Origin of the sequence: Dendrosporobacter quercicolus, from assembly GCF_900104455.1 — a bacterium.
In the GTDB taxonomy this organism is placed as follows: domain Bacteria; phylum Bacillota; class Negativicutes; order DSM-1736; family Dendrosporobacteraceae; genus Dendrosporobacter; species Dendrosporobacter quercicolus.
The window spans coordinates 173,015-286,471 of sequence record NZ_FNHB01000001.1 but is presented as its reverse complement, the minus strand read 5'-3'; the positions used below and the strand labels follow the sequence as shown (position 1 = coordinate 286,471).

Sequence of the window (113,457 nt, the reverse complement as noted above, 5' to 3'; positions counted from 1 at the left end):
CGTCAACGCTGATCTCGCGGGCTTTGCCGCGAACATTATTGCGTTCCGGGCAAATTTCAGCGCCCAGGAACTCCAAACCTTCCATAATCGACGCTCGCATACTGACAGAGTTTTCACCCAGTCCGGCGGTAAATACAATAGCATCAACCCCGCCCATTGCAGCAACATAACTTCCAATATATTTACGCACTCTATAAGCAAAGATATCCAAGGCTAACTGAGCGCGTTCATTACCGTCCTCAGCCGCTCCTTCAATATCGCGAAAATCGCTGGATACGCCGGAAATGCCAAGAACACCGGATTTTTTATTAATATAATTATCGATATCCTCAACCGACATGCCTTCTTTTTTCATTAAGAAAGGCAGGATTGCGGGATCGACGTCACCGCACCGCGTTCCCATCACCAGGCCTTCCAGCGGCGTAAAGCCCATGCTGGTATCAACCACCTTGCCGTTCTGTACGGCGGCGATGCTGGAGCCATTGCCAAGATGGCAGGTAATGGTTTTGAGTTCGGTGATATCCTTGCCCATCAGTTCAGCAACACTTTGCGCTACAAATTGATGAGAGGTTCCGTGGAAGCCGTACCTCCTGATCCGGTGCTTTTCATAAGCCTCGTAAGGCAGACCGTATATGTAGGCTTTCTTAGACATCGTCTGATGAAATGCAGTATCGAAAACGCTAACCTGAGGTACTCCCGGCATTAATTCAGCACACGCGTTAATTCCTAAAATATTGGGCGGATTATGCAATGGCGCCATTTCGATGCATTCTTCCAATGCTTGCATGACAGTTGGCGTAATTAAAACAGAGCTGGCGAATTTTTCGGCCCCGTGCACCACCCGGTGGCCAACTGCCGAGATTTCCTGCATACTGGCAATCACACCATGTTCAGCGCTGATTAAAGCTTCTACCACTAATTTAATGGCAATACTGTGATTTTTAATGTCGGCATTAATGACTGTTTTATCTTTGCCGGCCGGTTGATGAGTCAGCACCGAGCCGTCAATGCCAATACGTTCCACCAGGCCTTTGGCCAATACAGACTCATCAGTCATATCAAACAACTGATATTTTAAAGAAGAACTACCACAATTTACTACCAAAACTTTCACCCTAAAATCCCCCTAACATATTTGGTTGTACTGCCTTTGGCGCAAACAAAAGGACAAATCCATTATTCATTATTCGTTGTTCGTACCGTTTTCCCTGCAAATAAGACTATGAATGATAAACATCTGGCGTCTTTTTATCATTAATGGTATTATTTGCAGGACGACCCGATAAAATCCCGCATAGTCCAAGTATACTTTGATTGATAAGGCAGGGGAAAGCATGCGTACCGTAGGAATTATTGCAGAATACAATCCTTTTCATAACGGCCATCAATGGCAGATCAAGAAAGCCCGTGAGCTGTCCGGCTGCGATTATGTCATTTGCGTCATCAGCGGCAGCTTTGTTCAGCGCGGAGAGCCGGCTGTTTTCGACAAATGGAAACGGGCTGAGATGGCAGTCAGAGGCGGAGCCGATTTGATTATTGAATTGCCGGTCGTATGGGCGGTGAGAAGTGCGCAGTACTTTGCAACAGGCGGGATCAGACTACTGAAAGCTTTAGGTATTGTCAGTCATGTCTGCTTTGGCGCGGAACACGCCGATCTGTCGGTGCTATGGCCGGTTGCCAGGGCCATTGACGACAGCCAGACAATGAATGTTTTCCACAGCAATCTAAAAGCAGGCCAACCTTATGCCGCCGCCCTAAGCAATGCCATCCAGTCGTCACAGCATATTCCCCCGACCGTACTTAACCAGCCCAATAATATTTTAGCAATAGAGTATTTACGCGCAATCAGCAAATTTGCCCCCGAGCTGCTGCCGCTAGCCATCGGCAGGCAGTCAGCCAGCCATCACGCTGCCCTGATCAGCGGTTCACTGTCCAGCGCCAAAGCAATCAGAAATGTCCTGGCCGCCGGCTCTGTTACCGCCATAAAGCAAGCCGTACCGCCGGCCACTTACCGGATTGTTGAGGATTTGCTGGCAACGCAGCGAGGCCCGGCCTGCCGGGCCAGGCTGGACAATCTGCTGCTGGGCAGATTACGGACAGCACTGCCTGCTGATATTGAGCAACTGCCTGACGTATCCGAGGGATTGCAGTTCAAAATCCTGGCAGCGGCGTTAGAGGCCGGCAATCAGCAGGAACTGCTGGCGGCAATGAAAAGCAAGCGCTATCCGGCCACCCGTTTGCAGCGGATACTGATTCATGCCCTGCTGGGCATGACAAAATCCACCATCGCTCAATTTGATCAGACCGGCCCGCTTTATGCAAGAGTATTGGCGTTTAACGATAATGGCCGCCAATTGCTGAAAAAAATCAGCCGGAATGCGTCATTCCCGGTAATTACGAAAACCACCCGGCATTTAAACAGCACATCCCGCCATCGCCCTGCACTTAGCATGCTTCAGCAACTGCTGGCCCTGGATACCCTGGCAACAGACATTTTCAGCCTAAGCCTGCCCTCGGCTCCCTGGACTGCGGGCGGCTGGGACTTCCGGCAGCCGCCTTTTTATCTGGCAGACGCCGGAAGTGCTTCAACTAGTGTGTATAACGGCAAGGGAAAATAATCTGGCGGTATGGCAGGATTAGGGATGATGCTCTTAACAGCCCTCCGCTAGTAATTGCTTTATTTCAGCAACAGCTGCAGCAGCCGCTTTTTCTCCTAACTCGGCGCATTCTTCGACAGCCTCAAAGGCACTCGGCGGAATATGTGATATTTCGGGACGGATCAGTACACTGCAATGATGCTGCCGGTGTTTAAACAGTTGTCGTTCCATAATATCAATGGACTGGATAATGACATCAAACATGTTGGTTAATTTAAATACCGTACCGGCATGGGCTAAATCCACCGCAATGACAATGTCGGCCCCCATGTTTCTCACTACATCAATCGGCGTTGGATTGACGACCGCCCCGTCCACCAACAGCATGTCATCCCATTGATAAGGCACAAAAACACCCGGTACGGATACGCTGGCTCGAACGGCCTTAGCCAGATCGCCCTGATTAAAAACCACCTCCTGGCCCTGATTTATTTCGGTAGCCACAATTGCCAGCGGAATATTCAGATCGGAAAAAGTCTTTTGCTGCGTAAGCAGCCGGGTAGTTTCCAAGACCTTGTCTCCTGAAAAAAGCCCCATTTTAGGCACAACAAAATCGAGCCAGTGCCGCCGCTTCAAATGCTTTGCCAGTTTTAAAATAGTCTCAGGGCTGTGCCCCGAACAATAAAGCGCGCCAATCAGAGCGCCAATGCTGCAGCCGGCAATATAATCAATCGGAATATTTTCTCTTTCCAATACTTTTAATACTCCGACATGGGCTAGCCCTCGTAAACCGCCGGAACCAAGTACCAAACCAGTCTTAGGCCGCATAAAGTCACCTCATACATAGTTTTGACGACACTACAGCATATTCACTGCAGCAGCCTGGCCGTTCAACGGGGCCAAGCCGGTTTTTTCACATCTTGTATTTTAGTTATAATACCTTCTCCAATTCAATATATATTATCAGACCGCCGGGGATGGAGGAGGAGAATTACGATGATGATTTGGAGCAGAGGCAGACGTTACCAGTCGCGCCTGCAAACATATCTGTTGGCCTTGGGCACTGTTTTTATCACCATTGCCATGGTAGAATATCCGAAAGATGCATTTGACTCGGCCATTGTTGGATTAAATTTATGGTGGACTGTTGTCTTTCCAGCCTTATTGCCTTTTTTTATTTTATCCGAAATCCTAATGGGAATCGGAGTAGTGCATTTTATTGGCGTTTTGCTGGAGCCGTTAATGCGCCCGGTATTTAACGTTCCCGGAGTAGGCGCTTTTGCCATGTCCATGGGCTTAGCGTCAGGCTATCCCATGGACGCCGTAATCACCTGCAAATTCAGGAAAAATCAATTGTGCAGCGCCGTCGAAGCCGAGCGGCTGCTGTCTTTTACCAATACCGCGGATCCTCTGTTTATGTTTGGGGCGGTAGCAGTGGGCATGTTTGGCATGCCGGAACTTGGCGCAACCATCGCCATTGCCCACTATCTCGCCAGTTTGCTTGTCGGCGTCATCTTCAGGTTTCACGGACGCAGCCGCGATATGCATCCGGTCAAGAAAGCCACAGTGCCCGCCGGCAATATCGTAGGCCGGGCCTTTGAAGCCATGCTTGAAGCCAGGCAGGAAGACAAACGCTCCTTTGGGCAGTTGCTTGGTGACTCGGTAAAAAGTTCAATGAATACAATTTTACTCATCGGCGGTTTTATTATCTTGTTCTCAGTCTTCTTAAGAATACTGTCGGTGGTTGGCATTACCGACCATCTGAATGCGGTCTTTGCCGGGCTGCTCAGCCTGCTGGGCCTCAGCGCCAGCCTTGCCCCGGCTTTGGTCAGCGGCCTGTTCGAAATAGACTTGGGCGCTCTTGCCGCCAGTCAGGCCAATGCCCCGCTAATTGAGAAAGTAACCATTGCCAGTGCGATTATCGCCTGGAGCGGCCTGTCGGTCCACGGCCAAGTGGCAAGTATTGTCATTGAGTCCGGTATCCGAATGGCGCCCTATATGGTTGCCAGGGTATTGCACGCTACACTGGCCGCTATACTGACCATGTGGCTGATGGCTGCCGGTCAGCCAATGACCAAATTATTTGTCGCCCCGGCCATGATTAACATCGGCAACACCAACTCCATAGCTTTCTGGGGGGCGCGCCTGGAACAAGCAGGCTATCAACTGCTGCTATTGCTCAGCTTGCTTGTATCAATTTCGGTTACACTGCATATGATAAAAGGATTATACTTATATGTAAAAAGATAAGGGAGCAATGCTCCCTTATCTTTTTACATATAAGAGCGTCTAACCTGCAACATCTGCTGTTCAAATTTTTTGTTTGAACAGCGCAGTCTGTTGGAAAGCCAATGCTGCACACTATTGGTTTTGTTTATTTTGCTGTAGATTGCTGTGCCCCTGCTGAACTACTTCCAGAGCCTTTTGCAGATTGCCTTCCAAATGCTTAAACACATCTTCGGCATAAATGATCGAATCATTTCGGAGCTCCTGAGCCGCTTTCTGAGCCTGGCTAAGCAGTTCATTGGCCTGCTCCTGAGCCTGCTTGGAGATAGTACTTTCATCAGTCAGTTTTGTTCCGTAAATCTTAGCCTGATCAATGATATGCTGGGCTTCCTTGTGCGCTTCCTCCATGATCCGCTGACGGTCGCTGACAATTTTGGCTGCATCCTTTATTTCCTGCGGCAGCAGCTCTCTTAACTCGTCCAGTAAACGAATAAGATCATCTTCTTCAATCACTAATTTATTGGTAAATGGAACGCGCGTTGAATCAACCATCAGGTTTTCAATTTCATCAAGTATTTCCTCTATGGCCATTATTCTCTCTCCCACTCTAATCTAAGACAGCTTAACTCACATTTCCGCCATTCGCTGACGTATCCTTGTTTCTACACAGGATGGCACAAGTCCTTTAATTGGGCCGCCAAATTTAGCCAATTCTTTAATCCCGCTGGAGCTTAAAAAAGAATATTCACTGCTTGTCATCATAAAAACCGTTTCAATTACCGGATCAATTTTTTTAATTAATAACGCGCGCTGAAATTCATATTCAAAATCGCTTAACGCCCGTAACCCCCGGACGATAATGTTGCTGTTTTGTTGTTTAACATACTCATTTAATAGTCCGGAAAATGCATCGATGCGGATATTGGTAATATGCCGGGTAGAAATTGACAGCAGTTCCGCTCTTTCTTCCATACTAAACAACGGTTTTTTATTGGGATTGTGAAATACCGCCACAATGATTAAATCAAACATTGTGCTGGCCCGCTCAAAAATATCAATATGGCCATTGGTAACAGGGTCAAAACTTCCTGGGCATACTGCAATACGCACTGATTAATCCTCCGCTTCTGTTGACTGCTGCAAATGATTTAAGAAAAAGCTAACCATAGTTTCCCCATAACGTTCGCTGCGTCTCAATTTTAAATTCCGCCATTGCTTGGCAGGCGGTTCATGACGGGAATGTTCCAATATTAAAATTCCCTGACCGGCAATGATTTTACCATTGTCAAATTTATGTAAAATTTTCGTAATATAGCCTTGATTATATGGAGGGTCGCAAAAAACAATATCAAACAGCCGGCCGCCAGCCTCAAGCATTGCTAAAGCCTTAAACACATCAAGCTTGATCAATTCCGTACATTCCAGCAATTTTGTATGAACGGCATTTGCTTTGACTACACTGATGCTTACAGCGCTTTGGTCAATAAACGTCGCCCGCCTGGCCCCCCGGCTTAAAGCTTCCAGCCCTAAAGATCCCGTTCCGGCAAATAAATCAAGAACGGTTGCATCCTCAACAATATTGCCCAGTATATTAAACAATGATTCCTTGACCCGGTCAGTAGTCGGCCTGGTATCCAGCCCATGCGGCGCTTTAAGTTTGGCTCCTTTGGCGCTTCCAGTAATTATTCTCATAAAATTCCCCTATGGTAATATTTTATATTGTAGCATATTCTTTTCAAGTTATATAGAGACAACCCTTAAAATATTGTTTAAGTGAAGGCAATTTACTCTATAGTTCCGCTGCGCACAAAAATAACCGGCGCCTTAACAGGATTTTATTTAAAATAAGCGAAGTATCCTTTGTTTATGATGAAAGCAGGTGAATTATGCCCAAACTTTATCCTATCTTAATCTTAGCATTAGTCACTGTCAGCATTGCCCTATTCGTCAATCATCCTTTAAATTCATCTGTTCAGCCGCTTGATTTGCCGGCCAGACCAGACTACCGGCAGCGTATTGTGCTTGTCCCCCTGGACAGCCGTCCCCCCTGTACCAGCTTCGTCGTCGAACTGGCCAATATAGCCGGTATCGAAATTATTACACCGCCCACTTCTTTATTAGATCGTTATAAAACAGCCGGCAACACACTTGCACTGCGCAATTGGCTGCAGCAAACAATAAAAACAGCAGACGCTGCTATTGTATCAATTGATATGCTGGTCCATGGCGGCCTGCTGGCCTCGCGCGAGTCTGCCGCCAATTCTGAAGACATTCAGGCTGTGGTCAGTTTGCTGACAGCCATCCGGCAAGACCGGCCGGAGTTCCCCATTTACGCATTTAGCATCATTCCGCGCCTGCTCATTGCTGACCATCCTTATACTGCCCCGTATAAACATAGTATGCTAAAGTATTCTACACTCAAAGAGCAGATTTATACGTTCGAAAATCCAGTGGATATTCAGGAAATGGAAATTCTTGAACAACAGCTGCCGGGGGAACTGATTACGAATTACCAGTCCCTGTTCCGGCAAAACACCGCCCTGAATTTACTACTGATTGATTTAGCGCAGAAAAATGTACTCACCGGACTCATCCTCGGACAGGACGATGGCCAGCCCTTTGGATTGCCAAACATTGCCAGAAGACAGCTCAGTCACTTTGTCAGCCGGCAAAGCGGCCTGAGCGATAAAGTGTCCATTGCCACAGGCGCTGATGAACTGGCGCTTACCATTGCCGGCCAAATTGCGGCAAGGCTAAACAATTACCATCCCAAAATTTTTGTTGCCTATTCGGATGATTTAGCTGCACAAACAGTCATGCCCTATATGCCCAATTCGGTGGGCGTCACCGTCAATGAAAAAATTCAGCTTGCCGGCGGTATTCAGGTTGACAGGCTGGACGATGCCGATTTTGTACTTTTCGTCCATATTGGAACAAAGAAAAATAAACATACCACTGTACCGGCAGCAGCAGCAGCAGTGAAAAATCTTATTCAGCAGGGCTATCCAGTGGCCGTCGTTGATCTCAGTGAAAATTTCTCAGCCTCAGAAACAATATTCCTCGCACTGCTGCAGAAAAATACTGAACTGAACAGGCTTATCGCCTATGCCGGCTGGAATACCGCCAGCAATGCCATCGGCACCGCGGTTACCCAGGCCACAATATTCACAGCAGCCTTATCCGCTCCGAAAAACACCGGAGAGCTATTTCAATTATACCAGGATAATTTAGAGTTCTTAACCGCCCGCTTTTTAGACGACTGGTACTATCTGAAAGAAGTACAGCCGGCGTTCAACAGTAGGTTGCAGGCAACCGGAATCAACCCTTATCATCTTGGTGTTCATTATGCTGCAACGGCTAATACCCTCCAACGCATCATGCATAATAAATCCCGCCAGCTATTACACAGCAAAGCCTATCAGGCCCCCTTCACCGTTCATACACCCCAGGGCCCGGTAAACTTAACGGTCACAGCACTAAAGCTCCAAACCCATTTACCCTGGGAACGGACGTTTGAACTCTATCTGAAACCCCAAATCACTTTATCTGTGATAAATTCTAATTAATTCTTATACATAACACTTGACATTTTGGACATATTACTTTATTATGGGTTAGTAGCATTAACGGGATGTAGCTCAGTTTGGTAGAGTACTGCGTTCGGGACGCAGGGGTCGCACGTTCAAGTCGTGTCATCCCGACCATAACTTTGGGGCGTAGCCAAGTTGGTAAGGCACGGGACTTTGACTCCCGCACGCGTTGGTTCGAGTCCAGCCGCCCCAGCCATCTGCTATGCTTAAATATACTAAATAGTTCGATATGATTTACAAGCTATCACAAACGTGATAGCTTGTTTCAATTTCATGCCTCAATCAGGCTTTCTTTGCTGTTGGCGGCAATGATGCTTTCCGCCAGCCGCTGAGGCACTTCCTCATAATGAGAGAAACTCATATCGAAACTGCCGCGCCCTTGGGTAATAGACCGGAGATCAATAGGATATTTAAATAATTCCGACATTGGCACCTGGGCTTTAACAACGCCAAGGCCATTTCCCATTGGCTCCATTCCCTGGATGCGGCCCCGTTTGCCGTTTAAGTCCCCAATAATATCGCCCATAAAACCTTCGGGCACCTCAACCTCGACATTGCAAATCGGCTCCAACAGAACCGGCTTGGCCTGCATTGCCCCTTTGCGCAAGGCTAGTGAACTGGCAATTTTGAAAGCCATCTCCGAAGAATCGACATTATGATAGGATCCGTCATAAAGGGTGACTTTAACGTCGACCATGGGAAAGCCGGCTACCACACCGCCGTTTAGAGCCTCACGGACTCCTTTCTCGACAGCGGGAATATACTGCCTCGGCACAGAACCGCCAAAAATTGAATCAACAAATTCAAAATTAGCGCCTGGCGTCAACGGATCCAGCTGCAGCCAGACATGGCCGTATTGTCCGTGTCCGCCGCTTTGTTTTTTATGCTTGCCTTCAATTTTGACCGAGCCTCTAATGGTCTCGCGATAAGGCACTTTAGGCGGCTTTAGTACTACCTCCACTCCGAATTTTCTCCTAATTCTTTCCGTCATAATGTCCAAATGCAGTTCGCCCAAGCCGCTAACCAGCAATTGGCCTGTTTCAACATTTTTTTTGACCTTAAGGACCGGGTCTTCATCCATCATCCGGTTCAAGGCCGGCCCAATTTTATCTTCGTCCCCTTTGTGTTTAGGCTCCAGGCACATGGTAAACATGGCCTTAGGATATGAGAAGGGCTCGAACACGACAGGATTGCTTTTTTCGCATAACGTATCACCGGTTCCTGTTTCCTGCAGCTTGGCAACCACAATAATATCGCCGGCGTAAGCATTCTGCAGCATCTCCTGCTGTTTGCCGCGCAAAGTAAAAATATTACCAACCCGTTCAAGCTTTCCTTTCGATGCATTGTAGATCATACTGTCTGCTTTAATCGAGCCGGAAAACAGCCGGATATAGCTCAGCCTGCCGACGAAAGGGTCAGCGGTAGTTTTAAAAATGACCGCCGAAAAAGGATCAGCGCTCTTGACCGTGACCGGCAGCTCGTTCTGCCCCTGCCTGGCGCTTATCTGCCTTGTCTCAGGTCCAGGCAGATATTCCACAACGGCATCCAGCAACTGCGTAATACCTAAGTTGCGATAGGCCGAGCCGCACATAACCGGAAAAATCTTGGCCAGACCAATTCCCTTGCGCAACCCGTTGGCGATATCAGCAGTTGTCAGTTCGTCACCGTCCAGATATTTTATCAGTAAATCATCATCCATTTCAGCGGCCGCTTCCACCAATTGCTGCCGGGCAGACACAGCATCCTCCAACATTTCCGCCGGTATTTCCGTCTCGGTGAACTGATTGCCCCGCCCCGCCATGAACGCTCTCATACCAATCAAATCAACGACGCCGCAAAAGTCAGCTTCCCTTCCGACCGGCAGTTGAATAGGAATGACGCCTGCCCCGAATATCGTCCGCATACGCTTAAGCACTGCCCTAAAATCGGCATTTTCCCGGTCCATTTTATTGACAAATACCAACCGCGGCAAAGCCAGTTCTTCAGAATAACGCCAGACCTTTTCCGTTTCCACCTCCACTCCCGCCGCCGCACATACGGTAATGATTACACTGTCAACTGCCCGCAGCACGCCTTTGACCTCAGCCACGAAATCGGCGTAACCCGGCGTATCAACAAAGTTCAGTTTATGATCTCGCCATTCACAAGGCGCCAGTGCAGCGCTAATGGTAACTTTTCGCCGAACTTCTTCCGGTTCAAAATCTGTAATGGTAGTACCGTCGTCAACCCTGCCCAAGCGATTGATATTTCCCGAGTTAAACAGAAGTGCTTCCGTCAGTGACGTTTTACCGGCGCCCCCATGGGCTGCAATTGCGACATTTCTTAAGTTGCTGCTTCTGTACTCTTTCATAATATCCCTCCCAAGCTTTCATTGTCCGCGTTACAGCACTGTTAATTATCATTATTTTCTGTATTCTCTGCCAAATTACCACTTCCTCCTGCAGTTACTTGCCCAAATGCAAAAAGCCTCACATTTTTTTGCGGATAATACTTCTTAATTCAGCAGACATCAGGGACTTGGCGGCGACTGTTATAACAGAACAAAATTAGTGACGAAATCTGCTTGTTCCGCCCGCCAAAATATATTGCTTCCAGAAAATAATTCCATTATAATACAATTGTAAACCATTAATAAAATAATAGTTAACGAAAGGTTCCTTATGCCACATCCGCTTTTTTTTATACACGGCTGGGCTTCAACGGGAGCAATCTGGCCCGACAGCCTGCGGCAGAAACATAGCCAGTGCTATGATGCCCCAAATTTCCCCGATTTCAATTGCCTCTCTGCTGCTTTTCTCACTTTCACGGAATACCATAAGCAGCCAATAACGGTGATTGGCTGGTCTTTGGGCGGGCTGTTGGCATTGCAATTGGCAGCGGCCTATCCCAACCGAATATACAAGATCATCCTGGTAAGTTCTACCGCGCGTTTTACCAATGAGCCGGGCTATACCGCAGGATTATCTCCCGCCATCGTAAAACGCCTTGCTAAACAGTTGAATCAAGATCCACGGGCAACACAACGGAATTTCTATACACTTATGTTTTCTTCATCAGAACAGGATCGGATCATTCCGTTCTTACAGAATATTGCACCACGGATGGCCTCACTCCATCCTCATAGCCTGTCTAAAGGGCTTAATTTTTTGCTGGAAGCAGATTATCGCAGCATCCTGCCAAAACTACAGACACCTTGTGCTATCATCCATGGAACAGCTGACACTATCTGTCCTGTGGATGCAGCGCATATCTGGCGGAAAATCTCCCTAACGCCGGCTTATACCTGCTCCCCGGTGCAGGGCATATTCCGTTTTATACTCAGCCTGATACCTTTTCTACTTTGCTCAAGGAGTGTGATAAGCAATGATCTGCAAAAAACAAGTCGCCCGCCGATTTGGAAAAATGTCCTCCTCCTATGATAAATATGCCAGAGTACAAAAATATATGGCTCTCATTCTCGCCAATAAGGTACAGCGTTCCGGCGCGTACGAACGAATTCTCGAAATCGGCTGCGGTACCGGTTATTTTACCCGGCTCTTAGCCGAAACCTTCCCAAAGGCTCATATCCTGGCCAGCGACATTTCTCCCGGCATGCTGGACGCTACCAAAAAAAATCTGGCTTCCTATCCTCATATCCGTTACACGCTAGAGGACGGAGAATCCCTAAAAACGCAAGAATCCTTCGATTTGATCGTATCAAATGCCGCTTTTCAATGGTTCAATCAAACACCCAGAGCATTTAACGGCTTCTATGACCGATTGACGCCCGGCGGGGCGCTTATCTATACAACCTTCGGGAAACAAACCTTCCAGGAATTGCACGCATCTTTCCAGGCCGCACAGGAACAGCTTGGAATTGCTTCTTACGCCAAACATGGCCAATCATTGCTAACCATCCCCAGTCTGCAGAATATCATGAAGCTAGCAGGCTTTACCCAAGCCGTACATTCGGAAGAAAAATACCGGGAATATTTCCCCACTGTAAAAGACTTTCTCATCTCTGTAAAAAAAATCGGCGCAAATAACGCTTCCCAGCACAATGGCTCCACAACCTCTCGTCAACTCATGTTTGCAATGATACGACATTATGAAGACACCTTCCGCGAACACGGACAAATATACGCCACATATCACACAATCTGCGGAATCGGCCGCAAATAGAGAAAATGCGTCTGTAAGATAAAAAATAATAACCGTTCTATGAACGGTTATTATTTTTACTTTAACTTATTTTTGCAAAAAAGCTTGCATAATTTTACGCAGTGGTTTCGGCACCGAAACAACATAAATTTTGAGCGTTTTCACCGCGCTCGCCCCCTTATTATTGTATACAACACTTGATATATTGTATGACGCAAGGGTGACGTTTGCTACCGGTCAGGTTAGTTTAATTCCTGTTCCTCAAAGCGCATCAACACAAAACACAAATCGGAAAGACGGTTCAAGGCGATAATTAAATGCTCACTGACCGGCTCTTGTTTAACTAACCGCCAGACCTGCCGTTCGGCCCGCCGGGTGGTAGTCCTGGCCAAATCCAGAAACGCACCGCCTTTCGTGCCGCCAGGTATCAAGAAATTTTTAAGCGGCGGCAGCTGTTGCTCAAACTTGTCAATGACAGCCTCCAGCTTCTGCACATGTTCGGCGGTTATATAGGCGGCGCTGTCACTCAAACTGGCCAGTTCAGCCATAATCAGCATCAAAAGCTTTTGCAAGACGAGCAATTCCTCGCGCACTTCGGCCTTTTCGCACCACACCCGTGCCAGTCCCAAAGCCGAATTAATTTCATCCACATTACCGTAAGCCTCAACTCGGGCGCTGTCCTTGTCCACGCGCTCGCCGGTAAATAATCCGGTTGTTCCTTTATCGCCGGTCTTGGTATATACCCCCATCCAACAGCCCTCCCCCAAATACTTTTTTCACAAAATCACTCAAACAATTCATGTGGTTTAAACAAATTGGCTATTTCGCGCTCAGCGCTGGCTGCACTATCCGAGCCATGAATTACGTTATATTGCAGGGCAGTTGCAAAATCGCCCCGGATGGTGCCCGGCTGCGCCTCTGCCGGATTGGCAGATCCAATCATTGCCCGGCTGACTTTAACGGCATTTTCGCCTTTGATTACCATAGCCACTAACGGCCCGGAGGTAATGAACCCGACCAGATTCTCGAAGAAAGGCTGATTTTTATGCTCATCATAATGAGCGGCCGCCTGCGCTTTAGATACCGTCAGCAGCTTTAAAGCCACAACGTTAAGGCCGCGCTGCTCAAAACGGTGAATGATTTTCCCGGTCAGAGAACGCGCTACACCATCAGGTTTAATTAAAATCAGCGTCTTTTCCATGCTAACCCTGCACGTGCAGATAACTTTGCGCCAGGGCATGATAACTTAACGCCGACGCCCTGATTCCCTTAATATCTTCTTCGGTAAGCTGCCGGACAACTTTCCCCGGCGAACCCATAACCAATGAATTGGCCGGAATCTTTTTGCGCTCCGGTATTAATGAACCGGCGGCAATGATACAGTTGTCGCCAATCTCCGCAGCATTGAGAATGACTGCCCCCATGCCGATCAGGCAATGATTGCCGACCGTGCAGCCGTGAATAATTGCGCCATGCCCCACAGTCACATAATCCCCGATAACGGCTGCTAAGCCACAGATGACATGTACCGTAGAGTTATCCTGAATATTGGTATATCTGCCGACATGAATAGCATCCACATCACCTCTAAGCACTGTGTTAAACCAGATACTTGCGCCTTGCCCGATATTCACCCGGCCGATGACAAAAGCGCCGGGCGCAATAAATGCATCGTCGGCGATGCTGGGCTTAACGCCTTGATAGACAATCCTGTTGTCGTTCATTTACCGCAACAACTCCTCGTACTGTTTGCTGTCTAGATTCTTCACAATGGCCGCCAACAGTTTTACGGCGGCAGCATAATCATCACGGTGAATAATACTGTTATGGCTGTGAATATAACGGGTGGGAATACTCAAAACCAGACTTGGCACTCCCCGGGAGTGGACATGAATACGGCCGGCGTCAGTGCCGCCGCCTTCGGTAAAGGCCAGCTGATAAGGAATATTATTTTGTTCGGCAATCGTAATAACATAATCACGAAGCTTGATATGCGGAATCATGCTGGCATCATAAATCGTAATGGCAACACCCTTGCCAAGCTTGGCCGGAGCCAGATCCTCGGTCACTCCCGGCGTATCGCCGGCAACACACGTATCTACGGCAAACGCAATATCAGGGTCGATTGCGCCGGCGCTGGTTGCGGCGCCGCGCAGGCCAACTTCCTCCTGAACCGTTCCTACACCATAGATGGTATTGGGATGCAGTTCGGCGCCAGCGGCCTCCAGGACGTCAGCCACGATCGCGCAGCCAATCCGGTTATCCCAGGCTTTAGCCATCAATAGCTTTTCATTGGCCATTACGGTAAATTCGCTGCAGGGTATAATGGCGTCGCCGGGGCGGACGCCAAAGCTGTCTTTGGCTTCTTTTTCATCAGCCGCCCCAATATCAATATACATATCTTTCTTTTGCACAACCTTTTTGCGCTCGTCCGGCGATAAGATATGCGGCGGCTTACTGCCGACAACGCCGGGAATGGCGCCTTTAGCCGTCATGACAGTTACTCTCTGCCCCAGCATCACCTGCTCCCACCAGCCGCCAATGGTTAAAAACTTCAGAAATCCATCCTTGGTAATTGTTTTTACCATAAAGCCGATCTCATCCATATGGCTTGCCAGCATGATTCTGGGACCGGCCGAACTGCCGCTCTTTTTAAATATCACACTGCCAATTTTGTCATAGGATAATTCTGCCTGATCGCCAATTTTGGCAATTAACAGTTCTTTAATTTTTTGCTCGAAACCGGAAATGCCAGGTGCTTCGGTTATTTCTTTCAGCCATTGCAACGTTTTATCCATCATCAATCCCCCTTCTATCAACTATAGTCTACAGAATTTAGCGTTTTATATGCAATCTGGATAAAGCGGCGCAGTCCTTTGACAGCCTTCAGCCGTTCTCTATTTTTTGTTTGATTGCCCTGAGCATATTCATACTGTTGTCACGTACTTTTTTCTTTAAAATCGGATTGAGCAAACCGGCAATCATTGGAATACCGAATTCAAAGTCTACCGTTAGTTTTACCTCTGTACCGCCGGCGATTTCAGTCAATTCCCACGCTCCCTCCATCTTCTTCAGGTCCCCGTCCAGCTGCCGGTAAGTGATGAACAGTTTGTCATCATCAAAAGTATCCAGTTCGGTCCATTTTATCGTACGGCCATCCACATTTGACACCCAGCTGGTAACCGTGGTGTTATCTTTTCGTTCCAATACCGCAACACTGACCAGATCTTCCATAAACTCGGGATACTTATCCATTCGCTTCAAGATTGGATAGATCTCCCGTCGATCGCATAGCACCGGCATAGTTACTTCAACAAAAGGCATAATTGCTAATCCTCCTTAGAAATCCTCAATCATATCATTGGCTTTCTCCATCGCTTCCGCCAAAACAGCGATTACCTTGTCAATCAGCTCCCTGCTGATGATCAGTGGCGGTTCAATCCGGATCACTTTTGGGTTGTTTAGGGTATAGGCAGCCAGCACACCGCAATTAATTAATTCGGACATTAAAAAACCGCCAATCCCTTCTTTGGTCATTTCAATGCCAATCATCAGGCCCCGGCCGCGAACTTCTTGAATAACCGCCGGAAAAGCCTGTTGCAGTTTCTGCAGTTCACCGATAAAATAAACGCCGCTTTGCGCTGCTTTCTCCGGTAAACGATCTGTCAGCAAAACATTGATTGCGGCTATCGCGGCCGCACAGGCCAGAGGATTGCCGCCGAAAGTGGACGTATGCAAAAACGGGCTTGTGATATATTTATCCCAAAGCTTAGGCCTCGCAGTAAAGGCGCCCACCGGCATAACACCACCGCCCAATGCTTTGGCGGTAGTAATAATATCCGGCACCACACCGCAATAATCTACAGCAAACATCTTCCCGGTCCGTCCCAGACCGGTCTGCACCTCATCGCAAATGAGCAACGCGCCAAACTGATCACATAATTTCCGTACCTGGGGCAGATATTCATCAGTCGGCACAACAATGCCGCCTTCCCCCTGAATGGGTTCCAAAATTACAGCCGCCGTTTTCTCATCAAGCACTTGCTCAATAGCCTCGATACGGCCAAAAGCGACATGACTAAAGTTGGTAAGCAACGGTTTAAAAGGATCGCAAAAGACGTCCCGGCCGGTGGCGCTCAACGCCCCCAGCGTTTTACCATGAAAAGCATTAAGCGTTGAAATGATTTTTTCTCTGCCGGTATGCACTTTGGCCAGCTTAATTGCCCCTTCGACCGCTTCAGTGCCGCTATTGGCGATAAAGCTGTATTGCAAATCGCCGGGCGTTATTTGGGCCAGCAGTTCCGCAAGATCAGCCATCTGCTTATTGAACAGCACCTTGCTTGATAACGGCATGAAATCAAGCTGCTTTTTAACGGCGGCCACCACTTGGGGATGGCGGTGACCAAGACTGAAAACGCCGTATCCGCCCAGACAGTCAATATATTCCTTGCCGCTGATATCTCTTAATATACTTCCTTCCGCTTCCCATTCAATGGTCGCAAGCCCCATAAACCTAAACAGCTTGGCCATTGCCGGGTTAACATACTGTTCATACTTTTCAATTGTTTCGTTTACAAGCAATTCTTTATTCATATAAAGCCTCCGTTGCTTTCATTGTATTTGGTATTATTTCTATTTTTAACTAAAAAATTCCTTTCGCCTGATCGAAATTCCGGCACTCAAAGGATAATTCCTTTAGGAAAATCTAGGCTGTTCAATTCGCGTATGGGTTAAAGATATATGTGGTTATAATAAAGAGCGGGATTACTGCAAAAGTGTTGGCAAAAAACCACTTGCAAAAAAATTCTAAGGGGAAAGATATGCAAAAAAGAGCCACAGCACTACCCGAGCTTTTAGCGCCACTGTCTGCCGGAAAAGTAATGTTAGTTCTTGAACTTCTGCAGCCTGACTTGCTGGATCAGTTAGAGCACTGTCTGGATTTTATTCAAGAGCTGCAGCTTCCTATGAATTCTACGCAAAACGCATTAGACGATTTTTTAATTAAACGGTACATGGTTTTAGAAGATTCTCTGGAAAGTCTAAGCAGCAACACGCTTGCTTCAACCATGAAATTTTTTGAACAGCCGAAATATAGAAATATTATCAATACGCATGCTTTCGTGGACGGATTACAATACAAGCGATGATTGCCGCTCTGTTTTGGGATGAGGATTAGACAGCCTTAACGTAAACAGGGCGTGTCTTTACGATGCAAAGCATCCGAAATAGACACGCCCTGTGCAAAACATGGTAAAATCGGGACCACAAGCAAAACTGCCAACAAATAGTTATTGGCAGTACGGGTATATAACACACTCTTCGGCTAAGATACAGAAAACAACATTATGACCTCCGGCAGAAAAGGCCTAAGTACTCCTGGGATAAGAATTGGACGCAGCTGAGTCTGCGTCTATTAGTTTTTCGTTTTTAACTTTTGTACTGCTTGTTCCAGACCTTCAGGTGATAGATGATACATGGGGAAAACTTCCTTCACCATCGGAACCGTTGAATGGAATGGCCATACATTAACCGGCAGCGGATTGAGCCACACGGCATAAGGAAAGTGTCCGGCCAAACGTTTCAACCAGTAAAGGCCGGTATGTTCATTGCTCAATGCCCAGTCAACAGAGCCGCCGATTCTTGTTAATTCACTCCGCGCCATACTGGCGTCGCCTACAATCAGCAGCCGGTAATCCGCGTTCAAAATTTTGAACAGTTCATCCAGGGTAATCCAGTCCTTCAAATCGAAGTTGGTGTAGATTCGGTCATAAACACAGTTGTGAAAGTAGTAAAAACGCATGTCTTTGAAATGCGTGGTACGATTAGCTGCTGTAAACAGACGGCTGCATATTTGCCGGTAGGGATCCATGGAACCGCCTGAATCCATAAGGATAATTAGCTTCATCTTGTTACGGCGGGGACGCTCCCAGACTAAACGCAGCATACCGGCATGCTTACAGGTATCGTTAATTGTTTCGTCAATATCCAGCTCATCTTTGGGTCCTTCCATTCTGCTGCTCAGCTGCCGCAGCTTCCTGAGCGCCACCTCAAATTGCCGGACACTGGTGATTTTATCGTCACGAAGATCACGGTATTGCCTGGCGGCGGCGACCTGAACGGCAGACTGATTATTGGATGAGCCGCCAATGCGTACGCCTGCCGGGTGATAGCCGGAATGGCCAAAAGGAGATCCGGCGCCAGAGCTAATCCATTTTGTACCGCCGTAGTGCTCCTCGTTTTGCTCCTTCAGCCGTTCCGCCAATTGCTGCCTTAATTCCTCCAGGCTCCAGTCAAGCATCGGCGTTCGTTGATCAAAAGGAATAATTTTAGCTTCCTGAGCGTTTTCCAGCCAGCGCAACGCCTGCTCGATAAGATCCGGCGAAGCTTCTATCCCTTCAAAATGCTTGGCAAATGCCACATCATAACGGTCGAAGTGCCTTTCATTCTTGACCAGTATCGCGCGCGCCAAGTAATAAAAGCCAGTTAGGCTGGAAAAAGCAAGGCCTTTTGCCAGCGCTTCCATCAGCATCATCCACTCGTTTAAAGAAACCGGAATCCCTTCACTCTTGAGCTGGAAATAAAAGTTGACAAACAAAGCGAACACCTCCCTTCTTCATTAAAGGTCCGGGTTGCCCTTGAATGGCAGTTGTTTAATTGCGCTGTCAATATCCTGCTCTTTTTTAATCAGTGTACCCATGAAGGGCAGGCACTGGCAGATTGCGTCCGGGCTTATTCCGCCCAAAGCAAGCGCTTGTACCCAGTCAATAAGTTCGCTTGTGCTTGGTTTCTTTTGGATGTCTTTAATCAAACGCAGTTGGTAAAACGCTTGCAGGGCTTGCTCCAATAAGCTCTCTTCCAAATCAGGATGATGCACCGCAATAATTTTTTTCATCATTTCTTTATCAGGGAACGCAATATAATGGAAAATGCAGCGTCTCAGAAATGCATCCGGCAATTCTTTTTCCGCATTGCTGGTAATAATGACAATTGGCCGGTGCTTAGCCTTAATTGTTTCTTGTGTTTCGGGAATGTAAAAATCCATAATATCCAGTTCCCAGAGCAGATCATTGGGAAATTCAATATCCGCTTTATCTATTTCATCAATTAATAACACTACCTGTTCTTCTGAAGTAAAAGCCTCGCCCAGCTTGCCAAGCTTAATATATTGTTTGATATCCGATACGTCCCGGTCGCCAAACTGGCTGTCATAAAGCCTTTGTACGGTGTCATATACATAAAGGCCTTCCTGGGCTTTGGTGGTGGATTTAATATTCCAGATGAGCAGCTTCAGGCCAAGGCCGTCAGCAACGCTTTTGGCCAACATGGTTTTTCCGGTGCCTGGTTCACCTTTAATCAATAGCGGCCGTCCCAAAGTAACGGCTATATTTACTATGTTTTGTAAATCCTGCGTACTGATATAGTCTGATGTTCCCTTAAAAACTGCACATTGCGTCGTCATATACACATCGCTCCTTTTCCTCCTGATTTCCACGAGAAACTTGTCCCTTTTTCCGGATAATCCCCATTCATTTCGACCATTTGCCGTTATTGGCTACAAACCTTCATTTGATCTAAAATGAAAGACCCTCCCCTCTGGACAGATTCATTTTCTATATTTTATCATGACAATAACGAGGTCAAAATATGTAGGTTTGCACTGTCATTCATACCTCTATGGAATGATCAGAATTTTCTTTACTATAACACATCTGAACTGCTACTGTAAATCACTAATGTCATTTAGGGCAGCTCTTGTCATAATGCCCAGCCGTTACGGAACAGCGGGAGAACAAGCGGGAGCTGCCGGCCTGGCCGACATTGCTCCGGACGCTTACTCTGCGGTTATCGATAGTCCCAAATATAATCCGGCCAGAAATATTGTAAACATCCCGACAATATGAATAACAAACCAGAACCAGTTGTCAAACCGGAAGGCCTCTATTTTTATCGGCGCCCGTAAATGCGGCGGTATGATCTTGCCCCCAATCCATTCCATTAAGATAAAGAAGGCCCACCACGATGTATAAGAGTCCCAGAAATCCCACTCATAACCGTATTGTATCAGCCTGGTAGTATTTTTAAATATGGTCTCCATTAGCGCACCAAGATTAACGATAACGCCGTAAAATGCTATTTTATAAGTCCAGCTTACCGGGCTGTATCGAACGCCGACCAAAACGTAAAAAGAGAAAGCAGTTAAAACAGCAGTTACTGGTGTTTTTATTACAGGCATAAAGATGTAAGGAAATGAATAGAAGCCAACTTCTACAAAAATATAACAAAGTACATTACCGAGTACTCCGGCAATTAGATATAATAAACCATATCGCCGCCAGTCCAGCCGTAAAATGAAGAAACTGCCAATCAATGAAAAAACTACGCTTATTATGGATATATACATCTCTTTACTGCCATCAAGAAAGGTCAATGTCATCTTAATCAGCTACCTCCAGGACAATGAAATTTAATAAGTTTCTTCTATAACAAGTATTTACTGGCCAGCCTGCTAATATTTACATTGATTTGCCAATAAAAGCATTCTACAGGCAATCACTTACTGAAATGTTGAAATTAAACCGCTAAAAATGAGCGTTCTCTCCTTTTTAAACAAATGATTGTGGAACAGTGTAGCGCCTTGTGAAGGATTCGTTTTTATCATTATCGAACTAGAAAGATATGGAACAAAAGAGAGGGGGTTCACATGATTATTATCAAACCTTATCAAACCATTCTTGTCCCTGTAGACGGTTCGGAGAATTCCCAAAGCGCTTTAGCTCACGCTATTTATCTGGCCAAACAATGCAATGCGGCGCTGCACCTATTGCATGTTGTTAATTTGGCTGCCGCTCTGTCATTATCCGGTTATGACCAGGGGCACTATTCACTTCTTAAGGAAGTACAGAGTGCTCTTACGGAAACAGGAAATAAGGTGCTGAACGAAGCGGCGGCAAAAATACCGGCCCCCGTTAAACACAGCATCTCCCTGGAAATGGGGGCGCCCGGGCAAATCATTATTGATTGCGCCGACAAGTGCAAAGCCCATTTGATTGTTATGGGAAGCCGCGGCCTCGGCCCGGTAAAGGGATTATTTATGGGCAGTGTCAGCAATCACGTGATGGGACAATCGCCTATACCGGTATTAATCGTTAAATAACCTTGTACAGTCCAACCTATCGCCAACATAATAAGAATTAAATCATATGTCAGTTCGGAGCCAGAAAAAAGCATCGGCCAATGTAACAGAATTGCCAAACAGAGTCGGGAATATAAGCTGAACTAAATATTTCTTTTCCTTGACAAATCAGCCAAAAGACGATAAGATATTAATCGTCGCTAGTCGGGGCGTAGCTCAGCTTGGTAGAGCGCTACCTTGGGGTGGTAGAGGCCGCACGTTCAAGTCGTGTCGCTCCGACCAGATTATACAAGAGTCAGACCATCCTTTTAGGATGGTCTTTTTGCTTCTGTACTGCAACCGTACTGCAATCCGATTTTAAGATTATTTAGTACCAAGAGCGTCTATATAGCTGCTTCGTACTCCTCAATAAAAAAACCGGCCAGTGAGTGATGTCGCGACCGGACTTTTTATTGAATATATCACTTTCTCTGCTCTGCTATTTTTTCAGCAATACCGGATTCTTTTACTACTTGCGTAAGTCTTCTTGTTTCTTTAAGCCATTTTTGAAAAAATTCTTCATGCCCTAAGTAATTAACTTCCATGCCTAGCTTTCTCATGTTTTCTATGTACTCAGGATCATTCACTGTTTTTTCAAGACCCTCTAATAATTTGGTTTTTACTTCTTTTGGCATGCCTTTGTGGGCAGCAATGCCAAAGAAGAAGCTGAATACCACATCGATTCCCTGTTCCTGAAAAGTAGGAACGTTGCTGTAAAGAGGATCGCTCATTCGTTTTGTGGATCCAACACCAATGACTTTTACTGCACCGCTTTTCACATGTTCTTGTATTCCGGGAGCAGCAGAAAACATTAACTGAACATGTCCTCCCAATAGAGCAGCCAATGATTCCGCGGCACCTTTAAAAGGTACTTGATCCAAGGCAACTCCGGCATTTAGCACAATCATTTCGCCTGCAAGATGATTTCCGCTCCCTAACCCGCTATGTCCAAATTTAACAGCGTGGGGATGCTGTTTAGCATAATCCACTAACTCGGCCAGACTGTTCCAGGGGCAATCGGAGCGAACAGCCGCAATAGCCGGCAGTTCCATAATCTGCACTAATGGATCTAAAGCTGATGAATAGTGATACGGGGTTGTCCCATAGAGTGGCTGCAACAACGCACTTGTATCCACGGTTCCCAACGTATAGCCGTCCTCCCCCGATTCAACCAACTCATTCCAGCCTAAAATCCCGCCCGCGCCAGGCACATTTTTTATGACGACATTCTGACCAAGATGTTTGTAAGCCGATTTTCCCATTGCCCTGGCCATCATATCTGCACTTCCGCCAGCCGCAAATGGAACAATCAACGTAATCGCCTTATCAGGATACTTCTCGGCAGCAGTTGCCGGCGTCTCTTTCGTTCCGCAGCCAGCAGCCAGCCCCATCGAACATAACAGCAGTAAGGACAACGCAATTGATTTTCTATTTTTCACAGCATTTCCTCCCTTATTTCGTTTTAATTCGATTTTATACCCGATTACATAAAAAAGATTGTCATATTTTGTCAGGAGAAAAAATAAAGCCGGTCAGCCCAAAAATGCCAACCGGGACAATTTACTCTATAAACCACTTACCTTCCTCATCACCCACGCTACAATATTTTTATGGCACAAAATCTCATCTCCGATTTCACATAATTGCTAAAAATAAAGAAATACTTATGTTAAAACTTAGTTTTGGAGTTGATACAATTGAGCAATCAAACAATATTGTGGGCAAGTGTTATCCTACCTTGGTTATCTATCTTTTTTCTTAAGAAAGAAGATTTAAAACGCTACATGCCGGTTGCATTATTCGGCAGCCTTATTACTACATTTTTTATGGAAATCGGTATATCTTTGGGTTGGTGGGTACCTCATGAAAATATATTTCCGTTAATCAATATGCCACCGATCTCATATAGTGCTTATTTAGTAGGTATTATTTGGATTTTCAAGTTCACTTATGGCAACTTTCTAAAATACCTCGCCGCTAATGTACTTATAGATTTAGTACTGTCTTTTTTTATCCTAAGTTGGTTCTCCCGGCGAGGCATTGTCGATATTCATATATCCGACCTGCAAATGCTGCTTTTATCTACCATAATTGCTTTTTTCCTGTATGCTTATCAATGTTGGCAGGAAAGCGATATGGCAATAAAATGCACACCTGCATTACAGCCATCGGCCAATAAGCATTTGGACGAAAAAGAAAAAAAACAGTAACCAATGGCTTTTTAATCAGCTGTACTTAAAAACCCGATTATTGATTTTGATTGTAACAACATCACCTACTGATGGTTTAGTAGAAAAACATAAAAAGTAATGTCATTTCCGCTTTTCTTCAATTTCAACTTGGATATTTGATTTGCCAATGGATTCAATGTCAAACCCATTAGAATCTTCCAGTTTTTCGGCTGACTAGGCTGGATTAGGCAACGAAATTTATTATAATGTAAAAAAACTCCCTGCATCCGCATTCCGGATAGGGAGTTTTATGTTATGACTTCAGCATAAATACAACAGTTATCTCCGTATCAGATGCACACTTCTTTCCGTTAACGTCCGCAGGAATAAATCTCCATCGCTTAACAGAGTCAATGGCAGCTTGGTCAAGACTATCATGACCAGAGCTTTCAACAATTTCAATATTTCGGACTTCTCCTTTTTCGGATACAAAGACTTTTAAAACTACTCTTCCCTCTATCCCTTGCTTTTGAGCTTCTATAGGATATACAGTCTCTACTTTTTTTAAGACAACGGGAGGACGAGTAATATCTTTAGCAAAAACAGATGCCATACTACTGATAAGAAATAAAATAGCAATAAATATTAAACTGACTCTTTTCATAGGTAAACCTCGCTCGTTATTTACATACTAAAAGATTTCAATATGTTTCGCCGAATTCCTCCGTCACACTCTATAAACCATTTCCCTTCCTCGTCAAACAAATACACCTGCTTGCCATGTATCCGGCAAGTATATCTTATGCCACAGCCGCCTGCTTTGAGTAAGGCAGCCTGGCGCACGAAAATAGGTCTACCGAATATGCCTTTCCGTCAGTCTAACGGATATTGAGCGGTTTGAGTGTCCCGTCTGGAGAATGTTATCTCTTACATGTAGTTCTTATCACACTATATAGAAATCATCATAGAAATCATCGAATAAAATATATAATCAGTCCGTGGTTCGGGACTGGTACTTTTTTACGGTCTTATGGAAAGGAGAAAATCGGCCAGCAATAAGCTAAACCGGGAATGATAAATCCGCCTTACTTTTTCTGCGCCGCTATTTTTTCAGTAATGCCGGATTCTTTGACTACTTCCTTAAGCTGCCTAGCATCAACAAGCCACTTTTTAAAAAATTCTTCATGTCCTAAATAATCTACTTCCATGCCTAGCTTTTTCATGTTTTCTATGTACTCAGGATCATTCACTGTTTTTTCAAGTCCAGCTAACAGCTTAGCTTTTATTTCCGGCGGCAGGCCTTTGTGAACAGCAATACCGTACCATGAGCTGAAAACAACATCTATTCCTTGCTCCTGTAACGTAGGCGCATTGCTGAATACCGGATCAGTCATGCGCTTCATAGCAGTAGTTCCTAACACTTTAACCATGCCGCTCTTTACATATTCTTTTATTACAGGCGGCGGAACAATGATATACTGTACATGATCGCCTAATAATGCGGCTACAACCTCCGAATCACCTTTAAAGGGAACCTGCGGTACATTTATGCCGACTTTCCTATTAATTCTCTCTCCGGCAACATGGTTTCCCGTTCCCAATCCTTGATGACCCAGTTTTATATCGCTTGGGTGTTCCTTGGCGTGCTTAATTAACTCGGTCATATCCTTCCAGGATTTATCTGCTCGAACAACAACAACCGGCGGGACATCCATAATTTGTACTAAGGGATCTAAGGCTGATGTATAATGATAGCGGCTTTGTTCGTATAATGATTGTAGTAAGACACTAGTAACAACAATCCCCAGGGTATAGCCGTCATCGTTTGATTCCACTAATTCATTCCAGCCCAAGCTGCCGCCAGCGCCAGTTACATTTTTGATCATTAAATTTTGCCCAAGATGCTTATAGGCTACTCTTTCCATTGCTCTAGCCACCATATCGGTAGTGCCGCCAGCCGCAAACGGCACAATCAATGTAATCGGCCTGTCCGGATACTTTTCGGCAACAGTTGCCGGCGTTTCTTTCGTTCCGCAACCGGCAAGCCCCATCAAATATAATAGCATTAAGGCTAGTATAATTGATTTTGTCAGTTTCACAGCGTTTCCCTCTCAATTCGTTTTAATTCGATTGTATACCCGATTAGATAATAAATAATGTCACATTCTGTCAACAGACAACTATAAAATCCCAGCCAGCCGTAAACTTCCCCCTTATAAACCCTTCCTCATCAAACAAATTCGCCTGCCAGGTACCGGCAAATATAGCTTATCCACAGCCGCGTGCGTTAATAATTCAGCCCGGCGCACATCTATACTACGTCTACCCGAATATACATGCCAGTCAAATCAAGATCCCTAGCATAAAATCGTCGAAGCGATTTCAATTGCCAGAGATCTATTTTGTACCCGAAATAAGTCGACTGGTAAATCTCCGAAGTTTAATGACCTGCCCAGGTTTAACCGAATTAGCCGTCCAATCGCCGCGTCATTCCTCCCACCGGGCAGTGTAGCCGCGGGTATCCACATGGACGAAACCCTGTGAATAATACCGCCCGATCCCATCTGCACCGCATTGCTCGGCAATTTCAGCTAATGCATTAACCGTAAGGCCGTCAGGCACTAAAATATCAGCGGCCATCCCCTGGACGTGGTAACTGTTCGGCACGCCGCCGACTGCAGCGTTATGCTCAGGACAGCGGTACACGCTGGATAAATACAGCGGACCGCCGACAGCCTCCCGCATTGCATCAAGAATATGTTGAAGGCGAACATCGATCCCCGGCTCTATCCCGCAATGCTTGCAGGCAAATTCCTCCGACGTAAAATACTTAGCCATTCATCATCACTCCAATCATAAGACCTCTCGCACGCCGGTGCTCTGTACCGGCGCCAAGCCGCTTTTGCTGTCAATTCAGCGTCTATAATCCATCTTATGAGCGCCGATGGTATCAGGCTACACCGGGCCAAATCAATAATATATTCGAGCGGCCCACACAAGTTCGCCCGAAACAAAATATCAGCCGCCGGAAATTCCCCGGCGGCCCATACAGCGATTTCTGCAGTCCTAACGTAAAATGAGTCAAAGTTCATTATGTAAAAAATACCAAAGCAGCTAGATTGCAGACGAAGAAAAAAGCTAACCTCCTTTTCAATCCTCCGGCTGTTAGCTTCTTAATCCCGCTAGTGCGATAATCCCGGTAACTTGGGCCTTTAAGCGTCGATCAGCCTTGCGCCAGCCTGATCAATATGCAGTATTACATAGGTCGCATCAATATTATTTGCTTTAAATGCAGCCACCATAGCTTCCCCAATCGGCGCGGCATTTTGTTGCGTAAAAGCAATCAGGCATGGACCGGCGCCACTGATCGCCGAACCATAAGCGCCTTGCTTGTTAGCCGCCTGAAAGACATCCCGCATTCCCGGAATCAGCGCTTCACGATATGGCTGATGGAGCCGATCTTCAAGCGCGCATTGCAAATGACCAAACGCCCCCTGGCTGAGAGCCCCGATTAATAAAGCCGTCCGGCTGATATTAAATACAGCGTCCTGATAGGCAACGGTTTCCGGCAATACCTGCCGCGCTGCTTTGGTTGATAAATTAAACGCCGGAATTGCCACCACCATTTCCAGTACTCCGGGCGGTAAAAACCGCAGGCAGTGTGCTTTTTCCTGATAGACGGCGCTCAATGTTATCCCGCCAAATATGGCAGGTGCAACATTATCCGGATGGCCTTCGAACTCAGTAGCCAGTTCAAATAACTGCTGTTTGCTCAGCGGACCGCCGACTGCGGCATTAGCGGCTACAAGGCCGGCTACAATGGCCGCCGCGCTGCTGCCCAAACCACGGGCCAGAGGCACATTGTTCGTCATTTTAATATGCGCGCCACGATAGCTTTTCCCGGTCCGCGCTAAAACTGCCTGAACAGCCTGCCAGACAATATTTTGTTCATCGCTTGGAATAATGCCCCGGCCTTCGCCTAAAATCTCAATATTGAGCTTGTCAGAGCGATTAAGTGTCAATTCTAATTCATTATAAATCGTGCAGGCAATGCCAACTGCATCGAAACCGGGGCCACAGTTCGCAGTAGTCCCCGGTACACATACCTTTACCGTCTTCGGCATATTGCTCTCTCCTGATCCAATTAATCGATTTGCTGCGCTTCAACCCGGATTACATTCTGAACTGTTGTTAAAACAGACATGTCTTTAATCGTTGTCAGCGCCTTTCTAATATTAGCGTCGGAAACATGATAGGTGATCAGGACAAGTTCAGCGCAATTATTCACCTTGCGTTTTTGAATTACCGAGTTAAGACTTACATTATGAGCGCCAAAGGCTCCGGCAATCGCTGCCAGTACGCCCGGCTGGTCTTCAACCAGCAGCCGGACATAATAAGATGAACTGGTATTTTCGACCGGGCAAAATGGTTTCTGGTCAAAGCAGGTGCAAAGAATTCTGCCGTTAACATTATGCCGCAGGTTGCGGGCTACATCAACAATGTCGCCGGCAACTGCGCTGGCCGTTGGCAGCGCACCGGCTCCCCGGCCGTAAAACATAGTTTCTCCTACCGCATCGCCCCGGACAAAGATGGCATTAAATACATCGCCTACTGCAGCCAGCGGATGATTAAGCGGAATAAAAGCCGGATGAACCCGCGCATTAATACCGCATGCTTCGCTTTCCTTGGCAATTGCCAGCAGCTTAATTACATAGCCCAGTTCCCGTGCATATTCTATGTCGACAGGAGAAATATTAGTAATACCCTCTACATCGACATCCTCCAGCGAAACCCTGGCATTAAAAGCAATGGAAGCTAAAATTGCTATTTTTCGGGCAGCATCAAATCCGCCTACATCAGCTGTGGGATCAGCTTCAGCATAGCCCTTGGCCTGCGCTTCAGCCAGTACAGTTTCATAATCAAGTTTTTCGTTGGTCATCTTAGTTAACATATAATTGGTGGTGCCATTTACTATCCCCATGACTTCTGAAAGTTTATTGGCAGCCAAGCACTGTTTAAGCGGCCTGATGATCGGAATACCGCCGCCAACGCTGGCTTCAAACATAAAATCAACATGGTTGGCCTCCGCGGCGCTAAACAATTCACGGCCAAATTTAGCTACCACGTCTTTGTTGGCAGTGACGACATTCTTGCCCGCATTTAAAGCTCGCAGCATATAATCCTTGGCTGGCTGCTCCCCACCCATAACTTCGACGATAATATCAATGTCGTTATCATTAAGAATGTCATCGGCATTGGTTGTTAGCACTGCACCTGCCGCTATATTCCTGACTTTATTCAGATTACGCACCAATATCTTTTTTATGTTTACCGGCACGCCGGTTTTTTGCGAGATTTCATGAGCATTGGCGGTTAATACATTAACTACGCCTGTTCCCACAGTGCCTAAACCCAGCAGGCCGATGTTAACAGAATCCTTCATCATTATTCCTCCGTTTATGCTTGTTGTCCCAATACCTCAAGCCTTTTTACACCTTCAACCATTCTTAATTTATCGAGTAAGGCTTCCAGGTCAATCACCAGCTCCGCCGTTTCAATAGAAATCGTGGCATTTGCCACTCCCTGCAGCGGAATACCCTGATTTATGGTCAGTACGCTGCCATGATCGCCGGCGATGGTATTTAACACCCGCGATAAAACTCCCGATTTATGTTCAAGCAATAAGGCCAGAGTAACAATTTTTTCCTTACTGGCTTCATAAAATGGAAAAACATAGTCCTTATATTTATAATAAGCACTGCGGCTTAGTTCCATTCGCTCCACAGCTTCATTTATTGTACGGGCTTCACCGCGTTTGAGCATGTCTTTCACTTTAATCGTTTTTTTAATTGCTTCAGGTAATATTTCTTCACGAACCAGATAAAACCCGGATTGCTGTCTGTTCACTCTTGTACCTCCCCGTATGTCTGCAAAGGATAATAATCTATTCATAGTAGACATTATAACATCCTTTTCCTAGGGATTACAAGGGCAATTAAAAAAAAAGTCAGTCTGTAAAGACTGACTTTTTTTTAAAAAATAATACAAATCAAACCGCCGCTCCCATCATTAACGATTTTCTGCAAAGTGTCGCGCAATTTGAACTGAGCTGTTTCCGGCATACCGGAAAGTTTATTTTGAATTCCTTCCCGTACCAGCGAGTTTAGTGATTTACCGAATAAATTTGTCCGCCATATTTTGTCCGGTTCGCCTTCAAATTCACGCATCAAATATTGAATAAGTTCTTCGCTTTGCTTCTCAGTACCCAGTATTGGCGATATTTCAGCCTGTACATCAGTTCTGATAATGTGCAGCGATGGCGCTGAAGCTCGCAAGCGAACGCCAAACCGGTTGCCGTTTCTGATAATTTCCGGTTCCTCCAGTACCATTTCATCCAGTTGCGGGGTTACGATTCCATAGCCGGACTGTTCTACCTGCTCCAGCGCGTCAGCCAGTTTATCATACTCCCGCTTAGCCACCGCCAAATCCTGCATCAGTCTGAACAAATGATGCTCACCGGAAATTGTAAAGCCGGTTAATTCTTCCAACACCTGATAGAATAAATCCGGCCGGGAAGTAATTTCAATTACCGCAATACCGCTGCCTAAGTCCATATCGTGCAAAATTACATCGGCAATAAATTCATGGCTTGCCAAATCATCAATAGCGCAATCTATATCCCGCAGCCTGCGCACATATTGCACTACTTCACGCACAGCTCCGTCAAACTTCTCTCTCAGCCAGTGTTCGGTATTGAGTTCCTCAATCCATTTCGGCAGTGAAATATTAACTTCCTTAACCGGGAATTCATATAAAACTTCCTGTAAAATAGCATAAATATCATCATAGTTTAATTGAGCGCAATCTACAGGAATGACCGGCACATCATAATTGCTTTCCAATTTAGCGACAAGTTCCCTGGTTTCCTTGGCTGTAGGCTGATTGGTGTTTAAAATAACCAAAAAAGGTTTTTGCAGCTCTTTCAGCTCATTAATCACCCGTTCTTCAGCCGAAAGATAGCTGTCCCGCGACAAGTCGGTTACAGTACCGTCGGTGGTTACGACCAGCCCAATGGTCGAATGCTCGGCAATTACTTTCCTGGTACCGATTTCGGCGGCTTCCTGAAAAGGTATTTCTTCTTCAAACCAGGGAGTAAGCACCATTCGCGGTCCGTCTTGCTCTTCATACCCCAGAGCGCCTTCCACTGAATAGCCAACGCAATCAACAACCCTAACCCTGATTGCCACATTATCCTTAATATTGATTTCCACCGCTTCATTGGGAATAAATTTGGGCTCAGTGGTCATAATCGTCTTGCCGGCCGCACTTTGCGGCAACTCGTCTTTGGCACGCTCTTTTTCATATGGATCAGCAATATTTGGTAAAACCATTGTATCCATAAATTTCTTGATAAAGGTGGATTTTCCAGTACGTACCGGCCCGACAACGCCAATATAAATATCACCGCCAGTACGTTCGGCGATATCTCTGAATAAATCAAATTTCTCCATATGGTCATTTCCCTCCCCATGACTAATTCTATATAATACATTTGAGCATACCGCCCACTAAACCCGTGTTCATCCCTCCCTTAACCAAAGTAACGCACCTGCGAGAAGGAGTAGTGTCCGATAAGTTAGTATTATAGCAAGGTTTATAATCAATAATAAATATATGACATGCCGCCGATAATATTACTAAATTAATCCCCGGCTTTGTCTTTTTATGGTTATTTAAACTGCGCTGCCATAACCAGAAAAAAGGATATGCCGCTTTATCGAAAAGCAAAAAAGAAACTGCCTCATTTTTGAGGCAGCCCCTACGACCTGATCAAATTATTTATTTCCCGGTGATTTCCAAATCGCTTGATCATTAACCACTTCTTCCGCTTCCTGGGTCCGCCCTCTGGTCATTAAATCCAGAACTGCTTCCCGCGGTGATTTTTCGGCGTAAATCACCTGGTAGATTTGCTCGGTTATCGGCATTTCAACCCGATACTTCTCTGCTAAACCGTACGCTGCAGCCGTAGTCCTTATTCCTTCCACCACCATATTGGTTCCCAGGGCAATTTGGTCTGCCGCCTGACCCTGAGCCAGCAGAATTCCGGCCCGCCGGTTACGGCTGTGGCGGCTGGTACAGGTAACCATCAAATCGCCAATTCCCGACAAACCGGCAAAAGTCAGGGGATCGGCGCCCATTGCCACGCCCAGGCGGGCTATCTCCGCTAAACCTCGGGTCATCAGAGCAGCCTTGGTGTTATCGCCAAACTCCAACCCCTCGGCAATGCCGGCCCCTAAAGCAATGATGTTTTTTAAAGCCCCGCCTAACTCCACCCCAATCATATCCGGATTGGTATACACCCGAAAATACGGCAGCATAAAAGCATCCTGAACTTGTTCGGCAACCGGCGGATGATTTGACGCAACTACCGTAGCGCTGGGCTGAGCCCTGCCAACCTCTTCGGCATGATTAGGCCCCGATAAAACGGCAATTCGGTTTTTCAGCCGGGGCGCCGCTTCGGCAATAACCTCGGACATCCGGAGGCCGGAGCTTAGTTCAAAACCTTTGGTTGCAGTAACAATAATGGCAGTGTCGCTTACATAGGAACTTATCCGGTTTACCGTCTCCCGCACAGCCTGTGATGGCGTCGCCAGAACCACCAGTTCTGCACCCAGCAGTGCAGCCGGCAATTGGCTGGTAGTCATAACGCCCGGCGGAATGCTGACTCCGGGTAAATACCGCTCATTGCACCTGTTGTCATTCATTTGTTCTGCCAACGCCTCATTGCGGGCCCATAAAGCTACCGAATCATGTTTTTGCCCCAGCATGACCGCCATAGCTGTCCCCCAACTGCCAGCGCCAATAACAGCAATCTTCATCGTCATTTCTCCTTACCGGCTTGGCCTGCTTTAATTTTCAGCTCCTTGCCCTTCAACAGCCTCTCAATATTGGGTTTATGCCTGATAATGACAAAAGCAGCCGCCAATAACCCAAAATAATAAAATTCCATTCTTTCATTAAACAGCCGCATGAGCATCGGTACCAGAGCTGCCGCAATGATTGAGGCCAGGGATACATATCTGCTGAAATAAACAATAACACACCATACGGCAAATACAATCAGCGTAACCTTAGGAACCAGAACGGCAATCACGCCCAACCCGGTAGCCACGCCACGGCCGCCTTTGAATTTCAAAAATACCGACCAATTATGACCGGCGATTGCCGCGATCCCGCCGACAAGCATGCCCAGCGGCGTTCCCGCCAGCCACTGACCTAAAAACACACCGGCTACGCCTTTGGCGGCGTCAGTAAAAAAAACGCCTAGCGCCGGCCAGGGGCCGAGCACGCGGAAAGCGTTGGTTGCGCCAATATTTTTGCTGCCGAACTGGCGCAGATCAATCCTCCACAACCAGCGGCCCAGCAGCAAACCATTGGGAATTGAACCAATCAAATAGCTAGCGCCGGCAATTACCGCCAGCACTGAAAAGTCCATAGATTCCCTCCTCCCTTATTTGCTTACCATCAATCATCTTCCTCTTTACGCCCGCGGACAACCAGTTTTAATGGAGTTCCTTCAAATCCAAAGCTTTCCCGCAGCCTGTTCTCCAGAAAACGCAAATAAGAAAAATGCATGATTTCCGGATCATTGACAAAAAAGATAAAGGTCGGCGGTTTTACATCAGCCTGCGTGGTAAAATAAATCTTCAGCCGACGGCCATTTTCCGACGGCGGCGGGTTGATTGCAGTGGCATCACTGATTACCTGGTTAAGCACGCTTGTTGAAATCCGCATTGCATGCTGTTCCGCCGCAAACTTAATCAGCTCGATTACCCGGTGTATCCGCTGTTTGGTTAAGGCCGAAGTAAATAAGACCGGTGCATATTGCATAAAGCCTAACTCATTGCGAATTGTTTCGGTAAAGCGCAATGAGGTTTTGCTGTCTTTTTCCACCAAATCCCACTTATTTACGATAATTACAATGCCTTTCCCCGCCTCATGCGCATAGCCGGCAATTTTTTTATCTTGTTCCGTCACCCCGTCAACAGCATCAATGACGATTAAAACAACATCAGAACGGTCAACAGAACGCAAGGAGCGAATCACGCTATAACGCTCGACCGGTAAATCAATTTTCGCTTTGCGCCGCATACCGGCAGTATCGATCAGAACAAAATTGGTTCCTTCCTTGGAAAAATGAGTGTCAATCGCATCACGGGTAGTACCTGGTATATCGCTGACAATTACCCGTTCCTGGCCGATCAGCGCATTGACCAGGGAAGATTTACCGACATTGGGACGACCAATGACCGCTACTCTGATTTGATCGATTTCTCCATCAGACTCATGTTCCTTCGGCAGGCTTTCTACAACCTTATCCAGTAAATCACCGAGATTAAGCGCATTGGAAGCGGAAATTGGAATCGGCTCGCCTAAGCCCAGGTTGTAAAACTCATAAATTTCATCCATTGCTTTGGCGCTGTCTACCTTATTCACTGTCAGAACCACCGGCTTGCGGGTATTGCGCAATATGCCGCCCACTTCTTCATCAGCTGAAGTTAAGCCGGTTTTACCGTCCACAATAAACAGAATAACATCCGCTTCCTCGATTGCCAGCTGGGCTTGGTGACGGATGGCGGTTAACATCCGGTCATCCGTTTCAATTTGAATACCGCCGGTATCAATCATTGTAAACTCATGATTAAGCCACTCGGCGTCAAGATAGATCCGGTCCCTGGTTACCCCCGGCATATCCTCAACAATAGAAACACGTTTTTTACCTATCTGATTAAACAGCGTAGACTTGCCAACATTGGGACGGCCTACGATAGCCACGATTGGTTTACTCATTCACATCACCCAAGTTTCATCTTTTTCTATTTTATTTATTACTGAGTATTAGTTTTTCCCGTAATTAAGCGCGTATACCGGCAATTGCAATTGTCATCCGGGCCGCTAAGCAAGTCAGCGCGTCCAGCCATACAGCAGTTCCCTTAAATCGGCCCCTCCGTAAGCAACCCGGACCGGAATGTTGAGCTGCTGTTCAACCTCCTGCAAGGTTGAATCATCCAAAAAAACGTTCTCGCCGGTCCGCAGGGCAATTCCCGGAATAATTACACCATCACGCTCACCGGTTAAGCAGCTTAGGCCTTTGACAATATCACGGCCGGTTAAAAGGCCGGTTACGGTAATATCAGAACCAAAGAAATGATTTTCCACCGGCACCAGCCTGATATGTAAATTCGGTATGGTTAATTGCCGTATGAGCGGGCTGAGAATTTTTTCCGCGGACTTTCCGCAAACAATATCCAGATGAATTGGCGCTGTATAAACGCTGGACGCCGTTTTAGCCGTTTCCCATTCGGTAAGAAAATTTCTGACCAGGCCAATCCCATTTTCCAGTTGGGGAAATCCGTCATAAAACTCATCACTGGGAATTGGTTTGGCGGCGGCGATATAAAACTCGTCGGACAGATACACAAAAGAACTGCCGGTTTCAGAGCGGGATTTTTTTTGCCATTGAGCCACCATGCTAATTATATGGCACGCCTGCGCTGCTGTAAAGCCTTTGAGTGGATGACAATGCTCGCGATAACGGCTCAGACCTACCGGTACAATCGCGAGCGACTGCACACCGGGATGCAATTGATACAAATCGGCGATTGTTTTCTCCAGAATTACGCCATCATTAATCTCCGGGCACAGCACAACCTGGGTATGCAGTTCAATACCGCTTTCAATCAGTTTGTTAATGTGCTGCATAATATTTCCGGCATTTTTATTGTGCAGCATTTTCGCCCGCAGCGGACCGTTTGTCGTATGAACGGAAATATACAAAGGCGACAAATGCAGCTTTTTGATCCTGGTAAAATCCCGCTCGCCAAGATTGGTAAGGGTAACAAAATTACCGTATAAAAAGGACATGCGATAATCGTCATCCTTAACATACAAGCTGGCGCGCATATTAGGCGCCATCTGATCAACAAAGCAAAAAATACATTGATTGGCACAGCGCCGGATACCATCAAACACCGCACTTTCAAAGTGTAAGCCTAAATCTTCATCGTACTCTTTTTCAATTTCAATAATTTCCTGCTCGCCGTCTGTCTTTTCAATCAATAATTCTATGTAATCATCGGCCAATGCAAAACTCAAATCAATAATATCACGCAACTGCCGGCCGTTAACGGCCAGCAGCTTATCACCAGCTTCAATACCGGTTTGGTCTGCAATACTCTCCGGAACCACCATTGTTACCACGCCGTAATAGGACAAGCTTTTCACCTCTCTTTACTATTCCGTTTAGCTCTTATGTTTTCCTGCAAACGAAAAAAAGGAGTGATGATAAAAACATCACTCCGCTTCTTATTCGGTTATTTTTTATCTTCCCGGTCATCACCTGACTTTTTGCGCCGGCTTTGCCTGGGAGCAAAAAAATTGGTAAACTCAGTTGTCGCAAATTGTTTTAGTTTTGCTTTTGCTTCCTTTATACTTCCGGTACTGATCAATAAGAATGCAGCACCGCCGACGATCAGCAGCCCGATGATCCAGCCAATCGATTTAGTAGCGCCGGAAGCTCCAGCGGCGGCTGTTCCAATACCGGCGGCCCCGGCCTGATTAGCCGGATTTGCGCCCGTTTTACCCAGTACAGCGGGTATCACGTCGGCAAACAGGGTAACGCCTTTTTCCGCAGACTGCCGGCTATTGGTATGGGAACCAGCCTCGATTAACATCGAGCGGGGATGCAAATCCTGATTATAATCACCGCCCTTAGCGAAAAAAATTCCTTTTACCAAACCCGGATGCTGTTTATCAGAAGCAGCCTTAATCTGCAAGGCGTAATCTTCAATCTGCTTGCCGGTCGGGCCGTATTTGCCGACAACCAGCTGCACCTTGCTGACCTCCTGACCGCTTACTGCGCCTTTATAGACTTCAGGCGGAACGGCATCCCGGTGAACATCAAAGATCGCCTCAGGCTGCTCTTTTTTAATTAAATTCAAAGCTGTCCGGCGTGACCGTTCGTAAGCCATACTATCATGAGGATCATGTTTGGCTGTGGAATGAACGGTTTTAAGGCCTTTGGCCCGCAAAGCTTTGCTAAAAGCATCGCCGACTTTATAGATTCCGCCGTTGCCGAAAATACTCTCCTCACCCTCGGTTGGAACATAGGATTCATCGGAATGCGTATGATATACGGCCACCTTGCCGCTGCTTTGCGCTTCGGCCACACTGGGCGTTAAAGCCGCCCACCAAAAAGAACTTTTTTGGTTTTCGTCAAGATATTGCGATAAATTGATTTCACCGACAAATTTGGCCTGAGCAGTATTGCCGCTGATGCCGGTTACCTGATAGCGCTTATTGTCTGCGGTCAGACATTCATCGCCAACCTGCATTTCCCACGCCGTTATATAAACAATATTGCCGGCTTCATCCACGATATTAAAATAATGATCGCTTTGATGGGTATAGCCTGAGCTGGCCAGCGAGAGGCTAAACAGTACGACTGCCAGTATCAGGATCATTTTATTCACTGTCTTCACCTCTTCCTTCAGAACGCTGGTTTTCGGAGGCATCAGCATCAGTTCTGGCAGGGCGGACGGCTTTTAGATTGCGTTTTTTCGCCGGGTTATTGGACAATTCCTTGCTGAATTCATACAAACCTTCCGGCCTGTTTGGCCCCAGCACCGGACCGCCCTGCAATTTCTCCCTGGTTTCACCGACAAGTTCGGCAATCATTACCGCCACAATGCCGGCAATAACTACCACGTCAAAAGCGCCGGCGCCGCCAATTGCCGTCGTTCCCGGTATACCCAGGCGGACAATGGTTGCCAGATGCACCAAATCACTTAAGATAATCCCTAAAGTTCCGCCGATAAAAGCACTGCGGCGCGACCGCCCGGCCAGGTAGGCAATCAGGCCGGCGGTAATGCCGTATATTAACTTAGGATCAAGAAACATGTTTTCCGGCTCATAAGGCAAATACAGCGAGCCGAAATATACGGCCGCCGCCACTAAGACAGAGGCCATTACCGCTCTGACTCGCTCCGCTGTTTCATCGGCGCTGAAAATCAGCCATATGGCCAGCAGGGCAGGTAATACCGCTCCGCCTAAATTTACCGTCAGGCTAACCGGCTCACTCATAACCGGAATATCAACAAAGCTGCCAAGAACGATTGCTACGATGAACAATAAAGCCTGCTTGTCTGTCAAACGCATTCTATCCAGAATTCGCTGCGCAATACCAAAATAAACCAATACGCCGATCACCAATAGTGTAATCATTCCGATTGGCATGTTCATACTAAATTCACCTCTTAGCCTCAATAATTTTTTACCGTTAATTTAGCTTGCCCGGATTGCTGAATTGAAATTCATAAAAAAATATTGAGGCGAACCTGTCAATAGGAAAAGCCGGAACAACGCTTAACGCAGCATACGGAAAAACAAACCGTGCACAGTCAGGTTGTCTGGCCAGATAAAAAAACATAGCTGCAGGAGCTATGCTTTACACCGGTTGGCGTATTTTTCTAAATTAAATCCACGGTTAGTCAGCCATTGGGCGCTGTAGCCGGTAATGACCACCGGCACTCCCGTTAAAGCCGGAATATCCTTTGCACCTACCAGCACCATATATTTTTGGACGGTCTCGATAAAACCGTTAAACCAATTCACGGCTTGTTCTACCCCGCACTGCTGAATCATCTTTAAAATGGGGGTAGCCAAACCAACAGCTTTACCATTCAAGGCCAAGGCCTTTACAACATCCAGTGAAGTTCGTATACCGCCGGACACAATTAAATCAACATTGTCCGGCAATACCTGATCCACTTCTACCGAGCTGATCGCCGTTGGAATACCCCACTCCAGCAGTTCCGGCTCCGGCCGGAAATTTTTCCGGGCTGCTTCAATCGCCACAAAATTCGCTCCGCCGGTCCCGCCGACATCAATTGCCCTGACGCCGGCATCAACCAGACTTTGCGCCTGTTCCCGAGCAATACCGCAGCCAACTTCTTTAACAATAACCGGTACCTCAACGGTTTTAACTATATGGGCTATATTTCGCAAATACCCGGAAAAATCCCGGTCTCCCTCAGTCATCATCATTTCCTGGGCCGGATTCAGATGAATTTGAATGGCGCTGGCCTCAATCATGTCAACCGCCCTTTGGGCATGTTCCGGTTTGGCATAAGCGCCTAAATTTGCGAAAACGGTTCCTTGCGGATTGATCTGCCTGATAATTCGATAAGACGGTTCTACCGACTGATTTTCGATCGCCGCAAACTGCGAGCCGACGGCCATCGTACAGCCGGTAAATTTAGCAAACTCGGCCAGCCGCGCATTAATAGCACCAACATCTTCAGCCCCGCCGGTAATCGCATTGATAATCACGGGATTGGCAAGCGCAATACCGGCAACAGCGGAGGTTAAATCCAGTTCATCCCAGACTAAATCCGGCAGGCAATGATGAATGAGCTTAAAATCGGCAAAGCTGTTGGCAATTGGTCCATCGTCAATTTGCAGTGAATATTTGATATGATCAAGTTTCCTGGACTGACGCACAGTTAATCCTCACGCTTAAACAAATGGCCGAACTGATCGCCCAAAGTCAGGCCAACTTCCGTATTTTTTGTCAAAAATTCCTGATATTCAGCCCGCTCGGCATCCTGGCTGGCTTTGATCATACTTAAAGCAATCCGTTTGGCCGCTTTATCAATTTCCATAATTTTAACATTCACCTGTTGGCCAACGCTCACAATTTCCTCAGCTTTGCTTACTCTTTTTTCAGCCAGCTCCGCCAGCCTGACTAACCCCTCAATTCCTTTGGCCAATTCCACAAAGGCGCCGAAATTGGTTATTTTCGTTACCTTGCCCTTGACAATGCTGCCGGTTGTAAACTGGTCCACCCGGTCCAGCCAGGGATCGCGGGTTGCCTGCTTTAAACTGAGAGAAATTCGCCGGGCCTGAGGATCAACTTTGGTCACGACCACTTTAACTTCATCACCGACACTTACCACATCATGAGGCGTTTTCACTCTTTCCCACGCCAGATCCGAAATATGAGCCAGGCCATCAATGCCGCCAATATCAATAAATGCCCCATAGTCGGCAATTCTGGTAACCGTACCGCTCAGCACATCATCAACAGCCAGCCTTGCAAAAATTTCCTGTTCCTTTTGCCGCTGTTCGGCTTCCAGCACCAGCTTGCGGGATAATACCGCCCGCTGTTTCACCCGGTCAACCTCAATTGGCGTCAATAAAAAATTCTGACCAACAAACTGCGCCAAATCTTCAGTATACCTAAGTTCGATGTGCGATGCCGGGATGAAGCCGCGGACGCCGTAGACGGCAACACGCAAGCCGCCTTTTACCGCCTCAGTGACTTTACCTTCGACCACGGCATTTTGCGCCAAAGCTGTCTCCAGTTTATCCCAGGCGACAATCCTGTCGGCTTTAATTTTTGATAGGATTAAACCGTTTTTACCATCAATTTCATTCACATACACCTCGATCAGATCGCCTTCCGCTACAACGTCGGCAGTGTCTTCCGGAACAGGATAAGCGAGTTCGCCAATTGGCACAACGCCTTCCGCTTTATAGCCAATATCGACAAATACCTCATCCGGCCTGATACTTACTACCTTCCCCTGAAGTATGTCGCCTACATTGATTTCTTTTACACCGTCACCCATGAATTGATTCATTTCCTGCATTTTGTCATAAACCTCCTCAATCAGCCAATCCGGCGTAGACGCCCCGGCAGTTATACCAACCGCCTCAACGTCTGCAAACCATTCCTGCTGCAATTCTTCTGCTGTTTCAATATGGTACGTCTTACAGCCTGCCTGCAGGCATAAATCTGCAAGATGAGTGGTATTGGCGCTGTTTCTGCCGCCAATGACCAGCATGATATCAACTTTGGCGGCCAATGCAAGCGCCGCCTGCTGCCGTAAATCAGTAGCGGTGCAAATCGTCCGTTCAATTTTGAAATCATTCGTTTTAGTGGCAAGCACTTCAACAATTGCCTGGAAAGCATCCCCGGCAAACGTCGTTTGCGCCACGGCCCCTAACCGCTCCTGAAACGGCAGCTCGCGGGCTTCATCAACAGTTTCGATGATTTGAGCTTTATTGCCTGACCATTCAAAAATGCTTTTCACCTCAGGATGCCGCTTCTCACCGATAATGACGACATGATAGCCTTGCCCAGCCAACTTTTTAGCAGCCTGTTGGGCCTTCTGCACATGCGGGCAGGTGGCGTCCACAATTTGCAGACCTCTGGCCTGCGCCGCCTGATAAATGTCCGGGCCAACACCGTGGGAGCGGATAATTACCGTTCCCCGGGCAATTTCTTCCAGCGTATTCGCCATGCCAATCCCCTTGGCAGCCAAACGGCCAACCATTTGAGGATTATGAATGATCGGGCCAAGCGTATAAGTTGGTACGGCACAGTGAATACAGCCCTGCGCCATTTCTACGGCCCGTTTTACCCCATAACAGAATCCACGGTGCTGGGCGACAATTGTTTTCATGGAATCCTCCTATCACCCTGTTTTTCCATTACCTTTGCTTTTATTCACTATTTTGCCTGATAAATCCTTTCCTAACACAGATAACGCAAAAATAATTACCGGTTTTGGTTTCATTTGCCGCTCTTAAACGCCTTTGGCGGGCGCAACTTATATCAACCAAATAATCTCTGCTTACAGGCTGAATATTATCAACTAAAGTTGCTGCAAACTAATACCGCATCGCACTTAAAAAACTATAGTTGAATTTAAGGAGGTAAACAATGGGCAAAAATCTTGTTAACGGATTGTTTTCAGCGATTTCCGATGCCGAGCTGGCAGCAATGGCGATGCGGGCTGAATTTGAAGCAAGCGCTGTTTCGAACGATGCGGCTGCCAGTCAGTTAAGCGAAACCGGCAGTGCTGATCCAAACGCCGCAACCGCCCTTGATGCCAGTGCTTCTGCCTCCCGCAGCCCGGAAACCGAAGATCCTTCAGGCAACTAATCCCAAGGCAAGCAGTAACAGGGGGGTGAGCCGGTCAGATCAGCTCATCCCCCTGTTATTTTTTTAGCAGCTTGATCAGTAAGCAGGCAGCCAATTTCAGTCATGACCTGATTTGAAATTTTATCCAGGCGTTCTTTGTCGGCCTTTCCCTTAGGCAAAACAACCGGACTGCCGAAACGCAGTTCAAAGCGGGGTAAACACCAGTCGCCAAAGCCTTTGTTGGTCCCAATAATCGCCGCCGGAACAATGATTGCCCCGGCTTTGGCCGCAATCAATGCCACCCCTTGCTCAGCCGGGCCCAACGAGCCGTCCTTACTGCGGGTGCCTTCAGGAAATAAGCCGAGGCATTCACCGCCTTCCAGGATGGCAATGGCAGTACGAATAGCCGTCCTGTCCGCCGCACCGCGCCGGACAGGAAAGGCATTAAGACGCCGGATTATCCAACCTAACCCTGGTATTGCAAACAGTTCTTCTTTGGCCATATAATGAATCGGCCGGGGAACGAAAGTGGCGAGGAACGGAGGGTCCCATAAACTCAAATGATTAGCGGCAATAATCACCCCGCCTGCTTGCGGAATATTTTCCTGTCCGGTTACCCTGCAGCGAAAAACCAGTTTAAATAAAATAAACAGAAATAGTTTAAGCAGCTTATACATGGGCGGATCTCTGCTCACATAACTTCAGAATTGCTTCAACCGCGCCATTGATGGACAATTGGGTAGTGTCAATTAACACGGCATCCTCCGCCTGAATCAGGGGAGCGGTCTTGCGTTCACAATCTTTTTTATCACGACAGGCAATGTCGGTTTTAAGCTGCCCTAAGTCAATCTGATAACCTTTGGCGGTCAGTTCCAGCCACCTTCGCCGGGCCCGTTCATCAATTGACGCCGTTAAAAATATTTTAAGATCGGCATTCGGCAAAACATGACTGCCAATATCACGTCCATCCATCACAACCCCGCCTGACTCCGCCATCCGGCGCTGCAATGCCAGCAGATGCTGTCTTACCGCCGGTATCTGGGCTACCTCGGAAACCATATTGCTTACCCGGGGAGTCCGTATAGCCTCAGATACGTCTTTCCCGGCTATTCTAACACTGGTTTTCCCATCGGCATAAGTTAATTCAATATTCCCGGCGGCGGCAATTTCCGCAATTGTTTCCGCAGTTGGCTTTGCTGATTGCAGGGCCTGCCAGGCAACGGCCCGGTACATAGCCCCGGTGTCAATATAAACATATCCCAGGCACTGCGCTACAATCCGGGCAACAGTGCTTTTTCCGGCTCCGGCCGGACCATCTATTGCTATAACTAATTTTTTCATACTTTCCTCCATACTGCCTACCCATTAAACCGGTTGAGCTGTGCATAAAAGCCGGGATAGGAAATCGCTACACAATCGGGCTGCTCGATTTCCACGCCTTGGGCTGCAGCGCCGGCAACGGCCAGCGCCATAGCAATCCGGTGATCATGGTAAGAATAGCAGACGGCAGATCTGAGATTTGGCGAAGGATCAATCAATAAGCCGTCCTTAGTCTCAGTGATTAATCCGCCTAACTTTGTAAATTCTGTTGCCACTGCTTTTAAACGGTCAGTTTCCTTTACCCGCAATTCCTCCGCCCCGGAAATGATCGTACGCCCTGCGGCAAACATAGCGGCGACCGCCAGAACCGGAATTTCATCAACCAGCCGGGGAATGATTGCTCCATCAATGGAAACGCCCTGCAGCCGGGCATGCTTAACGGTAATGTCGGCAACCGGCTCGCGGCCGCTCCAGCGTTCATTGGTCAACTGGATATCCGCTCCCATTTGCCCCAGTACATCCAAAATACCGGTACGGGTCGGATTAATGCCAACATTGCTAAGCGTTACCTTACTGCCGGGGATGATAGAAGCAGCTACCAGCCAGAATGCAGCGGAACTGATATCGCCCGGCACCTCTATCGCCGCCGGGGCTGAAAGCTCAGCCACCCCGCGGAGCCTGACCGCCGTACCGTTTTTTTCAAGACCTGCGCCAAAGGTCTCCAGCATTCTTTCCGTATGATCACGGGAAGCATAGGGTTCAGTTACCGTAGTCGTTCCATCGGCAAACATTCCTGCCAGTAAAACGGCCGACTTAACCTGGGCGCTAGCCATAGGCATATGGTAGTCGATTCCTGTTAACCGCCCGGCCGCCGGCGCTATCGACAAAGGCAGCAGACGACCTTTCCGCCGGGCTGCAATGACCGCTCCCATGTCAGCCAGGGGTTTAATCACCCGTCCCATTGGCCGGCTGCGCAGAGATGCATCACCGGTAAATGCGCTAAAAAACGGTTGAGCAGCCAGAATCCCCAGCAGCAACCGTAAAGTCGTCCCGGAATTTCCGGCATCAAGAATATTATCCGGCTCAACCAGCCCACGCAGGCCATTACCGGTTACCACCAGTTCATGGCCGGCCTTCTGTTCAACCTTTACCCCCAGCGCCTGCATACAGCTGACCGTTGACAGACAATCCTGGGCAAATAAAAAATTCTTAACCAACACCGGCGTTTTTGCCAGACCAGCCAGCATAATGCTCCGATGCGATATCGATTTATCCCCCGGTACAACAATATTGCCAGTCAAGCCTGCCGCTGGTTCTATTCTTATCACAGCTCCCATAATCAACCACCTTTAGACTAATATTCAGTTCCAATTTAAAAATGGGTTAATTTAATTTATTCCGCGAAAAACACCAATATCCTCCAACAACGTCCGGTCAGTTTTTAAATTTAACCCTGCCAACCGGAATCATTGCGCCACCGCCTTCCAGCGCCAGGCCATCCGGCGGAGCAAGCAGGGAAGCGCCCGGGACATTAACTACTAATTGCGCGGCCGCGGATTGCCGTCTGGCGTCTATTTCCACATAATCCCCGTCATAAACAGTGAGCTTCACGGAGCCTTTGCGAAAATCATCAATGACCTTGCCGTTTACCGTTACAAAAACCTGATGATTATTCGCCGGGCTAATCATTCGGATAATGATTACTTTGCTGTTACGCAGCGACTGCAGCCGGCCAGCCTCAGCCGTATCACTGATTTGCAGCGGCTTTGCCGCATATAGCGGCAACTGAAACGAAATCTGCGTTCCTTCAAACTGATCGACCCGCGACAAATACGGCCGTACATGATCCCCGAATAACAAAGCTTGGGTAAGTACCAGTAAACCAATAAAAAATATTGCCAGCTTAAATAAAATAACTTCACCGTATTGAATCCTGCGCCACGCCGATTTTCGCATTACAAGCCTCCGTTCGGTACTCGTCAATCTCTCAGTGCAGCCTGCCATCCGGCAACATAGCCTGTGGAAAAAGCCGCCTGCAGGTTAAAGCCGCCGGTATAGCCGTCAATATCGATGACTTCCCCGGCGAAATATAAGCTGCCGATCAACTTTGAGCCCATCGTTTTAGGATCAATTTCTTTTATACTGACTCCTCCGGCCGTGACAATCGCCTCACTGACCGGCCTGGTTCCGGTAACCGTCAAAGGAAGACCGGTAATGACCTCCTGCAGTCGGGCCCGCTCCGCCTTGGTAATCTGATGCACAGGCTTGTCGGGATCCAAATAGGCCAGATCAATCACCACATCAATGAGCTTCGCCGGCAATAGTTCATGCAGGGAGTTCTTGATTTGCTTGCGGGCAAATTTTTCAAAATCGCGCTGCAGCCTTTTATCAAGCACTTCCTGGGACAAAGCCGGTTTTAAATTGATGACAATACTTACTTCCTGCTTGCCGGGTAACAATTCGGCCACTTTTTTACTTAAGGATAAAATAATTGGCCCCGATACCCCATAGTGGGTAAACAGCATTTCACCAAATTCTTCGGCTTGTTTACTTCCGCCGGACCAAATACTTGCTGAAACATTTTTTAATGACAATCCTTGCAGCTCGGTTATCCATTCTTCCGCCACCTCTAACGGCACCAGTGACGGCTTAATCGGCACAATCGTATGACCAAGCTTTTGTGCCATACGATAACCGTCTCCCGCCGAACCGGTACCGGGGTAAGAAGCGCCTCCTGTCGTGAGTATAACCGCCTCCGCCGGGTAAAAAACGCCGCTGCCGCTGATCACGCCTGTCACCTGTCGGTCCTCAGCCATGATCTCGGCCACCGGCTGACTGGTAAGCACTTCGACCTTAAGGCGGGTCAGCGCCCGGGTAAAAGCCCTGACAACATCCCGCGCCTGATCACTTACCGGAAAAACCCGGCCGCCCCGCTCAACTTTAGTCTCTACACCCCAGCGAGCCATAAAATCCATCATACTCTGATTGTCAAAGTGATGGTAAGCACTATACAAAAAAGCCCCATTGCCAGGCATATGCTGAATAAACGTCTGCCGGTCACCGGCGTTGGTAATATTGCAGCGTCCCTTGCCGGTAATTAATAATTTGCGGCCGATCGCCGGCATTTTTTCTAAAACCGTCACCCTTGCGCCCTGCTCGGCCGCACTGACCGCAGCCATCAGGCCGGCGGCGCCGCCGCCCACAATAATTACATTTTTCATTTGATCACCCTATGATTACAATTTTTTGCGGCTTGTCTTATTATGATAAACAAAAAATACCCTTATCCGTGAAATAAGGGCAATTTAATTATTTTTTTACCGCCAGGTTTTGCAGCAATTCCACTTCGTCCTCCGACAAATGGCGGTATTGGCCCCGCCTCAATCCGTTTAACGTCAAACCGGCAAATTTCGTTCGCTTTAACTGCCGGATCGGATAGCCAATTGCTTCGCACATTCTTCTTATTTGCCGGTTTTTACCTTCATGAATGGTAATTTCCAGAGTTGCCGAATTTTTCACCTGATCGACAGCCACAATATAAAGCTGCGCCGGGGCGGTAATTCCGTCTTCTAATTTTATGCCGATTCTTAATAAGTCCAGTTTCTCCTCAGGCGGTATTCCTTTGACCTTAGCCAAATACGTTTTAAAAACTTTATGGCTGGGATGAATCAGTGAATTGGTAAGAGCCCCGTCATTGGTCAGCAGCAGCAAACCTTCCGTATTAAAATCGAGCCTGCCCACCGGATAAATCCGCTGGGGGATATCTTTTAGATAATCTATCACCGTCTGCCGCTTGCCGGGATCTTTGACGGTGGTAATCACTCCTTTGGGCTTATTTAGCATCAGATAAACATGTTCTTCAGTTGTTAAGCGCTTTCCGTCAACAGCCACCCGGTCCTTGCCAGGAAAAACCTTTGTGCCAAGTTCGGTTACAACAGCACCATTAACCGTCACCCGGCCAGCCTTTATCAACTCTTCAGCTTCTCTGCGGGAAGCTATGCCGGCCTGACTAATTACTTTTTGCAAACGTTCCAACATCGTATCTCCTTCATTTTAACCGCAGCTTCTATACCGATGTGCTATTCCTGCAGTAACTGGGCAAAATCCAGTTGGACTTTACACAATTTTACACTCTTATTATCCTGAGTGACTTTATGGCAGCTGCCGCAAACCCCTTCGCCGCAGCACATGGTTACATTATTTGTTGCTGCCATCGGCAGGTTAATACCCGCCTCCTGCATCGCCGCAATGACTGCATAATGCTGATTATCCGGCCCGGAACTGACCACTAATTCCGGTTTTAATTCAAACAAATTCTTTAGCAGGGGAATACCGGCTTGCCGCATCGAATCAACCGTATGTACCTGTACGCCCCACTCGGCAAGCTGCTGGCCGATAAATATTTTTTGTACCTGGCCGGGCGCCAGTATGGCCAATACTTCATTGCCGTTTTGCCGCAATTTTTTAACTAGCGGCAACGCCGGCGCCTGACCAATCCCCCCAGCTACCAATAATATCTTACCATCCCTGATATTGTCAATCCATGGCTGACCCAGTACGCCATTATAATAGGGTCCGTTGACCAGGATTTGCTGGCTGGCGTCCGCCATCAGCCGGACTGATTTGGGACCGATTGCCTCAATAACGACGGCGACGGTATTGCCGGTAACCTGCATAACACCAACCGGAAAATGATAAAACTTAGGATCGGACGCCCGGCGCAGAAAGACAAAAGAGCCGGTACGTTCCAGTTGCCGGGCCAGGCCGTCTTCAACGGAGAATTCCAGCAGGTAGGTATTGGCGCTGATTTGTTCAGTAGCGGTAAAGCTGGTTACAGTCTCCAATCTCGCCGGAATATCCTCCTTGACCGGCCTGCCGCCGCTTTTATTTTGCCAGTAATGCTCATACAATATGCAAACCCCCGACCAGTTGCAATCGCAGACCGTTCCGCCCCGCAGATGGCTGCAGAATTCGCAATGATTGGTCTTGGCCAGCAGACAAGGGCAATAGCGCGAATTGATATCAACACATTTTGCAGTTAATTTTTTCATCACGTCTCCCCCCTTAAACCAGACATCCGTTATAGACATCAGTCAGTCCGGTTTGCGCCACACGGTCTTTAACTTCAGAGCGGCTGGTCGAATATAACGCCAATTCCTTCATGCGTTCAAAATAAATTGACCCGGAGAACGTATAGCGCACCCGCATCCCGTCCTCAGTCTGCATTTTGGCCTGGACAAATTCAATAAAATCACCCGTGGCCAAAGTATTCGGCAGCGTTAAGTACTGCATATCCAGGCAATAGCGAACAGCATTGTGACCACTCAATAAGCCCGTTGCCACCGCTTCCGTATGACCAACCAAAACCGCTGATTTTTCACCGGCGCAAAACAAGTTATCAACACCGTCGACCTTAAGCGTTTGATCACAGGGAGCAATGCCCAGGTAACGCATGGAGTTGCCTATTCCGCCGGCGTATGGATCCTCGTACCGCGCTCTTTCCAATCCTGGAATGGTTCGCAAATCTTCCAGGGGAAAAAACGGCGTCATCATTTTGGCATGTCCTGTATCCAGGAGAATCAGGTTTCTGGCATACTCCGCCAAGGCATACTGAGTGCAGGCTTTTTTCCCCAGGACACCGCTTTTGCGGATACTTTCCGGTATTTCCAAAACCACAACACCATCGCTGTCCAGTTTATCTTTAAGCTCTTTGCTGAGTGAATCTTTATTCAATTTACAAGAGCCGCTCATCGCGCCAATCGAACCATCATCCTTACGTCCCATGATTTCTTTAATATCAGCCTTGGCAGTTACACTGACCCGTGGTCCAAACGAAGGACAACGGATAATGCACATGGCGCAGCCATTGCCATATGTCAGGCAGTTCCCCATTGGACCGGCAGTACCTGTGCTATCCACAAACGCGTCGGCTTTTACTACTTCACCGCCATCAAGCATTAGTCCTTGCAGCTTTTTACCATATTTAACGACATCAACAATGCGGGTTTTTGTTTTTATTTCCACGCCGTAGTTTTGCAGTATCTTTTTGACCAGCGGTTCCATTGTGGCCACATCATAAAAAGAAGCATGCTGATGCCCGGGAAAACTTACGCCCCGGTGCCTGCTATTGGCATCCATGGCCACAAACAGATCGCCGCCCCCCATTGCAATTGCTTCTTCGGCTGCCGTATACCGGCCGTTATTGCGAAAGATACCCCCAACAAGTCCTGTGCCCAACAGCAAGTCGGTCCGTTCAAATAACAACACTTGAGCGCCGGCCTTGGCCGCTGACAGCGCAGCAGCACAGCCGGACCAACCTCCGCCGACCACTACAACCTTTATCATGGACGTCCCTCCATTCTCCTCAATGTCACATTACAGTCTATTCCCCCCTGTATGAAGTGCCACTAACGGCTAAAAAAAATGAGACTTGGCTTAAACCAAGTCCCTGCGCCGTCCTTAAGGCGTCGTATCAAAAGCCGAATAACTTCCGGCAGATATATATTGACATAAAAAAACCGGTTATATCCCCCAATAAACCGACAAAAACCGAATAGCGGGGTTTGCGGATACCAACCGCCCCAAAATATACGGTCAAAACATAAAAAGTCGTATCCGTACTGCCCAGCACAGTGGAAGCAATCCGGCCGCATAATGAATCAGGACCGAAAGTGTTGATGATTTCCGTTGCCAGGCCCAATGCCCCGGTACCGGAAAGCGGGCGCATAATCGCCAGCGGCACCAAATCAGCCGGTACGCCCAGCAAATTTAGCGCCGGGGCCAGAAAACCGACAAAGGCTTCCATTGCGCCGGAAGCTCTGAAGACATTAATGGATACCATCATCGCCACCAAAAACGGCATAATTCTAATTGCCGTCTGGAATCCTTCCCCGGCGCCATCGACAAAAGCTTCGTAAACATTGACCTTGCGAAAATAACCCAGCAAAGGAATCGTGAGCAAAATTGCCGGAATAGCCCAAACCGATAAAGCGCTGCTTAATTCAGCCAACATCGCGCTACCTCCTGCCCCGTACCGAATATACTGTTCGGCAGATCCGGTCGGCCAGAAGAGCCACTGCTGTGGCGGCCAGGCTAACCATGATGGTGGCGCCGACAATTTCAGCCGGATTAGCGGAACCGGCCGCCGAACGCAAAGCAATAATCGTGGCCGGAACAAGGGTGAATCCGGTGGTGCACAGGGCCAGTAAAGTGCACATACCGTCAGACGCGGTATCCTTCTTCAAATTTAACTTTTGCAATTCCTGCATTGCTTTTATCCCCAGCGGCGTGGCGGCATTGCCTAAACCCAGCATATTGGCGCTGATTGTCATCACAATTGCGCCCATCGCCGGATGCTGCTTTGGAACGCCGGGAAACAGCAGTCCGGTTACCGGGCTGAGGAGCCTGGCAAACAGTCGGATCATGCCGGCCGCTTCCGCAATCTTCATAATCCCCAGCCACAAACACATCACGCCAATCAGCTTGAAGGACAAGACAACCGCCCCTTCTGCTGCGCTAATCGCAGTCTGGGTAACAATTTCAATTCTTCCCTGCCAGCCTGCGTAGATAATGCCAATGACCAGAAACAACAGCCAAATAACATTGATCATAAATACTCCCCCCGTAGAGAGTATGATCAATGTTATTTGGCTAGAACTCACCAGGTACCGTCCGGCGCCCGGTCTGTTAAGCAAAATTTTTAATCACGAAAGTAAAGAAATTCCAGACCGAACCCCAGATCAAACCGAAAAACGACTTACGCTCTACCGTCTCTGTGGCCAGCAAATCGACTGCCGCAATTTCGGTATCTTTGTACATTACCCGGGCAACTCCGATTTTTTCGCCGGCGTTTACCGGCGCCGCTATGTTGCCGGGAGCATCAATAATTGTTTTAAATTCTTCCTGATCAGCCCCGGAAACCGGTACAACCATGTCGCTGCTGGTGACCAAAGCTACCGTCCTGGCTTTCCCGTCCTTTATTTTTACTGTTTTGAGAATATCACCCTTAGCAAAGAGAGTGACCGGCCGCAGCTGCTTAAAACCATAGTCCAAAAGAGCCATGGAATCATCCCACATATACTCGCTATCTAACACCACAGCCACCAGTTGGATATCATTACGCCTGGCCGCCGAAACCAGGCAGCGCCCGGCATCTTCTGTATAGCCGGTTTTCACGCCATTACCGCCGTCAAACAGCCACAGCATTTTATTCTCATTATACAACTCACGGTCATGGGCCTTACCTGGCCAGGGAATAACTTTTTCTTTGGTACTGACAATTTGAGTAAACAGCGGGTTTTTATAACCATAGGCGGCGATTTTAGCCAAATCATGGGCGGTGGTAACATGTTTTGGATCAGGCAATCCGCTGGAATTTACAAAATTGGTGTTTTTCGCTCCAATGGCATGGGCTTTTTCCGTCATGAGCTTAGCAAAATTGTCCATCGAACCGGAAATATGTTCGGCTACCGCCACTGTGGCGTCATTACCGGAAACCAGCATAATCCCATACAACAGATCAAGCAATTGTAATTTCTCACCAGGCTCCAGCCATAACGATGACCCTTCGGTACTGGCGGCCTTGGGACTGGCGGTCACCATATCCTCTAAGTTCCCATGTTCCAGCGCCACAATTAAGGTCATTATCTTAGTGGTGCTGGCCGGGTAGCGCTGTTCCTGAGCCGCTTTCTCATATAAAATTTTTCCCGTACTAGCATCCATTACAATAGCCGATTTTGCTGTTATTTCCAAAGGAGACGCCAGACTGCCGGACGGCTCCAGCAGAAACAGTCCCAGGCATAACAAAATAACACACTGTCGCATCATCGTAAAGAAATCCTTTCTTCCTAATACTGCGCCAATCCTGAAACTGCAAGTGCGCGGCGATTTTTCGTAAGACAAGGCGGAGGATGAAGCCTACCGGGCGTATGCCGATTGACGGCAACGCAATATTAAGGAAAACCGTCCGTCAGTAACTGCAGCATTCAGGGTTGGTGCAGTACTCCCTGAACTTTTGAGTTTGCCGCCTTACCCATGTGCTAACAGGTGTGGCTCCTAAGGCTTGCTGCGCCATAATCCCGCGCAATCCTCCTGCAGTTTTAAGCGGCAGAGCACTATCATCATTTTTTAAATGACATAACTATTATATATATGTTTTGCCCAACCGTCAAAACCGCCATACATCAATACAGTTTTTAAAGGAAATAATAACAAAGACTTCGTTGGGTTTTTAGCCTACCTGACATTTAGTCGCCCTTATCCGGGACTCAGCCGCTCAGAGGCGTTCTCAGACAGGTTAGTCTCCGGATAAAGTTAGCGATAAGGAGGTGATTTACGCTATGGAAGTATTGGATATAAAAACTTCATTGCGGACAACGTTAACGCAAAAACAGGAATTGGTTCGCGACTATCAGACATTTGCCGAACAAATTAACAATGCCGATGTTTCCAAAATGTACCGCCATTTTGCTGAAGCCGAAGCTTTGCACGCTACGCAAATTAAAGATCAGCTTGCCAAACTAAGCTAGTACCATCTATATGTAAAAAACAAACGTAAAATGTACAAAACTTAAACCCCAACCAGAATTATTTCGGCTAATCAGTTAAATAGCCAGAGTTAGAAGGCGTATCGCCGAACGGTTTTTAGAAAAAAGCACGGCGACACGCCTTCTTGAAGAAATATGAGCAAAAAAGCGGTTGAGAAAAAAAGCAGCCTTAGTCGGTTTGTGAACATAACAACCAAGAACAGGTCCCTCGTTTGCAAAAGCAAACGAGGGACCTGTTCTTGGTTGAATACGGCTTCCGGCTGCTCTGCCGATTGCCGTCTGTCTTTGGATTGCTTGCGGGCGGTCTTACTGTGACAGCCTTTTTGCCCAGCTGCTGATCAGGCAGTCTTATAAATTGTCCAGTTCACTGTACTGGGTAATAATTTTATTCACAATGCCATACCCTTTAGCTTCTTCAGCATCCAGCCAATAATTTCTTTGCGTATCTTTTTCGACCTTCTCCAAAGGCTGACCGGTGCCGGCGCTGATTAACTTGTTAATTCTGCTGCGCATTTTAACAATTTCGTCGGCCTCGATTTTAATGTCCGCCGCCTGGCCGCGCACGCCGCCCAACGGCTGGTGAATCATATACCGGGTATTCGGCAGCGAATAGCGGTCTTGTTTATCGGCGGCAAGATAGATGGTAATACCGGCGCTGGCTACCCAGCCCGTACCAATGGCAATTACCCGCGGCTTAACGAACTTGATTACGTCGTGGATGGTGTCGCCTGCTTCCACATGCCCGCCCTGACTGTTGATAAACAGCTTAATAGGCGCATCGCCCATCTCCTGCAATAATAACAGCTGAGCCGTTACCTTTTCCGTTAACGCCTGGGTAATTTCTCCCGCAATAATCAACGACCTGGTCTTTAATAATTTTTCCTGCCAGCGACCATGGCGGCCGTGCTCTTCCTGATACTCCATGCATCCATTCCCCTTTTCAACGCTTATGTCCCGCTGCAATAAAGTGCCTTGCAGCGAAAAAAACCTCAATTCCCTTTTTTAACCATGTAAATATAGTATCATACTTATCCCCTTGCAACAAGTATTACATCCGGTTTTAAGCAATAAAAAGCACCGGCGGAAGCCGGCGCTTTTTATGTTGGTTATACTTTAACTTCAGTGCCTTCAAATGCATTGATATACATCTGCTTGATTTCGCTAATAAGCGGATATCTCGGATTTGGTCCGGTGCATTGGTCATCAAACGCCCGTTCCGACATTTGATCAAGCGTTGCATAAAAGCTTTTTTCGGTTACTTTAGCCTCTTTAATCGTTTTCGGCAGATTGATTTTTTCTTTCAGCTCATCAATTGCCTTGATTAGACGCTCAACTTTCTCATCGGCATTTCTTCCGCCAAGCCCCAGACCATCGGCTATTTCAGCATAAGCTGCTCTGGCGTTTGGATATTTGTATTGCGGGAAGGTCATTTGTTTCACCGGATTGTCCTGAGCATTAAACCGGATTGTCTGATTAATCAGTAAGGCATTGGCAACCCCGTGCGGGACATGATGCTGCGCGCCAAGCTTATGGGCCATGGAGTGACATACGCCCAGGAAAGCGTTGGCGAAAGCCATGCCGGCCATAGTAGACGCGTGAGCCATCTTCTCTCTGGCTTCAACATTCGTTTGGCCTTCATTGTAAGCAATCGGCAGATATTTAAAAATAAGTTTAATTGCTTCCATACATATACCGTTGGTATACTCTGTGGCCATGCCTGAAACTCTGGCTTCCAGGGCGTGTGTCAAAGCATCCACGCCGGAAGCTGCCGTCAGGCCTTTCGGCATTTTCATCATCATTTCAGCGTCAATGATCGCCATATTCGGAGTCACTGCATAATCGGCCAGCGGATACTTATTGCCGGTGGTTTCATCAGTGATAACCGTAAACGGCGTTACCTCGGAACCGGTGCCTGATGAGGTCGGTATGGCAATCATCATTGCTTTTTGCCCCATGGTCGGGAAAGTGTAGATTCTCTTTCTGATATCCATAAAGCGCAAAGCCAGGTCTTCAAACCGCGATTCAGGATGCTCGTACAGAACCCACATGATTTTCGCCGCATCCATCGCTGAACCGCCGCCCACCGAAATGATGGTATCCGGCTTATAGGACAGCATTTCCGCAGCGCCTTTACGGGCTGTCGCCAGAGTGGGATCAGGCTGTACATCGCTGAACACCTTATAATCAATGTCCATGCCTTTGAGAAGTTCTTCAATTTTCGTTAGGAAGCCCAGCCCATACAACACTTCATCAGTGACGATAAAAACTTTCTTCTTACCCAGTACTTTAAGTTCCCTTAAAGCAACGGGAATGCAGCCATATTTAAAGTAAATCTTTTCCGGTACCCTGAACCAAAGCATATTTTCTCTCCTCTCGGCTACACTCTTAACATTGAGCAAATGGCGGGGACCAACGTTTGTCGACACTGAATTTCCGCCCCACGAACCGCAACCCAGCGTGAGCGATGGTTCCAGCTTAAAGTTATAGATATCACCGATTGCTCCTTGAGAGGAAGGCATATTAATGAGAATACGGCAGGTTTTCAGTGCTGTGCTCATTTTTTCAATCCGGTCCTTGGAAAGATCAGGATTGGTATAAAGGATGGACGTGTGCCCATAGCCGCCTAATTCCACCAGTCTTGCCGCTTTCGTCACAGCCTCGTCAAATGTACTGGCCCTGTACATCCCCAGCACCGGCGACAGCTTTTCATGCGAGAACGGCTCTTCCAGCTCTACCGATTCCACCTCGCCGATCAGCACCTTGGCCTTTTCCGGCACGGTTACCCCGGCCAGCCCGGCGATCGTATGCGCACTTTGCCCGACAATCTCGGCATTCAGGCGGCCGTTTTTCAAAATGACCGAGCCGACCTTGGGTACTTCGTCCTTTTTAAGGATGTATGCTCCCCGGGCTTCCAATTCCGCCTTTACGGCATTGTAAACCTTATCCATGACAACGATGGATTGTTCAGACGCGCAGATCATGCCATTATCAAAGGTTTTTGACAGCAACAGCGAACTGACAGCCATCTGAATATCAGCGGTATCATCAATGATGGCCGGTGAATTGCCAGGCCCGACGCCGATGGCCGGTTTACCGGACGAATAGGCGGCCTGCACCATGCCCGGCCCGCCGGTGGCCAGAATAACGTCACATTCTTTCATCACAATATTCGTCAGTTCAATCGAAGGTTCATCAATCCAGCCAATAATTCCTTTGGGTGCACCGGCTTTTACAGCCGCATCCAGCACCACTTTAGCGGCGGCTATTGTGCACTGTTTCGCGCGGGGATGAGGGGAAAAGATAATGCCGTTTCTGGTCTTAAGGGCAATCAGCGACTTAAAGATTGCGGTTGAGGTGGGATTGGTGGTCGGGATAACCGCTGCAATAACCCCCAGCGGCTCCGCCACCTTGGCTAGTCCGAAGGAAGTGTCGCGTTCAATCACATCACAGGTTTTCTCATCTTTGAATTTGTTATAAAGAAACTCTGAGGCAAAATGATTCTTGATTACTTTGTCCTCAACAATTCCCATGCCGCTTTCCTCGACCGCCATTTTGGCCAGCTCAATTCTCGCGTCATTGGCCGCCAGAGCAGCCTGCCGGAAAATTTCATCAACCTGGGCTTGCGTAAATGTGCTGAATTCTTTCTGAGCCTCTCTTAGCCCCCTTAAACTTTCCAACAATTCTTCAGCGTTAGTCACTTTCATAAATGAATATACCCCCTCGATTATAATATTGTGGGCTCGAATATAGCATAGTAAAATCATCCAATTTAATGGAATATTTTACTTATCGTCTTAATTATAGCAAAAATTCTAAAAATTAGAAACAAAAAAATTTATTTAATTAAAAAATACTTTCCCAAACTCGACTTATTGTCCGTAGGGAGTGCATCAATGCTTGAATTCTATGGCTTTAACCCCTCTTAAACTTTGCCGCCTACCGCGAGAAAATCAAAGCCTTAAAAAGCAAGAAACTGAAATTCAGGCGACAATAAGCGTTTTTCCCCAATTCAACCGGTCGATTAAACGCTGCAATCCTCTTCCTCCTGACGATAAAAAGCCGCACTGATTTGCCGTTCTCAGTGCGAAGTGAAGTAAGATTAAGCTGCACCAAATGGACGCCTACCTGCCCGAAGCTAACTGAACAAGGCCGGATAAAGCTGCTGCCTTATACAACAAAAGAGGAAATGCCCATACCTCGCGGTACCGGCATTTCCTCTTTTTTAGAGGCTGTTTTGCAACAGCCTTGCTAGGCGCGCTTCAGAAAGCGCCCTTTAGAAAGTCACGGCATGCTTTTGTCAGCAGTCGGAGGTAAAGTCATCATTGCTGCAGAAAAACGCCAACAGGATAATTATGATGATGATAATCCACCAATTTCCACCTCGTCCGCCGCCGCAGCCGCCAAAACCACCAAAGCCCATTATTATTCCTCCCTTGAGGTTATAGTTGTGATGCACGGTATCCTATGTTCAAACCTCAGCTTTGGTTACAATGGGGCCAAATATTACCTCGAACCGGGCGGCTGCGATGTATTGTTACGAATGAAGCTGGCTGGTTTCAGCGGTTTCAGCAAGCCCACTCAGCTGCTCATCAGGCTCTTTGCCTTTCATCATTTCCTGAATTTTAGCCAGGGTTTGCGGCACAAGATCAAGCAGGCGGTCGTACATGACATTACCCTCTACCGGCATAAACCGCACCCCGTTTGCCGGCGAACAAACCAAAAAACCTACCGGCCGGACACTGACGCCTGCACCACTGCCGCCGCCAAAGGAATTGGCGACCTGTTCGGCGGCAGTTTCCTCCGGGTCATAATCTCCGCCACCGGCTGCAAATCCAAAAGTTACCCGCGAAATCGGAATAATTACGGTGCCATCAGGTGTTTCAACAGCATCACCGACAATTGTATTTACATCAACCATATCCTTAATGCTGGCCATTGCCGTCTTCATCAAGCCCTGAATCGGATGCTCAGACATTACTCCGTACCCCCTTAGCTTTAGAATAAACAACACTCTTTAACGCATTTATAAGATTGCCAAGTTTTAGACTGAATATGCACCGGAACTCTATTTCAATTTTCTGCTGGCCGAACAACGGCTGGACTTTAACGACAGGCTTGGCCGTAAAATTCGTCCGTTTCTGCAAAAAAGTCAGGATCATTGCTTTGGCTGACCATAACAGGCCGTTGAGTACCGCCGTTACCGCCGCGTCGTCAGAACCAAAAGATGTCGTCCAATAGAATTTTTCACAACAGACGGTCTCTATCACCCGATGCATAAACCGGCGGTACATCCGCCGGTAATAGCGATAAACCCTGAGCAGGCGACGCAGCTTGCGCGGCTGGTAAACGAAGATCTGAACCAAGCCCTTGATAAAACGCTGTTCACGCCCGCTGTCCGTCTCTGTTTCTCCCTGCTTTGTCTCAACTTCCGACTCCAGCCAGGGAATATTGTTGCGGGTAACCAGCTCAAGGATCGGTACCTTCATGTTATATAAATGCACGCCGTGCGGCAAATAAACGTCCACCATGACAAAATCGTCATTGCTGCTGCGAAAAAGCTGTACATGGATATAAATACTTATCCTGCTAATTACATAAGCCACGCCAACCCCGGTGACAGCAACCATCAGCCAGTCAATCATGTTCATCCACCTTTGAGCGGCCCAACATCCGACAGTTCTATTGTTAGAATTAGTCTTAGCCTAATCCGTAAATTTATTCTATTCCTATAAAAAAAGCAGCCTTTAACAGGACTGCCCGGGAAACTCAAACTCTGTCAAATTGGGTAATTCCTCTAAATGCTTTAAACCAAAACACTTGAGAAATTCGTCGGTGGTACCATACAGGATTGGCCGGCCCAGCGCCTCTTTGCGTCCCACTTCCCGGATAAGGCCGCGCTCCATTAAGGTCGCAACCGCCCGGTCGGCCTTAACGCCCCGCAGAGTTTCAATTTCCAGTCTGGTCACCGGCTGACGGAAAGCGACAATGGCCAGCGTCTCCATGGCCGCCGCCGACAACCTGCTTTCATGGACGCCGGCCAATTGTTCAACCGTATTGATTAACTGAGGTTTTGTGCACAATTGATAACCACCGGCAACTTCAACTATGGTTAAACCACGGTCAGACGCCTCCATGGCTGTCGCCATTTCAGCAATTAGTGCAATCACTTTGTCGGCCGGCACAGCCAAAATGTCAGCCAGCTTAACTGCCGGCAATGGGTCTCCGCTCGCAAACAGCAACGCCTCGATCTGCCCTTGTAGTTCAACACCAGACATTTGCCCCGTCACTCTCCCTTAACATAATATAAATTGGCGCAAAGCTCTGTTCTTGCCGGATGGTAATCCGGTTTAGCTTAATTAACTCCAACAAGGCCAAGAATGCGGCAACAGCCTCGGTGCGCGTACCCCCGCGGGTCAAAATAGCGCCGAACTCCAGCTGTCCTTTATGCCGGTAGAGCAACTGCATAATATCCTGCAGTTTATCCTGCACACTGATCTCTTCGCGGGATACCAGTGCGTAATCATCAATCGCACTCTCCCATACGGCGGCAAATGCCAACAGCAATTGATCAATACTCAGGCCTTCCGGCAATAACCGTTTAGCGGTAAACTCCTGCGGCAGACGGGTAACAAAACGAGAACGCTGTTCAGCCATATCAGCCAGTAATTCGCTCAATTGCTTAAATTTCCGGTACTCGATAAGCCTGTCCACCAATTCCTGGCGGGGATCGCATTCACCATCCTCAGGCTCGCTGGCAGGCGCGGGACGCGGCAGTAGCATCCGCGATTTGATCTGCAATAAAGTCGCAGCCATAACCACAAATTCGCTGGCCACTTCAATATTAAATTCGGCCAGGGTCTTAAGGTAGTCCAAATATTGTTCAGTAATCACGGCAATTGGTATATCGTAAATATCAAGTTGGTTTTTTTCGATCAAATGCATCAATAAGGCGACCGGTCCCTCAAATATTTCCAGTTTGATCTTATAATCAGACATGTCACAAATGCATGGCTTGCCGCACTTCCTCCATTGTCGCGGCGGCAACCTTGCGAGCCCGCTCAGCGCCATAGAACAAAATTTCTTTTACCCGGGCCGGGTTGGCGGCATACTTATCCCGGCGGACATGGATATCCGCCAGGTGAACGACCATTTGCTCCGCCAGGTTCTTTTTACAGTCTACACAGCCGATATTCGCCTGCCGGCAGCCGGCGTTAATAGCGTCGAGTTGGCTTGCATTGAAAATTTCGTGGAATTTATAGGCTGTACAGACCGCCGGGTTGCCCGGATCAGACTTTTTCACCCGCTGCGGGTCGGTCACGATTAACCGAACCCGCCCCCGTATTTCGTCAGGACTTGCCGCGTATGGTATTTCATTGCCGTACGATTTGCTCATTTTGCGTCCGTCAATCCCCGGCAACAGCGGCGCTTTGCTTAATTGCGCCAGTGGTTCAGGAAAAACGGGCCTGTACAAATGATTAAACCGCCTTACAATTTCCCGGGCCAGTTCCAGATGCGGTATCTGGTCTTCGCCCACCGGTACGGTATCCGCCTTATATAAAACGATATCAGCAGTCATAAGTACCGGATAACCGAGAAAACCGTAGGTGTTAATATCTTTCCCCTGGGCGCCAAGCTGCTGCAATTTATCCTTATAGGTGGGCACCCGTTCCAGCCAGGATAGCGGCGTCATCATGGACAACAGCAAATGCAGCTCATGATGCTCCTTGACCTGGGACTGAATAAAAATAATGTTTCGTTCGGGATCAAGCCCGGCGCTCAGCCAATCCAGCGCCATATGATGAATATTTTCCGGCAAAGAGCCGGTATCTTCAAATTTCGAAGTTAACGCGTGCAAATCGACAATACTAAAAAAACATTCGTAATCGTTTTGCAGGCGAACCCAGTTTTCAAGCGCTCCCAAATAATTTCCCAGATGAAATTTACCGGAAGGCTGCATTCCGCTAAAAATGCGCCCTTTACTCATGACAATCTCCTCCAGCTAAAAAATAACATTGACAATTGTGTTGATCATCACCGACAGGATGAACTGCAATGGATACATAATTGCGCCAATGACGCCCAGATAAATCAAACCGATAAGAATAAACGGCCCGTACCGGCCAATACTCTCATACTGATAGGCAATGCGCCCAGGCAATAAGCTGGCCACAATTTTCGATCCATCCAGCGGCGGTATCGGTATAAGGTTAAAAATGGCCAAAATAACATTATAGGTATAAGTCAGCTGTAATATGGCTGCCACCCAGCCGGTCAGAATATGCAGCTTAGCCAGCAGCGTAATCACGATTGCGGCAATGACGGCCATAATTATATTGGAGGCCGGGCCGGCAAAGGAAACCATAATCATCCCTTTACGCCAGTCTTTAAAATTTGCCGGATTTACATTCACCGGCTTGGCCCAGCCAAATTTAAACAGCCACAGCATAATCAATCCCAGCGGGTCCAAATGGGCAATAGGATTGAGCGTCAGCCGGCCCTCAAAACGGGGCGTCGGATCGCCCAGCCACACCGCAGCCCGGGCATGAGCATATTCATGAACCGTTAAGGCTATCAACAACGCGGGAATACGAAAAATCATATCCTGATCAAAGCCAAACATTTACTATCACCTTCCCCGTAATTTGTCTATACCATTGTTACACATTGCCAATCGATTCGCAAGTCTTGCTCCTTAAGCCCGGCGCACCAGCTCTCAAAAAATCCTCGCATACTAATCGCAAAATTCAAGCGACGCACGGTGCTAGCGTCTTGACAAATTTAAATCTTAGCTTAGACAGCGTATCTTTTTTCGCATTGCTGCGTTGGCCGTAACGGCATAAGGGCAACATCGGTTTTTGCCTTCGCTACGCTCGGTATAAACCGTGTTTTCTTTATCGTCAGTCGGCATACGCCCGGTATGCCTTCCTTCTCCGCCTTGTCTTGCGAAAAATAGCTCGCCATTATTCTACCGTTGTAAGGCTGACAAGGTACTAGTAAAATTATACTAGAAAAATCCTGAAAAGCAATTGCACAAGCAAAAAAGCTTGATTCTGCAATCAAGCCTAGCACTGCACCAACTTGAAACTGCAAGTGAATGGCGCGATGATTTTCATAAGACAAGGCGAAGGAGGCCTACCCAGCGTATGCCACTTGACGGCAATGCAGTATTACGGAAAATCATCCGTCAGCAGCTGCAGATTTCAGGGTTTGTGCAGTACTAATACTGGGCCGGCAGTTTGCGCATTCTCTCGGGCAGCACGTCGTTTTGAATGATTGCCTCGTAGGTTTCCCGCCTTACGATCAAGTCGGCTTTGCCGTTTTGCACAAACACAACCGCCGGACGCAGGTTGCGGTTATAATTACTGGCCATTGAATAGTTATACGCACCGGTAGCCGCTACTACCAGAATATCGCCCGGCTCCACCACCGGCAGCTCAATATCCCAGATTAACATATCGCCCGATTCGCAGCATTTCCCCGCAATAGAAACCGTTTGCACAGAAACATGATTGATCTTATTGGCTAATGCGGCCTCATATTGGGCCTGATATAACGCCGGACGCGGGTTATCCGTCATACCGCCGTCTACCGCCACATATTTGCGAACACCGGGAATTTCCTTGATAGAGCCGACAGTATACAATGTAACGCCGGCTTCTCCCACAATGGAACGGCCCGGTTCCACAATAATTTTGGGCCGCGGCAAATCATAGCGGCCGGCCGCGACAGTTACGGCTTTGACAATTTCCTGCACGAAACGTTCAATCGGCTGCGGTGTATCGCCTTCCGTATAGAAAATCCCTAATCCGCCGCCCAAATTCAGCTCTTTTGCGATAAATCCGGTCTGCACGCTTGCTTCACGAACAAACGACATCATGCTTTCAGCGGCTTCAGTATAAGATTTTAAATCAAATATCTGTGAACCAATGTGGCAATGAAATCCGTGAACAGCAAGATTTTCCCTGGCTAAAGCCGCCCGGACTGCGGCCAGGGCCTGACCGTTGGCAATAGCCAAGCCAAACTTTGAATCAATCATGCCGGTCTTAATATAATGGTGGGTATGAGCATCAATACCGGGAGAAACCCTCAGCATAATACTGACCGCCGTTTTGCGCGCCGCCGCCAGTTCATTCAGCAATTCCAGCTCATGCAGATTATCAACAACAATCCGCCCTACTTTGGCGTCAATGGCCATCAACAGCTCCGGGGCAGTTTTATTATTGCCGTGGAAATAGATGCGGTCAGCCGGGAACCCGGCCTGAAGCGCGGTATATAATTCACCGCCCGATACAACATCCAGTCCCATGTTTTCTTCCTCCGCCAGCCGGCACATGGCCACAGTGCTGAAAACCTTGCTGGCGTAAACAACCTCGGAATTGGGATAATGCCTGGCGAACGAATGAACATACGCCCGGCAGTTAGCGCGAATTTGCTCTTCATCCATCACGTATAATGGTGTGCCAAATTCTGCGGCAAGCGTAACGGCATCACAACCGCCTATTTCCAAATGACCGGCGGGATTGCTTTTCATTGACCCGTATAGTTTCATCATCTGCCCCTTTCGAAGTTTCCTCTGCCTGGTACAGTTTTCCTCTTAACTGCGGTACCAGGTAAACAATAAACGGCTGCGAGCACACTCTCACAACCGTTATGGACAAAAGAATTCGATTCCTTACTTTATAGTTTATTATAAACAGTAATTAACTGTCAATACCGTCTAAAGTAAAAGACTTCGAATAAACGGAGCACTTAGCGCGAAAGCTATCAATAAAAGGAGGAGATTTTATTGTCTAAACAAAATAAGAAATTAGTTTTTTTCGTCGTGCCGGTTCTGGTGCTGGCCGTACTGTTCAGTGGCTGCAACATGTTAGAGCCTGCTAAAAAACCTGAAATAGGACCTGCGGGAAAACCGCCGGAGAGTAAAGATAACCCGCCGGTTACCCAACGCTTCTGGTCTCCTCCCAGTCAGTTATATGACTTAGAAGCAACCGCCGGAGTGATTTTTGAAGGCTTAACCAAAGATATCTGGCCGCAGGCGCAAACCGGGCTCGACAATCTTCAGACAATCTGGGAACAAGCTAAACCACTGGTTGGGGAAAAGAAAGGCGTAAAAGAAGCGGATGAAGCATTAAGCAAACTGTCCGGCTCAATCGCCGACCGGAAACTGACTAACTCTTACGAAAATCTTAACCAGTTTATGAGCTCAGTGAGCGATGTCGCAAAATCTTATAAGCTTTCGCCGCTCGCCGATATTATCTCTGTAGGCAATTCCGTACGCAATGTCAGCTTCTATGTCGAGGATAAAGACTGGGGCAAAGCCGCCGCTAAAGTACAAGAGCTGGAAAACACCTGGAATCAGGTAAAACCGGCAATGGAGCAAATCGGTATTCTCGACCAGCTTACCATTGCCCATTCCAATGTCACCCAGATTAAGGATGCCGTAAATGCCGAAAACCAGGGGGCGTTTGAAGAAAACCTGGCCAACCTCAATGAAAGCTTGGGACGGATTCGCGACTTCTTTCACGGCCACTGACCATCGCGCGAACTGTCGTTAATCGCAAATTGCATTTAGTTAAGCAACGGCTGCGTTTGTATTGATTAATCATACAAACGCAGCCGTTTTGCCGGAAAGACGGTTTCATGATTTTTTCCCGCTGTCCTCCTGATCGGTTTCAACCCTGTCTGTATCCTGTGGCTTCAACACAGACGGCCGTAATGTTTTGCTGGGGATAGGCAGCCTGAACAGCACATCTTTTAACGCGCTGTAGTTAAAAGGCACCGCCGGCCACAGGTACGGCACACCGAAGGATTTTGTGGTCGCCATCAGAATCAGTATAGCCAGCAGGCCGATGAAAAGCCCCGGGATCTTAAAGAACATTACCACCAATATCAGCAGTACTCTGAATACCCTCGTCGCCATCGCAAATTCCATGCTTGGGGTTGCGAAAGCCCCCACTGCTGCAACCGCAACATAGAAAATCGTCTCATTGCCAAACAGTCCTACCTTGGTTGCAAATTCGCCCAGCATAAAAGCGCCGATAAAGCCTAATGCCGTCGATTGAGCTGAAGGTACATGCACCGTCGCCATGCGGACCAGCTCCAGGCCCAGTTCCGCCAGCAAAAACTGAAATCCAATGGGAATGATTCCAGGATCGCGCGGACCTAAAAAGGCGAGCGACTCGGGCAGAACATGCCGCTGCAAAACCAAAGCAAGCCATAATGGCGGGAGCAACAGGGAAAACACAATGCCAATCAACCTCACCAGCCTCATAAACGATCCCACAACTACATTTTGATGAAATTCCTCCACATGCTGCACATGATGCCAAATTGTTGTCGGCAGAATCATAATATTGGGCGAAGTATCAACAATCAGGCAAATATGGCCTTCCAGCAGATGAACAGCGGCAACATCAGGCCGCTCCGTATAGCGTACTTTCGGCAGGATATTCCACTTACTGCCGCCGGCGATATACTCTTCAATGGCCTTCTCGGCCATTGGCACGCCGTCAATCTCAATGGCGTTCAAGCGCTGCTTGATTGTTTTCACCAAATCAGGATTAGTGATATCTTTGATATAGGCAATCGCCACATCAGCCTGTGATCTAACGCCAATCTTGACAATCTCGAACCGCAGATTAGGGTCCCGCAGCCTGCGCCTGATCAAAGCGGTATTAAACGGCATTGTTTCCACAAAAGAATCGCGGGAGCCCCGGGTAACTTTTTCAATATTAGATTCGGACGGCATTCTCGCAGGATAGGCCCTGGCATCAAAAACAATGACCTGAGTTTCGCCGTCAATAAAAAACAGCATTTCGCCTGATAACACACTGTTTTGCGCATCCTGCAGATTATCCAGCATCTTGACCTGGGAGTGCGTTGCTCTGGTATAAAATACTTTTTGCAGCGTATTCATCGACAGCTCATCAGGATTCAAAGTCAGCATGTCCTGAAAAACATTGGTCAGCAGCACATCATTCGTCATACCGTTGATCGAGAAAGACGCCGCCCGCTTTCTCCCGATTTTATATTCGCGAAAAACAATATCAAAACTTTCGCCTACACCCAACGAATCTTTCAAATAATTAATATTGACATCAATATCTTTGGCTACTTTACGATCTTCATCCATAACTAACGCCACTCCGTTTCAATATCTCTTCAATTGCCCGGCGGGTTACCGGAGCCCCAAGGTGGATATCATCAGCCTTATTCATTTTGCCAATATCGCCAACACCGATGATTACCGGAATCTCAACATTATTTAATACATCGACCGTATCGCCTTTAATCACCGGCTTGTCTTCTTCATTGCCATTTCTCATCCCGCCGCGTTTATCAACAGGTACATCGACGACATCCCCGCTGCAGGCAATGCAGGCATCCACCGGCACCCCCCTTATTCCGGTCGTATTGGAAGCTACTGCCACCGCACCCAGCACCGTTATATCGGGATGACTCGCCACATATTCGAGAGCAGCCTCTCCCTTGCCTTTATCCCGGCGTCCCCGGTCGTCGAACATGACCAATACCGGATCATGGTGAACTTCTTTCAATAGTTTGATGATTTCTTCACCACTAATCGGCGTGGGGTTGCCTGCTGAAGCCGATATACATCTAAGGCCCAGAGAAGTTGCAATATCTTCAACCGCCTGTTGGGCTACCCGGTCACCGTCAGTTACTAGGATAACCCTTACTTTATCCGGCAAAATCATCACCTCATGATTTATTTGAACTATTTTCTTCACCCAGTAAATTACTAATTCTATTAGCAATTTTTTCGCTCTCGCTAATGACCTGTTTAAGTTTTTTTAGACTTGCTTCCAGTTCATTTGCCAACTCATACTGCGCCTTGGCCAAAACCTGTGCAGCCGTTTGCGCCAGCTTTGAGTTCGGCTGTTTATTTGGGCTGCTTTCGCCGGCTTGATTGCTACTTGCTGAATTGGGGTTAGGCTGGGTTGCCGACGACTGTAGATCATTATCATTGCTTTGCAGCAGCTGACTAAGCATTGCTTCTAACTCCCGGGTCATCTGACGGTCGACGGCAGGCGCCGTCCCCTGCTGCCCTTGCGGGGCAGAGTTTTGCTGCTGGCTATTATCGCCGTTCCCGGAGCCGGCTTGCTGGCCGCCTCCTGCCTGGTTGGTTTGATCATTGCGGCTTTCGGACTGCTGCATTTTTTCCAATTGATTGTTAATCCTTTGCAACATGCTGACAATTTCGTTTGACTGGTTCATGATGGTCAGCTCTGCGCCGGCCTCACTGTCATCATCGGCTGAAAGGTTTTGGCAAGCTTTCTCATTTTCCTCCTGCTGCCGGTCTTTTGGGGCCAAATGCTGATCATCCGGGGCGCAGCCCTGTTCCCGCAAATGAAATTTTCTTCGCTGCAAACGTCTGTTCATACTCTCACCTTCTCACCAAAATTGCCCGATATTAAATAAACAAGAAAACAACGCCAAACGAAAATTCACCACTGCAAAGGGATTACGCAGCGTGGACCGCGGGTCGATAACGTGCTCTGTGCGTTCTGACAATAACCCGCCGGAAGTAGCCCCAATAATAAAGTTTGCCAGTGGCCCGCCAAAGGCAATCAAAGCAGCGGTAATCAGATCGGTATCGCTTACTGTGGTCGTGCTGAAAGCACCGGCGGCAACCACCGCTTCCACCTGTTCACTGAGAAAAACAGTCATTGCCAGACGGCCAAACTCATGGATGGCTGCCGCCGCCAAAGCATACGGCGGATATCTTAAACCGATGATGCTCAGTGTTACCGCCAGGCCGATCAGGTCAATGCTAACCATCATACACCTCTCTATCCTTTAGGATTAAACAATACCGACATGGTAAAACCAAAAATTACCGCAGCCATTACACCGGTCGCTGAAGCCCGTAAGCCGCCGCTGAATATTCCCCAGAAACCGTGCTTGTCAACATCTTCAATGGTGCCGGTAACCAAAGCATGGCCAAACCCGGTCAAAGGAACGCTGGCTCCGGCTCCAGCCATATCGATCAGCGGCTGGTACAGCCCAAAACCGCTTAACACCGCCCCCAGTACGACAAAGAGCACCAATATGTGGGCTGGCGTAAGTGGCGTTAAATCCATTAAAAACTGACCAATAACGCAAATCAGCCCGCCAATTAGAAATGCCATAAGATATGCTGCCACGTTTATTCCTCCTAGTTCACATTTCCACCGCTACCGCATGGGCAATACAAGGTATTGATTCTTTCTGCTGATAAGACGTCGGACTATGCAGGCTACCGGTGCCAATAAGTAAAATTTTGCGCCATTTACGCTGCAATAACATTTGATAAATATAGCCGCAGAATACTACAGCCGAGCTGGCGCAGCCGCTTGCTCCGGCATGCGCATCCTGCTCTTCACGGTAAATCATGCAACCGCAGTCCTCAAAGTTGTCCGCAATATCCAGACCCTTTTCCCGCATCACCTCAATCACCAGAGCTTTACCAACGCTGCCCAGGTCACCGGTAAAAATCATATCATAGTAAGCCGGCTGCCGACCGGTATCCTGAATATGCTGCCATAACGTATCCGCAGCGGCAGGAGCCATTGCCGGCCCCAGGGAGTTGGTATCTTTAATCCCCAAATCCACGATTTTACCAACCGTTGCCGCAGTTATCCCTGGACCGTTCCCGGTTGCCGACAGAATGGCCGCCCCGGCGCCGGTAACCGTCCATTGAGCAATCGGCGGCCGCTGCACGCCCAGTTCAGTGGGAAAGCGATACTGGCGCTCGGCAGCGTCATGATGGCTGGATGCAGCTCCGGCTACTTTTTGAAAAAAACCGCCGTCCACCGCCATTGCTCCGGCCAGCATACTGAGAGCCATCGTTGAGCAGGCTCCGTATAACCCTAAAAACGGGCGGGACAAGGCCCTTAAAGCAAAATGCGTACTCATCAGCTGATTAAGTAAATCACCGGCAAAGACACATTCAATTGCCGACAGTTCGTTATTTTCCTTCTCAATCGCTGTTTTTATGACCCGCTCCAGCATATACGACTCGCATTTTTCCCAACTGCTTAAGTTGTTTAAATTGTCTTCCATCAGGTGATCAAAATAATCCCCCAGCAGACCCTGTCCCTCCATTGGACCGCCGATATTAGCAGTACTTGTAATCACCGGTGGACAAGCAAAAACAATACTTTGCTTACCTTGTTTTTTCTGCATCATCGTGCTCCTTTCAATCACTCAATTCATTGACGCCACCAGTAAATCAAGCCGATGATGAAGGAAGTCAGCATTCCGTACACCAATACCGGCCCGGCAATAACAAACATCTTGGCGCCAATGCCAAATATATACCCTTCGCGCTTAAACTCCATCGCCGGAGCTACAATTGAATTTGCAAAACCGGTAATGGGAACGGCCGAGCCGGCCCCCGCTCTTTTCCCTAACTCATCATAGATTCCCAAACCGGTAAAAAATGCCCCTAAAAAGATCATTACCGCCGACGTAGGCCCTGCCGCTTCTTTCTTAGGCATACCCAGGGAAACAAAATAATCCTGAACAACCTGGCCCACCACACAAATAAGCCCGCCAACAACAAAAGCCCAAAGCACATTTTTTAACAGCGGCGGTTTAGGCATTATTTTATTGACCCGTTGTTCAAATTCTTGCTGCTCCTTGTCCTGCTTTACGTCATTACCTGGCATTTTTTCACCTCCAGCTATATTTTTTCCCCGGCTTGACAGATTTAATGCACCAACCGCCCGGTTAGTGCATTAAATAAGTGAATAAATAACAATTCCCCGAATATTTAGCAGCATTTACAACAACGTAAAAAGAATAATATATAGCAAATCTCCTGAGTAATTCAGTAGACTTTTTTTATAAAAACTTCTTGGCTGACAATAGGCAACTATCCCCAATCATAGTTCTATCATTATTAGGCACACTAGCTAAATAGTATGCAATAAAATTTTTATCAAGGAGGGTAAACGTCCATGGGCGGTAAAACGTACGATCAGTTCAAAAGTCTCCAAAAAGCCAGAAAGACCAAAGACGCCAAGGAGCAGAAAGAAGAATCCAAGCCTAAGAAATAGGTGTTATTAGCCAGCTAATTCCTTTCACTTGTGACTTAGCCGGATGACTGCTTTTCTCTTACCATACAAAAAACCCTGTTGGACTGACAGTCTTGCAAAGTTCAATCCAACAGGGTATAATGCGGATACTAAAATTTAATGAACGTGAAATGCTACTTTCACATCGGCCTTATATTCGGCAATACGTCCATTGTCAATATTGGCGGTAAAGTTCGTCACTTCTACCCCCATAATATCATCAAGGGTTTTTGCCGCTTCGGTGACGGCATTGTCAACTGCATCAGTCCAATTGTGGCGCGAAGTTCCCACAAGCTCAATCACTTTTACAACCATCCTTAACTCCTCCTTATATTTAGCAAATTCATAGTTAGTTTGCGAAAAAATGAAATAATTATACTAAAGGTCCTGGTACTTCACGGTACGAATGCCGTCCTGGCGTTTAAATCCGGAAGCCGGAACTTGTGTCAATATAATGAACCTGCTTAGCCCGCACCGGGGATTTCTTGGGAAATTCATAGCCAAAATACAGCCAGGCCATCGTGCTGCCGGTTACTGCCAGGCAAAGCATAATAATCATTAAGGTTAATTTCCGCCTCATATCGTCACCTCGCGCTTAGTACCGTACGTCACCCCTAAAAGCAAAGGTTTTAAATAACGCACAGTACTAGTATTCCCAAACCAGGCAAAAAAATAGACCCCGTACTAAGAGGTCTGTAAAAATTGCTTAATTAATTTGAGAGCGGCTTTCTCAATCCTGGAAACCTGAACTTGGGACAATCCGATAATCTGAGCAATCTCCGACTGGGTTTTATCTTCAAAAAACCGCAGAGTGATTACCGTTCGCTCTTTTAACGGCAGCCTTGATAAGATCTCTTTCAGGGCCAGTTTTTCAAAATAGGCATTATCCTGTCCGTCGTTACATTTAATCTGATCAAGCAATAGAACCTGATCTCCGCTGTCATGAAAAGCCTGATCGTAAAGCGAAGCCGGCGGCTGCATGGCTTCCAAGGCAGAGACTATTTCCTGCGGCGCCAGCGCCAGTTCTTTAGATATCTCCCCGATGGTCGGCTCCCGTCCCAAAGTCCCGTGAAGCTTCTCCTGCGTCTTATGAACCTTATAGGCCAGTTCCTTGACCGGTCTGCTGACTTTAATCGGATTGTCGTCACGCATAAACCGGCGAATTTCGCCGATGATCATCGGCACGGCATAAGTTGAAAACTTTACGCTAAAACTCAGGTCAAACCGCTCAATTGCCTTAATTAAGCCAATGCAGCCAATCTGAAATAAATCATCCCATTCATAACCTCTGTTGGTAAAACGGTGCACTATGCTTCTTACCAGATTTAAATTCCGTTTAAGAATAACTTCCTTGGCCTGCTGATCGCCCGCCTGCGCTTTTGTTACCAGTTCTCTTAATTCTTCATCTCCAAGCATGGTCATATACCACCTAGTGTGCAGCGCCAGGCTGAAATTTTTTCGCCATTTTTACTATTGTGCCCTGATCAGGTTCAGAACTAACATCCAATTCATCCATGAAGGACTCCATGAATACAAATCCCAGGCCCATTCGTTCCGGATCACTGGAATAAGAAGGCTGGCGGGCCAGATGAATATCGGCAATTCCCGTTCCATAATCACGAATAATATATTCAATTTTTTCATCATAAAGATTCATGACAAATTCAATAATGCCGTTGTCCTCATTACCATAGGCGTGGATAACCGAATTTGATATTGCCTCAGATACCGCCACCTTAATTTCCTCAATTTCGTTTAAGGTTAAATCAAGTTGAGCCGCAAAAGCTGCGGCGGTCACTCTGGCAATACCAACATTTTCACTTAAACTTTGCAAAGACATCTTTACCTGATTTCTGATTGCCATAAATGTTCCTCCTCACGCCTGCGTTAAAGCTTGGTTTTCAGATTCATACAGCTTTATGATTGTTAATAAACCTGATAACTCGAAAATTTTCGTGACCTGGGGCTGAACATTTGTGGCTGCAAGCTTGCCGCCGCCATGACTGATTCTCTTATAACGTCCTAGAATTACGCCTAGACCGGAACTGTCAATGAATGATACCTCCTGCAAATTAAGAATTACATTCTTCACCCCATAGGAATCGATCGCATCATCGACCAGCTTGCGGAATTCATCAGCCACATGCATGTCCAACTCACCTTCCACCCGCACTATTAACACACCTTGCTTCAACAAAGTGACTATCTTCATGCTATTCCTCCTTCAAATTGCATCTAGGATTCTTATATTCGTTATAAGGAAAATTTTTCCTGCCTGGCTTAAAAAAAAGCCGGGACATAACGTCCCGCCTGCTAGCGCAAACAATCTAAAGTTCCAAGAATGCACACACAGTACTAACCAATACTAAACAGATTGCTGAACATATCCTGGAATACTTTGAAGAAGCCGGCCTTTTCAATGCTGCGTTCAGCAACCAAATCTACTTTGCCAAGCTCCTGTCCATCCCGCAATATCACCAGCTCACCATATTTTTGCCCCTGAACCACCGGAGCAGTAACCACCGGATCGGCCGTTATTGTCTTTTGCAGGTTTTTCCCCTGACCTTTGGCCACCAATAAATTCAGATCTTCAGCAGCCACCAGCGCAATTTCCTTTTCCTGTCCTTTGCTTACCTTAAGCCGCTCAACCGGAGCGCCGGCTTCAATTATCGGCACTGCTGCATAATTGGCAAAGCCCCAATCCATCAGGCGCATACTTTCTCTTAAATGAGAACGCGGTTCAGGTGTTGCAAAAACAACCGAAATCAATCGCAGACCATCCCGTTTTGCCGTTCCGGCAAAACAATATTTAGCGTCTTCCGTCCAGCCGGTTTTTAAGCCATCCGCTCCTTTATACCACCATAATAATTTATTGGTATTGACCAGCCAGTTCTTTCCGTCGCGCAGCCAATATTCTTTGATGCTGCACAATTCCATATAAAGAGGATGGCGCACTGCCTCTTTGACAATTAAGGCCGTATCAAAGGCACTCATGTAATGCCCGGGAATCGGCAGGCCGTTAACATTGGCAAAATTGGTATCTTTCAACCCTAAGGCCTGAGCCCGGTTGTTCATGGCGTCTACGGCCGCCTGCTGGCTGCCGTATATATGCTCCATAACAGAAACCGCCGCATCATTGGCGCTTACGACAGCCAGCGCAATCAACATTTCATGCAGAGTCATACTCTCGCCCGGTTCCAGCCATATTTGCGAACCGCCTTGCCGCCAGGCTCCTTCTGAGGTTGTCACCGGATCGGTCAATTTTACCTTTCCCTGCTCTACTGCCTCGATTGCCAGCAATAAGGTCATCACTTTGGTCACACTGGCCGGCGGTAATTGTTTATGTGAATCTTTTTCAAATAGTACCGTTCCATTGCCATCCATTAAAACTGCTGATTCGGCAATTGTTTCCAGTTGGGCTGCGCTCCTTTTCGGTTCGGCCGCCCATGCACCGGCGGTCACAATAGATACAATCAGCAAAATTGCGATCAGCATTACAATAAGTCTGCTCGGACGCATCTGATGCATAAACTTCAACACTCCTTTCGTTTTGCATTCATTCGTTTGTGTTAGGTTAACCAACTTGAAAAAAGTGTACACTGGAAAAAACAACAAAGACCGGCGATTGCCGGCCTTTGTTGTTTTTTGCCAATATTTTTATAAATTATGATAACCGTCTTTATCCACTACGCCCAAAATAAGCTGCGGCCGTTTAATTTTTGCCCTGCCGATTGTTAAGGCCTGCCTCAGCAGTTGCTCAGCGGCGCTAAGTTTCATCGGGTCATTTGTGTAGAGGACGGCAATAGACCGGCCCGGCTCAATATAATCGCCAATTCCGCATTGCATGACAATGCCGGCCGCCAAATCAATTTGTTGTCCCTTATAAGTCCGGCCTGCTCCCAAAACGGCGGCACTATAGCCAAGTTTAGCCACATCAATCTTTTCAATAAATCCGCTGGCCCCGCCGAATACCTGCTGCTGACAGACTGCCTGAGGCAACAGCTCCCGGTGCTCAATAATCGCCGGGTCACCATGCTGGGCATTGATAAACTCGGCAAATTTCCTTAAGGCTGTTCCGTCATCAAGATACTTCTCCAGCAACTTACGGGCCGCCGCCTGACTTTTTTCCCGGCCGGCCATGTTAAGCATATGCGCGCCTAAGGTCAGGGACACTTCCCGCAAGGCCTCTTTTCCCTGCCCGGACAGAACATCAATGGCTTCCAGAACCTCCAGACTATTGCCAATATTCAAGCCCAGCGGTTCTTCCATACTGGTCAGTACAGCCTTTGTTTCCCGGCCGACGATTTCGCCAATCTTTACCATTGTCCCGGCCAGTTCAACCGCAGCGCCTAAATCCTTCATAAACGCGCCGCTGCCAACTTTTACATCCAGCAGTATTTTATCAGCCCCGGCCGCAATTTTTTTACTCATCACCGATGAAGCAATTAGCGGGATGCTCTCCACAGTAGCAGTTACGTCGCGCAAGGCGTAAATTTTACCGTCAGCCGGGGCTACATCCGCGCTTTGACCGGTAAGAGCCACCCCATATCTTTTTAGATTGTCACTAAATTCCCGCTGGGTTAAGGTTGTACGAAAGCCGGGAATTGACTCCAGCTTATCAATTGTACCACCGGTAAACCCTAGACCCCGCCCCGACATCTTGGCCACCGGAACACCGGCGGCGGCAACCAAAGGGGCCAAAATCAGCGTAGTCGTATCAGCGACGCCGCCGGTACTGTGTTTGTCCACTTTAATTCCGGAAATTGCGCTCAAATCAACACACTTTCCTGACTCGGCCATCGCCATGGTCATTGCTGCCGTCTCTTCATACGTCATTCCCTGCAAAAAAACCGCCATCAAAAACGCCGCCATTTGATAGTCAGGAATAAGGTCATTGGTATAATCAGTAACCAGCTGCCGGATTTCAAGCTGATCAAGCTGGCCGCCATCACGCTTTTTCGCAATAATATCAGGCATTCTCATTTGGCTGTACCTCTCATAATAGTTCGGATAAAAAGCTGGTTCCATAGGCAAATGGCGGCAACCCGAAATTAGCGGCTACGGTTGCCGCCACATCCGCAAAGGTGCTGCGTGTTCCCAGCGGCTGACCCCGGCCATCTTTAGCATAAGCCATAAGCGGCACATATTCACGGGTATGATCCGTTCCGGGGGCAGTGGGGTCACAGCCATGATCAGCGGTAATCAGCAATAAATCTCCGGCGGCTATTGCCGGCAGCAAGCGGCCCAAAGCTTCATCAAATTGTTCCAGGGCGCCGGCATAACCGGCAACATCGTTACGATGACCGTATTTACTGTCAAAATCCACCAAGTTAACCATAATCAGACCATTCCCGGCATTTCCCCTGGTCAGCGCAGTTAATATTTCCATACCATCGGCATTCGATTTGCTGGGAACAGAACGGGTCAGGCCGCGGTGCGCAAAAATATCGCCAATCTTGCCAATACCGGTAACTGAATATCCGGCTGCTTTCATCACATCAAGCACTGTATCCGCAGGTGGGGTAAGGCTATAATCATGCCGGTTGGCGGTCCGGACAAATTCACCCGGCCTGCCGGTAAACGGTCTGGCTATAATCCGGCCAACCGCATGCTCGCCGGTACAAACCTGTTCGCGGGCGATTTTACACAGCTCATATAAATGATCAAGCGGTATCACCTCTTCATGGGCGGCAATCTGAAAAACACTGTCAGCCGAGGTATATACAATCGGATAACCGGTTCGCATATGCTCGGCCCCGAGTTCGGCAATGATTTCCGTTCCGGAAGCCACTTTATTTCCCAAAATTTTACGCCCCGTAAGCGCCGTGAACTGCTCGATCATCACTGGGGGAAAGCCGTCCGGGTATACCGGAAAAGGCGCAAATAACGGGCAGCCTGCCAATTCCCAATGTCCGCTGGTGGTATCCTTTCCTTTGGATATTTCAGCCATTTTACCGTAACTGGCCTGCGGCGCCGCAGTTTTTTTAACCCCGGTGATGTCTTCAATGCAGCCCAAACCCATTTTTTCCAGATTAGGCAAAAAAAGCCCGCCTTGTGAGCGAGCAATATTGGCCAGCGTATTTACTTTACCGTCTCCATATTCAGCCGCGTCAGGAGCCGCACCGATACCAACGCTGTCTAACACTAAAATAATGACTCGTTTAAACAAAGCTCTTTAACTCCTTATAAAGAATTTGCAAATCCGGCTTGCACCAAGCCCTGGCAAATGAAAGCATCCCTGATGCAGTTCAAAATACACCTTTTTGAATGAATAAAATTAAATGTATTATGCTCGGGGATGCGTTTTATCATACACTTCTTTTAAGCGGTTTTTCGTCACGTGAGTATAGATTTGCGTTGTGGAAATATCGGCATGACCCAGCATTTCCTGGACTGAACGCAAATCAGCCCCGTTTTCCAGCAAGTGGGTGGCAAAAGAATGTCTTAAGGTATGGGGGGTAATTTCTTTGGTAATACTGGCTTCCTGGGCATATTTCTTGATGATTTTCCAAAAGCCCTGCCTGGTCAGCCGGTTGCCGTGGTGATTGACAAATAGTGACGGCTCTTCATAGGTACGCACCAGTTTAGGTCGGCCTTTGGCAATATATTCCTGAACGCATTTGGCGGCAATTGAACCAAGCGGTACAATACGCTCTTTCGAGCCTTTGCCGTAGCATTTAATATAGCCCATGTCCAGATTGGCGTCTGAGATATTCAACGAAATCAACTCTGATACTCTAATGCCGGTTGCATAAAGCAACTCAAGCATAGCTTTGTCACGTAAGCCGGTTGGCAGCAGGGTATTCGGCTGTTTAAGCAGTTCCTCCACTTCAGTGATGGAAAGTATTTTAGGCAGTTTTTTTTCCAGCTTGGGAGACTCCAAACTGGCTGCCGGATCTTTATCTATATAGCGCTCACGCACCAGATACTGGTAAAATGACTTAATTGCCGCCAGATTACGCGAGATTGTTGAAACAGCGCGGCCTTTAGATTGAAGATTGCTTAAATAGCCAAGGATGGTATTGCGATTAGAGTCTTTTAATATTTCCATTTTACCGCTCTGCAAATAGGTTTCGAACTGACGTAAATCTCTTCCATAAGATTCCAGAGTATTTTGCGCTAAACCACGCTCAACAGCAAGATAGTTAATAAACTCATTAACATAACCTTCCATTTCTTTACCACCCTTTTCCCAGTTTCCGATCCTTACAGCCCAAGCACTTACTTTGAAGCTATTCCACATAAAACTTAGATTTCCTTTATTTTACTGTCAAAATAAGCTGCTATTTTACGTTTTTTGTAATTAACCGCTCCGCGTGAAGGTATTTATTACGCGCAGCGGTTTTTCCAGGTAGTCCGGCTTAATTCTTTCCTCAACTTGATTCATGAACCAGAGCTGGCTGAGAAGCTTGGGTAAAATGTAAAATAAAATAACCGCTAAAATGACGATCTGTACGCCAATTTTAAGCCTTTTCAGCCAATGGTTTAACGGAAAAACGACTACCATTTACTCACCCCGCTTTCCATTGCTTAACTTAATATCATAATTTATGGCTAGTAATTATCTATGCCTTTCAATAGCCATTTATGCTGGCATTTTACTTTTTTTATGCAACTTAATTATCACAAATGATTACGGGTAATCATTTGTGATAATTAAGTTGACCAACAGACAAAAAAAGCAGGCATCTATGCCTGCCGAAATTAAGCTTTCAGTAATTTTCAATTTCTTTTGACAATCGTCTTATACCTTCGTAAATTCTTTCCTCCGGCATGTTGGAATAATTAAGCCTGAAGGTATTTTCGATACGTCCATTCGGAAAGAAAGAATCTCCCGGGACAAAAGCCACATTTTGTTTAAGGCATCTTTCTAATAACGCTTTCGCGCTAACGTGCCTGGGCAGCTCCACCCAGGTGAATAAGCCGCCTTGGGGATAAGTAAACCTGACGTTTTGAGGAAAGAATTTTTGCATCGCAGTTACCACAGCGTCCCTGCGGCCTTTATATACCTCAGCCAGCATTTTAATATGCGCTTCAAAATCATATAATTCTATATATCTGGATATTTCTCTTTGACTTATAGAGGAGGTATGGAGATCCGCCGCCTGCTTAAGCAGCACATATTTTTCAATAAATTGAGTATCAGCTGCTATCCAGCCTATCCTGAGCCCAGGACAGAAAGTTTTTGAAAAAGTACTTACAAAAATGACAAGACCTTTGGAATCAAAGGACTTAATAGCTGGTAAAACTTCACCTTCAAATCGTAATTCTCCATAAGCATTATCCTCAATTACAGGGATTTCATATTGATTTATTACTTCTATAAATTGTCGACGCCTGTCTAAAGACCACGTCCGGCCCGTTGGATTTTGAAAATCCGGAATAATATAGATGAACTTTATATTTACAGTAGTTTGTAAAATCTTTTCCAGTTCTCCGATAATCATTCCATCATCATCCGTAGGCACTTCAATAAAATTAGGCTTGTAGGCTTTAAAAGCGCTTATTGCTGCTAAATAAGTCGGACTTTCGCAAAGAACGATATCCTGTGGATTTAAAAATAGCTTTCCGGTAAGATCCAAGGCCTGTTGTGAGCCGCTGGTGATAAGTATATTGGTGTATTTAACATCTACCTTGAATTTTTTATTAAGCCTGACCTCAATTTGTTTACGAAGCGGTTCAAAGCCTTCGGTAGTTGAGTATTGAAGCGCCTGTTTTCCTGACTCTTCCAATACCTTTAAAGCAACACACTTCATTTCTTCCACGGGGAATAGTTCCGGAGCCGGAAGCCCTCCGGCAAAAGAAATGACTTCCGGCCGTTGAGTAATTTTTAAAATTTCACGAATTTCAGATGCTCTCAAAAACTCCATACGGTCTGCAAAGACTACAGTCATCAACTTCCCCTCCTGAGTATATTTCTACATACTTTTTGGGATTCGAATAAAGTGGCCGGATTTCCTTTAAATAGTTGATTTTATCATTGAACGCCTGCTGTCGTTTGAATAACAGACACTCTTCTAAACCGCTCTCTTTAAGAGTTAATCATTTCCCCTCCTGCCCCATAGTCAATGCTACTTGCTCTGGGGCAGGAATCACCACCTTTTTCCGATGATTGGCCTTATGGATCATAATAACAGCCAATACAATGATGATGGCGGCCAACGCATCATTACCGGTCATTCGTTCTCCGGCAAGTACCCACCCGAGAAATACCGCTACAATCGGATTAACATAAGTATTAGTTGTCACCAATGTAGGATCGGTTACTTTTAATAACCAGATATAGGCGCTAAACCCAATAATAGAACCAAATACAATTAAATATCCTAAGGCAAACAGCGAACGGTTTGATACCAAAGCAAAATTTAGTTGCGGCCATTCACCGATCATCAAGCCAAATAACAAACACGCTCCTCCGCCAAAAAGCATTTGCAGCGCCGTAGCCATAAATGGCGATGCAGGCAGTTTCGCTACCCGGGAATAGAGTGCACCTACCGCCCAGAACAGAGATGAAATTACTAATACCATATAACCAATCCACTGTGATGCAGTGCTCGAAAGTTCGCCAACAGAATTATTCACCAATAGTAAAATTCCAATAATCCCCAGGATGAGTCCTCCAAAAACCATAACATTAGGACGCGCGCCCCCCTGCCAAAGCCAGGAAAGCAAAGCTACCCAGCATGGTACCGTAGCGAAAATAATAGCAGCAATACCACTTGATACATATTGCTCAGCCCACACAATTAAGCCATTCCCCCCCAGCAGCATCGTAACGCCCACAATAGCTGCGTTCTTCATGTGAACCGGCTTTGGCTGTTCCACGCCTCGCCCCGCTTGCCAGGCATATACAATGGCCCCGGCTATTAAAAATCGTATTCCCGCCATTGTAAAAGGAGGTAATGTTTCAATAGCAACTTTCATCGCTAAATAAGTCCCTCCCCAGAATATATATACAGCCAGTAAAGCCATTACAACAGGTAAAGCCATTTTAAGTCCTCCCGCACCTTGTTCTAATACGCTCCATTTCGTGCGTTATAACGTTCAATTCCAATTATATACCTATGCGTTATAACGCGCAATACTTATTTTTAACTGAAGTTTCCTCCTGTCCAAGCTGTAATTAAGCTTTGCTTGCTGTATATCAACGACAACCGAACAGCAAAAACGGGAAAGACTGTTTAATCTATTATCCCCCGATCTTTGACAACAAAAAAAGAGCTATATAGTCATAGCTCTTTGTCAACCTGTTATTTTAATAAAAGACCTGCCACCAGTTTCATAAACACCGGAGAAACATACACCTCAATAAAGGCTGCAACGACAATCAGCAGCAGCATGACCAAACAAATACCGGTATAATTGATCGATTCCGCCACTATGCCCGGACGGGTCCGCGCTTTGCGGCGAAGCAGCCGGAGAGAGAACGAAACTGAGGCCACACCGGTAACCACAATGGCCGGTATCGCTAGAAAATTATGAGGCAATACCGCTGCAAGAGCAAACAGCATTCCTTTCATTACATATTCGTTAACCAAAAAACCAACGGTAAAGCCGATAATAAAGCCCCGGGTAAATATCATAAACAGTACGAACGGGATGCCTACAATGGTAAACCCTAAAACCCACATTAAACTGACCGTTTTTATGTTGTTCAGGACAGCGCTTCCTAACAGGCCGGAAGTATCGCCAATACCATCGGCCCCTTTGACCAGGCCGGTAAAAAATATCCGCAGATAGCTGATTAATTCGGTTTTCTGTTCATCCGGCAGGGTTTTCACTGCCAGTGCCCCAACGACGATCCCCACAATAAAGATCAGGATAATAAAAAAATAAGCCACAATATTGGATTTTAGATATTCAGCCAGATTCTGGCGAAAATAGCCCAGCATAGCCTGCTCCTCCCTGCTTAGTTACCTTTTACAAACTATGCAGGGGCCGCCCTGTTTATACCTATTTGTCCTAGGTGCTAGTGCCTTTTCACCCGGCCGTAAACGCCGCCGCCGCCATTGACGATCCGGGCCTGGCCGGAACGCGTTTCGGCAATGCAGCCGGCCAGCCGCTCACCGACGCTGCTCACTAGTTCGGCATAACCGGCCTTGTTCAGGACATTCATCTCCGTGCCGAAGTCGGCTAGCAATTTGGCCATGGCTCTCTTGCCAATACCAGGAATGAATTCCAGCGGAATCTGATAAATATAGGGCGACCGATGGCCGGGATGCTGCGGCAGCCGGTAAGAAGCAATTTGTTCAATCCTGTCAAATACACCCTGGATCAGTTGATTGCCGCCGCAGACGGAACATTGACCGGGTAAAACAGTTGCTGCGACTGCCGTCCCGCAGGAGGGGCAACAGGAACGGTGATATTTACCTAGCCGGGGATCCAGTCCATAATTGGCCGCGACCCGGCGCCCTTCCTGGCGGCGGCAGACCTTGGCAAACTCCGTAAAGCTGGGCGCAGCCATCATCAAAACATTGTACTCCCGCGCAATTTTATCCAGCGAATGAGCATCAGAATTAGACAAAAAACTAAATTGCGCCAATTCCGGTATCCGGTCAGCCATCACGCTGTCAGCGCTTAGGCCCAGCTCAATGGCTCCAATCCGGGCTATTTGCCGGTCGGTAAGAATGGAGTCCAGGCGATGGCAGCACACGCCAAACAGGCTTTTATGGGGGGTAAACACATGGGCTGGAATAATGACCGCATCATGCTCGCCAGCTATTTCAATTAACCTGCCCAAAGGGATATGAGCATTTTGCGAACTCAGGTTGATATTGCGGATATGATTGGCCATCCGCTGGGAAAACCGGGTCATCTCAGCAATATCGGGCAGGAAAATCAGGGTATGCGACTGTCCGCCCCGGGCCTCAACGGTTTCAATTTCCGCACCTAACAGCAGGGTGATTTTATCCAGATAGCGATAGCCGCCGCCGCTGCATAAAGTAAGCAAACCACGGTTAACCAAGTCGGATAAATCATTTAAGACCAATGGCGACAAGGCGTCAATAACGCCAATTAGCGCCAGTCCCTTGCGTTCGGCTGCCTCTGCTAAAATATTGTGGATGGTTAGCCGGCGTGATGTGGGAATTTTGACCCATTGGCCCTGCTCGCTCATACCGACATGAATATGTAAATCCGCAAAAAAATTCTTCATTTACAAACCTGCCAACAACAGCCCCAACAATGTTTTGGCATCACAAAGCGCGCCGTTTTCAATCATTGTCCTGATTTCATCCGGCGAGAAAACTTCAACATCAATAAACTCATCTTCGTCCGGATGGCGCTCTTTCAATACCAATTCTTCGGCAACGTAAAGATGAATCAGTTCATTGGTGAAACCGGGCGTTGTCAGGACTGCCGACAGCCGCCGGAGTTTGCCGGCCTGATAACCGGTCTCCTCCTCCAGTTCCCGTTTGGCGCAATCCTCCGGCTTCTCTCCCTGATCCAGCTTACCGGCTGGAATTTCCAGGGTTAACCGGCCTACCGGATAGCGATACTGCCGTACCAGTAATACCTTACCGTCGGAACGCACCGGCACTACGGCCACCGCCCCGGGGTGTTCAACCAACTCCCTGGTGGCCGGCTTGCCATTGGGCAGCTCTACGGTATCACGACGAACGGTTAACAGGCTGCCGTTAAAAACCACTTCAGATTTAATAAATTTTTCAGTGAGATGATCCATCATTTTATAGCCTCCTGGCATATTATTTAAAACCTTTCATATATATTGCTTAAGGGAGGGATTGTCCATGCAAATCATTACGATGTACCATGGCCTGTATATGTCCGGCAAAATCAAAGACCTTCGCCGCTTCCTGCGGGAAGCCGGACAAATCTATACAACAGTCAAAGAACTCATTGAAAGTAAACTGCATTAGCCTAAACTATCATACCATACCGCACTGCATAACAAAAGCCCGTTTCAGCTTCCTGTATTCGCTGAACGGGCTTTATGTCTCTGATCTTATCAGGCGCGCATTTCCATGCGCAGTTTATCGGCAATCATTGCCATGAACTCGGAATTGGTAGGTTTGCCTTTTTCCAGTTTTATGGTATAACCGAATATCCGGTTAATCATATCCATGTTGCCCCTGCCCCAGGCCACTTCGATGGCATGCCTGATGGCCCGTTCAACCCGGCTGGGCGTTGTGGAATATTTTTCGGCAATCATTGGATACAGAACTTTGGTCACAGCTCCTAACAATTCTATTTCCGTAATAATCATCATAATTGCATCCCGTAAGTATTGATAGCCTTTAATATGCGCCGGAATGCCAATTTCCCTGATAATATTGGTTACCTCCAGATCCATTGGCCGGGCTTTCAGCGCCTGGGCGATCACTGGCCGCTGAGACGTAATTGTGCTGGCCAGCTGACGGATCCGGTTACTAATCACTTCCATGTTAAAAGGCTTTAAAATATAATAATCAGCCCCCAGCTCCACAACCCGCTGGGTAATGCTCTCCTGCCCGAAAGCGGTCAGCATAATAATTTTGGGACGTCTGCCGTTAAACTCATTAATCCGTTCCAAGACACCAATGCCATCAAGATGAGGCATAATGATATCTAAAATTACGACATCCGGTTTCTTTTCTTCAATGATTGTTAAAATTTCCTCGCCATTGTACGCTACACCAATCAAATCAATGTCCGGCTGCTGACTTAAATACTCCTGAATAATGCCTACAAATTCCCGGTTATCATCAGCAATAGCTACTCTAATTCTTTCTTTAACCACCGTTATATCCTCTCCTTGCGCTTTATGATCTTCTGAAAATAGATTTCGACAAATCCCCGTCATTTCCTTCCTTGTATGGAAAAAAAACCCAACATTTTGTTAATTTATTAAAATTATCAGAAAAAGCGGAGTTGAACTGCATATTTCCTGCAGTTCAACTCCGCCTGAATTTAAGCGCTTTTGTTTAAACGGCTGCCATAGGTGAATAAACGCTTGCTTGTTTGCTGTTCTTTGGGCGGTATGATCCCGCTTTCCATTAACATCCAATCAATAAAACAGCCATATCCTTTGGTTGGATCATGAACAAAAACATGGGTAACAGCCCCGACGATTTTGCCATTTTGAATGATAGGGCTGCCGCTCATTCCCTGGACAATGCCCCCGGTACGCTCTAATAAGCGTGAATCGACCACTTTAATGACCAAACCCTTGCTTTCCGGAAAGTTTTGTAAGTTAATCCGCTGGATTTCAATGGCAAACCGTTCAATGGTCTGGCCTTCAACCACAGTCAGCATTTCCGCAGCGCCTGTTTGCACTTGATTCATTGATGCCACCGGCAATGCTTCGGAATAAACCGCATTGTCCATCGCTTGGTTAAGCTTTCCGTAAATTCCAAACTTTGTATTTTTTTGAATATTGCCCAGCAATTGATCCTCTTCAATAAATACGCCGATCTTTTCGCCGGGCTGGCCACGTTTGCCCTGCTGAATGCCGGACACGCTTGCCGGTACAATTTTGCCCTGTTCACAATCAATCGGCTGATTGGTATCATTGTCGGTAATCACATGACCTAATGCACCATAAGCTTGCGAACCTGGCTCGTAAAAAGTCAGCGTACCCACGCCAGCCGCGCTGTCCCGGACAAACAAGCCAATCCGGTAGCGTTTGGTATCATTGCACAAAACTGTTTTTACACTGATTGTCAGCTGTTCATCACCTCTCTTAATAAGAAACTGCAGCACCTGCTCCCGGCCGCTGCCGTCGATCATTTCAGCAACCTGGCTGTCGCTGTGCACCGGAGTATCATTAATACCCAGAATTACATCTCCCACCTGAATCCCGGAATCTTTAGCCGGCGTCACATATTGACCTTCATTTACCTGAACAGGTGAATTTCCGACGACAATAACACCGTGGGACTGCATTACCACACCAATGGAATGGCCGCCGGGAACGAGTTTCAACTGAGGCAGTACATCGACCTGGACGGTGCGAATGGGGATTAAGCCTAACAGTTTAAACTCAACAGTCGCCCGCCCCAATTTTACCGGTTCCAAAAAGACCGGCCGGGAAATGGCATAACCTGAAGGCTGGGTTTTGATTCTTAAACTGTCATCCAAATCCTGACTTACCGTAACTGTGAGCGGATAGTTTACATTAAAAAAAGCTGTCTCTCCCTGAATGATTCTCATTTGGAGCGGAAGACCGTAAATGTTACGGAACTGAGGCGAAGACGAAAAAGCGATAATCAGTACGGCAATACACATTCCCACAACGGAACGCCATTTAGTACCCAGCATAGTGTGCCATCACTCCCTGTACCATTTGTGCCAACCTAGTACTGCACCACCCCTGAATAGCAGCAACTGACGGACGAATTTCCGTAATACTGCGTTGTCGTCAATCGGCATACGTTTGGTATGCCTCATTCCGCCTTGTCTCACAAAAATCCGTCTCGCCATTATCTTGCCGTTTCAAGATTGGCGCAGTACTGGACAGTGCGAAATATTTTTTGATCTCAAAATAAAGATTTCCCGATTTTTTTGGGGATTATTCCGGAATTAGATGCATTTATTGCCTTGGAAGTTTATTAAAGACGATTTTAAGCAAAAATAAAGCGCAAGCTCTCGCTTACGCTTTATTTTTCCATTTTTCTTTTTTATTTAATGCAAACTGAAGCATCTGAGCGGCATTGTCAAGAGCTAAATCGGTCACTGTGCCGGATAGCATCCGGGCTAATTCAGTCAATTGTTCAGCTTTAGTCAGGCAGCGGATTTTGGTAATTGTTCGTTCATCATCCGCCTGTTTCTCTAGATAAATATGAGCATCGGCCATAGCCGCAATTTGCGGTAAATGCGTGATGCATAATACTTGCTTGGCTGCAGCAACCATCGCGATTCGTTCCGCAACCATTTGAGCTGTCTGGCCGCCAATTCCACTGTCAATTTCATCAAAAACCATTGTGCCGACATTATCCCTGGCCGCACAAACAGTTTTTATGGCTAACGCCAGGCGGGACAGTTCACCGCCTGACGCCACTTTATGAACAGCCTGCGGCTCTTCACCGGCATTGGCCGAGAACAAAAAGCTGATCTCATTGCAGCCGGCAGCCGTAAAATGGCCGGTTTCTGTTACGGCAATCTGCAATTTCGCCTTGGGCATGCCCAGATGGATTAAATGCTGTTCAATTTCCTCAGCCAGTAAAGCGGCATTCGTTGTCCGCAACAGAGTAAGCTCCCGGGCCAGGCCACTTAAATTCCGCTCAAGTTCATCCTTCTGCCTGCCCAGGGCGTCGAGCAGGTCATCGTATCCGGCCATACTAATCAATTCTTGCTGAGCTTGCTGATAATAGTCCAATATATCCTGCGTAGAGGGGCCGTATTTTTTCGCCAGTTTATCAATAAGCTCCAGCCGCGCCTGCAAGCTGGCCAGCCGCTGTGGATTAAACTCCAGACTCTCATAATCATTGCGCAATTCACGGCTGCAGTCTTCGAGCTGATACAAGGCGTCGGTAATCACCGTCAGCTGCGCTTCAAATTTGCTGTTATAGCGCACAACAGTTTCCAGTTCGCGCTTTATCTGGGCCAGACCGCCGATCACAGCCCCGTGGCCTTTGCCGCCGTCATTCAAAATGGAATAGGCTTGATGCAGGGAAGCTGTTATTTTTTCAGCATTGGCCAGCACTTTGATCTGGGCCGCCAGTTCGCTGTCTTCACCAGGCTTAAGGCTGGCTGCCGCTATTTCGTCCGTTTGCCATTTGAGCATGTCCAGCCGCTGCGCCCGCTCCCGCGACTTACTCTCACTGGCGGTCAGCTCACGGCTGATTGCCAGCCACTTGTCGTAGACCGACCGGTAAAGCTCTAGCTTAGCCTTCAGCTCCGTACTGAAGGAGTCCAAAAGCAGCCGCTGGGTTTCCGGCCGCAGCAGGGACTGGTTCTCATGCTGCCCGTGCATATCGACAAGCCTTTGACCTAACAGGCGCAAAAACCCCAGGGTTACATGGCAGCCATTGACGGTAATGGCATTCTTGCCGTTACGTGTAAATCTGCGGCTGATGATTAATGTGCCGTCCTCTTCCGCGGCGATTGCCTGCCCTTCTAACAGCTCGCTCACAGCGGTATTGCCGGCAGTGTCGAAAACGGCTTCGACCCGCAAAGCTTCAGCGCCTTTCCTGATGTGATCAGTAGATGCCCTGTTGCCCAAAATGACACCGAACGCATCGATTAATATCGATTTTCCGGCGCCGGTTTCGCCTGTAAGAATATTGAGTCCTGCGGTAAAATCAACGATAGCCTGTTCTATCAATGCAAAGTTCAAAACAGTTAGCGTTTTTAGCACAATATTCGCTCCCAGCTTACTGAATTAGCGCCTGAAACTTCGCTATAATCCGCGGGGCGGCCTCGGTTGGTTTTACCACCACTAAAATGTTATCATCACCGGCGACAGTACCGATAATTTCAGGCCATTTGGCGTAATCAATGGTGGAAGCCACCGCCTGGGCCGTACCGGGCAGTGTTTTAATCACCACGATATTTTCACTCGAATCCAGGCCGATGACCGAATCCCTAAACATGCGGTCCATCCGGGATTGAGAAAAAACAACGTTTTTTTCCATAGGGAAAGCATAACGATACCGTCCATCGCCGGTCGGTACCTTAATCAGCATTAACTCTTTGATATCCCGGGATACAGTGGCCTGGGTAACTTCAATGCTCTTTTTGCGCAATGCCTCGGCCAGATCCTCCTGCGTTTCAATCACACTGTGTTCAATGATTTCCTTAATATTAGCATGACGGATAGCCTTCACTCAATTTCAGCTCCTTACTTTTTCAATTAGATAAAACACCGGAGCTTTTCCGGTATGGTTGATCATTTGCCAGCAACTTACCGTAAAAATTTTCGGCTGCAGCTGCAAAAAATACTGTTGCAATACACTATGTTCAGCATGACCGGCCGGATATCCTGGATAAGCAATTAAAGAAATTAACCCGCCTGCGCCCAGCAACGCAATTAACTGCTGAACGGCAGCCAGAGTCGAGTCTGCATTGGTCGAAATTTCGTGACTGCCGCCCGGCAAGTAACCCAGATTAAACACGGCAAGATCGACCGCTTCTGTTACATGCCGGGCAACATTGGCGTGACTGTCCGCAATTAGACGGACTTTTTCCATCAGACGATGTTCGGTCAACAGCTGCCTGGTCTTATTTAATGCCGTTTTCTGAATGTCAAAAGCCGTAATCATTGCCTGCGCGCCGGAATTTTGCGCCAAAAACAGTGTATCCCTGCCATTGCCGGCAGTTGCGTCAACAATATTGCGGGCGGTGGCCAGCTTGAGGACAGTCAATTGGTGAGCAACACTTACTGCATTAAAACTTTGCAATTCAATCGCCCCGCCATAGCTTAGTCCGCAATGTTTCATAATAACTTTTTCCGGCAAGCTTAATAAATTTTGCATTAAACGGCGCCCGTTTAATGATGATCTCATCCCCGGGCTTAAGCTGCTGCGCGATTTGCCCGTCAACCGTCAATACGACATCGTTATTTGAGGTCTGGGTATTCACCCTGACCTCTTCCTCACCGGAAATAATCAATGATCTGGAACTAAGCGTGTGCGGACAAATCGGCGTGACCAGAACAACCTGTAAGCTTGGGTTGATGATCGGCCCTCCGGCTGACAGCGAATAAGCCGTCGATCCGGTTGCTGTGGCGAAAATCAACCCGTCGGCCTGATAATTGGCGGTAAAGGTATCCTGAATATATAGTTCAAGACGCAGCATGCGCGAAAATATACCTTTGGTAATCACAATATCGTTTAACGCCGGGGAAACTTTCAATAAGCTGCCTTGCCTCATTACAAAGGCTTCCAGCATCAGGCGTTCTTGCACCGTATATTCACCGCAAAGCAGTTGATCAACCATTGCCGTTAGCTCCGGCACTTCCACCTCAGCCAGAAACCCCAGCCGCCCCAGATTAATTCCGCAAACCGGCACACCTTGCGCCGCAAGCTTACGGGTAACGCTCAGCAGCGTTCCATCTCCGCCTAAAGTAACGGCAACATCAATCGTACTGTTCAACACATCCGCCGGAGCGGCAAACTGGGCATAACCCATACTAACGGCTGACTCTTCAGGCAGTAAAATTCTCACTTGCTTGGTTTGGCAATAATTGACTAGCTCAGTTAAAACAACCCGAATATTGGGTTTACAGGTATTGGGAAATAGCCCAATTGTCAGCACGGCCTTATCCTCCATATCCGCCCGATTTTACGCCCTGTTCAGTACAACGCTCAGGCATTACAAGCTGGTATGAGCTTCATTGACAACATGTTCAATCATTCGCTCATCTATTTCATCTGTTACAATTGCATCGGTTACATTGACTAAATATGCCAGATATTCAATATTGCCTTCAGGCCCTTTGACCGGGGAATAACTAAGCTTACTGGGAAGGAGGCCCAGCGCGCGGCTGCTTGCCAGGACATTTGCAATCACTTCCTGATGCACCAGCGGATCTTTCACAACGCCTTTTTTGCCTACCTTATCCCGCCCGGCCTCGAATTGCGGTTTAATGAGCGCCACAATCCCGCCCTGCGGCGCCAGTAAACCTTTTACTGCCGGCAAAACCTTAGCCAAAGAAATAAAGGCCACATCAATACAGGCAAAATCAATGCTCTCGCCGATATCAGCCGGGGTAACATTCCGGATGTTGGTCCGTTCCATATTAATTACCCGGCTGTCGGTACGCAGAGACCAGGCCAACTGGCCGTAACCCACATCCACAGCATAAACCCGCAAAGCCCCGTTTTGCAGAGCGCAGTCTGTAAAGCCGCCGGTAGAAGCCCCGATATCGGCCACCACTTTATCCCTAAGCTCCAGTTCAAAACAGTCCAGCGCCTTGGCTAGCTTTAACCCGCCCCGGCTGACATACCCGATACTGTCGCCGGTTACCGTTATACTGGCGCCCGCAGGCACCAGCGCGCCTGCTTTATCAATTCTCTGACCATTGACAAATACCAGCCCGGCCATAATGCAGGCTTTGGCCCGTTCCCGGCTGCTTGCCAGGTTCTGTTCAACAAGCATCACATCTAAACGTTCTTTTTTCACTCTATCACCGCACCCCGCACTGCTTTAAAAACAGCAGTGACTGCCTGGCGATCCCGTCGCCATCCAGTCCATACCGGCTAAGCAGCTGTTCCCTGGCGCCATGCTCGATAAACTGATCCGGCAGGCCCAGTCTTAGTAATTTCAGCCAATGGCAGTTTTGCAAATTTAGGTATTCCAAAACGGCTGAACCAAAACCGCCGGCCAGCACATTGTCTTCAACAGTAACGAATACTCCCGTCTCGCGCGCCAGTGAACTAAACAGCCGTTCATCCAGCGGTTTAATAAAGCGGGCATTGACAACTCCGGCCTGAATACCGGTTGCTGCTAAAATTCCAGCGGCCGCCCGGCATTGTTCAACCATCGGTCCCACCGCCAGAAACACCAGGTCCCTGCCGTGCTGAAGCTGCTCAGCCTGCCCGGGGTGAAAGACAGTTAATTCTTCATCAAGCGGTACGCCCAGACCACTGCCCCGGGGATAGCGGATGACTGCCGGGCAGTTTAACTCCAGCGCCGTATGCAGCATATGCCGCAGCTCATTTTCATCTTTGGGAGCCATTAGTACCAGATTCGGGATATGCCGCAGATAACTGAAATCAAAAACCCCGTGATGAGTAGGACCGTCTTCACCGACAATTCCCGCCCGGTCCAGCGCAAACACCACCGGCAGATTCTGCAGGCAGACATCATGTAAAATCTGGTCATAGGCCCGCTGCCCAAACGTAGAGTAAACAGCAACCACCGGCTTCTTGCCGGCGACTGCCAGGCCAGCGGCAACCGTAACGGCGTGCTGTTCAGCAATTCCCACATCAAAAAACCGCTCCGGATACAACCCGGCAAAATTTTTTAAACCGGTACCCTCAGGCATGGCTGCCGTGATTGCCACAATATCGGCGTCTTTTGCGGCCAAATCAATCAGGGTTTCACCGAAGACCGCCGTGTAGGTCGGCTTGCTGCCGTTTTTGATCACTTCTCCCGAGTCTATACAGAATGGTCCAACACCATGAAATTTATCGGCCTTGCACTCAGCCGGTTGATAGCCCCGGCCCTTCTGGGTCAAAGTATGAATTAATACCGGTCCCTGCATAGTTTTGGCTTTTTCCAGCATATGGCTGATTAGTTCAATATTATGTCCGTCAATCGGTCCGATATAGGTAAAGCCCAGTTCTTCAAACAACATTCCCGGAACAAGCAAATAGCGCAGGCTGTCTTTGACCCTTTCCACGGTTTTGGCTACACTGTCGCCGATCGCCGGAATGCGCCTGAGCAAAAACTCAATATCATGCTTCACCCGGTTATAGGTCGGCGCTGTCCTCAGCTTGGATAAATAGTCGGACATCGCGCCGACATTTTTGGCAATGGACATTTCATTATCATTTAAAACAACAATCAGGTTGGCACCAAGATCACCGGCATGGTTCAGGGCTTCATAAGCCTGCCCGCCTGTGAGGGAGCCATCGCCGATAATTGCGACAACATGGTTTCGCCCGCCTGACATATCACGGGCCAGAGCCAGCCCCAGCGCCGCCGATATCGAGGTGCTGGAATGACCGGTCCCAAAGGCATCATGCACACTTTCACTGATTTTGGGAAAGCCGCTCATACCGCCCGCTTGCCGCAAAGTATTGAAATATTCTCGCCGGCCTGACAAAATTTTATGCACATAGGCCTGGTGGCCGACATCCCAGACAAATTTATCGCTGGGGCTGTTAAACACCCGGTGCAGGGCAATGGTTAATTCCACCACTCCCAGATTAGGAGCGAGATGTCCGCCTGTTTTGGCAACCGTATGTACAAGAAGCCCGCGGATTTCTCCAGCGAGCTTTTCCAACTGCACAACCGACAATTTCTTCAATTGCTGCGGATTGTCAATCATATCAAGTAAATCATTCAACCGGAGTCCCTTCTTTCAGAACTGCATCTATCTTAAATATTACCAAATTATTATAACAAAAAATCAGGAAAGAAGCATCAATTTATTCAGTCCGTAAGCCACTGCAAAACCCAATAAGGCCCCGGCCATAACCTCAAGCGGCGTATGTCCCAGCAGTTCTTTCAGCCTGATATCATTGATTGTGTGTTCTACCCTGAGCTGGCGGACCAGCTTATTGATGACCTTGGCCTGCTTGCCGGCGGCCTGTCTGACTCCGGCCGCGTCATACATAACAATGCCGGCCAGAATAACAGCAATGCCGAACAGCGATGATTGCAGACCCTCATGCAGCCCTACTGCCGAAGCCAAACCAACGACCAGCGCCGTATGTGAACTGGGCATACCGCCTGCTCCGACCAGGCGTTCGGCATTAAATTCCCCGTGTTTCCAATAAGACGTCAGGGTCTTAAGCACTTGCGCCAAAAACCAGGCAGTAACAGCCGACATAAACACCACATTTTGTCCTAGGGCCACAAAAACATTTGCCATCTTGCCACCTCAACTGTCGCGTGTAATTAAATAGGTTACCATTTCCCTCAGTACCCGGGCTTCCTCGCCAAATTCCCGCAAAGCCTCCATTGCCTGTCCAACAGCCTGTTCAGCCATCTGACGGGCCGTCTCCAACGAATAGATACTTACATAGGTAGCTTTCTGATTTCTTACATCGCTGCCAACCGGCTTGCCAATTTTATCCTGGCTGCCGACAACGTCCAGGATGTCATCCGTAATTTGGAACGCCAGACCAAAATGCTCGGCATACTTGGTGAGAGCCGCCACTTGTCCGGCTGTAGCGTTAGCCAGCATTGCGCCTGCTCTGATCGCGGCTTTAAATAAGGCGCCGGTTTTCGCCTGATGCATCAACGCAATGGTATCTATATTGATAGTTTTACCCTCCGAAGCCAAATCTATAGCCTGCCCACCGACCATACCGTGTGGACCGGCGGCAAAACCAATTTCATGGACAACCCGTATCACTGTTTCCGGCGGTGCATTCTCCTGCCGCAGCATAATTTCGAAAGCAGCTGTAAGCAGTGCATCTCCAGCCAAAATAGCCAGGCCTTCGCCATATACTTTATGATTCGTGGGTTTGCCGCGCCGGTAATCATCATTGTCCATGGCCGGCAAATCATCATGGATGAGCGAATAGGTATGAATCATTTCAATGCCGCAGGCCACGTTAAGATAACGATCGCCCCGTCCGCCCACGGCATCGGCCGCCGCCATTAACAATACCGGGCGCAGCCGCTTTCCGCCGGCAAACAGGCTATAGCGCATAGCCTCAATAACAACCGGCGCTATTGCAGCCCCGGCCGGCATCAGTTCGGCCAGCGTTTGGTCAATAAGCGCCGCTTTTTCTTTACAATAGGCTTTCAGCATCATTCTTCCTCCTGCAGCGCCAAAGGCTTCTCAATTAGCTTGCCCTGCTCTTGCTGTAATATTGTATTTACCGCTTGCTCGGCTGAATTTAATTTGGCCAGGCATAGCTGTGATAAGTTTACGCCTTCGGAAAATTTGGCTAACAAATCCTCCAGCGAAGCATCTCCTTTTTCTAAATGCTTGACAATCTGCTCTAATTTACTTAATGCTTCTTCAAACGACACTTCCGCCTGTTCATGAACCGTTTTTTTCATTGTAAGTCCTCCTTAACGCCAACTACTTCCACCTGAATTATTCCATCCCGCAAAACTGCCTCCAGCTGCTGGCCGGGTGCTGTTTCCGTTACCCTGTGAATAATGCGCCCTTGCCGGCTGCGGATAATCCCATACCCCCGCCCCAGTACCGCCAGGGGATTGAGCATGGCCAGCTTTTGGGTCTCAACCTTAAACTGGTGTTGTTTACTGGTAAAGCCTTTGGTAAAAACTTCTTCCAGTCGCTGCACTGCGGCATCCACCAGCTGCCGTTTGACGTCAATGGCCGTCAGCGGCTGCGTAAGGCCCCGGCTCTGCAGGCTCTGCTCCAGACGGTTTCTTTTATTCTGAATGGTATTGCGGATACCGGTTTCCAGCGCGCTGCCTAGCGATCCTACGTACCGGAATAGCTCCCTGGCATCAGGCACAACAAGTTCAGCCGCCTGTGACGGCGTTGCGGCGCGCACATCGGCGGCGAAATCAGCCAGTGTATAATCAGTCTGATGGCCAACCGCCGAAACCACCGGAATTTTTGATGCGGCGATCCTCCGGACAACCGCTTCATCATTGAATGCCCATAATTCCTCAATTGATCCCCCGCCGCGTCCGGCAATAATAACGTCAACAGGGTAGCTTTCATTAAAGAAATTCAGTGCGTTCACAATTTGCCTGGGCGCTTCGGGACCCTGCACCAGCACAGGCAGCAGGCATAACCGCACGCCGGCGTGACGTCTTTTGGCAACGGTGACAATATCCCGCAGCGCTGCACCGGCCGGTGAGGTAATAACGCCCACTACCCGGGGCAGGAGCGGCAAACGCTGCTTGCGGTTTTCATCAAACAGGCCTTCGTCCGCCAGCTTGTCCTTAAGCTGGGCAAAAGCCAGACTGAGCTCGCCAACCCCTTCCGGCAGAAGCTGCTCCACATAAAGCTGGTATTGCCCGTCACGTTCAAATACCGTAATATAACCGCCTGCCACCACTTTTAACCCATCGACAGGAGTAAATTTTACAAACTGCGCTTTGCTTTTAAACATAACCGCTCTGATCGTCGCGCCATTATCCTTCAGCGTAAAGTAGCAGTGTCCGGAATAGTGACGCTTAAAATTAGATATTTCACCGCGGACGAAAACCGCTCTTAACGTTCTGCTGCCGTCAAAAAGCTCTTTTATGTATCTGGTAATCTCAGTTACACTATAAATACTCAATTGGCTCACCCTTAGCTACATAATGATATGCTCTTTCTAAATAATAACAAATTCTTATCTAATGATATACTAATCATAACGAAAAAACCAGACAAAAGTCTGGTTAAAAGTTTTTGTACTTACGACTGATATAACACTGCCCGATATAACCGCCGATACCTCCAATAATAAACCAGAAAAAATGACCCGGCGGAATAATGTGGCCCACAATAACGCCAATCAGCGCGCCGATCAAAATATAGGTCACCATTCCATTTCACCTCCGCATGTGCATATGAATTTATGTATCATATGCCCGGAGAGCGGATTATGTGCTTTGCTGCAAGGCAAAGAAGGCTGCCCCAACCGCATTGTCAGGACTATACGCCGGTTCCGGCAGGTAGACCTTCACCTGGCCGGAAAAATCCCTTAATTTGCCGACAATTGTCTCCCGGATAAACAGATTGGACATTACTCCGCCAACCAGCAGAACCTCCAGGACCCCGGTTTGCCGCATCGCTGCAATCACCATTTGGCTCAGTGTCCCTGCAATACAAAGCTCCACTCCGGCGGCAACGGCCGGCGGATCAGCCCCCTTGTCCAGCAGGCGCAGGCAATGGCTGGCCGGGCCGGAAAAACTGACCTGGAGGCCGTCTGCCGCTACCGGCACCGGCGCAGCAGCAGCATGATAGCCCCGGGCAAGCTGCTCCAGATGCCGCCCGGCCGGAAAGGGAAGCTGCAAAGCCACGCCAATCCGGTCAACAAATTGTCCGGCCTGCAAATCATTACTGCCGCCCAGCAGCGTAATACGGCCGGCCTGACGATCCGGTCCGGTCACCAATACAATTTCGGTAGTACCGCCTGAGGCATGGACAGCCAGAAATTGTTCTGTATCCGGGCCGCCGGCTGACCAGACGCCGGCTAAAATATGCCCTTCCTGATGACTCAGCCGCCATAATTGGACGCCCTGCACCGCGGCCAGCACCCTTGCGCAGCCCTCACCGGCCACAAAAGCCGGCATATACGAATCCGGCAATGCCCGGGGCCAGGCCGACACGCCGATAGCAGCCGGTTTAAGCGGGCTGTTCATTTTGGCCGAAAGCTCTTCAAACAGTACGGGCAGATTGCGGGTATGCTGAAACACCATTTCCGACTGAGCTAACCCCTTGGCTCCGCTTTTCACGGCAAGAAGCCTGCGCTTATCGGCAATTAACCGCCCGGTGTCGTCCAATACCGCCAGCGATGTAGTATAACAGCTGGTATCAATGCCAAGGAAACACTTCATCATTTTAGCCTTTATTTTTTACCAGCGCGCCCAAAATACCGTTGATAAAGCGGCCGGATTCATCGCTGCCAAAGGTCTTGGCCAGTTCAACCGCCTCATTGATAATGATATTGGGCGTAAGCTGCTCTTTGGCAAATTTCAGTTCGTAAATGGCCAGCCGGGTAATATTCCGGTCAACCCCTGCCATCCGTCCCAACTTCCATTCCGTTGAATTGCTGGCAATAATTTCATCAATTTCTCCAAGATGGCTCTGCGTTCCGCTAACCAGTTCCTGTGAATACTGTTTGGTCTGCTCGGCAACCCCGGCCCGCTCATTAAATACGGTACCCAGCGCCTCATTGCTATCGGTTTGATTATAATCCAATTGAAATAAAGCCTGCAAGGCCATTTCCCTGGCTTTTCTACGACTCATGCTTTCGCTCCCTTACTTACCTAAAAAAGTGTCAATTCTTTGGGTTATCGACGATAACCCGGCGGCAATAATTTATCAATAACATCCATAATATCTTCTTTTTCATCAATGCGCTGGCCAATCACATAGCCAATAGCGGCGCAGCCCAAAATAAAAAAGGTCCGGAAAAATCCAAAAACAATAATTAAAATACCTATGCTAAGTCCGATAACGGCTCCTGATATTTTTCCGCTATGTTGCTGCCATACTTCTGCCAACAGCTTAACATTCATTTTGCTTCACCTCATTATTTTGCGCTGAACAGCGGTAATTTCATGCATTATTTAACACGTTGTTTTATTTTAAAATCATTGGATATATTCTCGACAAGGATATCAATATCCACCAGGTCAATGCCAACGGTGTTTTTGACGTACTCTTTTACCCGCTGCTGAATTTCAGTTGACACACCGGGAACATTGCTTTCCGGACTAACGGCGGCCCTGATACTGATTTTAAGACCGGTTTGTTCACCATAGTCGACAGCAATTTTTGCGCCCCGGACGCCTCTGGTATGCCGGGCTACTTTTTCCACTAGGTTCTCAACGGCGTGAAGTGAAATGTGGATATCCCCCATGCCGGTATGATGCACAATGGTATCCTTGCGGCGTGAAGGCCTCAGTCCGGCCAAAAGCAGGCGCAAACTGACCAGTAAAAACACCAGGCTGACCACGCCGGCTTCCCACTGACCGTAAATATAGGAGAAACTTGTCCACATGATATCCAAAGAAATAAGGCGTAAAGACAACAAAATAACGCCTAAAGATAAAAATATCAGCAGCAATGTATAGATTGACAATATTACCCGATCAATAATACCCATCATTATCCCTTCCTAACGTACGCGGATATCTTCATCCTTTACTTCACTACCAAAGCCAACGCCTTGTACATGTATATTCACTTCAACAACGTCCAAGCCCGTCATTGATTCGATAGCCCGCTTAACATTTTCCTGTACGGTTAAGGCCACATCCGGGATACGAACGCCATATTCAACAATAATAAATAAATCAACAGCCGCTTCCCGTTCGCCAACTTCTACCTTGACGCCTTTGGATAAGTTCTTCTTGCCCAGCATTTCGGCAATACCGCCAACCAGGCCTGCGCTCATGCCGGCCACGCCGGCGATCTCTGTTGCCGCTAAACCTGCAATAATGCCCACCACTTCATCCGCAATGCGAATTGTACCAACATCATTATGTTCTGCTCTTTCTATACTTTTATCCAAGCACACCCCTCCTTTGACATTACCCGCTTTAACTTATCTTATTATTTCACCTGACTATTTATACTTCAATTATTATATCAAACAATTTCCATTTATACAAATGACAATCAGCCAAAGGCCACAGCGGCAATTTTCGATCTGTGCTGTGGCTGCAGCTCGCGTACTTAAAGATTAAGGCTTGGCGCTAATCGTTATATCTTCGGGCTTAACCCCGGATACCCGGCTGATGACGTCAGCGACCTGAATCACCTCATCACGCGATAAAGTTGAAGTTTTGACAATAGCGCTTACCGACTGATCCCGGTAAAAAACCAGAGCATCGGCAAACCCCCTGGCCTTAATCAGGTTTTCCATCTCAGCCTCACGCTGTTTTTCCTGAACCATCTTCAGCACACTTTCCTGAGCTTTTTGCCGGCTGTCCTCAGTTTGGGCGCTTTTCATCGCTTCCCGCAGTAAATCAGACTTTTCGCTCCTCATTTTATCCCGTTCCAGCCGGTACTCAGTAAAAAAATCAGTACTCATAACCTGCGAAGCCTGTTCACTCAACACCGTCCCGGTCACCTGCATTGCATTCGACCGGTCTGCTTTTGCCTGCTGATCATCCCCCCGGCTCAGCCATATACCTGCTCCCGCCACTACCGCTACCAGTAAAGCGGTGACAAGCAGCAGCGACTTTTTGTGTTCCCGCAAAACGATTACCATCATTGATTTAGCCTCACTTTCCTTGTGGAAGTACCGTTATTTTGTAAGACGGCAGCCCCAGCCCGGCTTCCACCGCCCTCATTAAATTTGCTTTCACATTCGAATCGGCCGCGCCCTCGGCAATCACCAGAACGCCTTTGACACTTGGTTTGATTTCCCGGACCATGACCGGATGATCGGCGCCATTTGCCTTGCTTAGCAATATTTGCTGGCTTTCTTTCGTTTCGGTAGTTGTACGAATACCGCCGGCAGTATCTTTTTCCTGGACGGTACGGGTCTCCTTAGTGATGTTCTTGGCATGTTCCTGAATGCTGCCGTTATCCAGAGTCACACTGACCGCTACCGTTCCCGCGCCTTTAACCCTGGACAGGATATTGGCAAGCTTTGCTTCCAGATCCTCCTCGTATGTCCGGTTCATCACCTGAGTAGCCTTAAGCGGTTCGGCCGGAACCTCGGTAGAGACATCCGAACCCCGGTAATCCAAAATCCCCCCCAGCAACAGTAAAATTACCCCTAACACCCCCAGCCAAATCATTCTGCTGTTTAACACGCCACTCTTAACCAATTGGTTTGGCCACAGCTTTTTGGCATTGGCCAGCATAGCTTCCAACCCGCTCATTGCCTGAACGCCTCCTTCGTTAATGTAAGTGCTTTATTTCCAGTTGCTGCGGCGATACTTGATACAGTTCGCCTACCGTTTTGCTGATTTTAGTTTTCAATTGCTCTGACAGTTCACCGCTTTTTCCCGAATCAGCCGGACCGGCCGTAACCGGCTCAATCCTGCTGGTTTCGCCGCTTACCCCGGGTTTAATATACAGTGTGACCCTGTCGATCCTGCCGTCGAACTTACTGTTTTTCCTATCCGCCAGACTCACTGCCACCTGTACGTCAGCCACCCCGCCCAGCGCACTGACCGTAGCTTTGATCTGCCTGCCCAGTTCTTTTTTATAGGTTTCCACAGCCAGCTGCTCCCGCTCGCCGGCTATTTTATTGGCCTGGCTGATCACACTTTGCGAACTGGTGCTATTTGTACTCAGCGCCGGCACCTGCTGGGCGCTCCAGTTATTCTGCACTACGTCCAGCACCGGATTTAGAATTGCCAGGGTAATCAGCAAACCGACGATTACTCTGATAAACCGCTGCATGCCGCTGCTCGGCAGCAGCAATTCAAGAAACGAAGCAAATAACACCAGTAAAATAATCTGTTTAATCCAGGCTGAGACCGCCTCAATCATACGCTCACCTTCCCCGCCTTTGTAGTCTCCTCATCAATGCGGATGAGGTACTAGCGCAGCATCATTGCAGCGCTGCCGGCGCCAATAATCATCGTAATTGCCAGAAAAAACATTAACACCACCGTCAGTAATGCGCCAAAAACCAACAACAGGTTATTGCCCATAGCATCAAGGCATCTGCCCATCCGGTCGTCGCCCATGGGCTGCACCAGAGCGCCGGTAACTTTTACAATTGCCACCAGCGACAGCAGTTTAATCAACGGCAGGGCGCAAATGGCGGCAACGACAATCACCCCAAAAATACCGACCGCATTTTTTAACAGCAGAGACGCTCCCATCACCAGCTCAACCGTATCAGCGAACATTTTTCCGACAACCGGAATAAAGGTAGTCGTGGCATATTTCGCTGTGCGGAGTGTTATCCCGTCGGCAACCCCGCCGGCAACTCCCTGAACGGTAATAATACCGATAAAAACAACCATAGTAAATCCCAAAATCATCATTCCGGTTTGCTTAAACAAACTGGTCAAATTCCCCAGCCGATACTTATCGGATAAATAATTAACGCAATCCAGTACTGAAGTAATCAATAACAACGGCAGAATGACATTTTTCACTACAACGCTGACCGCGCTGATAACAAACAACATCAGCGGCGTAAGCAGCGCTGCCGAAGTCAGTGCGCCCACACCCGCCAGCAATGAAATCATTAAAGGCAGCAGCGCCTCCATGAAACTAACCATATGTCCTATCGTGTCCCTGGCCAGCGTAATGGCATGATAAAAAGCAGTTAGCGCAATCACGGATAAAAAAATAAAGCATACACTATAGGCCAGAACTGATATGCCGGACTGTTCAAATGAACTTTGCAGGTTCTGCAGCAGCACACACAATACCGCCAGAAACAGCAGTTTGCCCATCAAATGCATATTAACCGCCATTTCTTTAAAAAACTTAGCGGCGGCGCTTCGCCACAGACTGTCCCAGTCCAGCGCCACTCCCCGGGTGGCAATCTCCTTGACGGTATCACTGTTTAACAGTGGAATATCTTCATTAAGTTCCCGGTTAATGGCAGTAATAAATTGATTGACCTGATCCGTAGACAGCTGATCAAACAACTGCTTATTGATTTCGTCACTCTCCAGCGGATTAGCCGCTGCACCGCCTGCGGCCAGGACCAGCGCAAGGACGGCAATTATTAATATTCTCATCATTTTTCCACCTTATGGAATCAATCTGACGATTGTATCAAGTACCAGAGCAATAATGGGGATCGCCATAACCATCACCAGTACTTTGCCGGCAAATTCGATTTTTCCGGCTATCGCTCCTTCACCGGCATCACGGCAAACCTGAGCGCCAAACTCAGTAATATAGGCAATACCGATAATTTTTAACAAGGTATTCAGGTACAGCTGGCTTATACTGGCTTTTTCCGCCAAATCCCGGAATAAATCCAAAACCACACTGATTTTGTTTAAGATCAGCAGAAAAATAATGGTTGCCAGAGTCAAACTTAGCTGTACAGCAAGCTCGGGCCGTTCTCGCCTGATAATTAAAATTAACAGCGTCACTACAAAACCAAGCCCGATAATTTGGATAATCTCCATGCCGTACACCTCTCACAACAACTTGAAAACATCCTGTACAGTACTAAACAGCCGTCCTAACAATTGAACCACCCATAATAAAACCAGCGTAAATCCCGCCAGGGTGCATAGGTGCGCCATATCTTCTTTCCCCGCCTGTTTCAAGGCGGTATGAAACACTGATACCAATATCCCCACGCCGGCAATCTTAAACAAAATATCCAGCCCCACGGTCCCACTCCTTCCGCTCTACGTTACACCAGCAATATCACAATCACTAACCCGCTGCAAATACCCAAGTAACGGTACATTTTGGTATTAAGATCCCGGCTTCTTACCGCTTCCTGCTCCAGCTTTTCCAGTTGTTCCTGAATCATATCCAAATAATTGCTCTGCTCCTCCCGGTTCAGCGAGCCCAGGTTAGCTCCGAGCATAGCAAGAATTTCCCGCTCAGGCTTGTCTAAAGCCAGCCGGGGTTCCAGGCTTGACAGCGCCTGAGCAATAGCCTGCTGCGGCTTCATCCAGACATTGTTCTCCAGCACGGCGGCTGTTTCGGTAAACAGCGCCGCCACCGCCCCGTCCGTGCCTGCCGTCGACTTTATCAAAGCTTCCGGCAGCGGCAGCGATACATAGTTGATATAAGACTTTAGGGAAACAATACAGCTGATCATTTGCCGGAGCTGTTGCGGCCGCTCACTGCAGCGCCGCGACAAGCTAAATCCGCAATAGGTTGCCGCCGTCACCACCAATATACTGCCAATCAGTTTTAGCCACATATTTTTACCCCTTTGTTCAGGCTATATAAAATCTCATTCTGCTTCACCGCAATAATCTCCGTGATGGTTCCCACGCCGGGTTGGTTGCTCAACACCACATAGCGGTCAAAATATCTATGCTCGATTAATTCGCAGATATAAGGCCGGTGCAGCACTTCGCCGGCGTCATGGCCGTGAATCGAGGCAATTACCCTGATACCCGCATTGAGCGCTTCCCGGACTGCTGTGACATCCTCGTTCCGGCCCAGCTCATCGGTTACCACTACCTGCGGCGACATTGACCTGATCAGCATCAGAATACCGCCGGCTTTAGGGCAACAGTCCAGCACATCAACCCTTGGGCCCAGTTGAACCGTGGGAATTCCATCCCGGCAGGCGGCAATTTCCGACCGCTCGTCAACAACCCCCACCTGCATGCCGGGAAAACCGCCCCGTTTATCGCCACTGCTCAGTTGGCGGACAATATCACGTAAAAGCGTTGTTTTGCCGCACCGTGGCGGAGCGATAATCAACGTACTGAGCACCTGCCGGTCAGGCCCTATCAGATAGGGGATTAGCCTATCGGCGCAGCCAGTAACCTCTCTGGCTATCCGGATATTGAGAAAGCTGATATTCTTTAATGCCTTCAATTCACCGCCTTCGACAATCGCCTGACCGGCCAGACCCACCCGGTGACCGCCGCTGATTGTAATATAGCCTTGCTTAAGCTCCTGCTCAAAAGCATACAATGAATTGCGGCTGATTGCCTGTAAAGTCCGGCTGACATCCTCCCGGCTGCAGACATAAGCCTGCGCCGCCTCAACAACACTTTGCCCGTTTAAACCAACCATCAAATCAGTGACGCCGGTAATCAATAGTAACGGTTGCCCAACCCGCAGCCTGATCTCCGTCAGCTCATTTTTCTGAGCCGCTGGCAAAGCCCGCAGAATTCCCTTCAGCGCCGGCGCCAACACCGGATAGATATGATGTTCCAAGGCATAACTAACCTGGTTCACTGTCCCGCCACCTTTCTTTACATAGATATGGGAGTTCAAGTTGCTTTATGCAAGAATACCATAAAAAAAACCTCAATTATGAGGATTTTTTTAGGCAAGAACAAAAGCCGGCTTATGCGGCTTTGAGAATATGGAACGCGGCGGCCTATCCGCACCTGCCTGCCGCAACGGGGTTCAGTGCAAATAAAATAAACTTAGCCGTTCTTAACCCGCACATCCGGCGGCAGTCTTGAACGGCTAAGCCATTAGCTTCAGCAACCGGTTCTCGGTTCAAACACCACGGTTACTGCTTTAGCGTTAAATTCCCGGATGGATAGCATTGCCTAACGGTAAATCCATGCGGGTCCCTTCAATTTCAATGTCATCATCAAACTCCTGCGTATTATCATAGACAATTCCGCCGCAATACGGACAAGTTACTTCAATCGCATCAGCTTCTGAAAGAATATCCGATTCAAACGTAACCGCTTCATGACAGGCGGGACATTGAACTTCCACAAACTCCTCGTCTTCCGCATCTTCCAAATAGGTATCTTCATATATTTCTTCTTCCAGGTCAGTTAAATCCTCGTCAATTGTCTCGACATAAGTCTCTAAATCCTGATGTGCAACATAAATGTTATGGAAATCATTGGCCATATCATCAAGTACATCGATAATGTTTGCGAGAATTTTACCTTCTGCTGACTGGTCACTGACATTCAAGCCTTTGGTCAAGCCCTGTAAATAGGCCACTCTCTCTTTAAGATTAGTCATAAGAATCATCAACCCCTTTTTTCATTATCTGCAAGCTAATGATATTATGCCCACGAAAGTTATTTTCCTATGCCGATAATTCGAAAAATTAAGTCGCGCGATTTGGGATTGACCGTTCCCGGCGTTTCCGTCCGAAGGGAGCATTTTCAGCCTCGGCCTAAGTCTGCTCGCCTGGACGGCAAAAAGAAGCGGAAGATTGTTCCTCGGCCCAGCTGGCTCTCTACGGTTATTTCGCCGCCATGGCGTTCAATAATCCATTTTACAATAGGCAGTCCCAGACCTGTACCGCAGTTTTCCATAGTCTTTCTAGCAGGATCAACCTGGTAAAACCTTTTCCATATCTGGGCTTTATGTTCCGGCGCTATGCCAATGCCATTGTCTTCAACAGTTCCGCTCACGCCTCCTTCAACAGGCCGGAGACTGAGCTTTACCCAGCCGTTTTCCCGGCCATAGCAGACGGCGTTTTGCAGCAAATTCAATAATAAACGCATCAGCGAAGTCTGATCGGCAAAAAGACTGAGGCTTGGGGCAATCTCAGCATAAACCGTAATAGCTCTGGCTTCAGCGGCAGCGCCAATTTCCTCAACAACCATCTCAGCAATTTCACTGAGATTAACCACTTCAAATTCCAGCCTTTCCGCATGATGGTCAGCTCGCGCCAGCAAAAGCAGCGAGGAAATTAATGCATTCATTTTTTCGGCCTGCTGCCGTATCACCGCCAGGGACTCCGCCATTTCCACCGGATTATCTTTTTGGGTAAGGCTGTATTCCGCATGCGCCAAAATGACCGAAACCGGTGTGCGAAGTTCATGTGAAGCGTCAGACGTAAACTGGCGTTCGGTTTTAAACGCTGTTTCCAATTGATCGAGCATATAGTCGAAGGTTTGGGCAAGATCATAGATTTCATCTTTACTCCCGGTTAAATGAATCCGTTTACTTAAGTCCCCGCTGCTTTCAATCTCCGCCGCTATTCTTCTGATCAGAGTGACCGGCTGAAACGCACTTTTGGTGATTAGCCAGCCTCCATAACCGGCGAGCAGCACCAGAAAAGGAAACAATATCACACAGACAAACAATATTTGATTGCGCGTTTCATAGCTGGAATTCAGCGATATCACCCCGCGAATCCATAAAGGCTCAGTCCCCTTGGCCGTCGTATACATATCGTACACAAGCCAGCTATTGGCGCCCGCCTGAATCGTCTGCACCTGTTCCGGGTGAAAAGGCACTGCCGCAGGAAAGCCGGACGGCAATTGCCCGGCGAATTGCCTTTGATCCTTCGAATAAAGAGAGATATGAATTCCGTCATCAAAAAAATTGATCTGATCAACAAGCATTGAACCGTTGTTATATTGGATATCCTCCACCGCATCGTAAACTTCATCTTCCAGTTCCCGCTGCAATCCCAGCACAAGAATTTTATCTGTGCTGAACACAATACTTCCCAGGATAATACAGAGAATAAATACAATTAATCCGGTATACCAAAAAGTAATTTTTATTTTTATCGACAAAGGCTTCATATGCTCTCCTGCAAAACATACCCGGCTCCGCGTACCGTATGAATTAATTTTTGTTCAAAATCATCATCAATTTTTTTACGCAGATAACGAATATATACATTGACTACATTCGAACCGCTTTCGAAATCATAATTCCAAATGTGTTGCTCAATCTTCTCTCTGGATAAAACAATACCCTGATTGCGGATCAGATATTCCAAAATGGAAAACTCCTTGCTGGATAAGACGATATTTTTATTTCCTCTGGCTACGGTACGGGTGCTGAAGTTCACCGTCAGATCAGCAACCGCTACCGTATCAAACCGAATATTGGTCTGGCGGCGCATCAATACCCTAATGCGCGCCAGAAGCTCATCAAACGCAAATGGTTTGACCAAATAATCGTCAGCGCCGGCATCCAGCCCTTCCACCCGATTTTCAATACTGTCCTTGGCTGTCAGCAACAGCACCGGGATGTTCTGTTTTTTTTGACGAAGCCGTTTGAGCAGTGAAATACCATCCAGACCGGGCAGCATCCAATCCAGAACAACCAGATCATACGGAGCGGCTTCCAGATAAAGCTCCGCCTCCAGGCCGTCGGCAACGGCGTCCACACCATAACCGGATTGCGTTAGTCTTTTTTTCAGCAGCTGCTGCAGGTTTTTCTCATCTTCTACTATTAAAATGCGCATCACAGCATCTCCCTAAATTTCCTTGCTAAAATTATAGCACAGTTTTTTACTGCTATTTTTGAAAAGCAGTAGAATCTTAATCTTAGTTTAATCTTTTCAGGCTACAATAAAGTCAGGCAAATAAATGAAATCTACGGAGGGATAAACATGGATAGAAAAAAGTTATTGGGAGCTGTCGTTGCGTCAGTCACTGCCTTTACCATTTCAGCTACTGCCTTTGCAGCGCTTAATGAGACTTCAGCGCGGGAACTTGCCGCAAAGTGGGTTCCTGAACAAGCAAGCCACGTGTCGACAAAAAGTGATCAGCTTGAATACGAAGTTGTTTTTTTCAATAAAGCAACCGCGGTAAAATACGAAATTGAAATTAACAAATTAACCGAAAAGGTAACCGAGGTGAAGACAAAACTGCAAAGCAACCGCGGCAGCCAAATCATCACCCTGAGCGAAGACGAGGTCAAAAACATTGTCCTCAGCGAATTTCCGGATGCAGCCATTCAAAAGATCAAGCTGGAAACTGATGACGGGTATCAACACTACGAAGTCAAGTTTACCGCCGGCAATGTCCGCGGAGAAATGGATATCAACCCTGAAAGCGGTGATATCATCGAAAGAGAATTACACTACTAAGCTTTAAAAGGCTTTTCGGCTATATGGCCGAAAAGCCTTTTAAAATAAAGAGACGGCAACCAAGGAACCGGCCACCCTTGGTTTTTGTTAACCCCTAAGTATCACCGTGGAGCGGGAAATCGTTATGCATAACGACGGCCCAGAAAGGGCCTAGTGCTGATGCCGTCACGGGCATACAGTGGCGAGGTGAAGCAACAGCGGCGCAGCAGGACTTAAATGCTCTCCCGCTCCGGGCTTCTACCTGACACTCTTAAAAACGTTTTTTAACAGCCCCTGCCGTATTAAATTACGTTTTTAATAGTTTCAATCATTTCTTCAGGAGCTTCAAATGGGATAAAATGTCCTACATCAGGTAAATATTTAATATTTACCTGCGGAAAAAATGCGGTTAAATGATCAGACCATTCTTTGGGAAAGATAGGATCAAGCTCTCCCCATAAGATATAAGTCGGTTGTACAATGGGCAGCATAGGACTCGCAAGACCATCTTGGTTCAGCTTCGACGCCAGACCGGTTCCCGCGCCGGAGCGGTACCAGCCAATACTGGCCCCGAAAGCGTCAGGCTGCGAATAGACATCCACGATCCCTTCAAACTCCTGCTCGCGAACCTTATCCTTGCGCCCGGACCAATGCTGGTAGAAATATCCAAGATATAGCCTGACAGTATCGCGATTATATCCGACTAAATTTTCTATTCCGGAAATATTGTGGAAATGCTGGTACCAGAATTCTTTTTGCGCCGGATAAGAAAAACGCCTGTCGCCAATACCCGGATACGCAGGATTGCCTAATATAAGCGAACGCACTCGTCCGGGGACCATTCGGGCCAGACTTTGCGCTACCCTTGCCCCGATATCGTACCCAACGGCTACAAACCGGTCAAATTCAAGTTCATCCAGCAATTCAAGAATACGCGCCGCCTGGGCATCCGGCTCATATAGTTCTGAATTGGGGGAATTGGGTTTAGCCGAATAACCAAAACCAAGTAGATCCGGCGCAATAACCTCAACCTCTTTTGCAATAACCGGAATAACATGTCTCCAGTCATACCAGAATCCTGGCCAGCCATGCAGCAGCACTACCGGAATTCCCCTGCCGGTGCGGACATAATGAAGTCTCGCCCCTTCCCTTGTTTCATAATAGTTATGGTTCCAGAAATCACTGCCGGGGTGAATATCGAACATTGCTTGATATTTCATTAAACCACTCCCTTAAGTATAATTCACATTCGCTGGATCTCTTTTAGAAATTATACTATCATAGAGTTAACGATAGGTAAAATTGATAATATCGATTAAATACCTCATGAAAACTGATGGGTGGTAAAATAAAATGGAACTTCGTCAACTGAAAACTTTCGTTACAACGGCAAAATTACTAAGCTTTACAAAAGCCGCCAATGCTCTTGGTTATGCTCAGTCTACCATTACCAATCAAATTCAAACACTTGAAGCAGAACTGGGCACAATGTTATTTGAGCGTTTAAACAAGCAAATAAAGCTGACGAATGACGGCGAACAGTTATACATATATGCCAGCCAGATTCTTAAACTAACCGCTGAAGCCAAAGACCAGCTTACCAGTTCACCACTAGCCAGGAGTTCTCTAACGATCGGAACAGCAGAATCTCTTTGTACACACCGGTTGCCTGAAGTTTTCCAAACCTACCGTACGCGTTATCCCAACGTCAAAATCAACCTTCGCTTTGACACCTATAATGACTACCAGGCGCATCTCCGGAAAAATACCATTGATATCCTGCTTTTCCTTGGCGTGACATGCAGTGAAACCGATCTTATCAATCATGTGCTCTTTGAAGAGCCGATGGCAGTTGTAGCCGCTCCCGGCCATCCCTTAACGGAAAAGGATCAAGTTACACCTCATGATATAAGTGGTCAAGCGCTTATACTAACAGGAGCGGGCTGTAATTATCGCCAGCTTTTTGAAAGTATGCTCACGCAAGCAGGTGTAAAGCCGTCATCCATATTGGAGGTAAGCAGTATTGAAGTGATTAAAAAGTTCATTTGCGATGGCTGGGGTATCAGCCTTTTACCGCTTGTCGCGGTTCATCAGGAAATAGCGGCGGATCAGTTAATAGCGCTGCCTTGGACAGGACCTGCTTTTGATATCAAGGCACAACTTATCTACCACAAAGATAAATGGATTTCTCCGGCGCTGCAGGCCTTTATCGATGTAACCTTTGAAAAACTAAAAAGTTAAACGGCGTCCCCCGACAGGTTCCCGCAGTCAGAGCTTCCGGACCTACTTGTAAGCAGGTCCCCTGTCTTTGAAATAGTTCCTGTTCCTGTTTCTCAGTCCCTCTGGGCGCAAAAAAATTGCCCGCCCTGGAATACGCCAGAGCGGGCATGGTATTAAATGATGAAAATTTCAGTGTGCGGTTTTAATTTCTGGCTCTTTCGATATAATCGCCGGAACGGGTGTCTATTCTTAATACATCGCCCTGATTGATAAACAGCGGCACCCGGACCGAATAGCCGGTTTCCAGCTTCGCCTGTTTGGTGGCGCCGGTTGCCGTATCGCCCCGCACGCCGGGGTCACATTCAATGACTTCCAAATCGACGGAATTTGGCAGTTCAACGCCGATGATCGTTCCCTGAAACAGCATAATGGAAATATTCATATTCTCTTTCAAAAACTTTTTGGCATCGCCAAGCTGCGCTGAAGTCAGTTCACTCTGCTCATAGGTTTCATTATCCATAAATACATACAGGCCGTCATTTGCATACAAATATTGCATTTGACGGTTATCAACATGGGCTTTGGGCAATTTTTCGCCTGGATTAAAGGTACGTTCAACCACCGCGCCGGTACGGACATTTTTCATTTTAGTTCTTACAAAGGCAGCGCCCTTGCCTGGCTTAACATGCTGAAAGTCCACTATTTGCCATACGTCATTATCAATTTCAATAGTCAGGCCTGTACGAAAATCGCTACTAGAAATCATTTATTTATACCTCCAATTTATATCCCATGAAGGGGTTACCCAATTTCGATGAATTGTTTGCTGCTGGCAGTCAGAATGTCGCACCCGCCAGCAGTCACTACAACCGTATCCTCAATCCGCACACCGCCCCACTCCGGCAGGTAAATGCCAGGCTCTACCGTCACCAGCATATTTTCAGCCAGAGCAATCGCGGTATTCCCCGGTGACAGGGCCGGCGCTTCATGAATGGCCAGGCCCACGCCATGCCCCAGACTATGGCCGAAATACTCGCCATAACCGGCTGCGGCAATTACCCGCCGGGCAACAGCGTCAACGTCTTTGCCGATTTTTCCGGCCTGTACGGCTTTTAGTCCGGCCAATTGCGCTGCCAATACAATATCGTAGATCTCCCGTTGCCTGGCTGAAGCCTTGCCTACACAGACAGTCCGGGTAATATCCGAATGATAGCCCTGATAAACAGCGCCAAAATCCATCGTTATCAGATCGCCATCGGCAATTACTTTGTCCGAGGCGATCCCATGCGGTAAGGCGCCTCTGGCTCCTGAAGCCACAATCGTATCAAACGCCGGCTTTTCAGCCCCTTGTTTGCGCATCGCAAACTCCAATTCGGCGGCAACGGTAAATTCAGTCAGTCCCGGGCGCAGCCAGGTTAGAATATGGGAAAAAGCAGCGTCGGCAATTTCCACAGCCGTTCTGATCAGGGCAATTTCACCGGCATCCTTGCTCATCCGTAAACCATCCAGCTGGACTGGCTGTAATTCAATATTTTTCAACAGTGTGTGCAATGAATCATATACTCCAAAAGTTAAATGATCGCTTTCAAAGCCAATCCGGCGCAGGGTTGAACTTACTGATTTTGCCACCGTCTCCAGAGGCTTATTGCCATGGCGGATAATTTCAAACTGTTTCGCCTGATTGCCTGCCTGTTCAATATAGCGAAAATCAGTGATCAGCTTGGCGTCGGTACGGGTGATAAGCAAGTAGCCCGAGCTGCCGGTGAACCCGCTTAAATAACGGCGATTCTCCGGTGTGCTTACAAGTACGGCATCAAGCTTTTTATCATTTAAAAAATCACGCAATTTACCCAATCGATCATTCATCTTATGCTTGCTCCTTCTGCCGCACCAGCCGGGCTGCTGCGTCTAATGCCAGAATATAGCTGTCTGCGCCAAAACCGCAAATCTGCCCGGCAACCACCGGCGCAATCACCGATTTATGCCGGAACTCATCGCGCTTGTGTATATTGGAAAGATGCACCTCAATAGCCGGTATGGAAACAGCAGCCAGGGCATCCCTGATCGCCAGGCTATAATGGGTAAAGGCGCCGGCATTGATAATTATGCAGGCAAACTGACTTTCCGCCTGTTGAATGGCGTCAATGATTACCCCTTCATGATTTGTCTGCATAATATCCAGTTCAAGTTTTAGCCGTCGCGCATGATTAATCAGCCGTTCGTTGATTTCAACCAAAGTCAGTGAACCATAAATATGCGGCTCCCGTTTTCCCAACAGATTAAGGTTGGGACCATGAATAATTAAAATGTCTCCCCGATTTTTATCCAAGACAAACCACAACCTTATAAAAAGTAATAGCTTAAATATTTTACCACAAGTTCTATTATTTGCCTAGTAGCCCGCCAAGTCTAGAGCGATAGGATGAATTGCGCGTGATTGTTCATCCAGCAAGGCGGAGGAATGCTCTGCCGTACCGCAAGTACGCCGAGAAACAGCTGATTATTGGCCATTGCGCATCATTTCAGTCACGATTTCGCGAAAGACAGGCGCTGCCACATCACCGCCTGACATGCCATCCTCAATAAACACAACGACTGCATACCGGGGCTGTTCCAATGGCGCATACCCGCCGAACCAGGCGTGATTAATCCCTTTGCCGGACTTGCTTTGGCGGCCGGTCTCGGCCGATCCGGTTTTACCGGCCGAGCCGCCGGCTTCAACATAAGCAGCCTGACCGGTCCCGAACCTGGCAACTCCGGCCATCATATCACGCATCTGCGCCGCCGTCTGCTTTGATAAAACCCGGCTGCCCCGGGACGAAGGATAACTTTTGATGATACCGCCGCTATGATCCGTTAATTTGCTGACAATATAAGGTTCAACCTTGATGCCGTCATTTACAATCGTCGACACCAGCACAGCAATTTGAAGGGGTGTCGCCTCAAACTCCCCCTGGCCGATCGACAGATTGGCCAGTTCGCCAGGATAGATATTATCTGTTGCCGGTAAATTTCCCGCCGCCTCACCGGCAAAATCCAGTCCGGTCCTGCTGCCAAAGCCCAGTTTTCTGGCATAGGCTACCAGCTGCTCGGCGCCTAGTTTCTGCCCGACTTCAATGAATACCGGATTGCTGGAGTAGGCCATAGCCTCACTAAACGTAATCCGGCCGCGCGGTCCCCGTTCATAATCCCAGCCTTTAAACCGGATGCCGTTAACGTCAATATAGCCGGGATCAAAAAACAGATCATCAGGTCTGACCTGCTGGTTTTCCAAAGCAGCAGCCGCCACAACCAGCTTAAATACCGATCCGGGCTGATAAGCGGCAATTGCCCGGTTCAACAGCGGCGCAGAATCGCTTGTTAGATATTCATCCAGCCGGTTAGCGTCAAAATTGGGCCGGGAAGCCATTGCCAGGATTGCTCCGGTCGACGGTCTCATCACAATGACCGCCCCTTTGGCGGAATATTTATCCAGTACTGTTTCGGCAATTTTTTGAATGCGGCTGTCAAGGGTCAGAACGACATTGTTTGGCCCGCTGCCATTATCCAGCCTGATCCGCTTATAGCCCAGTCCTGGAATCACCTGCTGCGCGGCATCCACCAATGCCGCCGCATATTCCGGCTGATTGCCGCGCAACAGTTCGTCAAACATCCCTTCAATACCGCTGACGCCATGGTTATCGGCTAAATTAATATAGCCTGTAACATGAGCCGCCAGCGAGCTGTAGCCATAGCGGACCTTTTCATCTGTCGCCAGTATCCCCGGCATATTGAGTGAATTAATTCTTTGTGCGGTCAGGGCATCCAAATCGGTCTTCAATTTAAACGGGCGTTCATCCCTCCTGATTCTGGCCGCAATCTTATCGGCCGGTACGCCGGTAATAGCGGCGATTTTATCGGCGACCGACGGTATATCGGTGAGCTGGCCGGGAAAGACAATTACGCTGAAGTGCCGGGCCGTATTGGTAAAAGGTATTCCATTGCAATCGACAATTTCACCCCGTGAAATTTCCATTGGCACCTCCTGCACCCTGCTTCCCAGACTTTGGACAGTAAGCTTGGGACCGGCGATGATTTGCAGAAAAAACAACCGTCCTGCCAGCAAGCAGCCCAGGAGCATCAGGAATATCATTAACCTGTAAATACGCCCAATAGGAAATGCCATACGATCACCTCTCGGTATAGTATGGCATGAATAGGCAGGTTTTACTTACCGCCGGTAAGCTCTTTTTCCACATAGGCAAAAGGAATCGTCAAATTTTCAATGATTGTCCGGACTTCGGCAACAGTATCCGCGGTCGCTCTGATGACCACAATGCCGGCCTTGCGGTCAACCGTACTTACAGTCCCCAGATATTCATAGCCTTCCATGATCCGGTTAAGATAGTTTACATGCTGTGGATCAATTCGTAAATACAGGGCATTATTCATTCTGCATCCGCCTTTCTGCGCACCATGGAATAAGGCGTTACCGGCAGCCGCACCGGCAGTGCAACTATTTGCTGAGGATGAGGCGCAGCCTCAATGGGATTGCCGTCCGCATCCGACATTGCTGTAATCTGCTGCCTAAATGTCGGGCCGTCAGGCTGAACAATTTCAATTTCCTGCCCCAGCCGCATATGGTTCCGTTGCTCAACAATGGCGGTTTGAGCGGCTGCATCATAGCGCCTGACCACACCAATGAAGTCATGGGTTTGGTGATAGGATGAAGAACCGTAGATTTGATCGCCGGCAGTAGTCTTGTCAAAATAAAAGCCGGTTGTATAGTCCCGGTGCGATACCTTAT

Annotated in this window: 124 protein-coding genes and 3 tRNA genes (2 of these 127 only partly in view); 17 read left to right on the top strand and 110 right to left on the bottom strand. The window is 47.7% G+C overall.

The annotated features are described in order from the left end of the window. On the bottom strand, positions 1–1,114 hold the 5' portion of the coding sequence (locus BLR06_RS01300; protein ID WP_092067508.1) for an acetate/propionate family kinase. It extends 83 nt beyond the left edge of the window; 1,114 of the gene's 1,197 nt are visible here — the first part of the coding sequence; it begins with the start codon at positions 1,112–1,114; its stop codon lies beyond the left edge, outside the window. A 220-nt stretch (positions 1,115–1,334) separates the two neighbouring features. Here BLR06_RS01300 and BLR06_RS01295 point away from each other — a divergent pair, with 220 nt between their 5' ends. Beyond that, entirely contained in the window at positions 1,335–2,618 is a 1,284-nt protein-coding gene (locus BLR06_RS01295; protein WP_092067506.1) for a nucleotidyltransferase, read from the top strand. 33 nt (positions 2,619–2,651) lie between these two features. Here BLR06_RS01295 and BLR06_RS01290 read toward each other — a convergent pair whose 3' ends face one another. Further along, positions 2,652–3,425, bottom strand: a complete 774-nt coding sequence (locus BLR06_RS01290; RefSeq protein WP_092067504.1) for a patatin-like phospholipase family protein — start codon at positions 3,423–3,425, stop codon at positions 2,652–2,654. A gap of 168 nt (positions 3,426–3,593) precedes the next feature. On the opposite strand from BLR06_RS01290, the gene ylbJ reads away from it, so the two are divergent. Beyond that, positions 3,594–4,847 (top strand): sporulation integral membrane protein YlbJ, encoded by a 1,254-nt coding sequence (gene ylbJ / locus BLR06_RS01285; protein ID WP_092067502.1) that lies wholly within the window; start codon positions 3,594–3,596, stop codon positions 4,845–4,847. Between the two features lie 111 nt (positions 4,848–4,958). On the opposite strand, the gene BLR06_RS01280 is transcribed toward ylbJ, so the two are convergent. From BLR06_RS01280 to rsmD, 3 genes are read right to left on the bottom strand one after another with little or no spacing between them, the layout of a single operon-like run. After that, positions 4,959–5,414: an ATP synthase subunit B family protein gene (locus BLR06_RS01280; protein WP_092067500.1), complete on the bottom strand. Its 456-nt coding sequence runs from the start codon at positions 5,412–5,414 to the stop codon at positions 4,959–4,961. A 36-nt stretch (positions 5,415–5,450) separates the two neighbouring features. Further along, positions 5,451–5,933 (bottom strand): pantetheine-phosphate adenylyltransferase, encoded by a 483-nt coding sequence (gene coaD, locus BLR06_RS01275; RefSeq protein ID WP_092067498.1) that lies wholly within the window; start codon positions 5,931–5,933, stop codon positions 5,451–5,453. Between the two features lie 3 nt (positions 5,934–5,936). Beyond that, positions 5,937–6,515: a 16S rRNA (guanine(966)-N(2))-methyltransferase RsmD gene (gene rsmD, locus BLR06_RS01270; RefSeq protein ID WP_092067496.1), complete on the bottom strand. Its 579-nt coding sequence runs from the start codon at positions 6,513–6,515 to the stop codon at positions 5,937–5,939. 194 nt (positions 6,516–6,709) lie between these two features. Between rsmD and BLR06_RS01265 the strand changes: the two genes are divergently transcribed. From BLR06_RS01265 to BLR06_RS01255, 3 genes are all read left to right on the top strand, one after another. Further along, the gene (locus BLR06_RS01265) at positions 6,710–8,389 is read left to right on the top strand and encodes a DUF4127 family protein (protein ID WP_092067494.1); all 1,680 of its coding nucleotides are present in this window, start codon (positions 6,710–6,712) and stop codon (positions 8,387–8,389) included. Positions 8,390–8,450: 61 nt separating this feature from the next. Then, a tRNA-Pro gene (locus tag BLR06_RS01260) sits at positions 8,451–8,527 on the top strand. A gap of 6 nt (positions 8,528–8,533) precedes the next feature. After that, positions 8,534–8,609 (top strand) — tRNA-Gln (locus tag BLR06_RS01255). Between the two features lie 75 nt (positions 8,610–8,684). Here BLR06_RS01255 and fusA read toward each other — a convergent pair. Further along, complete coding sequence (gene fusA, locus BLR06_RS01250) at positions 8,685–10,763, bottom strand: elongation factor G (RefSeq protein ID WP_092067492.1); 2,079 nt, start codon at positions 10,761–10,763, stop codon at positions 8,685–8,687. Between the two features lie 310 nt (positions 10,764–11,073). Between fusA and BLR06_RS01245 the strand changes: the two genes are divergently transcribed. Both BLR06_RS01245 and bioC read left to right on the top strand, forming a co-directional pair. After that, positions 11,074–11,832, top strand: a complete 759-nt coding sequence (locus BLR06_RS01245; RefSeq protein ID WP_092067490.1) for an alpha/beta fold hydrolase — start codon at positions 11,074–11,076, stop codon at positions 11,830–11,832. Beyond that, complete coding sequence (bioC, locus tag BLR06_RS01240; protein ID WP_092067488.1) at positions 11,777–12,574, top strand: malonyl-ACP O-methyltransferase BioC; 798 nt, start codon at positions 11,777–11,779, stop codon at positions 12,572–12,574. Before BLR06_RS01245 ends, bioC begins: the two co-directional genes overlap by 56 nt. A 221-nt stretch (positions 12,575–12,795) precedes the next feature. On the opposite strand, the gene BLR06_RS01235 is transcribed toward bioC, so the two are convergent. The 6 genes from BLR06_RS01235 to BLR06_RS01210 form a co-directional block, all read right to left on the bottom strand. After that, the gene (locus BLR06_RS01235; protein WP_092067486.1) at positions 12,796–13,302 is read right to left on the bottom strand and encodes a cob(I)yrinic acid a,c-diamide adenosyltransferase; all 507 of its coding nucleotides are present in this window, start codon (positions 13,300–13,302) and stop codon (positions 12,796–12,798) included. A gap of 35 nt (positions 13,303–13,337) precedes the next feature. Further along, positions 13,338–13,754 (bottom strand): nucleoside-diphosphate kinase, encoded by a 417-nt coding sequence (gene ndk / locus BLR06_RS01230; protein WP_092067484.1) that lies wholly within the window; start codon positions 13,752–13,754, stop codon positions 13,338–13,340. A gap of 1 nt (position 13,755) precedes the next feature. Next, complete coding sequence (locus BLR06_RS01225; protein ID WP_092067482.1) at positions 13,756–14,277, bottom strand: gamma carbonic anhydrase family protein; 522 nt, start codon at positions 14,275–14,277, stop codon at positions 13,756–13,758. Further along, positions 14,278–15,354, bottom strand: coding sequence for a M42 family metallopeptidase (locus BLR06_RS01220; protein ID WP_245697984.1), 1,077 nt, complete (start codon positions 15,352–15,354; stop codon positions 14,278–14,280). An 85-nt stretch (positions 15,355–15,439) separates the two neighbouring features. After that, positions 15,440–15,877, bottom strand: a complete 438-nt coding sequence (locus BLR06_RS01215) for a type II toxin-antitoxin system RatA family toxin (protein ID WP_092067478.1) — start codon at positions 15,875–15,877, stop codon at positions 15,440–15,442. 15 nt (positions 15,878–15,892) lie between these two features. Continuing rightward, a complete protein-coding gene (locus BLR06_RS01210) occupies positions 15,893–17,146 on the bottom strand; it encodes an aminotransferase class III-fold pyridoxal phosphate-dependent enzyme (RefSeq protein WP_092067476.1) in 1,254 nt (417 codons plus the stop codon). A 182-nt stretch (positions 17,147–17,328) separates the two neighbouring features. Here BLR06_RS01210 and BLR06_RS01205 point away from each other — a divergent pair, with 182 nt between their 5' ends. Continuing rightward, a complete protein-coding gene (locus BLR06_RS01205; protein WP_139164418.1) occupies positions 17,329–17,700 on the top strand; it encodes a hypothetical protein in 372 nt (123 codons plus the stop codon). A 266-nt stretch (positions 17,701–17,966) separates the two neighbouring features. On the opposite strand, the gene BLR06_RS01200 is transcribed toward BLR06_RS01205, so the two are convergent. The 3 genes from BLR06_RS01200 to BLR06_RS01190 form a co-directional block, all read right to left on the bottom strand. Next, positions 17,967–19,148 (bottom strand): vWA domain-containing protein, encoded by a 1,182-nt coding sequence (locus tag BLR06_RS01200; RefSeq protein WP_092067472.1) that lies wholly within the window; start codon positions 19,146–19,148, stop codon positions 17,967–17,969. Positions 19,149–19,169: 21 nt separating this feature from the next. After that, entirely contained in the window at positions 19,170–20,012 is an 843-nt protein-coding gene (locus BLR06_RS01195; RefSeq protein ID WP_092067470.1) for an AAA family ATPase, read from the bottom strand. Positions 20,013–20,384: 372 nt separating this feature from the next. Beyond that, entirely contained in the window at positions 20,385–20,987 is a 603-nt protein-coding gene (locus tag BLR06_RS01190) for a CBO0543 family protein (protein WP_245697983.1), read from the bottom strand. 267 nt (positions 20,988–21,254) lie between these two features. Between BLR06_RS01190 and BLR06_RS01185 the strand changes: the two genes are divergently transcribed. Both BLR06_RS01185 and BLR06_RS01180 read left to right on the top strand, forming a co-directional pair. Next, positions 21,255–21,707 (top strand): universal stress protein, encoded by a 453-nt coding sequence (locus BLR06_RS01185; protein WP_092067468.1) that lies wholly within the window; start codon positions 21,255–21,257, stop codon positions 21,705–21,707. 184 nt (positions 21,708–21,891) lie between these two features. After that, positions 21,892–21,968, top strand: a tRNA-Pro gene (locus BLR06_RS01180). A 179-nt stretch (positions 21,969–22,147) separates the two neighbouring features. On the opposite strand, the gene BLR06_RS01175 is transcribed toward BLR06_RS01180, so the two are convergent. Then, on the bottom strand, positions 22,148–23,164 hold the full coding sequence (locus BLR06_RS01175; RefSeq protein ID WP_245697982.1) for a Bug family tripartite tricarboxylate transporter substrate binding protein: 1,017 nt from the start codon (positions 23,162–23,164) through the stop codon (positions 22,148–22,150). A 258-nt stretch (positions 23,165–23,422) separates the two neighbouring features. On the opposite strand from BLR06_RS01175, the gene BLR06_RS01170 reads away from it, so the two are divergent. Further along, positions 23,423–23,935: a hypothetical protein gene (locus BLR06_RS01170; RefSeq protein ID WP_092067466.1), complete on the top strand. Its 513-nt coding sequence runs from the start codon at positions 23,423–23,425 to the stop codon at positions 23,933–23,935. Positions 23,936–24,209: 274 nt separating this feature from the next. Here BLR06_RS01170 and BLR06_RS01165 read toward each other — a convergent pair whose 3' ends face one another. The 15 genes from BLR06_RS01165 to BLR06_RS01090 form a co-directional block, all read right to left on the bottom strand. After that, entirely contained in the window at positions 24,210–24,560 is a 351-nt protein-coding gene (locus BLR06_RS01165) for an energy transducer TonB (protein ID WP_092067464.1), read from the bottom strand. A gap of 421 nt (positions 24,561–24,981) precedes the next feature. Beyond that, positions 24,982–25,995, bottom strand: coding sequence for a Bug family tripartite tricarboxylate transporter substrate binding protein (locus BLR06_RS01155; RefSeq protein WP_245697981.1), 1,014 nt, complete (start codon positions 25,993–25,995; stop codon positions 24,982–24,984). 388 nt (positions 25,996–26,383) lie between these two features. After that, on the bottom strand, positions 26,384–26,734 hold the full coding sequence (locus BLR06_RS01150) for a YcbK family protein (RefSeq protein WP_092067462.1): 351 nt from the start codon (positions 26,732–26,734) through the stop codon (positions 26,384–26,386). Positions 26,735–27,108: 374 nt separating this feature from the next. Further along, positions 27,109–28,020, bottom strand: coding sequence for a homoserine kinase (gene thrB / locus BLR06_RS01145; RefSeq protein WP_092067460.1), 912 nt, complete (start codon positions 28,018–28,020; stop codon positions 27,109–27,111). A 20-nt stretch (positions 28,021–28,040) separates the two neighbouring features. Next, the gene (locus BLR06_RS01140) at positions 28,041–29,339 is read right to left on the bottom strand and encodes a homoserine dehydrogenase (protein ID WP_092067458.1); all 1,299 of its coding nucleotides are present in this window, start codon (positions 29,337–29,339) and stop codon (positions 28,041–28,043) included. Between the two features lie 14 nt (positions 29,340–29,353). After that, on the bottom strand, positions 29,354–29,803 hold the full coding sequence (locus BLR06_RS01135) for an ACT domain-containing protein (RefSeq protein WP_092067456.1): 450 nt from the start codon (positions 29,801–29,803) through the stop codon (positions 29,354–29,356). Between the two features lie 125 nt (positions 29,804–29,928). Further along, a complete protein-coding gene (gene spoIVA / locus BLR06_RS01130; protein ID WP_092067454.1) occupies positions 29,929–31,407 on the bottom strand; it encodes a stage IV sporulation protein A in 1,479 nt (492 codons plus the stop codon). A 324-nt stretch (positions 31,408–31,731) separates the two neighbouring features. Next, positions 31,732–32,775, bottom strand: a complete 1,044-nt coding sequence (locus BLR06_RS01125; RefSeq protein ID WP_245697980.1) for an NAD(P)H-dependent glycerol-3-phosphate dehydrogenase — start codon at positions 32,773–32,775, stop codon at positions 31,732–31,734. 2 nt (positions 32,776–32,777) lie between these two features. Further along, complete coding sequence (gene plsY, locus BLR06_RS01120) at positions 32,778–33,392, bottom strand: glycerol-3-phosphate 1-O-acyltransferase PlsY (RefSeq protein WP_092067449.1); 615 nt, start codon at positions 33,390–33,392, stop codon at positions 32,778–32,780. Positions 33,393–33,421: 29 nt separating this feature from the next. Further along, complete coding sequence (gene der / locus BLR06_RS01115) at positions 33,422–34,747, bottom strand: ribosome biogenesis GTPase Der (RefSeq protein ID WP_092067447.1); 1,326 nt, start codon at positions 34,745–34,747, stop codon at positions 33,422–33,424. A gap of 114 nt (positions 34,748–34,861) precedes the next feature. Beyond that, positions 34,862–36,172, bottom strand: a complete 1,311-nt coding sequence (locus BLR06_RS01110; RefSeq protein WP_092067445.1) for a DUF512 domain-containing protein — start codon at positions 36,170–36,172, stop codon at positions 34,862–34,864. Between the two features lie 98 nt (positions 36,173–36,270). Continuing rightward, positions 36,271–37,419, bottom strand: coding sequence for a stage II sporulation protein P (gene spoIIP, locus BLR06_RS01105; protein ID WP_092069743.1), 1,149 nt, complete (start codon positions 37,417–37,419; stop codon positions 36,271–36,273). A gap of 1 nt (position 37,420) precedes the next feature. Beyond that, positions 37,421–38,197 carry a DUF1614 domain-containing protein gene (locus BLR06_RS01100; RefSeq protein WP_092067443.1) on the bottom strand — a complete coding sequence of 259 codons (777 nt, stop codon included), beginning with the start codon at positions 38,195–38,197 and terminating at the stop codon, positions 37,421–37,423. 198 nt (positions 38,198–38,395) lie between these two features. Beyond that, a complete protein-coding gene (gene fni / locus BLR06_RS01095; protein WP_092067441.1) occupies positions 38,396–39,457 on the bottom strand; it encodes a type 2 isopentenyl-diphosphate Delta-isomerase in 1,062 nt (353 codons plus the stop codon). 2 nt (positions 39,458–39,459) lie between these two features. After that, positions 39,460–41,424: a bifunctional 4-hydroxy-3-methylbut-2-enyl diphosphate reductase/30S ribosomal protein S1 gene (locus BLR06_RS01090; RefSeq protein ID WP_092067439.1), complete on the bottom strand. Its 1,965-nt coding sequence runs from the start codon at positions 41,422–41,424 to the stop codon at positions 39,460–39,462. 260 nt (positions 41,425–41,684) lie between these two features. On the opposite strand from BLR06_RS01090, the gene BLR06_RS01085 reads away from it, so the two are divergent. Next, a complete protein-coding gene (locus tag BLR06_RS01085; RefSeq protein ID WP_092067437.1) occupies positions 41,685–41,906 on the top strand; it encodes a hypothetical protein in 222 nt (73 codons plus the stop codon). 44 nt (positions 41,907–41,950) lie between these two features. Here BLR06_RS01085 and BLR06_RS01080 read toward each other — a convergent pair whose 3' ends face one another. From BLR06_RS01080 to BLR06_RS01030, 11 genes are all read right to left on the bottom strand, one after another. Beyond that, complete coding sequence (locus BLR06_RS01080; RefSeq protein WP_092067435.1) at positions 41,951–42,562, bottom strand: lysophospholipid acyltransferase family protein; 612 nt, start codon at positions 42,560–42,562, stop codon at positions 41,951–41,953. Next, positions 42,555–43,226: a (d)CMP kinase gene (cmk, locus tag BLR06_RS01075; protein ID WP_092067432.1), complete on the bottom strand. Its 672-nt coding sequence runs from the start codon at positions 43,224–43,226 to the stop codon at positions 42,555–42,557. The genes BLR06_RS01080 and cmk overlap by 8 nt, the downstream gene beginning before the upstream one ends. 17 nt (positions 43,227–43,243) lie before the next feature. Then, positions 43,244–44,542, bottom strand: coding sequence for a 3-phosphoshikimate 1-carboxyvinyltransferase (gene aroA / locus BLR06_RS01070; RefSeq protein WP_092067430.1), 1,299 nt, complete (start codon positions 44,540–44,542; stop codon positions 43,244–43,246). 97 nt (positions 44,543–44,639) lie between these two features. Further along, positions 44,640–45,161 carry a hypothetical protein gene (locus BLR06_RS01065; RefSeq protein ID WP_092067428.1) on the bottom strand — a complete coding sequence of 174 codons (522 nt, stop codon included), beginning with the start codon at positions 45,159–45,161 and terminating at the stop codon, positions 44,640–44,642. Positions 45,162–45,184: 23 nt separating this feature from the next. Beyond that, positions 45,185–46,426 (bottom strand): BaiN/RdsA family NAD(P)/FAD-dependent oxidoreductase, encoded by a 1,242-nt coding sequence (locus BLR06_RS01060; RefSeq protein ID WP_092067426.1) that lies wholly within the window; start codon positions 46,424–46,426, stop codon positions 45,185–45,187. Between the two features lie 88 nt (positions 46,427–46,514). Further along, on the bottom strand, positions 46,515–47,243 hold the full coding sequence (locus BLR06_RS01055; protein ID WP_092067424.1) for a pseudouridine synthase: 729 nt from the start codon (positions 47,241–47,243) through the stop codon (positions 46,515–46,517). A 41-nt stretch (positions 47,244–47,284) separates the two neighbouring features. Next, positions 47,285–48,256 (bottom strand): hypothetical protein, encoded by a 972-nt coding sequence (locus BLR06_RS01050; protein WP_092067422.1) that lies wholly within the window; start codon positions 48,254–48,256, stop codon positions 47,285–47,287. A gap of 13 nt (positions 48,257–48,269) precedes the next feature. Beyond that, positions 48,270–49,550, bottom strand: coding sequence for an FAD-dependent oxidoreductase (locus BLR06_RS01045; RefSeq protein ID WP_092067420.1), 1,281 nt, complete (start codon positions 49,548–49,550; stop codon positions 48,270–48,272). A gap of 127 nt (positions 49,551–49,677) precedes the next feature. Further along, positions 49,678–50,217 carry a spore maturation protein gene (locus BLR06_RS01040; RefSeq protein WP_092067418.1) on the bottom strand — a complete coding sequence of 180 codons (540 nt, stop codon included), beginning with the start codon at positions 50,215–50,217 and terminating at the stop codon, positions 49,678–49,680. 4 nt (positions 50,218–50,221) lie between these two features. Then, a complete protein-coding gene (locus BLR06_RS01035) occupies positions 50,222–50,815 on the bottom strand; it encodes a nucleoside recognition domain-containing protein (RefSeq protein ID WP_092067416.1) in 594 nt (197 codons plus the stop codon). A gap of 76 nt (positions 50,816–50,891) precedes the next feature. After that, a complete protein-coding gene (locus tag BLR06_RS01030) occupies positions 50,892–52,031 on the bottom strand; it encodes a D-alanyl-D-alanine carboxypeptidase family protein (RefSeq protein WP_092067414.1) in 1,140 nt (379 codons plus the stop codon). 512 nt (positions 52,032–52,543) lie between these two features. Between BLR06_RS01030 and BLR06_RS01025 the strand changes: the two genes are divergently transcribed. After that, entirely contained in the window at positions 52,544–52,732 is a 189-nt protein-coding gene (locus BLR06_RS01025; protein WP_092067412.1) for a rubrerythrin family protein, read from the top strand. A gap of 366 nt (positions 52,733–53,098) precedes the next feature. Here the strand turns inward: BLR06_RS01025 and BLR06_RS01020 are convergent, their stop codons facing one another. The 10 genes from BLR06_RS01020 to lysA form a co-directional block, all read right to left on the bottom strand. Continuing rightward, entirely contained in the window at positions 53,099–53,674 is a 576-nt protein-coding gene (locus BLR06_RS01020) for an ATP-dependent Clp protease proteolytic subunit (RefSeq protein WP_092067410.1), read from the bottom strand. A 182-nt stretch (positions 53,675–53,856) separates the two neighbouring features. Beyond that, positions 53,857–56,454, bottom strand: coding sequence for a bifunctional acetaldehyde-CoA/alcohol dehydrogenase (adhE, locus tag BLR06_RS01015; protein ID WP_092067408.1), 2,598 nt, complete (start codon positions 56,452–56,454; stop codon positions 53,857–53,859). A gap of 593 nt (positions 56,455–57,047) precedes the next feature. Then, positions 57,048–57,170: a hypothetical protein gene (locus BLR06_RS20160; protein WP_255319463.1), complete on the bottom strand. Its 123-nt coding sequence runs from the start codon at positions 57,168–57,170 to the stop codon at positions 57,048–57,050. A gap of 114 nt (positions 57,171–57,284) precedes the next feature. Then, positions 57,285–57,725, bottom strand: a complete 441-nt coding sequence (ytfJ, locus tag BLR06_RS01010) for a GerW family sporulation protein (protein ID WP_092067406.1) — start codon at positions 57,723–57,725, stop codon at positions 57,285–57,287. Then, the gene (locus BLR06_RS01005) at positions 57,718–58,392 is read right to left on the bottom strand and encodes a DUF2953 domain-containing protein (RefSeq protein WP_173812516.1); all 675 of its coding nucleotides are present in this window, start codon (positions 58,390–58,392) and stop codon (positions 57,718–57,720) included. Before BLR06_RS01005 ends, ytfJ begins: the two co-directional genes overlap by 8 nt. Before the next feature lie 102 nt (positions 58,393–58,494). Next, the gene (gene scpB, locus BLR06_RS01000; RefSeq protein ID WP_092067402.1) at positions 58,495–59,025 is read right to left on the bottom strand and encodes an SMC-Scp complex subunit ScpB; all 531 of its coding nucleotides are present in this window, start codon (positions 59,023–59,025) and stop codon (positions 58,495–58,497) included. Beyond that, positions 59,012–59,746 carry a segregation and condensation protein A gene (locus BLR06_RS00995; RefSeq protein ID WP_092067400.1) on the bottom strand — a complete coding sequence of 245 codons (735 nt, stop codon included), beginning with the start codon at positions 59,744–59,746 and terminating at the stop codon, positions 59,012–59,014. The genes scpB and BLR06_RS00995 overlap by 14 nt, the downstream gene beginning before the upstream one ends. Before the next feature lies 1 nt (position 59,747). Next, positions 59,748–60,734: a tryptophan--tRNA ligase gene (gene trpS / locus BLR06_RS00990; protein ID WP_092067398.1), complete on the bottom strand. Its 987-nt coding sequence runs from the start codon at positions 60,732–60,734 to the stop codon at positions 59,748–59,750. A 15-nt stretch (positions 60,735–60,749) separates the two neighbouring features. Continuing rightward, entirely contained in the window at positions 60,750–61,370 is a 621-nt protein-coding gene (locus BLR06_RS00985; RefSeq protein ID WP_092067396.1) for a site-2 protease family protein, read from the bottom strand. Between the two features lie 597 nt (positions 61,371–61,967). Beyond that, positions 61,968–63,302, bottom strand: coding sequence for a diaminopimelate decarboxylase (gene lysA / locus BLR06_RS00980; protein WP_245697979.1), 1,335 nt, complete (start codon positions 63,300–63,302; stop codon positions 61,968–61,970). Positions 63,303–63,536: 234 nt separating this feature from the next. On the opposite strand from lysA, the gene BLR06_RS00975 reads away from it, so the two are divergent. Then, positions 63,537–64,283, top strand: a complete 747-nt coding sequence (locus BLR06_RS00975) for a DUF4363 family protein (RefSeq protein WP_092067392.1) — start codon at positions 63,537–63,539, stop codon at positions 64,281–64,283. 105 nt (positions 64,284–64,388) lie between these two features. Here the strand turns inward: BLR06_RS00975 and BLR06_RS00970 are convergent, their stop codons facing one another. From BLR06_RS00970 to BLR06_RS00870, 22 genes are all read right to left on the bottom strand, one after another. Continuing rightward, positions 64,389–65,882: a spore germination protein gene (locus BLR06_RS00970; RefSeq protein WP_092067390.1), complete on the bottom strand. Its 1,494-nt coding sequence runs from the start codon at positions 65,880–65,882 to the stop codon at positions 64,389–64,391. After that, on the bottom strand, positions 65,875–66,459 hold the full coding sequence (gene spoVAEA / locus BLR06_RS00965) for a stage V sporulation protein SpoVABEA (protein WP_092069740.1): 585 nt from the start codon (positions 66,457–66,459) through the stop codon (positions 65,875–65,877). The genes BLR06_RS00970 and spoVAEA overlap by 8 nt, the downstream gene beginning before the upstream one ends. A 10-nt stretch (positions 66,460–66,469) precedes the next feature. After that, entirely contained in the window at positions 66,470–67,150 is a 681-nt protein-coding gene (locus tag BLR06_RS00960; RefSeq protein WP_092067388.1) for a hypothetical protein, read from the bottom strand. Positions 67,151–67,162: 12 nt separating this feature from the next. Continuing rightward, positions 67,163–67,552, bottom strand: a complete 390-nt coding sequence (locus tag BLR06_RS00955) for a zinc metalloprotease (RefSeq protein WP_245697977.1) — start codon at positions 67,550–67,552, stop codon at positions 67,163–67,165. Between the two features lie 8 nt (positions 67,553–67,560). Beyond that, complete coding sequence (gene spoVAE / locus BLR06_RS00950) at positions 67,561–67,914, bottom strand: stage V sporulation protein AE (RefSeq protein WP_340148008.1); 354 nt, start codon at positions 67,912–67,914, stop codon at positions 67,561–67,563. Positions 67,915–67,930: 16 nt separating this feature from the next. Then, on the bottom strand, positions 67,931–68,938 hold the full coding sequence (gene spoVAD, locus BLR06_RS00945; RefSeq protein WP_245697976.1) for a stage V sporulation protein AD: 1,008 nt from the start codon (positions 68,936–68,938) through the stop codon (positions 67,931–67,933). A 23-nt stretch (positions 68,939–68,961) separates the two neighbouring features. Continuing rightward, on the bottom strand, positions 68,962–69,420 hold the full coding sequence (spoVAC, locus tag BLR06_RS00940) for a stage V sporulation protein AC (RefSeq protein WP_092067383.1): 459 nt from the start codon (positions 69,418–69,420) through the stop codon (positions 68,962–68,964). A gap of 525 nt (positions 69,421–69,945) precedes the next feature. Beyond that, complete coding sequence (locus BLR06_RS00935; protein ID WP_092067381.1) at positions 69,946–70,143, bottom strand: dodecin family protein; 198 nt, start codon at positions 70,141–70,143, stop codon at positions 69,946–69,948. Between the two features lie 106 nt (positions 70,144–70,249). Then, complete coding sequence (locus tag BLR06_RS19380) at positions 70,250–70,408, bottom strand: hypothetical protein (protein ID WP_173812514.1); 159 nt, start codon at positions 70,406–70,408, stop codon at positions 70,250–70,252. Positions 70,409–70,512: 104 nt separating this feature from the next. Continuing rightward, positions 70,513–71,244: an RNA polymerase sporulation sigma factor SigF gene (gene sigF, locus BLR06_RS00930; RefSeq protein ID WP_092067379.1), complete on the bottom strand. Its 732-nt coding sequence runs from the start codon at positions 71,242–71,244 to the stop codon at positions 70,513–70,515. A gap of 13 nt (positions 71,245–71,257) precedes the next feature. After that, on the bottom strand, positions 71,258–71,692 hold the full coding sequence (gene spoIIAB, locus BLR06_RS00925; protein WP_092067377.1) for an anti-sigma F factor: 435 nt from the start codon (positions 71,690–71,692) through the stop codon (positions 71,258–71,260). A 12-nt stretch (positions 71,693–71,704) separates the two neighbouring features. Continuing rightward, positions 71,705–72,040: an anti-sigma F factor antagonist gene (gene spoIIAA, locus BLR06_RS00920; protein WP_092067375.1), complete on the bottom strand. Its 336-nt coding sequence runs from the start codon at positions 72,038–72,040 to the stop codon at positions 71,705–71,707. 143 nt (positions 72,041–72,183) lie between these two features. Further along, a complete protein-coding gene (locus BLR06_RS00915; protein WP_217636815.1) occupies positions 72,184–73,356 on the bottom strand; it encodes a D-alanyl-D-alanine carboxypeptidase family protein in 1,173 nt (390 codons plus the stop codon). A 129-nt stretch (positions 73,357–73,485) separates the two neighbouring features. Next, on the bottom strand, positions 73,486–74,811 hold the full coding sequence (locus BLR06_RS00910; RefSeq protein WP_092067373.1) for a thymidine phosphorylase: 1,326 nt from the start codon (positions 74,809–74,811) through the stop codon (positions 73,486–73,488). A gap of 13 nt (positions 74,812–74,824) precedes the next feature. Further along, positions 74,825–75,997 (bottom strand): phosphopentomutase, encoded by a 1,173-nt coding sequence (locus BLR06_RS00905; RefSeq protein ID WP_092067371.1) that lies wholly within the window; start codon positions 75,995–75,997, stop codon positions 74,825–74,827. 117 nt (positions 75,998–76,114) lie between these two features. Then, positions 76,115–77,002: a site-specific tyrosine recombinase XerD gene (gene xerD, locus BLR06_RS00900; protein ID WP_092067369.1), complete on the bottom strand. Its 888-nt coding sequence runs from the start codon at positions 77,000–77,002 to the stop codon at positions 76,115–76,117. Positions 77,003–77,131: 129 nt separating this feature from the next. Then, entirely contained in the window at positions 77,132–77,335 is a 204-nt protein-coding gene (locus BLR06_RS00895) for a hypothetical protein (protein WP_092067367.1), read from the bottom strand. Positions 77,336–77,540: 205 nt separating this feature from the next. Further along, the gene (locus BLR06_RS00890) at positions 77,541–78,722 is read right to left on the bottom strand and encodes an aminotransferase-like domain-containing protein (protein ID WP_092067365.1); all 1,182 of its coding nucleotides are present in this window, start codon (positions 78,720–78,722) and stop codon (positions 77,541–77,543) included. Between the two features lie 148 nt (positions 78,723–78,870). Next, positions 78,871–79,818 (bottom strand): EamA family transporter, encoded by a 948-nt coding sequence (locus tag BLR06_RS00885; RefSeq protein ID WP_092067363.1) that lies wholly within the window; start codon positions 79,816–79,818, stop codon positions 78,871–78,873. 260 nt (positions 79,819–80,078) lie between these two features. After that, the gene (gene spoIIM / locus BLR06_RS00880; RefSeq protein ID WP_092067361.1) at positions 80,079–80,720 is read right to left on the bottom strand and encodes a stage II sporulation protein M; all 642 of its coding nucleotides are present in this window, start codon (positions 80,718–80,720) and stop codon (positions 80,079–80,081) included. Positions 80,721–80,797: 77 nt separating this feature from the next. Continuing rightward, positions 80,798–81,982 carry an endonuclease Q family protein gene (locus tag BLR06_RS00875; RefSeq protein ID WP_092067359.1) on the bottom strand — a complete coding sequence of 395 codons (1,185 nt, stop codon included), beginning with the start codon at positions 81,980–81,982 and terminating at the stop codon, positions 80,798–80,800. Then, on the bottom strand, positions 81,983–82,510 hold the full coding sequence (locus BLR06_RS00870; protein WP_092069731.1) for an NUDIX domain-containing protein: 528 nt from the start codon (positions 82,508–82,510) through the stop codon (positions 81,983–81,985). Positions 82,511–82,577: 67 nt separating this feature from the next. Here BLR06_RS00870 and BLR06_RS20155 point away from each other — a divergent pair, with 67 nt between their 5' ends. Then, the gene (locus BLR06_RS20155; protein ID WP_255319462.1) at positions 82,578–82,706 is read left to right on the top strand and encodes a hypothetical protein; all 129 of its coding nucleotides are present in this window, start codon (positions 82,578–82,580) and stop codon (positions 82,704–82,706) included. An 89-nt stretch (positions 82,707–82,795) separates the two neighbouring features. On the opposite strand, the gene spo0A is transcribed toward BLR06_RS20155, so the two are convergent. From spo0A to rppA, 29 genes are all read right to left on the bottom strand, one after another. Then, positions 82,796–83,566: a sporulation transcription factor Spo0A gene (gene spo0A / locus BLR06_RS00865; RefSeq protein ID WP_092067357.1), complete on the bottom strand. Its 771-nt coding sequence runs from the start codon at positions 83,564–83,566 to the stop codon at positions 82,796–82,798. Between the two features lie 170 nt (positions 83,567–83,736). Beyond that, complete coding sequence (spoIVB, locus tag BLR06_RS00860) at positions 83,737–85,086, bottom strand: SpoIVB peptidase (protein WP_092067355.1); 1,350 nt, start codon at positions 85,084–85,086, stop codon at positions 83,737–83,739. 331 nt (positions 85,087–85,417) lie between these two features. Further along, positions 85,418–87,124, bottom strand: coding sequence for a DNA repair protein RecN (gene recN / locus BLR06_RS00855; RefSeq protein ID WP_092067353.1), 1,707 nt, complete (start codon positions 87,122–87,124; stop codon positions 85,418–85,420). A 16-nt stretch (positions 87,125–87,140) separates the two neighbouring features. Beyond that, positions 87,141–87,593 (bottom strand): arginine repressor, encoded by a 453-nt coding sequence (gene argR / locus BLR06_RS00850; RefSeq protein WP_092067351.1) that lies wholly within the window; start codon positions 87,591–87,593, stop codon positions 87,141–87,143. A 6-nt stretch (positions 87,594–87,599) separates the two neighbouring features. Next, a complete protein-coding gene (gene mnmM, locus BLR06_RS00845; protein ID WP_245697975.1) occupies positions 87,600–88,205 on the bottom strand; it encodes a tRNA 5-(aminomethyl)-2-thiouridylate-methyltransferase MnmM in 606 nt (201 codons plus the stop codon). Further along, positions 88,168–89,022 carry an NAD(+)/NADH kinase gene (locus tag BLR06_RS00840; protein WP_092067347.1) on the bottom strand — a complete coding sequence of 285 codons (855 nt, stop codon included), beginning with the start codon at positions 89,020–89,022 and terminating at the stop codon, positions 88,168–88,170. Before BLR06_RS00840 ends, mnmM begins: the two co-directional genes overlap by 38 nt. Positions 89,023–89,079: 57 nt before the next feature. Continuing rightward, positions 89,080–89,889, bottom strand: a complete 810-nt coding sequence (locus BLR06_RS00835; protein ID WP_092067345.1) for a TlyA family RNA methyltransferase — start codon at positions 89,887–89,889, stop codon at positions 89,080–89,082. A 4-nt stretch (positions 89,890–89,893) separates the two neighbouring features. After that, positions 89,894–91,780: a 1-deoxy-D-xylulose-5-phosphate synthase gene (gene dxs, locus BLR06_RS00830; protein WP_092067343.1), complete on the bottom strand. Its 1,887-nt coding sequence runs from the start codon at positions 91,778–91,780 to the stop codon at positions 89,894–89,896. A 63-nt stretch (positions 91,781–91,843) separates the two neighbouring features. After that, positions 91,844–92,308, bottom strand: a complete 465-nt coding sequence (locus BLR06_RS00825) for a divergent PAP2 family protein (protein WP_092067341.1) — start codon at positions 92,306–92,308, stop codon at positions 91,844–91,846. A gap of 9 nt (positions 92,309–92,317) precedes the next feature. Next, entirely contained in the window at positions 92,318–93,196 is an 879-nt protein-coding gene (locus BLR06_RS00820) for a polyprenyl synthetase family protein (RefSeq protein WP_092067339.1), read from the bottom strand. Next, positions 93,196–93,450 (bottom strand): exodeoxyribonuclease VII small subunit, encoded by a 255-nt coding sequence (gene xseB / locus BLR06_RS00815; protein WP_092067337.1) that lies wholly within the window; start codon positions 93,448–93,450, stop codon positions 93,196–93,198. The genes BLR06_RS00820 and xseB overlap by 1 nt, the downstream gene beginning before the upstream one ends. Further along, positions 93,447–94,652 carry an exodeoxyribonuclease VII large subunit gene (gene xseA / locus BLR06_RS00810; RefSeq protein WP_092067335.1) on the bottom strand — a complete coding sequence of 402 codons (1,206 nt, stop codon included), beginning with the start codon at positions 94,650–94,652 and terminating at the stop codon, positions 93,447–93,449. Before xseA ends, xseB begins: the two co-directional genes overlap by 4 nt. A gap of 103 nt (positions 94,653–94,755) precedes the next feature. After that, positions 94,756–94,902 carry a hypothetical protein gene (locus tag BLR06_RS19375; protein WP_173812503.1) on the bottom strand — a complete coding sequence of 49 codons (147 nt, stop codon included), beginning with the start codon at positions 94,900–94,902 and terminating at the stop codon, positions 94,756–94,758. A gap of 57 nt (positions 94,903–94,959) precedes the next feature. Further along, positions 94,960–95,919 (bottom strand): Kae1-like domain-containing protein, encoded by a 960-nt coding sequence (locus BLR06_RS00805; RefSeq protein WP_245697974.1) that lies wholly within the window; start codon positions 95,917–95,919, stop codon positions 94,960–94,962. Position 95,920: 1 nt separating this feature from the next. Beyond that, entirely contained in the window at positions 95,921–96,328 is a 408-nt protein-coding gene (gene nusB / locus BLR06_RS00800) for a transcription antitermination factor NusB (protein ID WP_092067333.1), read from the bottom strand. Positions 96,329–96,372: 44 nt separating this feature from the next. Further along, positions 96,373–96,600: a DUF2273 domain-containing protein gene (locus BLR06_RS00795; protein WP_092067331.1), complete on the bottom strand. Its 228-nt coding sequence runs from the start codon at positions 96,598–96,600 to the stop codon at positions 96,373–96,375. Between the two features lie 47 nt (positions 96,601–96,647). Then, positions 96,648–97,193: an alkaline shock response membrane anchor protein AmaP gene (amaP, locus tag BLR06_RS00790; protein ID WP_245697973.1), complete on the bottom strand. Its 546-nt coding sequence runs from the start codon at positions 97,191–97,193 to the stop codon at positions 96,648–96,650. Between the two features lie 9 nt (positions 97,194–97,202). After that, a complete protein-coding gene (locus BLR06_RS00785) occupies positions 97,203–97,598 on the bottom strand; it encodes an Asp23/Gls24 family envelope stress response protein (protein WP_092067327.1) in 396 nt (131 codons plus the stop codon). Between the two features lie 171 nt (positions 97,599–97,769). Beyond that, on the bottom strand, positions 97,770–98,303 hold the full coding sequence (locus BLR06_RS00780) for a SpoIIIAH-like family protein (RefSeq protein ID WP_092067325.1): 534 nt from the start codon (positions 98,301–98,303) through the stop codon (positions 97,770–97,772). A gap of 10 nt (positions 98,304–98,313) precedes the next feature. After that, positions 98,314–98,919, bottom strand: coding sequence for a hypothetical protein (locus BLR06_RS00775; RefSeq protein WP_092067323.1), 606 nt, complete (start codon positions 98,917–98,919; stop codon positions 98,314–98,316). Positions 98,920–98,938: 19 nt separating this feature from the next. Then, positions 98,939–99,535, bottom strand: coding sequence for a stage III sporulation protein AF (gene spoIIIAF, locus BLR06_RS00770; RefSeq protein ID WP_092067321.1), 597 nt, complete (start codon positions 99,533–99,535; stop codon positions 98,939–98,941). A 50-nt stretch (positions 99,536–99,585) separates the two neighbouring features. Continuing rightward, positions 99,586–100,749, bottom strand: coding sequence for a stage III sporulation protein AE (gene spoIIIAE / locus BLR06_RS00765; protein WP_245697972.1), 1,164 nt, complete (start codon positions 100,747–100,749; stop codon positions 99,586–99,588). A 9-nt stretch (positions 100,750–100,758) separates the two neighbouring features. Next, on the bottom strand, positions 100,759–101,145 hold the full coding sequence (gene spoIIIAD, locus BLR06_RS00760) for a stage III sporulation protein AD (RefSeq protein WP_092067317.1): 387 nt from the start codon (positions 101,143–101,145) through the stop codon (positions 100,759–100,761). A 12-nt stretch (positions 101,146–101,157) separates the two neighbouring features. After that, a complete protein-coding gene (gene spoIIIAC, locus BLR06_RS00755; protein WP_092067315.1) occupies positions 101,158–101,355 on the bottom strand; it encodes a stage III sporulation protein AC in 198 nt (65 codons plus the stop codon). A 23-nt stretch (positions 101,356–101,378) separates the two neighbouring features. Further along, positions 101,379–101,900, bottom strand: coding sequence for a stage III sporulation protein AB (locus tag BLR06_RS00750; protein ID WP_092067313.1), 522 nt, complete (start codon positions 101,898–101,900; stop codon positions 101,379–101,381). Next, positions 101,891–102,895, bottom strand: coding sequence for a stage III sporulation protein AA (gene spoIIIAA / locus BLR06_RS00745; protein WP_092067311.1), 1,005 nt, complete (start codon positions 102,893–102,895; stop codon positions 101,891–101,893). The genes BLR06_RS00750 and spoIIIAA overlap by 10 nt, the downstream gene beginning before the upstream one ends. A gap of 297 nt (positions 102,896–103,192) precedes the next feature. Then, the gene (locus BLR06_RS00735; protein ID WP_092067307.1) at positions 103,193–103,651 is read right to left on the bottom strand and encodes a CD1247 N-terminal domain-containing protein; all 459 of its coding nucleotides are present in this window, start codon (positions 103,649–103,651) and stop codon (positions 103,193–103,195) included. A 146-nt stretch (positions 103,652–103,797) separates the two neighbouring features. After that, complete coding sequence (locus tag BLR06_RS00730) at positions 103,798–105,174, bottom strand: sensor histidine kinase (protein WP_092067305.1); 1,377 nt, start codon at positions 105,172–105,174, stop codon at positions 103,798–103,800. After that, the gene (rppA, locus tag BLR06_RS00725) at positions 105,171–105,845 is read right to left on the bottom strand and encodes a two-component system response regulator RppA (protein ID WP_092067303.1); all 675 of its coding nucleotides are present in this window, start codon (positions 105,843–105,845) and stop codon (positions 105,171–105,173) included. The genes BLR06_RS00730 and rppA overlap by 4 nt, the downstream gene beginning before the upstream one ends. Before the next feature lie 147 nt (positions 105,846–105,992). On the opposite strand from rppA, the gene BLR06_RS00720 reads away from it, so the two are divergent. Further along, the gene (locus BLR06_RS00720) at positions 105,993–106,472 is read left to right on the top strand and encodes a PepSY domain-containing protein (protein ID WP_092067301.1); all 480 of its coding nucleotides are present in this window, start codon (positions 105,993–105,995) and stop codon (positions 106,470–106,472) included. 281 nt (positions 106,473–106,753) lie between these two features. Here BLR06_RS00720 and BLR06_RS00715 read toward each other — a convergent pair whose 3' ends face one another. Beyond that, positions 106,754–107,671, bottom strand: a complete 918-nt coding sequence (locus tag BLR06_RS00715) for an alpha/beta fold hydrolase (RefSeq protein WP_092067299.1) — start codon at positions 107,669–107,671, stop codon at positions 106,754–106,756. A gap of 133 nt (positions 107,672–107,804) precedes the next feature. On the opposite strand from BLR06_RS00715, the gene BLR06_RS00710 reads away from it, so the two are divergent. Beyond that, complete coding sequence (locus BLR06_RS00710; protein WP_092067297.1) at positions 107,805–108,692, top strand: LysR family transcriptional regulator; 888 nt, start codon at positions 107,805–107,807, stop codon at positions 108,690–108,692. 181 nt (positions 108,693–108,873) lie between these two features. On the opposite strand, the gene efp is transcribed toward BLR06_RS00710, so the two are convergent. From efp to BLR06_RS00680, 6 genes are all read right to left on the bottom strand, one after another. After that, positions 108,874–109,437: an elongation factor P gene (gene efp / locus BLR06_RS00705; protein ID WP_092067295.1), complete on the bottom strand. Its 564-nt coding sequence runs from the start codon at positions 109,435–109,437 to the stop codon at positions 108,874–108,876. 35 nt (positions 109,438–109,472) lie between these two features. Continuing rightward, positions 109,473–110,537 carry a M24 family metallopeptidase gene (locus BLR06_RS00700; RefSeq protein WP_092067293.1) on the bottom strand — a complete coding sequence of 355 codons (1,065 nt, stop codon included), beginning with the start codon at positions 110,535–110,537 and terminating at the stop codon, positions 109,473–109,475. A 1-nt stretch (position 110,538) separates the two neighbouring features. After that, on the bottom strand, positions 110,539–111,000 hold the full coding sequence (aroQ, locus tag BLR06_RS00695; RefSeq protein ID WP_092067291.1) for a type II 3-dehydroquinate dehydratase: 462 nt from the start codon (positions 110,998–111,000) through the stop codon (positions 110,539–110,541). Positions 111,001–111,171: 171 nt separating this feature from the next. Continuing rightward, positions 111,172–112,836: a peptidoglycan D,D-transpeptidase FtsI family protein gene (locus tag BLR06_RS00690; RefSeq protein WP_092067289.1), complete on the bottom strand. Its 1,665-nt coding sequence runs from the start codon at positions 112,834–112,836 to the stop codon at positions 111,172–111,174. Positions 112,837–112,877: 41 nt separating this feature from the next. Then, positions 112,878–113,102, bottom strand: coding sequence for a DUF4911 domain-containing protein (locus tag BLR06_RS00685; protein ID WP_092067287.1), 225 nt, complete (start codon positions 113,100–113,102; stop codon positions 112,878–112,880). Further along, positions 113,099–113,457: the 3' end of a peptidase U32 family protein gene (locus BLR06_RS00680; RefSeq protein WP_092067285.1), read on the bottom strand. Its footprint extends 868 nt past the window's final position; 359 of the gene's 1,227 nt are visible here — the last part of the coding sequence; the start codon falls outside the window, past its right edge; its stop codon occupies positions 113,099–113,101. The genes BLR06_RS00685 and BLR06_RS00680 overlap by 4 nt, the downstream gene beginning before the upstream one ends.

What these genes read in the sequence shown, in the direction of transcription:
- sigF (WP_092067379.1), bottom strand. Translation starts at nt 71,244, where the DNA reads ATGCTTGGAGATGAAGAATTAAGAGAACTGGTAACAAAAGCGCAGGCG.
- BLR06_RS00715 (WP_092067299.1), bottom strand. Translation starts at nt 107,671, where the DNA reads ATGAAATATCAAGCAATGTTCGATATTCACCCCGGCAGTGATTTCTGG.
- BLR06_RS01280 (WP_092067500.1), bottom strand. Translation starts at nt 5,414, where the DNA reads ATGGCCATAGAGGAAATACTTGATGAAATTGAAAACCTGATGGTTGAT.
- BLR06_RS01150 (WP_092067462.1), bottom strand. Translation starts at nt 26,734, where the DNA reads ATGGCTAAGTATTTTACGTCGGAGGAATTTGCCTGCAAGCATTGCGGG.
- BLR06_RS00735 (WP_092067307.1), bottom strand. Translation starts at nt 103,651, where the DNA reads ATGACTAATCTTAAAGAGAGAGTGGCCTATTTACAGGGCTTGACCAAA.
- BLR06_RS01065 (WP_092067428.1), bottom strand. Translation starts at nt 45,161, where the DNA reads ATGCGAAAATCGGCGTGGCGCAGGATTCAATACGGTGAAGTTATTTTA.
- ylbJ (WP_092067502.1), top strand. Translation starts at nt 3,594, where the DNA reads ATGATGATTTGGAGCAGAGGCAGACGTTACCAGTCGCGCCTGCAAACA.
- BLR06_RS00890 (WP_092067365.1), bottom strand. Translation starts at nt 78,722, where the DNA reads ATGACTGTAGTCTTTGCAGACCGTATGGAGTTTTTGAGAGCATCTGAA.
- BLR06_RS01050 (WP_092067422.1), bottom strand. Translation starts at nt 48,256, where the DNA reads ATGAAAAAATTAACTGCAAAATGTGTTGATATCAATTCGCGCTATTGC.
- thrB (WP_092067460.1), bottom strand. Translation starts at nt 28,020, where the DNA reads ATGCCGAAGACGGTAAAGGTATGTGTACCGGGGACTACTGCGAACTGT.
- xerD (WP_092067369.1), bottom strand. Translation starts at nt 77,002, where the DNA reads ATGGAAGGTTATGTTAATGAGTTTATTAACTATCTTGCTGTTGAGCGT.
- BLR06_RS00955 (WP_245697977.1), bottom strand. Translation starts at nt 67,552, where the DNA reads ATGATGGTTAGCATTGACCTGATCGGCCTGGCGGTAACACTGAGCATC.
- BLR06_RS01020 (WP_092067410.1), bottom strand. Translation starts at nt 53,674, where the DNA reads ATGGAGTATCAGGAAGAGCACGGCCGCCATGGTCGCTGGCAGGAAAAA.
- BLR06_RS20155 (WP_255319462.1), top strand. Translation starts at nt 82,578, where the DNA reads ATGCAAATCATTACGATGTACCATGGCCTGTATATGTCCGGCAAAATC.
- BLR06_RS01265 (WP_092067494.1), top strand. Translation starts at nt 6,710, where the DNA reads ATGCCCAAACTTTATCCTATCTTAATCTTAGCATTAGTCACTGTCAGC.
- spoIVA (WP_092067454.1), bottom strand. Translation starts at nt 31,407, where the DNA reads ATGGAGAAATTTGATTTATTCAGAGATATCGCCGAACGTACTGGCGGT.
- BLR06_RS00730 (WP_092067305.1), bottom strand. Translation starts at nt 105,174, where the DNA reads ATGAAGCCTTTGTCGATAAAAATAAAAATTACTTTTTGGTATACCGGA.
- BLR06_RS00915 (WP_217636815.1), bottom strand. Translation starts at nt 73,356, where the DNA reads ATGCATCAGATGCGTCCGAGCAGACTTATTGTAATGCTGATCGCAATT.
- BLR06_RS19380 (WP_173812514.1), bottom strand. Translation starts at nt 70,408, where the DNA reads ATGAGGCGGAAATTAACCTTAATGATTATTATGCTTTGCCTGGCAGTA.
- BLR06_RS01220 (WP_245697984.1), bottom strand. Translation starts at nt 15,354, where the DNA reads ATGATGGATAAAACGTTGCAATGGCTGAAAGAAATAACCGAAGCACCT.
- spoIIIAF (WP_092067321.1), bottom strand. Translation starts at nt 99,535, where the DNA reads ATGATTGAGGCGGTCTCAGCCTGGATTAAACAGATTATTTTACTGGTG.
- BLR06_RS01165 (WP_092067464.1), bottom strand. Translation starts at nt 24,560, where the DNA reads ATGAAAAGAGTCAGTTTAATATTTATTGCTATTTTATTTCTTATCAGT.
- BLR06_RS01195 (WP_092067470.1), bottom strand. Translation starts at nt 20,012, where the DNA reads ATGACGACGCAATGTGCAGTTTTTAAGGGAACATCAGACTATATCAGT.
- BLR06_RS01060 (WP_092067426.1), bottom strand. Translation starts at nt 46,426, where the DNA reads ATGAAAAATGTAATTATTGTGGGCGGCGGCGCCGCCGGCCTGATGGCT.
- BLR06_RS00985 (WP_092067396.1), bottom strand. Translation starts at nt 61,370, where the DNA reads ATGTTTGGCTTTGATCAGGATATGATTTTTCGTATTCCCGCGTTGTTG.
- aroA (WP_092067430.1), bottom strand. Translation starts at nt 44,542, where the DNA reads ATGGGAGCTGTGATAAGAATAGAACCAGCGGCAGGCTTGACTGGCAAT.
- nusB (WP_092067333.1), bottom strand. Translation starts at nt 96,328, where the DNA reads ATGAGTCGTAGAAAAGCCAGGGAAATGGCCTTGCAGGCTTTATTTCAA.
- plsY (WP_092067449.1), bottom strand. Translation starts at nt 33,392, where the DNA reads ATGGACTTTTCAGTGCTGGCGGTAATTGCCGGCGCTAGCTATTTGATT.
- trpS (WP_092067398.1), bottom strand. Translation starts at nt 60,734, where the DNA reads ATGAGTAAAGGGCGCATTTTTAGCGGAATGCAGCCTTCCGGTAAATTT.
- spoIIIAE (WP_245697972.1), bottom strand. Translation starts at nt 100,749, where the DNA reads ATGATGAGAATATTAATAATTGCCGTCCTTGCGCTGGTCCTGGCCGCA.
- adhE (WP_092067408.1), bottom strand. Translation starts at nt 56,454, where the DNA reads ATGAAAGTGACTAACGCTGAAGAATTGTTGGAAAGTTTAAGGGGGCTA.
- cmk (WP_092067432.1), bottom strand. Translation starts at nt 43,226, where the DNA reads ATGAAAAAATTAGTTATAGCAATAGATGGTCCGGCCGGAGCCGGAAAA.
- mnmM (WP_245697975.1), bottom strand. Translation starts at nt 88,205, where the DNA reads ATGAAACATTGCGGACTAAGCTATGGCGGGGCGATTGAATTGCAAAGT.
- lysA (WP_245697979.1), bottom strand. Translation starts at nt 63,302, where the DNA reads ATGATGAAACTATACGGGTCAATGAAAAGCAATCCCGCCGGTCATTTG.
- spoIIIAD (WP_092067317.1), bottom strand. Translation starts at nt 101,145, where the DNA reads ATGGAGATTATCCAAATTATCGGGCTTGGTTTTGTAGTGACGCTGTTA.
- BLR06_RS00720 (WP_092067301.1), top strand. Translation starts at nt 105,993, where the DNA reads ATGGATAGAAAAAAGTTATTGGGAGCTGTCGTTGCGTCAGTCACTGCC.
- BLR06_RS00910 (WP_092067373.1), bottom strand. Translation starts at nt 74,811, where the DNA reads ATGAGAATGCCTGATATTATTGCGAAAAAGCGTGATGGCGGCCAGCTT.
- BLR06_RS00700 (WP_092067293.1), bottom strand. Translation starts at nt 110,537, where the DNA reads ATGAATGATCGATTGGGTAAATTGCGTGATTTTTTAAATGATAAAAAG.
- BLR06_RS01210 (WP_092067476.1), bottom strand. Translation starts at nt 17,146, where the DNA reads ATGAATAAAGAATTGCTTGTAAACGAAACAATTGAAAAGTATGAACAG.
- BLR06_RS01100 (WP_092067443.1), bottom strand. Translation starts at nt 38,197, where the DNA reads ATGAACATGCCAATCGGAATGATTACACTATTGGTGATCGGCGTATTG.
- xseB (WP_092067337.1), bottom strand. Translation starts at nt 93,450, where the DNA reads ATGAAAAAAACGGTTCATGAACAGGCGGAAGTGTCGTTTGAAGAAGCA.
- BLR06_RS20160 (WP_255319463.1), bottom strand. Translation starts at nt 57,170, where the DNA reads ATGGGCTTTGGTGGTTTTGGCGGCTGCGGCGGCGGACGAGGTGGAAAT.
- fusA (WP_092067492.1), bottom strand. Translation starts at nt 10,763, where the DNA reads ATGAAAGAGTACAGAAGCAGCAACTTAAGAAATGTCGCAATTGCAGCC.
- BLR06_RS01215 (WP_092067478.1), bottom strand. Translation starts at nt 15,877, where the DNA reads ATGCCTTTTGTTGAAGTAACTATGCCGGTGCTATGCGATCGACGGGAG.
- ytfJ (WP_092067406.1), bottom strand. Translation starts at nt 57,725, where the DNA reads ATGTCTGAGCATCCGATTCAGGGCTTGATGAAGACGGCAATGGCCAGC.
- BLR06_RS01190 (WP_245697983.1), bottom strand. Translation starts at nt 20,987, where the DNA reads ATGACATTGACCTTTCTTGATGGCAGTAAAGAGATGTATATATCCATA.
- BLR06_RS01245 (WP_092067490.1), top strand. Translation starts at nt 11,074, where the DNA reads ATGCCACATCCGCTTTTTTTTATACACGGCTGGGCTTCAACGGGAGCA.
- BLR06_RS00870 (WP_092069731.1), bottom strand. Translation starts at nt 82,510, where the DNA reads ATGGATCATCTCACTGAAAAATTTATTAAATCTGAAGTGGTTTTTAAC.
- BLR06_RS01085 (WP_092067437.1), top strand. Translation starts at nt 41,685, where the DNA reads ATGGGCAAAAATCTTGTTAACGGATTGTTTTCAGCGATTTCCGATGCC.
- spoIIM (WP_092067361.1), bottom strand. Translation starts at nt 80,720, where the DNA reads ATGCTGGGCTATTTTCGCCAGAATCTGGCTGAATATCTAAAATCCAAT.
- BLR06_RS01040 (WP_092067418.1), bottom strand. Translation starts at nt 50,217, where the DNA reads ATGTTGGCTGAATTAAGCAGCGCTTTATCGGTTTGGGCTATTCCGGCA.
- BLR06_RS00960 (WP_092067388.1), bottom strand. Translation starts at nt 67,150, where the DNA reads ATGAACAGACGTTTGCAGCGAAGAAAATTTCATTTGCGGGAACAGGGC.
- BLR06_RS01290 (WP_092067504.1), bottom strand. Translation starts at nt 3,425, where the DNA reads ATGCGGCCTAAGACTGGTTTGGTACTTGGTTCCGGCGGTTTACGAGGG.
- spoIIP (WP_092069743.1), bottom strand. Translation starts at nt 37,419, where the DNA reads ATGATCCTGATACTGGCAGTCGTACTGTTTAGCCTCTCGCTGGCCAGC.
- BLR06_RS00935 (WP_092067381.1), bottom strand. Translation starts at nt 70,143, where the DNA reads ATGGTTGTAAAAGTGATTGAGCTTGTGGGAACTTCGCGCCACAATTGG.
- BLR06_RS00825 (WP_092067341.1), bottom strand. Translation starts at nt 92,308, where the DNA reads ATGGCAAATGTTTTTGTGGCCCTAGGACAAAATGTGGTGTTTATGTCG.
- BLR06_RS01045 (WP_092067420.1), bottom strand. Translation starts at nt 49,550, where the DNA reads ATGATAAAGGTTGTAGTGGTCGGCGGAGGTTGGTCCGGCTGTGCTGCT.
- BLR06_RS01090 (WP_092067439.1), bottom strand. Translation starts at nt 41,424, where the DNA reads ATGAAAACAATTGTCGCCCAGCACCGTGGATTCTGTTATGGGGTAAAA.
- BLR06_RS01005 (WP_173812516.1), bottom strand. Translation starts at nt 58,392, where the DNA reads ATGATTGACTGGCTGATGGTTGCTGTCACCGGGGTTGGCGTGGCTTAT.
- amaP (WP_245697973.1), bottom strand. Translation starts at nt 97,193, where the DNA reads ATGATGGGTATTATTGATCGGGTAATATTGTCAATCTATACATTGCTG.
- BLR06_RS00820 (WP_092067339.1), bottom strand. Translation starts at nt 93,196, where the DNA reads ATGCTGAAAGCCTATTGTAAAGAAAAAGCGGCGCTTATTGACCAAACG.
- spoIIAB (WP_092067377.1), bottom strand. Translation starts at nt 71,692, where the DNA reads ATGGCAATCAGAAATCAGGTAAAGATGTCTTTGCAAAGTTTAAGTGAA.
- BLR06_RS01235 (WP_092067486.1), bottom strand. Translation starts at nt 13,302, where the DNA reads ATGGGGGTATATACCAAGACCGGCGATAAAGGAACAACCGGATTATTT.
- BLR06_RS01055 (WP_092067424.1), bottom strand. Translation starts at nt 47,243, where the DNA reads ATGTTGGAACGTTTGCAAAAAGTAATTAGTCAGGCCGGCATAGCTTCC.
- BLR06_RS00710 (WP_092067297.1), top strand. Translation starts at nt 107,805, where the DNA reads ATGGAACTTCGTCAACTGAAAACTTTCGTTACAACGGCAAAATTACTA.
- BLR06_RS00795 (WP_092067331.1), bottom strand. Translation starts at nt 96,600, where the DNA reads ATGAATGTTAAGCTGTTGGCAGAAGTATGGCAGCAACATAGCGGAAAA.
- BLR06_RS01025 (WP_092067412.1), top strand. Translation starts at nt 52,544, where the DNA reads ATGGAAGTATTGGATATAAAAACTTCATTGCGGACAACGTTAACGCAA.
- rppA (WP_092067303.1), bottom strand. Translation starts at nt 105,845, where the DNA reads ATGCGCATTTTAATAGTAGAAGATGAGAAAAACCTGCAGCAGCTGCTG.
- bioC (WP_092067488.1), top strand. Translation starts at nt 11,777, where the DNA reads ATGATCTGCAAAAAACAAGTCGCCCGCCGATTTGGAAAAATGTCCTCC.
- BLR06_RS00885 (WP_092067363.1), bottom strand. Translation starts at nt 79,818, where the DNA reads ATGGCTTTACCTGTTGTAATGGCTTTACTGGCTGTATATATATTCTGG.
- efp (WP_092067295.1), bottom strand. Translation starts at nt 109,437, where the DNA reads ATGATTTCTAGTAGCGATTTTCGTACAGGCCTGACTATTGAAATTGAT.
- spoIVB (WP_092067355.1), bottom strand. Translation starts at nt 85,086, where the DNA reads ATGCTGGGTACTAAATGGCGTTCCGTTGTGGGAATGTGTATTGCCGTA.
- BLR06_RS00685 (WP_092067287.1), bottom strand. Translation starts at nt 113,102, where the DNA reads ATGAATAATGCCCTGTATTTACGAATTGATCCACAGCATGTAAACTAT.
- BLR06_RS00970 (WP_092067390.1), bottom strand. Translation starts at nt 65,882, where the DNA reads ATGGATGAAGATCGTAAAGTAGCCAAAGATATTGATGTCAATATTAAT.
- BLR06_RS19375 (WP_173812503.1), bottom strand. Translation starts at nt 94,902, where the DNA reads ATGGTGACCTATATTTTGATCGGCGCGCTGATTGGCGTTATTGTGGGC.
- scpB (WP_092067402.1), bottom strand. Translation starts at nt 59,025, where the DNA reads ATGTCTGGTGTTGAACTACAAGGGCAGATCGAGGCGTTGCTGTTTGCG.
- BLR06_RS01125 (WP_245697980.1), bottom strand. Translation starts at nt 32,775, where the DNA reads ATGAAGATTGCTGTTATTGGCGCTGGCAGTTGGGGGACAGCTATGGCG.
- BLR06_RS01030 (WP_092067414.1), bottom strand. Translation starts at nt 52,031, where the DNA reads ATGATGCGACAGTGTGTTATTTTGTTATGCCTGGGACTGTTTCTGCTG.
- BLR06_RS01185 (WP_092067468.1), top strand. Translation starts at nt 21,255, where the DNA reads ATGATTATTATCAAACCTTATCAAACCATTCTTGTCCCTGTAGACGGT.
- BLR06_RS00995 (WP_092067400.1), bottom strand. Translation starts at nt 59,746, where the DNA reads ATGTCTGATTATAAGATCAAACTGGAAATATTTGAGGGACCGGTCGCC.
- spoIIAA (WP_092067375.1), bottom strand. Translation starts at nt 72,040, where the DNA reads ATGAAGATAGTCACTTTGTTGAAGCAAGGTGTGTTAATAGTGCGGGTG.
- BLR06_RS00875 (WP_092067359.1), bottom strand. Translation starts at nt 81,982, where the DNA reads ATGAAGAATTTTTTTGCGGATTTACATATTCATGTCGGTATGAGCGAG.
- BLR06_RS01140 (WP_092067458.1), bottom strand. Translation starts at nt 29,339, where the DNA reads ATGAAGGATTCTGTTAACATCGGCCTGCTGGGTTTAGGCACTGTGGGA.
- der (WP_092067447.1), bottom strand. Translation starts at nt 34,747, where the DNA reads ATGAGTAAACCAATCGTGGCTATCGTAGGCCGTCCCAATGTTGGCAAG.
- spoVAD (WP_245697976.1), bottom strand. Translation starts at nt 68,938, where the DNA reads ATGATGCAGAAAAAACAAGGTAAGCAAAGTATTGTTTTTGCTTGTCCA.
- BLR06_RS01080 (WP_092067435.1), bottom strand. Translation starts at nt 42,562, where the DNA reads ATGTATAAGCTGCTTAAACTATTTCTGTTTATTTTATTTAAACTGGTT.
- spoVAC (WP_092067383.1), bottom strand. Translation starts at nt 69,420, where the DNA reads ATGCCAGGTAATGACGTAAAGCAGGACAAGGAGCAGCAAGAATTTGAA.
- BLR06_RS00805 (WP_245697974.1), bottom strand. Translation starts at nt 95,919, where the DNA reads ATGATGAAGTGTTTCCTTGGCATTGATACCAGCTGTTATACTACATCG.
- BLR06_RS01295 (WP_092067506.1), top strand. Translation starts at nt 1,335, where the DNA reads ATGCGTACCGTAGGAATTATTGCAGAATACAATCCTTTTCATAACGGC.
- BLR06_RS00780 (WP_092067325.1), bottom strand. Translation starts at nt 98,303, where the DNA reads ATGATGGTAATCGTTTTGCGGGAACACAAAAAGTCGCTGCTGCTTGTC.
- BLR06_RS00690 (WP_092067289.1), bottom strand. Translation starts at nt 112,836, where the DNA reads ATGGCATTTCCTATTGGGCGTATTTACAGGTTAATGATATTCCTGATG.
- BLR06_RS00775 (WP_092067323.1), bottom strand. Translation starts at nt 98,919, where the DNA reads ATGAGCGGGTTGGAAGCTATGCTGGCCAATGCCAAAAAGCTGTGGCCA.
- BLR06_RS00750 (WP_092067313.1), bottom strand. Translation starts at nt 101,900, where the DNA reads ATGTGGCTAAAACTGATTGGCAGTATATTGGTGGTGACGGCGGCAACC.
- rsmD (WP_092067496.1), bottom strand. Translation starts at nt 6,515, where the DNA reads ATGAGAATAATTACTGGAAGCGCCAAAGGAGCCAAACTTAAAGCGCCG.
- ndk (WP_092067484.1), bottom strand. Translation starts at nt 13,754, where the DNA reads ATGGAAAAGACGCTGATTTTAATTAAACCTGATGGTGTAGCGCGTTCT.
- BLR06_RS01035 (WP_092067416.1), bottom strand. Translation starts at nt 50,815, where the DNA reads ATGATCAATGTTATTTGGCTGTTGTTTCTGGTCATTGGCATTATCTAC.
- BLR06_RS00895 (WP_092067367.1), bottom strand. Translation starts at nt 77,335, where the DNA reads ATGGTAGTCGTTTTTCCGTTAAACCATTGGCTGAAAAGGCTTAAAATT.
- BLR06_RS01225 (WP_092067482.1), bottom strand. Translation starts at nt 14,277, where the DNA reads ATGAACGACAACAGGATTGTCTATCAAGGCGTTAAGCCCAGCATCGCC.